Genomic DNA, 115,056 nt, shown 5'->3' with positions numbered 1-115,056 from the left:
GCGTGGTGGCCGCGCCGGCCAGCCCGTCGGACGGCCCGCGCATCAGGACCTCGGTCGCACGGGCGGCCAGCTGGTTCTGCCGGGTGCTGGGGACGTAGTGGGGATCCGCCAGCAGCGAGCCCCGCTGCGGGTCGACGAACCACGCCCGCAGCGACCGGTAGTTCGCGCGGAAGTCGGAGAGCCGGACCATCACCCCGGGCGGGAGCCGGTCGATCCGCCAGTGGTCGTCCTGGCGCACGACACCGATGTCGACCTCGACCGGCTGCGGGGCCGGCTCGAACGCCCCGGAGGCGCTGACCGTGCCGAGCTGCGCACCGCGCACGCGTACGACCGCGCGGTCCGGGCCGGCCGCGGCGGTGTCCGGGGCGAAGACGGTGTCGAAGCGCTCGGTGAGCACCGTCAGCGATGCGCCGTCGTCCCAGCTCGACGCCGGGGCGGCGAGATAGCGGCGGGCCAGCGCGTGCCGGTCGTCGGGACGGCCGGAGGCGTAGACGAACCCGCGGACCAGGCCAAGCGGATCGGCGTCCTCGATCGGGCCGTCCGGCAGCGCCGCACCGTCCGCGCCGCTCTGCCGCAGGACCTGGACCGACGAGTGCTCCGGCACACTGGCGCAGCCGGCCAGCACCGCGAGACAGACGACCATCCCGACCCGGGCGGCCCATCGCAGCGCGGGCACGGTGTCCCGCCGGGCGGTCACCGGTCACCACCGGGGTCGGTGATGGCCCGCTCGGCGGGCTGCACCGGTGCGTGCTCGTCGCCGCGGATCTGCCACGCGTCCTCGGCGTGCACCGGGCGCGGCTCGTCGCGCGGGCCGCGGACGTCGTCGCGGCGGGCGCTGATCCCGCGGGGCGGGGTGGGCACCGATCCCGCTCGTCCGTCGCGCGGGGTACCGGCCTCGTCGTCGCCCGAGGGCGGGCCCAGCGGCAGCGGCGGGGTGGAGATGTGACCGCCGATCTGCCGGGGCAGCGTGAGCCGGAAGGCCGATCCCTTGCCGGGCTCGCCCCACGCCTGGAGCCAGCCACCGTGCAGCCGGGCGTCCTCGATGCTGATCGACAGCCCCAGCCCGGTGCCGCCGCTGCGCCGGGCGCGGGACTCCTCGGCCCGCCAGAACCGGTTGAACACCAGGTCCGCCTCGCCGGGCCGCAGCCCGACACCGTGGTCGCGCACGACGACCGCGACGGCCGCGGGATCGCCGGCCATCGTCACCTCCACCTGCTGTCCCTCCCCGTGGTCGATCGCGTTCGCCACCAGGTTCCGCACGATCCTCTCGACCCGCCGCGGGTCGGCCTCCACCCCCTCGCCCTCGGGGAGGTCGAGCACCAGCTCGGTGCCGGCGTCGGCGGCCAGGCCGCGGACGGCGTCGACGGCGTGGCGCACCACGGCCGACAGGTCGATCCGCTCGGCACCCAGCTCGGCGACACCGGCGTCGAGCCGGGAGATCTCCAGCAGGTCGGCCAGCAGCACCTCGAACCGGTCCAGCTCGGTGACCAGCAGCTCGGAGCTGCGGCGCAGGGCGGGCAGGAGCTCGTCGCGGGAGGCGTAGAGCACGTCGGCGGCCATCCGGACCGTCGTCAGCGGGGTGCGCAGCTCGTGGCTCACGTCGGAGGTGAACCGGCGCTGCAGCGCACCGAACTCCTCGAGCTGCGCGATCTGCGCCGCGAGGCTTCCGGCCATCTCGTTGTAGGACTCGGCGAGCCGGGCGACCTCGTCCTCACCGCGGACCGCCATGCGCTCGTCGAGGTGGCCACCCGCGAAGCGTTCCGCCACGTCGGCGGCGTGCCGGATCGGCCGCACCACCTGCCGGGTGACCAGGCTGGCGATCGCGGCGAGCAGGACCAGGAGCACGAGCCCGCCGACGATCAGCGTGCTCTGGACGAGGTTCAGCGTCAGCCGTTCCCCCTCCAGCGGGAACAGCAGGTAGAACTGCAGCTCGCGGCCCGCCGTCGCGACCGGCTGCCCGATCACGAGCGTGGGTACGCCGTCGACCGTCACGTACTGGCGGCCCATACCGCCCTCGGCGACGGTGTCGCGCAGCTCGGAGGTGACCTGCCCGACGTCACCGGACGAGACCTCCGGCCCGTTGCCGGAGCCGGTCGTCAGTGCGGCGCGGTAGTCACCGGCGGCCGACGAGCCGGGCGCGGAGGACTGGGTGTTCGTCAGCCGCTGCAACGCCGAGTCGAGCGTCTCCTGCGCGCCCTCGCGGTCCGGGTCGACGCCCGAGAGCTCGCCCTCCAGTACCACCCGGCTGGTGTCCGCCTGCACGAACGCGCCGTTGGCCTTGCTCTGCAACAGCCGCTCGGTGATCTCGCTCTGCAGCACCAGCCCGAGCACGAGCACGACGGCCGTCGACAGCGCGAGGGTCGACACCACGACCCGGAGCTGCAGCGACCGCCGCCAGGACGCCGCGACCAGCGCGCCGAGCTCGTGCGCCTGCGCCCGCAGCGGCGCCAGCGCGCGGGCGATCCGGCGCACCCCGGGCACGCCGGCGAGCCTGCGACGCAGTCCGCCCCGGCTCATCGCCGGCGACCGGACCCGGTCACGGGGGCCCGGCCTTGTACCCCACCCCGCGGACGGTCAGGACCACCTCGGGGCGTTCCGGGTCGCGCTCCACCTTGGACCGCAGACGCTGCACGTGCACGTTCACCAAACGGGTGTCGGCCGCGTGCCGGTACCCCCAGACCTGCTCGAGCAGGACCTCCCGGGTGAACACCTGGCGCGGCTTGCGGGCGAGCGCCACGAGCAGGTCGAACTCGAGCGGGGTGAGCGCGATCGGCCTTCCCCCGCGCGTCACCTGGTGCGCGGGGACGTCGATGTCGATCTCACCGATCGAGAGCTGCTCGGCCGGTTCGGTCTCGATGCGGCGGACCCGGGCCCGGATCCGCGCGACGAGCTCCTTCGGCTTGAACGGCTTGACGACGTAGTCGTCGGCGCCGGACTCCAGGCCGAGCACGACGTCGACCGTGTCGCTCTTCGCGGTGAGCATGACGATCGGGACGCCCGACTCCGCGCGGATCGCCCGGCACACGTCGATGCCGTTCATCCCGGGCAGCATCAGGTCGAGGAGCACCACGTCGGGCTGCATGTCCCGGACGGCGGGAAGCGCCCGCGTGCCGTCGGAGACGACCGCGGTCTCGAATCCCTCGCCCCGCAGCACGATGGTGAGCATCTCGGCCAGGGCCGGGTCGTCGTCGACCACCAGCACGCGCGACTTCATGTTCCTCACTATCCCAGTCCGGTGGTCAGGGTCGTTGCAGCAGGTCGGCGACGAGCCCGGCCGGGTCGGCCGGATCGCCCAGCACCGTCCACGGGCTCAGCCAGGCGGCGTCGGCGAGCTGGCGGTACACGGCGTCGGTCCGGGCCTGCAGGGCGTCGTCGCTCTCGTAGGCGTCCCGTTGCCGGGCCTCGGTCAGCTCCCGCGCGCGGGCCCGCTCGGCGGCGACCGCGCGCGGTGGGGCGAGGAGCAGCTGGTGGTCGGGGACCGGGATACCGAACCGGTCGATCTCGAGCTCCCTGACCCAGCCGACGACCTCGCCACGGGCGTCCTGGCCGAGCCGCGCGGCGTTGTAGGCGGCGTTGGAAGCGACGTACCGGTCGACCAGCACGACGTCGTGCGTGCCGAGCGACGCCCGCAGCCCGGCCGCGGCGTCGCGCCGGTCGAGCGCGAACAGCACCGCCATGGCGTGCACCGACGACGCGAGGTCGCCCATCCGCCCGTAGAGCGCGTCGCGGGCCAGCTCGGCGTGCACGTCGTCGTCGTAGCGGGGGAACGCGGCCGAGGTGACCGTGGCGCCCCCGGCGCGCAGCGCAGCGGTCAGCCGGCCGGCGAAGGTGCGCTTCCCGGCACCGTCCAGCCCCTCGATGACCACCAGCCGTCCCACGGGCGCTGACCCTAGGTCAGGCGCCGATGGCCCGGACCACGGGCCACGTGGTCGCGAACCCGGGGTGCAGGTCCAGCTCGCCGAGTCGGTCGGTGCGCACCCAGCGCAGCTCGGTGCTCTCCGCACCGCGCACGCCGACCGGCGGCGCCTCGAGGGCACGCACGACCACGGTCGTGTACGTCCAGCCGCCGTGGTCGTCGACGAACTCGTCGAGCGTGGCCACCGCCGCGGTGTCGAGCGTGCTCTCCTCCGCCGCCTCGCGCAGCGCCGTGTCGTGCGCGGACTCACCCCGGTCACGGGCACCGCCCGGGATCCCCCATGTCCCGCCGTGGTGGCTCCAGCCCGCCCGGTGCTGCAGCAGGATCCGTTCCACCCCGGGCGGGTCCTCCGCGGCGCGGTGCCGGACCAGCAGGCCCGCGGCGCCGAACACCCCCCAGTGCTTGTGACCGTGGGCGCAGTGCACCCAGCCGTCCCCGGAACCGCGGTCGATCACGGACGAACCCCCTGGACACGCCGACGGCGCGGCGGCTGCAGCCACCGCGCCGTCGGACGGAGAAACCCGGACCCCGAGGGGCCTCCCGATCAGTACCGGTAGTGCTCCGGCTTGTACGGGCCCTCGACGTCCACGCCGATGTACTCGGCCTGGTCCTTGCTGAGCTTGGTCAGCTCACCACCCAGCGCCAGCACGTGCACCTTGGCGACCTTCTCGTCGAGGTGCTTCGGCAGACGGTAGACGTCCTTGTTGTACTCGTCGTGCTTGGTGAACAGCTCGATCTGGGCGATCGTCTGGTTCGCGAACGAGTTCGACATGACGAACGACGGGTGGCCGGTCGCGTTGCCGAGGTTCATCAGCCGGCCCTCGGAGAGCACCAGGATCGAGTGCCCGTCCGGGAAGATCCACTCGTCGACCTGCGGCTTGATGTTGATCTTGTTGATGCCCGTGATGCGGCCCAGCCCGGCCATGTCGATCTCGTTGTCGAAGTGACCGACGTTGCACAGGATCGCCTGGTGCTTCATCTTCTGCATCAGCTCGGTCGTGACGATGTCCTTGTTGCCGGTCGTGGTGACCACGACGTCGGCGGTGTGGATGACGTCCTCGACCTTCGCCACCTGGAAGCCCTCGAGCAGCGCCTGGAGGGCGCAGATCGGGTCGACCTCGGAGACGATCACGCGGGCACCCTGGCCGGCCAGCGCCTCGGCGCAGCCCTTGCCGACGTCGCCGTAGCCGGCGACGACCGCGACCTTGCCGCCGATCAGCACGTCGGTGGCGCGGTTCAGGCCGTCCAGCAGCGAGTGCCGGATGCCGTACTTGTTGTCGAACTTCGACTTGGTGACCGAGTCGTTGACGTTGATCGCCGGGAACAGCAGCTTGCCCTGCTCGGCGAGCTGGTACAGGCGGTTGACGCCGGTGGTGGTCTCCTCGGTGACGCCGCGGATGTCCGAGTTGATGGTGGTCCAGCGCTTCGGGTCCTCGGCGAGGCTGCGGCGCAGGGTCGCCAGGACGACCCGCTCCTCGTCGGCGACGGTCTCGTCGTCGTCGGCGACGGTCGGCACGACGCCGGTCTCCTCGAACTCGACACCCTTGTGCACGAGCAGCGTGGCGTCGCCACCGTCGTCGAGGATCATGTTCGGGCCGACGATGTCGCCGTTGGCGTCACGGAACTTGAACAGCTGCTCCGTGCACCACCAGTACTCCTCCAGGGTCTCGCCCTTCCAGGCGAAGACCGGCACGCCCTGCGGGTTCTCCGGCGTCCCGTTCGGGCCGACGACGGTGGCCGCCGCGGCGTAGTCCTGGGTGGAGAAGATGTTGCAGGAGACCCAGCGCACGTCGGCACCCAGGCTGACCAGGGTCTCGATGAGGACCGCGGTCTGCGTGGTCATGTGCAGCGACCCGGCGATCCGCGCCCCGGCGAGCGGCTTGGCCTCGGCGTACTCGCGGCGCAGGTCGATCAGGCCCGGCATCTCGTTCTCGGCCAGCCGGATGTCCTTCCGGCCGTACTCCGCCTCGTTGATGTCGGCGATCGCGAAGTCGAGGCCGTTGACGTTCTGCAGCTTCGGGTGGCCGGTCGTCTCGGATGCGGTCATGGGGTGGGTGCGCCTCCTCGGGCGGTCGTGTCGGACTCATCCGTGCGACCGGTGCTACCGGCCGCATCCCGGACGGGAAGGACTCCGGCGGAGGCGAAGTGCGGCGTACACGGAAGCACGGCGCCCTCCCTCCTCGTCGGAGACAGGCGCCCTTTCCTCGTCCGTGCCGGGCCGGGCCCCGAGCGTGGCGGCGGCACCCGTGCGGGTGCGTGACCGCTGCAGCGCCTCTCGGCGCCCGGCTCTCTCGCAGGAACCATCGTTCCCAGGGACCCGGAGGGTGTCAACCGGACGACGCTCACCCGCCGAGGCGCTCGACGAGCAGCGCACGGGCGGCGTCCTCGCGGCCGTGCGCTGCCAGGAGACCGGCCGGGGCGAGCACGGACTCGGTGTCCACCCGGACCTCGACCTGCGCGAGCATCGCCGGCAGGACGGGGTCACGACGCACCGTCTCGGCGACCGCGGCCAGCGCGGCGGGGTCGCGCTGGCGGAACACTCCCCCGGTGAGGACGACGAGACCGATGTCACCGGCCGGGCCGGCGGCCGGCTCCGCCGGAACGGGCACGATCCGGTCCGGCGCAGCCCCGGGGACGTCCACGGGGAGCAGGCCGGTGTGCCGCAGGTGCCGGCGCAGCGCGACGACGGCGGCGATCGCGGCGAGCCTGCGGTCCTCGGCGGCCGCACCCCGGTCGGCGGGCACCGCCGGACCGGACGCCTCCAGCGCCGCGACGGCCGGGGCCAGCAGGTCGGCCTCGACCGGATCGACGAGCCCCTCGGTCTGCGCCTCCACCAGCACGCCGCCGGCCCCGTCCCGGACGCCGAGGTCACCCTCGACCGTCATCACCCCGGAACCGGGCCCGGGCGTCCCCAGGTGCACCCCGGTCGTCGCCGACCCGACGTCGACGACCAGCACCCCGGTCCCCGTCAGCCGGGCCAGCACCCCGGCACCGGCCGCCACCGCGACCGGTGTGCGGACGGGTGCCAGGTCGCCGAACCCGCCGGGCCCCGACCGCACCCCGAGCGCCTGGCCCGCGTAGAGCTCGGCGACGGCGTCGCGCACCGGCCCGGTCACGATCTCCCCGGGACGGGGCGTCGCGTTCGGGTACGAGGTCACGTCCCGGCCCCCCGCCCGCAGCAGGTCGAGGGCCTCGTCCCGGGCGGCGTCGGCGACGGCGAGCAGCACCGACCAGCCACCCCGGGTCCGGGCGAGCCGCCCGGCGTTGTGCAGGACGACGCCGGGGTCCTCGCCCTCGGCCCCGCCCAGCAGCAGGACCGCGCCGGGACGCTGATCGGTGAGCTCGCGGACCGCGTCGCTCTCCAGCGGGCCGGTGTGCACCCCCACCACCCGCGCCCCCGCCGACCGGCACGCCCGGTGCGCGGCCTCGGTCGCCGCGAGCCGGTCCGCCCCGACGACGGCGAGCCGCAGCGGCCCGCCCGCCGAGGAGCAGGCGAGCACCTCCAGGGCAGGCCCACCGGTCCGTCTCCCGATCGACGCCGCCGCGGCGGCGACCGCCGCGGCGGCGACCGCCGCGTCGACCCCCTCGATCACGTCCGCGGTCGTCGGGTGCTCGGCGAAACCGGCGGGTGTGCCGTCCGGGTGGACCAGCACCGCCTTCGTCCAGCTGGAGCCGACGTCCAGGCAGACCGCGGCGGTGTCCGGATCATCCGGGGCGCCGGAACACGGATCGGTCATGGGGGGCGAGCGTAGTGCGGTCGGGCCGTCACCAGGAGTGCCCGGACGGAGCGTTCCCCCAGCCGACCGGCCCCGTCAGGTGGTGAGGCGGCTCACAGATCGACGCTACGGTCACCGGTGGACCGCACGAGAGTGCGCACCGCGACGGAACGGAGCGACGATGCTCGGACTGATGCAGGACCGGCCCCTGACCCTCCCGCACATCTTCCACCGGGCCGAGCAGCTGTTCGGCCACAAGACCCTGGTCACGGCCCGTCCGGACGGCACGGAGCGGACCGTCACGGTCGCCGAGTGGGCGGTCCGGGTGCGGCGGCTCGCGACCGCCCTCGACACGCTCGGCATCTCGGACGGCGGCCGGGTCGGCACGTTCTGCTGGAACACCTCCCGGCACCTGGAGCTCTACCTGGCCGCACCGTGCACCGGCCGGGTGCTGCACACGCTCAACATCCGGCTGCACCCCGACCAGCTGGTCTACGTCGCCGACCACGCCGGGGACGAGGTCGTCTTCGTCGACCGGTCGCTGCTCGGGCTGCTCTGGCCGCACGTCGACCGGCTGCCGGGGGTGCGGCACGTGGTGGTGCTCGACGACGGCGCGGACACCCCGGTCCCGGACGACCCGCGGATCCGCGACTACGAGGAGCTGCTCGCCGCCGCCGCGCCGTACGAGGGCCGGTTCGAGGTCGAGGACGAGAACGCGGCCGCCGCGATGTGCTACACGTCCGGCACCACCGGCAACCCGAAGGGCGTGGTGTACAGCCACCGCTCGACGATGCTGCACTCGATGGTCACGCTGATCGCCGACGGGCCGGCGCTGGCCGAGCGCGACGTCGTCATGCCCGTGGTCCCGATGTTCCACGCGAACTGCTGGGGGCTGCCCTACGGCTGCCTGCTCGCCGGCACCGCGATGGTGTTCCCCGGGCCGGACCTCTCGCCCGGCTCGCTGCTGGACCTGATCGAGCGGCACCGGGTGACCGTCACCGGTGGCGTCCCGACGATCTGGATGAACGCGCTCCCGCTGCTCGCCGAGCACGACCTGGCGTCGCTGCGGATGATCATCTGCGGGGGTTCGGCGGTCCCGAAGGCGCTCTCCGAGGAGTACCGCCGGACCCTCGGCCTGCCCCTGACGCACCTGTGGGGCATGACAGAGACCTCGCCGATCGGGACGGTCGGCATGCTCGGCACGCACCTCGACGGCGCCTCCGAGGAGGAGCTCGCCGCCGCCCGGGTCCGCCAGGGCAGGCCGGTGCCGCTGGTGGAGATGCGCATCGCCGACCCGGACACCGGCGAGGAGATGCCCTGGGACGACCGCGCGACCGGCGAGGTCCAGGCGTCGGGTCCGTGGATCGCCGCCGGGTACCACCGCGGCGAGGGCGGCGGCACCCAGTTCACCGACGACGGCTGGCTGCGCACCGGCGACGTCGCCGCCGTCGACCCGTACGGCTCGTTCCGCCTGGTCGACCGCACCAAGGACCTCATCAAGTCCGGTGGCGAGTGGATCGGCACCGTCGAGCTGGAGAACGAGATCATGGCGCACCCGCGGGTGGCCGAGGCGGCGGTGATCGGCGTCCCGCACGAGAAGTGGGTGGAACGCCCGCTGGCGTGCGTGGTCGTCGAGCCGGGGAGCACGCTCACCGCCGAGGAGCTCCTGGAGTTCCTGGCCCCGCGGGTGGCGCGCTGGTGGCTGCCCGACGCGGTCGAGTTCATCGACGAGGTGCCGAAGACCTCGGTCGGGAAGTTCTCGAAGCGGACGCTGCGGGAGCGGTTCGAGGGCTACGCGCTGCCGACCTGACCGACCGGGCACGGACCCGCTTCGACGACGGCGGCGGCGGCGCCCCCGGGATCACCGGGACGCCGCCGCCGTGGTCGTCGGGAGGTCGGTCAGGAGGACGAGCCGGTGGAGCCGTCGTCGTCCGCCGACCGGTCGGTGGAGCCCACGGCGGTCTGCGGGGTCTTCCCCCCGCGGGCCTCGGACGCGATCTCGGCCAGCGTCTGCCCGGTCGCGAGGCGGCTGCGACGACGGCCGTAGGCGAAGTAGATCACCGCACCGAGCGCCATCCAGCCGAAGAACCGGATCCAGGTGTCGGCCGGCAGGAACAGCGCGACACCGAAGCAGGCCACCGCGGACACGATCGGCAGCACCGGCATGAACGGCACCCGGAACGTGCGCGGCAGGTCCGGACGGCGCTTCCGCAGCACGATCACGCCGATCGAGACCAGGACGAACGCGGCCAGCGTGCCGATGTTGACCAGCTGCCCCAGCTCGGTGAGCTCCAGGAAGCCGCCCAGGACCGCCGCGGTCACACCGGTGATGATCGTCAGCCGGTACGGGGTGCGGTAGGTCGGGTGCACCCGGGCCAGCCACGGCGGCAGCAGCCGGTCGCGGCTCATCGCGAACGCCACCCGGGTCTGGCCGAGCATCAGCGTCATGATCACGACGGTGAGCCCGATCAGGATGCCGAACGAGATGATGAACTCGGCTGCCGGCAGGCCGGTGGCGGCCATGGCCGCGGCAGCCGGCGCCTCCACGCCGAGCTGCTCGTACGGCAGGATCCCGGTGTAGATCAGCGAGACGATGATGTAGAGCAGCGTCGCGATGGTCAGCGAGGCGATGATCCCGATCGGCATCGTCCGCTGCGGGTTCTTCACCTCCTCCGACAGCGTGGCGACGATGTCGAAGCCGAGGTAGGCGAAGAACACCAGCGCCGCGCCGGTGAACACGCCGGTCAGGCCGAAGGCGGTGTCGATGCCGAACAGGTCGAGCAGCAGCGGTGTCCCGGCGTCGCTCGAGTAGTCGGCCGGCCGGGACTCGGGGATGAAGGGCGTCCAGTTCGACCCGGTCACGTAGAACGAGCCGATCAGGATGATCCCGCCGACGATGAGCAGCTTCAGCGAGGTGACGGTGGCGTTCACCCAGGCCGAGAGCCGGATGCCGACGATGAGCACCGCCATCATCAGCAGCGCGATGAAGACGGCGGGCAGGTCGATGATCCCGCCGCCACCGGGGCCTGCGGAGATCGCGTCGGGGACCGGCAGCCCGATGCCCGCCATCACGGTGTCGAAGTAGCCGCCCCAGCCCTTGGAGACCGTGGCCGCGCCGAGCGTGAACTCCAGGACGAGGTCCCAGCCGATCATCCAGGCGATGAACTCGCCCATCGACGCGTAGGAGAACGTGTAGGCGCTGCCCGCCACCGGGACCGAGGACGCGAACTCGGCGTAGCAGAGCGCCGCCAGCGCGCAGACGATGCCGCTGATCAGGAAGGACAGCGCGACCGCGGGCCCCGAGTACAGGGCAGCCGCCTCGCCGGCGAGGACGAAGACACCGGTGCCGATCAGCACCCCGATACCCATGATCGTGAGCTGGACCGGGCCGAGCGCCTTCTTGAGCTGGAACTCCGGTTCTTCGGTGTCCCTGATCGCCTGCTCGACCGATTTGGTGCGGAAGATCCCGCCATTGGGGCTTCTGGCCGTCATGGTGCGGAAAGATACGTAGTGCACCGTTCGGTCGTACAACCAGGTACGACGACGGCGGCGCCCGATCGCCGGGACGCCGCCGTCGCAGGTCGTTCGGGTGCGGGTCAGGACTCCCCGGAGCTGCCACCGGCCCCGGCGCCGCCGGCCCCGCCGGAGCCGCCGATCTGGGCCGGGAGCTCGCCGCGCTCGCGGCGGGCCAGCACGGAGTGGTGCCGCGAGTAGGCGAAGTACACGACCACACCGATGACCATCCAGAGGACGAACCGCAGCCAGGTCTCGACGGACAGGTTCAGCATCAGCCAGACGCAGGCCAGCACGGCCAGGATCGGCACGACCGGGACCAGCGGGGTCCGGAAGCCGCGCGGCAGCTCGGGCCGCGTCCGGCGCAGGATGACCACGCCGATCGAGACGAGCACGAACGCGAACAGCGTGCCGATGTTGACCATCTGCTCGAGGTCCTCGGCCGGGAAGAACGTCGCGACCAGCGCGATCACGGTGCCGATCAGCCAGGTGGCCCGGCCGGGGGTGCCGTAGTTGTTCGTCCTGGCCAGCCCGGTGGGCAGCAGGCCGTCGCGCGACATCGCGAAGATGACCCGGATCTGCCCGAGCATCAGCACCATGACGACGGTGGTGAGGCCGAGCAGGGCGCCCAGCGCGATGATCGTCGCCGCCCAGTTCACCCCGAGCGAGGCGAACGCGGTGGCCAGGGTGGCGCGGGTGCCGTCGGGCTGGGTCGCCAGCTCGGTGTAGGGCACCATGCCGGTGATCACGAGCGCGACCGCGACGTAGAGCACGGTGACGATCGCGAGCGAGCCCAGGATGCCGCGGGGCAGCGCCTTGGACGGGTTCTTCGTCTCCTCGGCGGTGGTCGCGACCGCGTCGAAGCCGATGAAGGCGAAGAACACGATGGCGGCCGCGGCGAACACGCCGTAGATCCCGAACACGCTGGACGACGCCCCGCCGAAGAACGACAGCAGCGACTGCTGGATGCCGGTGCCGGTCTCGGTGGTGCCGGGGGTGGGCTCCGGCACGAACGGGGTGTAGTTCGCGGCGTTGACGTAGAACAGCCCGAGGATGATCACGAACAGCACGATCGCGACCTTGATCGTGGTGATGACCAGGCTGACCCGGCTGGACAGCTTGGTGCCCCGGTACAGCAGGAAGGCCAGCACGAGGACGAGCAGCAGCGCGCCCCAGTCGAAGGAGAAGAAGCTCCCCAGCTCGAACGAGGTCGACACGTCGAGCCCGATCAGGCCGAGTGTCTGCGCCAGATACTCCGACCAGCCCTTCGACACGTACGCCGAGCCGACCGCGAACTCCAGCACGAGGTCCCAGCCGATGATCCAGGCGATGAACTCGCCGAACGTGGCGTAGGAGAACGTGTACGCGCTGCCCGCCACCGGCACGGTGGAGGCGAACTCGGCGTAGCAGAGTGCGGCGAGACCGCAGGCGACCGCGGCGAGGACGAACGACAGCGACACCGCGGGACCCGCGATGTTGCCCGCCGTACTCGCGGCCAGAGTGAAGATACCGGCGCCGATGACCACCGCGACCCCGAAGACGATCAGATCGATCGTCCCGAGGTCCTTCTTCAGCCGGGTGTCCGGTTCGTCGGTGTCCCGGATGGATTGCTCGACCGTCTTGGTGCGGAAGATTCCGCCACCACGGTTCGTGACCGTCATGAGCGGTGAAAATACGACCGTGGTGCGGTGCCCGTCACGCTCCGGGGAGCAGATTTAGGGTCACGATAAGATTGCGCAACGATATGTCCGGTTTGCCGTGTCGCGCCCGGGCATGTCGCGACCCCGGACCGGTGATCCCGTGCGCCGGGAGCGTCAGACCGTCCCGTGCTCCAGCCCGTGGGCCTCGGCCACCTCGGCCGAGAGCAGCGCGCCGCGGTGCGTGGACAGGCCGGCCGCCAGCGCCGGGTCGTCGGCCGTGGCGGCCTCCCAGCCACGGTCGGCCAGCCGCAGCACGTACGGCAGCGTCGCGTTGGTCAGCGCCCGGGTGGAGGTGTGCGGCACCGCGCCCGGCATGTTCGCGACGCAGTAGAAGACCGTGTCGTGGACGGCGTAGGTCGGCTCCGCGTGCGTGGTCGGCCGGGAGTCCTCGAAGCAGCCGCCCTGGTCGATCGCGATGTCGACGAGCACGGCGCCGGGGCGCATCTGCGCGACCAGCTCGTTCGGGACCAGCGTCGGGGCCTTCGCGCCCGGGACCAGCACCGCGCCGATGACCAGGTCGGCATTCGTCACGGCCTCGCGGACCGCCAGCTGCGTGGAGTACACGGTGCGGACGCGGCCGGCGTAGCGCTCGTCGATCGCGCGGAGCTTGTCGACGTCGATGTCCAGCACGGTGACCTGCGCGTGCATGCCCGCCGCGATGGCGATCGCGTTCGCACCCGCGACACCGGCGCCGAGCACGACGACGTCGGCGCCCGGGGCACCGGGCACGCCACCCATCAGCACGCCGCGGCCACCGGCCGAGCGCATGAGGTGGTAGGCGCCGGCCTGCGGGGCCAGCCGGCCCGCGACCTCGCTCATCGGGGCGAGCAGCGGCAGCCGGCCGTCGGCGGTGCGCACGGTCTCGTAGGCGATGGAGGTGGTGCCCGCCGAGAGCAGCGCGTCGGTGCACGGCCGGGACGCGGCCAGGTGCAGGTAGGTGAACAGGGTGAGGTCGGGGCGCAGGAAGCCGTACTCCGACCCGATCGGCTCCTTGACCTTGAGCAGCAGCTCCGCGGAGCCCCACACCTCGGCCGGGTCGGCGAGGACCTGCGCGCCGGCCTCCTTGTAGTCGGCGTCGGCGATGGCCGAGCCGGCGCCCGCGTCGTGCTGGACGACCACCTCGTGCCCGCGCTGGACGAGCTCGTGCACCCCGGCCGGGGTCAGCGCGACCCGGTACTCGTTGTCCTTGGTCTCCTTCGGCACCGCGACGCGCATGTCCCTCTCCTCACCATCGGCTCCGTCAAGGATGAAGAAGAAGCGGTATTGTGCCAACTCCAACGACGAAGATTCTCGGATCGGTGGACATGAGTGACGATGATTCGGTGGCGGCGGCACGATGGGCGGCCGAGCCGAACGTCGTTCGGCTGGACGGCACCGACCGCAGGCTGCTGCGTCTGCTGGAGCAGGACGCCCGGACCCCGAACAACGCGCTCGCCGAGGCCGTGGGGATCGCGCCGTCGACGTGCCTCGGCCGGGTCCGGGCCCTGCGGGACCGCGGGGTGATCCGCGGCTACCACGCCGACGTCGATCCCGCTGCCACCGGCCACCCGCTCCAGGCGATGATCTTCGTGACGTTGCAGGCCGACGCCCGCGACCGGCTCGACGAGTTCGTGACCCGGTCGTCCGGGCTGGCCGAGGTCCGCGACGTCTACTTCCTGGCGGGCGAGGACGACTACATGCTGCGCGTCGCCAGCGCCGGCACCGCGGCGCTGCGGCAGCTGGTCGGGGTGCTCAACTCGTGGCCAGAGGTCGCGGGCACCCGGACCTCACTGATCTTCGAGCACCACCGGGCGCCCGACACCTACTGAGCTCCCAGGCCCCCGGCGTCCTCCGCGGGGGCGGGACTGCGGTCCAGGTCCGGCTCCAGGTAGATGACCCGCGCGTCCGGCACGGCCGCACGCACCCGGGCCTCGGCCTCGTCGATGGCACGGGCGACCCGCTCCAGCGTCATACCGGGGGTGAAGGCGACCTTCGCCGCGACCAGCAGCTCCTCCGGGCCCAGGTACTGGGTCTTGAGGTGGATGCAGCGCTGCACGTCCGCACCGGCCTCCAGCTCGGTGACGATCCGGCCCACCACCTTCGGCAGCGCGCCCTCGCCGATGAGCAGGCTCTTCATCTCCACGACGAGGACGATCGCGATGACGCCGAGCAGTACCCCGATGCCCAGGGTCCCGACCGCGTCCCACACCGGGTCGCCGGTCAGCACGGTCAGCCCGACGCCGCCCAGCGCCAGCGACAGGCCGATCAGTGCGCCGAAGTCCTCCAGCAGCACCACCGGCAGCTCCGGGGCCTTGGCCTGCCGGATGAACAGCCACCAGCTGCGGTTGCCCTTGAGCGGACGCGACTCGGCCATCGCCGTCCGGAACGAGAAGCCCTCCAGGCAGATCGCGACCACGAGGATCATGACCGCGACGAGCGGCGAGGTCAGCGGCTCGGGCTCGGCCAGCTTGTGCAGGCCCTCGTACACCGCGAACACCGCACCGGCGGTGAACAGCAGCAACGCGACGACGAAGGCGTAGAAGTAGCGGTCCCGCCCGTACCCGAACGGGTGCTCCGGCGTGGCCGCCCGGACGGCCCGCTTCCCACCGAGCAGCAGCAGCCCCTGGTTCGCGGTGTCGGCGACCGAGTGCACCGCCTCGGCCAGCATCGACGACGCCCCGGTGATCAGGTACCCGACGAACTTCGCCGCCGCGATCCCCAGGTTCGCGAGCAACGCCGCGATGATCGCCCTCGTCCCGCCGCCGGCCGACATGCGGTGCAGCGTATCGGCGGGCGCGGCGGGCCGTGGGACCCGCGGATCAGAGCGCGTCGCCCGCCAGGAAGACGGTGGCGCCGTCGTCGCCGGTGGTGAGCACGGCGCCCGTGTCGCCGGCCGAGAGGTACACCGCGGCGCCGCGGGGCAGCTCGATCTCCGCGCCGCCTGCCTCGACCGCGGCGTCGCCGGAGGTGCACAGCATGATCCGGGCGCCGGTGCCCGGGACGTCCAGCTTGTCCCGGCCACCGGTGTCGGCCCGGCGGAGCAGGAACTCCTCGACCGGCACGTCGTAGCGGTGCCACCCGTCGGCGTCACGCTCGGGGGCGGGCCGGCGGACCGCGGGCGGCGGTGCGGCGAAGTCCAGGACCCGCAGCAGCTCCGGCACGTCCACGTGCTTCGGGGTGAGCCCGCCGCGCAGCACGTTGTCGGAGTTCGCCATCAGCTCGATGCCGGCCCCCGAGAGGTACGCGTGGAGGTTCCCGGCCGGCAGGTAGAGCGCCTCGCCGGGGGCGAGGGTGGTCCGGTTGAGCAGCAGCGCGGCGAGGACGCCGGCGTCACCCGGGTAGCGCTCGGAGAGGTCGAGGACCGTCTTCGCCTCGCCGGTCCACTCCCCCGCGCCCTGCTCCAGCAGCCGGACCGCACCACCCTGCAGGGCGGGCACCAGCCCGTCGAGCAGCGACTGCGGCAGCGTGATCCAGGTGGTGAACAGCGCGCGCAGGCCGTCCGGGTTGGGCTGCCCGGCGAGCAGCTCGGCGTAGGACGCCAGCTCCGGCACGTCGAGCGCGCGGAGCAGCGCGACGGTGCTGGCCGGCTCCCGGAACCCGACCAGCGCGACGAAGTCGGTGAGCGCGCAGATCAGCTCGGGCTTGTGGTTGGCGTCGCGGTAGTTGCGGTCCGGGGCGTCGACGGGCAGCCCCGCCGCGTTCTCCCGGGCCCAGCCGTCCCGGGCCTGTTCCAGGCTCGGGTGCGCCTGGAGCGACAGCGGCTCGTCCGCGGCCAGCAGCTTCAGCAGGAACGGCAGCCTGCCCTCCCAGCGGCCGCGGCCGGGGCCCAGCGCCGCCGCAGGGTCGGCGGCGATCAGCTCGTGCAGCGGGCGCACGGCGTCCCCGGAGCGCACCTTCGACGGCGCGGCCGGGTGCGCGCCCAACCACAGTTCCGCCTGCGGGTGGGGCGCCGGGACGGGCTGGCCGAGCAGTTCGGCGATGACCGTCCGCGATCCCCAGGCATAGGTCCGGATCGGGTTCTCCAGCAGTTCCACGGGTCTCCCGGTGTCAGGTGCGCGAGGGGTCAGAGATCGATCGATGCCCGGGTGGCCAGACCCAGGTAGACGGCGGCGATGTCGACGCGCAGCGCGAGCAGCAGCGCCCGGCGCAGGACGGCGTCGCGGGTCCCGCGCGGGACCTCCTCCACCGGGTGCGCGACGTCGGCGTTCGGCCACTCCCGGCCGAGCAGGCGACGGCTCACCATCTGCGGGTCCTCCTCGCCGGTCCCGAGCAGCACCAGCCGCGGCGGGAGTGCTGCCGCGGCCGGCTCCGGGTCGTCGAACGGGTCACGGAAGATGTCGTTCTCCCGCTCACCCAGGTCGATCGCGACCCGCAGACCGGCCAGCGTGCCGGCCTGGCCGAGCCCGTCGGCCTGCGCGACGACGCCCGCGTGGGTGGCGAGCGCGTCCGCACCGTGCCGGGCGACGGCGGCCGCCGCCGGGTCGGCACCCCACAGCAGCGGGGTCCGCTCGGCCATCCGCAGCGCCAGCGACTTGGCCGGGTTCACGAACGGCTCGTGGCCCGGCTGGCAGCGCTCGGCCTCCTCGTCGAGCACCTCCGCCAGTGCCTCGGTGTCCGGTGCCGGGCCGAGCAGCTCCAGCTCGGTGACCGTCGTCAGGGCGACGGTGAGCGCCTGCGCGAACCCGAGGCCCTCGGGCAGCGGGATGCGCGGCTCGACCAGCCGGGCGCGGCCGGCGCCGGCCTGTGCGACCGGCCCGAGGTCCGGGGCGGACAGCACGGTCTCCGCGCCGCGGCGCACCGCGAGGGCGATCGACTCGGCCAGCTCGGGGTCCGCGGAGTCGGTGCTGTGCGCGACGACGACGTCCAGCGGGCCGATCCAGCCCGGCACCCGCTCGGCGTGCACCACCGGGACCGGGCAGCGGTCACCCAGCAACGCCGTCACCAGGTCGGCGACGGCACCGGAGACCCCCGGCCGGCGCAGCAGCACCAGCGCCCGCGGCCGGAACCCGCGCAGCCGGTCGAGGCCGGCCTCGCCGCACGCGTGCGCGGCCGACCGGACCTGGGCGCCCGCGGTCGCGGCCGCACGCAGGACACCGGTGGTGTCCCTGGCGATCAGCGTCTCCGGATCGGCCAGCAGGCTGTCGTCCAGCACCCCGTTCACCCGTCGTCCCCGGCGGGACCGGTGCCCGGCAGGGCCTCGTCGAGCAGGAGCACCGGGATCCCGTCGGTGACGGGGTACGACCGGCCGCAGGCCTCGCAGGTGAGCGCGTCGGCGCCGGGCTCGGCGGACGTGCCGGACCGCAGCGGCGCGTGCGCGTCGCACGGGCAGGCCAGGATCTCCAGCAGCTGGGGGTCGAGCTGTACGGCCACGGTTCTCCTCGTCGTCATGTCTTCCGGTTCGATGCTGCCACCACGCCCCGACACCGCGCGGCAGCCGACCGGGTACGGCGGCGCCGTCCGGGGTGCACGCTCCGGAGCTGTCGTCACGCTCCGCGAGTGTCGCTCAAGCGCGCACGACCGCCAGCACCTCGTCGACCAGCGTCCGTACGGCGGCGTCGTCCGCCGCCTCCACGTTGAGCCGCAGCAGCGGCTCGGTGTTGGACGCCCGCAGGTTGAACCACGAGCCGTCCGCCAGGGACACCGTGAGGCCGTCGAGCCGGTCGAGCTCCACCCCGTCCCGGGGGCCGTAGAGCGACTCGATCTCGGCGACCTTCGCGGCCTGGTCGGCGACCGTGGAGTTGATCTCGCCGGACGCCGCGTAGCGGTCGTAGCCCGCCATCAGTCCGGACAGCGGTGCCACCGTGCCGGACGCGGCGGCCGCGGCCCGCCGCTCGCCGAGCGCGGCGAGCAGGTGCAGGGCCGCGAGCATCCCGGAGTCGGCCTTCCAGAAGTCCCGGAAGTAGTAGTGCGCCGAGTGCTCACCGCCGAAGACGGCGCCGGTCTCGGCCATGGTCTGCTTGATGAACGAGTGCCCCACGCGGGTCCGGACCGGGCGGCCGCCGTGCTCGGCGACGAGCTCCGGCACCGCCCGCGACGTGATCAGGTTGTGGATGACGGCGACGTCGGTCTCCCCCGCCGCCTGCGCCCTGGCGAGCTCGCGGGCGGCGACCAGCCCGGTGATCGCACTCGGGCTGACGGCGTCGCCGCGCTCGTCCACGGCGAAGCACCGGTCGGCGTCGCCGTCGAAGGCCAGGCCCAGGTCGGCGCCCTCCGCGACGACGGCCTTCTGCAGGTCGACCAGGTTCGCCGGGTCGAGCGGGTTCGCCTCGTGGTTCGGGAAGGTCCCGTCGAGCTCGAAGTACAGCGGCACGACGCGCACGTCGAGCCCGTCGAACACGGTCGGGACGGTGTGCCCGCCCATGCCGTTGCCGGCGTCGACGACCACGGTCAGCTCGGGCGCGCCGGCCAGCGTCGACAGGTCGACCAGCTCGCGCAGGTACCGGGCGTACCCGGTGAGCATGTCCTCGCGGCGGACGGTCCCGGTGCCGGTCGCCGGCACGCCCTCGCCGAGGAGGCGGGCCGCGTCGTCGCGGATCGTCGCCAGGCCGCTGTCCTGCCCGATCGGCACCGCGCCCGCCCGGCACAGCTTGATCCCGTTGTAGCGGGCCGGGTTGTGGCTGGCGGTGAACATCGCGCCGGGCAGCCCGAGCGAGCCGGAGGCGAAGTAGAGCATGTCCGTGCTGGCCAGGCCGATGTCGACGACGTCGAGCCCCTGCCCGGTCACGCCGTCGGCGAACGCCGCGGCCAGCGCCGGCGAGCTGTCGCGCATGTCCCGCCCGACGACCACGGCGCCGGGAGCCGGGGTGTCGGTCGCGACCAGCCGCGCCGTCGCCGCCCCCAGTGCGCGGGCGGTGGGCTCGTCCAGCTGGTCGCCGACGACACCGCGGATGTCGTAGGCCTTCACGATCGCCGAGAGGTCGGGCACGGCGCCTGACCCTAGCGGAGGCACGTCACCCGTCCGCGCAGGTCTCCGCCCACGCGACCGGACGCGCGCGGCCGGTCACCCGCTGCTCAGTCGTCGTCACCGGGAGTGGGCAGCGCCCGCAGGTGCCCGCGCCGGCCGGTGCCACCCGGCCGGGCGACCACCTCGACCGGCCGGTCCAGCCGCCCCGCCTCACGGACGGCGTCGGCGAGCGCGGTGAGGTCCTCGCCGGTGTGCTGGGGCGGGGCGAACTCGCCCTCGAAACGGACGACCTCCCAGCCGCGCGGAGCCGTGAGGTTGTGCGCGTGCCCGGTGCACAGGTCGTACGAGTGCGGCTCCGCCTGCGTGGCGAGCGGCCCGACGACGGCGGTCGAGTCGGCGTAGACATAGGTGAGCGTGGCGACGGCGAGCTCGGTGCAGCCCGTCCGTGAACATCTCCGCACACTCAACACACACCGGACGATAGCCCGTACATCCACCGCGTCCGCACTGCGACGCGCACCCGCCTCGGTGACGGGGGCCTAGGATGGGGCGGTGTCCACCGCGAACCGCCTGCTGCGCCGCACCCCTCGCCGCCGGGACCGCCGCGGCCGGGGACTGCGCGGGCTGATGTACCCGGTGTCCACTCCCGCCTTCCGCACCCGCGCCGAACGGTTCGACGCGAAGGTGCTGGAGGCGCTGGAACCGATCGAGGCGCGCTGGGGGCCGGAGCTGGCCGACCTGGACCTCGCCGTCGACGACGTCCCGGCCGTCGACCGGACCTCGCCGGACGAGGTCACCTGGGGCACCGGGGTGCTCGCCGACGTCGGCGTCCCGCTCGCCCACCTGGTGCCGGCGGGCGTCGACCCGGCCGGTCTCCCGACACGGGCCAGGATCGTGCTCTACCGGCGCCCGCTGGAGGCCAGGGCCCGCAACGGGGAGGACCTCGCCGATCTCGTGCACGAGGTCCTCGTCGAGCAGGTCGCGGAGTACCTCAACATCGAGCCCGACGCGGTCGACGGCGGCTGACCGCCGCCCACCACCCGCACGGCGGCACAGACGACGGCGCCCGGGTCACCAGTGGTGTCCCGGGCGCCGGTGGTCTCGTACCCCCGTCAGACGGCGGCGCCGCGGCGCAGACGGCGCCGCTCCCGCTCGGAGAGCCCGCCCCAGATGCCGAAGCGCTCGTCCTGCGCCAGCGCGTACTCCAGGCACTCGGCCCGGACCTCGCAACCGGAACAGATCCGCTTCGCCTCCCGGGTGGAACCGCCCTTCTCCGGGAAGAACGCCTCCGGATCGGTCTGGGCGCACAGCGCGCGCTCCTGCCAGTCCGGGATCTCGTCCCCGGGTGACTCCTCCAGCAGCAGGCCCTTCAGGTCCAGGACCTCCGCCACCCGGTCGTGGTCCTCGATCATCGGCTGCCGTGCCTGGTCGGCCTCCGCCGGCCGCAGCATCCGCATGAAACCCTCGACGTCGTCCACTCGCCCACCTCCCCGCAATGCACCGGCGAATGACACCACTGTAAGTACAGCGCTGACGTTCGCTGCGTGCAAGCCGGCTCTGCCGAACGAGTGAAGGCCCACGCGCGGGTGTTTGGATCGTTCGGGATGATGGGTACATGCCCGCGCTCACCCGTCGTGTCAGCCCGTGGTTCCTGCTCCTCGTCGGCATCACCGTGCTCGGTGCCGTGCTGGCGGCGGCCGCGGTCCCGGTGCGGTCCGAGGCGCTGGCGATCTTCGGGATCTTCGTCGTCGTGCTCGCCGGCTGGGTCGTGTCGCTGTGCCTGCACGAGTTCGGGCACGCGATCACGGCGTACCGCGGTGGCGACACCTCGGTGGCGCTGAAGGGGTACCTCACCCTCGACGTCCGCCGGTACACCGATCCCGGGTTGTCGCTGGTCCTGCCGCTGATCATCCTGCTGATCGGGGGCCTCCCGCTGCCCGGCGGCGCGGTGTGGATCAACCAGTGGGCACTGCGCTCGCGCGGGTGGCGCACGGCGGTGTCGCTGGCGGGCCCGGCCGCGAACCTCGTGGTCGGCGCGGTGTTGATCATCACGGTCGCGCTGTTCCCGTCGCTGCCCACGCCCGTCGGCGCCGGCCTGTCCGCGCTCGCGCTGTTCCAGATCGTCGCGTTCGTGCTGAACATGCTCCCGGTGCCCGGGCTGGACGGGTGGGGCGCGATCGAGCCCTACCTGTCGGTGCCCGCGCAGCGCTTCGGTGAGCGGGTCCGGCCGTGGGCGCCGCTGGCGCTGCTGGCGGTCCTGCTGTTCGTGCCGGGGATCAGCACCTTCTTCTTCGCCGCCACCCAGATCCTGTACTCGGTGGTGGGCGGCGACTCCCAGCTCGCGGGCCAGGGGTTCCGGGCGCTCTTCTTCTGGCGCTACCTGTAGCCGGCGGTCGCCGCGGCGACCATCGCGGGGACCGTGTCGCTGCCGTCGGGCAGCGCGTCGACCGGCCACCAGCGCAGGTCGAGCGACTCGTCGCTGATCCGGGCGCGGGCACCGGCGGGCGCACGGACGAGGTACCGCACGTCGAGGTGCCGGGTGGGTACCCCGAGCGAGCAGGTGACCGGGTGGACGTCGACGTGCAGCGGCTGCCCGGCGATCTCCAGGCCCTCGATGCCGGACTCCTCGGTGGCCTCCCGCAGGGCCGCGGCGCGCAGCGAGGCGTCGCCGGGCTCGCAGTGGCCGCCGAGCTGGATCCAGCGGCCCACCCGCGGGTGCAGGGTGAGCAGCGTGCGCTCGCCCGCCGCGTCGAGCACCAGCGCGGACGCCGTCAGGTGACCGGGCACGCACGAGCGGTCGCAGGCGTCGTCCGGGCGGGCGTCCAGGAAGGCCAGCAACGCGTGCTGCAACGCCCGCTGTGCCTCGCCGGGCGGGTCCCACGCCTCCAGCTCGCGGGCCGCCGTCGCCGCAGCTACCACAGCTCCACCAGCCCGCCCGCCGGATCGCGCGGATCGCGCGGGGCGGGGGGCTCGTGCGGCACTCCCACGGCGACCGCGCCGAGCGGCACCCAGTCCGCGGGCAGGTCGAGCGCCGCACGCACCGTGTCCGGCGCGAAGATCGTCGAGCCGACCCAGCACGACGCCAGGCCCTCCGCGGCCAGCGCCACCAGCAGCGCCTGCACCGCGGCCCCGCCGGCGACGGTGAACATGTCGCGCTCGGCGGCGTCGCGGGCGTCCGTGCCGTCGTCGGAGTAGGAGTGCATCCCCTCCCCGGTCCGGAACGCCAGCACCAGCTCCGGGGCCCGGTGCAGCAGGTCCCCGCGGGCGAGGCGGCGCTCGATCTCGTCGGCCGGGCGCCCGTCGGCGGCCAGGTCGGCCCGCCACCGCTCGCGCATCGCGTCCAGCACGGCGGCGCGGCGGCCGGGGGCGCGCAGCCACACGAACCGGAACGGGGTGCTGTGGTGCGGGGCGGGCGCGGTGAGCGCGGTGCCCACGGCCCGCCGGAGCGCGGCCGGGTCGACGGGCTCGTCGGAGAAGGCGCGGGTGCTGCGGCGCAGCAGGACCGCCTCGCGGCGGCCGCGGGCGATCGCCTCCTCCGTCCCGAGCCAGAACAGGTCCTCGGCGACGGGGCGGATCAGGTCGCGGGCGGCGCTGCCGTCGTCGTCGAGGGCCATGCCGCGCACGACGGCGACGGGCAGCGCCCCGAGCTTGCCCTTCACCAGGTCCGCCGCGGCGGCGATCTCGTCGGCGAGCGCGATCTCGGTGACCAGCAGGTCGTTGCCCTGGGCGTCGACGGCGCCGCCGTAGCGGTGCAGCACCGGGATCCCGGCGGACCCGATCGCGACGTCGGTCTGCCCGATCCTCCAGGTCCGCCCGAGGGTGTCGGTGACGACGACGCCGACATCGACCCCGAGGCGCTCCCGCAGCCCGGCGCGCAGGCCCGCGGCGCTCGCGTCCGGGTCGGCGGGCAGCAGTGCGAGCTCGTCGCGGCGCACGTTGGAGCCGTCGATCCCGGCGGCGGCCTGCACGATCCCGAGCTTCCCGGCAACGATCAGCGTCTTCCCGCGCCTGGCCAGGATCCGCTCGGTCTCGGCGTCGATCAGGCGGCGGCGCAGCGCGTCGCGCTCCTCGTCGTCGGTCGGGGCCGGGACGAGCCTGCCCTCCACCTTGGAGAAGACCTTCGAGGTCACGACGACGACGTCGCCGTCGCGCAGCCAGTCCGCAGCGCCGGCCAGCGCGACGGTCAGGTCGTCGCCGGGCCGGAACTCGGGCAGCCCGGGTACCGGGAGGACCTGCAGCGAGTCCGACGCGTGGTCGGGGAACGGGTCAGCCGGCACGCACACCCGCCAGGTCGAACGCGGCCCGCGCCATCGCGGCGGTGGCGTCGTGGTCGGTCATCAGCAGCGGCACCTCGCGGACGGTCGCGCCGGGCACGGTCGCCGTGTCGCCAGAGTGCACCAGCCACCCGTCGAGCAGGCCGCCCTCGCCGCGGCCGCCGTAGTGCCGGCCCACGCCCTCGGCCGAGGTCTCGACGCCGATCGCGGACAGGCAGGCGTCGGCCATCCCGCGCACCGGCCGCCCGCCGACGATCGGGGACACGCCCACGACCGGGGCGGGCGTCGCGGCCAGCACCTGGGCCACCCCGGGGACCGACACGATCGTGCCGATCGAGACGACCGGGTTCGACGGCGCGACCAGCACCACGTCGGCCTCGGCGATCGAGGCGCGGGCGTCGGGCAGGATCCCGGCCTGGTCCGCGCCGACCGAGGCGAAGCGGTGCGCCTTCGGCGCCGCCCGGTGCTTGATCCACCACTCCTGGAAGTGGATCGCGACCTGGGGCGGGGTCTCGTCGCCGTCGCCGGGCTCGGGGTTGTCGACGACGACGTGCGTCTCGACGCGGTCGTCGGAGGCGGGCAGCAGCCGCACACCGGGCTGCCAGCGGTGGCACAGCGCCTCGGTGACCTGCGACAACGGGTATCCGGCGCGGAGCATCCGGGTGCGCACCAGGTGCGTCGCGACGTCACGGTCGCCGAGCCCGAACCAGGTCGGCTCCGCCTCGTAGGCCTCGAGCTCGGCCTTCACCGACCACGTCTCGCCGGACCGGCCCCAGCCCTTCTCGACGTCGATGCCGCCGCCGAGGGTGTACATGCAGGTGTCGAGGTCCGGGCAGACGCGCAGGCCGTGCAGCCAGATGTCGTCGCCGACGTTGACCACGGCGTCGACCGAGTGCGGATGATCCTCCGGGGCGGGACCGACCGGGGGCAGCCCGAGGGCGGCCTTGACCCCTTGCAGGAACCGGGCCCCACCGACCCCGCCGACCAGAACGGTGACCTTCACGGATCCAGACCCTACGACGGTCACATCGCGCGGTAGTCGCGCGGGGAGAAGCGGGGCCCGAACCGGGGACGCCGGAACCCCGACGCCTCGATGTAGCGGACCGCGCGCTGTCGCTGCGGCGCGTAGGGCGCGAGGACCTCGAGGAGGCCCGCGTCGTCGAGGTCGTGGCCGAGCAGCGCCCAGCCGACGGTGTTCGGGACGTGGAAGTCGCCGAAGCTGACCGCGTCGGGGTCGCCCCAGGCCCGCTGGGCGATCTCGGCGGCGGTCCAGACGCCGATCCCGCGGACCCGGCGCAGCAGCACCCGGCCCGCCTCGCCGCGCAGCCCGGCGGCGTCCTCCAGCCGGTGCGCGACGACGGCGGCGTGCAGGATCGCCGAGCGGCGCGCGTGGTCGACGCCCGCCCGGTGCCACTGCCAGACCGGGATGTCGCGCACCTGCGCGGGCGTCGGCGGCACCCGCATCCCGGCCGGGACGACCCCGGACGGCCCGGGGGCCGGGTCGCCGTGGCGCCACGCCAGCTCGCGGAACGAGCGGTGTGCCTCGGTGCCGGTGACCTTCTGTTCCAGCACGGCGGGCAGCAGCGTGTCCCACACCCGCCCGGACGAGCCGAGCCGCAACCCCGGCCGGCGGCGGACGGCGTCGGCGACGAGCGGGTGGTACGCCTCGAACGACGACGGGTCGTCGTCGGCCCCCAGCAGCGACGGCAGCCGGTCGAGCTCCCAGGCCGCGCCCGGTCCCCAGCCGGTGGCCCGGACGGTGCCGTGCTCGCCGCCGTCCGCGCGGCGCCGGACCGCGACGGTGGCGGGACCGTCGGGGGTCGTCGAGACCCGCCAGATCACCGCGCCGTCGCCCGCGGTGCGCCAGGTCGGGTCGCCCCGGCCCCGGCGCAGCGGGGACAGCACGCCGTACAGGTCGAGCACGAACGGCGGGCGCCACTCGCGGTCGAGCACGGCGTCACACGTCCGGGGAGAACCGGATCCCGTGCGGCGGCAGCGACACGTCCGGCCAGACCCGCATGTTGTTGCGCAGCTCGCAGTGCGCCCCGATCACCGCGCGGTCCCCGACCACGGTGTCGCGGATGCTGGCGCCCTCCTCGACGACGGCGCCCGCGCCGATCACCGAGTTCTCGACGACCGCGCCGCCGGCGACGACCGCGCCGTCGAACAGCATCGAGCCCTCGACCTTCGCGCCGGAGCCGATCCGGGCGCCGCGGCCGACGGTGGAGCCGCCGAACACGAACGCGTCGGACGCCACCTCGGCACCGTCGAGGATCATCGCCTCGCCGGTCGGCCCGGGCAGCGCCGCGGACGGTGCGACCCCGCGGACCAGGTCGGCCGAGCCGTGCACCAGGTCGCCGGGGGTGCCCATGTCCCGCCAGTACGCGACGTCGACGTGCCCCTGCACGTGCGCCCCGGAGGCGAGGAGGTCCGGGAACGTCTCGCGCTCCACCGACACCGGTCGTCCCTCGGGGATGGAGTCGATCACCTCGCGCCGGAAGACGTAGCACCCGGCGTTGATCTGGTCGGTCGGCGGGTCCTCGGTCTTCTCGAGGAACTCCAGCACGCGGCCGCTCGCGTCGGTCGGCACGCAGCCGAACGCACGCGGGTTCTGCACCCGCACCAGGTGCAGCGTCACGTCGGCCCGCGAGTCCCGGTGGGTCGCGGCGACGGCGTTCAGGTCGGTCCCGGCCAGCACGTCCCCGTTGAAGATCATCACGTGCTCGGCGGAGAGCTTCCCGGCGACGTTGCGGATCCCGCCGCCGGTGCCCAGCGGCTCGGTCTCCGTCACGTAGGTCAGGTCCAGACCGAGCGCGGAGCCGTCACCGAAGTGCTCCTCGAAGGTCTCGGCCAGGTAGCTGGTGCCCAGCACGGCCCGCCGGATCCCCGACTCGCGGATCCGGGACAGCAGGTGTGCCAGGAACGGCACCCCCGCCGTGGGCAGCATCGGCTTGGGCGCCGACAGGGTCAGTGGCCGCAGCCGGGTGCCCTTGCCCCCGACAAGTACGACCGCCTCGACGTCCTGCAACGCGGTTCCCCCTCTGGTGTTCTCGTCACGCCCGGGTCAGTTGCCGCCCCGGGACGCCAGGCCCGACCGGACGGCCAGGCCCGCCCTGAACGCGGCGCGCAGCGGTGCGCGGAGCGGACCGGGGTGCCGGTCCGCGAGATAGCGGTAGGCGCTGCGGTGGTGCTCGGCGAGCATCCGCGCCGACACCTCCGGCTTGCCGGTGGACACCCCGCCGACGTGCACGACCTCCGACGAGGGTACGTAGACGTTGCGCCACCCGGCGACACCGAGGCGTTCGCCGAGGTCGACGTCCTCGAAGTACATGAAGTAGCGCGGGTCGAACCCGTCGACCGAGTCGAACGCGGCCCGCCGCAGCAGCAGGCACGAGCCGGACAGCCAGCCGGCGTCGCGCTCGGAGACGTCCTCCCGGGACCGGCGGTAGGCGACCGACCACGGGTTGCCCGGCCAGACCGGGCCGAGCGCGGCGTGCCCGGCCCCGGCCGCGAGCGACGGGACCTCGCGGGCCGACGGGTAGACCTCACCGGACGGCTCACGGATCAGCGGGCCCAGGGAGCCCGCCCGCGGGTGCCGGCGCCCGGCCTCCAGCAGCACGTCCAGCGACCCGGGGCCCCACTCCAGGTCCGGGTTCGCGACGACCACCCAGCCGAAGCGCCCGTCGAGCGAGGCGACACCACGGTTCGCGGCGGCGCCGTAGCCGACGTTCTCGCCGATCGGCAGGAACGTGACGTCGTCGCGCTCGCGGGCCGCGCGCTCCGGCGCGCCGTCGACCGAGCCGTTGTCCGCCAGCACCACCGGGACACCGGTCCGGCCGGTCGCACCGGCGAGCGAGTCGAGGAAGGTGTCGAGGGTGCGGCCCGGCGAGTAGGTCACGGTGACGACGGCGACGTCGTCGCCGTAGGTCGGTCCGTCCACCTGCACGTGCTGCTCCCCGCCGTCCTGCACGACCCGAACGCTAGCGAGACCGGGAGGCCGCCGGTCCGGCGGGACCGGCGGCGACCGCCCGTTCGCGGCCGCGAACGTCACACGCCGTGTCCGGCCACCGTACTGCGACACCTCATCCCTAACGTGTCCGGGCCTCCGAGCAGGGACGACGGTGCTGGACGCAGCGTCACCCTCAAGGTGGTGCGGGGTACAGCGACCGGGCGACCGTGCCGACACGCACTCCCCGAGGGACCGCGGCGGCCCGTCCGATGCTGCACCCTGGGTCCTGCGGGGTCCTGATCATCCGGACCTGCGGGGGCTCCCGGCCGTGACGAGACGGCCTCCGGCTCCGAGAGGAACACCACCATCGACGACGGCCCCCCGGGGCCCGGACGACCCGAGGGGAGGCGCGCGTGGGCGAGCCGTGGGAGTCCCGTACCCGCCCGTCGTCGGCCGCACGGGCCGCCGCCCGCCGGGCCTCGCGCCCCCCGGCTCCCGGGAACCACCCGCCGTACCCGGCCCGATCCACCGGGCCGGACCGGCGCTCGTCCGCGGGCCGGCGCTGGCTGCGCCGGTTCCAGGTGACCGTCGCGACGCTGTCCGTGCTCACCGTGCTCGCCACGGGCGGGGTCTGGGCCCTGTACCGCGACGTGACCGGTGGCATCACCACCAGCAACCTGCTCTTCGGCGGCTCGTCCGGCGGCGAGCAGAACATCCTGCTGGTCGGTGTGGACAGCCGGACCGACGCCCAGGGCAACCCGCTGCCCGACGAGATCCTGGCCGAGCTGCGCAGCGGCGCCGAGTCGGGCGTCCTGAACTCGGACACGATCATCCTCGTCCACGTCCCGGACGACGGCGGCAGCGCGACCGCGTTCTCGATCCCGCGCGACTCCGAGGTGCAGATCCCCGGGATCGGCCGCAACAAGGTCAACGCCGCGTACCCGCAGATCAAGGCCCAGACCGCGTCCCGGCTGTCCGGCGAGGGCGTGACCGACCCGAAGCGGATCGACCAGGAGTCGTCCCAGGCCGGGCGGCAGGCGCTGATCGAGACGGTGCAGAACCTGACCGGGCTGGGCATCGACCACTACGCCGAGGTCAACCTGCTCGGCTTCTACAACCTCACCCAGGCGATCGGCGGCGTCGAGGTCTGCCTCAAGGCCCCGGTCTCCGACACCTTCTCCGGCGCCGACTTCCCGGCAGGCCCGCAGACGATCTCCGGCGGCGACGCGCTGGCGTTCGTCCGGCAGCGGCACGGGCTCGCCGGGGGCGACCTGTCCCGGATCAACCGGCAGCAGGTGTTCCTGGCCTCGGTCGCGAACAAGGTGCTGTCGTCGGGCACGCTCACCGACCCGGCGAAGCTCGGCGCGCTGATCGACGTCGTGCAGCAGGCCGTGGTCATCGACAGCGGGTGGGACATCCTCGCGTTCGCCCGGGAGGCGTCCCAGATCGCCGCCGGGAAGATGGACTTCCTGACGATCCCCACCGGCGGCCCGGAGGACTCCTCCTCCGGCGACGTCCTCAGCGTCGACCCGCGGCAGGTGCAGGACTTCGTCGCCCGGCACACCGAACCGCCCGAGGACCCCGCACCCGCCGCGGAGGAGAGCGACACGGGCGCGGCGCCGCCGCCCACCCCCGTGGTCGCCGACGTCGGCAACGGGTCCGGCACGACCGGTCTCGCCGCGCAGGTGGCCGGGACCCTCGGGCAGAACGGCATCACCCCCGGCGCCGTCGGGAACGCGCCGGACCGGACCACCTCGGTCGTCCGCTACAGCCAGGCCGACGGCGACGCCGCGGCCCGCCGGGTCGCCGAGGCGCTCGGCGGGATCGGTGTCGAGCAGTCCGACGCCGTCGGCCAGGGCCGGGTGCAGGTGCTGATCGGCACCGACTTCGACCAGCAGGGCGGCGGCGGCTCCGCGGCCGGCGGGGGCGGCGCTCCCGCGTCGTCCGGGGCGCCGTCGACACCGCCGATCACCGCGGGCGGGGTGCCCTGCATCGACTGAGCGCCCGGGTAGCGTCGGGCCACGATGACCACCGTGTTCGGCTCCGGCCTGTTCCTCACCGACGCCCTGCTCGGCCCCGCGCTCGGGGCCACCGCGGCGCGACCGCTGTTCACCCACTACGACGACGCCACCGGTGAGCGGATGGAGCTGTCGGGCACGACCACCGCGAACTGGACGGCGAAGGCGGCCAACCTGCTGCGCGACGAGTGCGACGCCGAGCCCGGGACCCGGGTCGCGGTGCTGCTGCCTGCGCACTGGCAGACGGCGGCGTCGCTGCTCGCGCTGTGGTCGTGCGGCGCGGAGCTGGTCGGGGACCCGACGTCGGCGGACCTGGTGCTCGCCGACGCGGCCCGCCTCGACGTCGCGCTCGCGGCCGGTGCCGGGACCGTCGTCGCGTTCTCCCTCGACGCGTTCGGCCGCGGCCTGACCGACCTCCCGTCCGGCACGATCGACTTCGCCTCCGAGGTCCGTGTGCACGGCGACGACTTCGTGCCGTGGGACCCGGTCGACGGTTCGGCCCCCGCCTGGGACGGCGCGACGGGCACCGAGGTCCTCGACGCCGCCCGCGCCCGCGCCGGCGAGCTGGGGATCGGCGGGGGCGCCCGGGTGCTGTCGACCGCGGCCTGGGACTCGCCGGACGGCCTCCGCGACGGGCTGCTCGCCGTCCTGGCCGGCGGGGGGTCGCTGGTGCAGGTCGTGAACCCGTCCGACGACGCCGGGGTGCTCGACCGCCGCGCGGAGACCGAGCGCTGCACGGCGCGGCTGGGCTGACGCGTCGTCCCTGGTGTGAGGGCCGATCGGGCGTCGTGAGACGCTGGTCGACCGTGAACGCCACACCCTCCCCCGCGCCCGGTACCCGGGTGAGCGCCCGGGACGTCGACGACGCGGCGGCCCGACTGCACGCCGTGATCGGCCCGACCCCGCTGCAGCTCAACCCGAGGCTGTCCGACGCGCTCGGCGGCGAGGTCTGGGTCAAGCGCGAGGACCTGCAGCCGGTCCGCTCCTACAAGATCCGCGGCGCGTACAACCTGATCGCCCAGTTGCCCGAGGCCGACCGTGCCGCGGGCGTCGTGTGCGCCAGCGCGGGGAACCACGCCCAGGGCGTCGCGTTCGCCTGCCAGCGGCTCGGCGTCCGCGGGCGGGTGTACCTGCCGGGCACCACGCCGCGGCAGAAGCGCGACCGGGTCGCCCGGCTCGGCCGCGACGCCGTCGAGATCCGGGTGGTCGGCAACACCTACGACGAGGCCGCCGCCGCGGCCCGCGCCGACGCCGCCTCCACGGGTGCGACCCAGGTCCCCGCGTTCGACGACCCGCGCACCGTCGCGGGCCAGGGCACGATCGCCCGCGAGGTCCTGGCCCAGCTGGCCGACCCGCCGGACGTGCTGGTCGTGCCCGTCGGCGGCGGGGGCCTGCTCGCCGGGGCGATCACCTACCTGCGCGAGCACGCGCCGTCGACGCGGATCGTCGGCGTCGAGCCGGCGGGCGCGGCGAGCATGGCCGCCGCGGTCGGCGCGGGCGAGCCGGTGGAGCTGGACGCGCTGGACCCGTTCGTCGACGGCGCCGCGGTGCGCAAGGTCGGCGCGGCGACCTTCGAGGTGGTCCGCGACTCGGACGTCGAGCTGCTGGCCGTGCCCGAGGGCCGCATCTGTGTCGAGATGCTGGCGCTCTACCAGTCCGACGGCATCATCGCCGAGCCCGCCGGGGCGCTCTCCCCGGCCGCGCTGGACATGCTCGACATCCCGCGGAACGCGACCACGGTCTGTCTGCTCTCCGGCGGGAACAACGACGTCAGCCGGTACGCCGACATCGTCGAGCGGGCGCTGGTCTTCGAGGGTCGCAAGCACTACTTCCTCGTCGACTTCCCGCAGGAGCCCGGTGCCCTGCGACGGTTCCTCGACGACGTCCTCGGCCCGGACGACGACATCACCCTGTTCGAGTACACCAAGCGCTCCAACCGGGAGACCGGGCCGGCACTGGTGGGCATCGAGCTCGGGGCGCCCGAGGACCTCACCGCGCTCCTCAAGCGGATGGACGAGGCCCCGCCGCACATCGAGCCGATCCCACCGGACAGCCCGCTGTTCGGATTCCTCCTCTGACCTCGCGGTAGCGGGGCGGCTCATCCGGGCGCCCGGTAGGTGTGCCCGGTCGGGGTCGTGGTCCGCACGCCACCGTCGGGGCCGCGGGCGACGCGCCACCCGGCCTGCTCCCGGACGTGGTTGTGGAACTCGCACACCCCGCGCCCGTTGTCGAGCTCGGTCGCCCCGCCCTCGGCATCACGGTGGACATGGTCGATATGGCGCACCGGGGCATCGCAGTACGGCTCGGTGCACCGGTTCCCCGCCCGCGCCCGCACCAGGCGCGCCAGCAGCCCGGTGAAGGTGCGCTGCCGCGAGTCACCACCGATCACGACACCGTCGGAGGTGACCAGGCGGCGCAGGGTCTTCCTCCCCTCGCCCGTGGCGAGGAGTTCGACCGGGACCGGGCCGTGGCCGGGGATCTCCGCCGGGAGCGGCGAGTCCGGGTCGAGCAGCGCCTCGATCGGCACCACGACCTGGACCTCGACACCCACATCGGTCGCCATCGCCTGTCCGGTGAGGCGCTCGACCAGGGCGTCGGCCATGACCTGACCACGAGTCCGGGTCGACGGTGCCGGGTCCACCGACACCTCGGTGAACGCCTTGTTCAGAGCGGCGAGGCAGGCCACGCCCTGTTCGACCGGGAGATACGCGGTCAGGAAGGTCATCGCATCCGGCGCCGGACGCAGGGTCACGCGCCGTTCCGCCCGTGCGGACTCCACGCGGGCGAGGAACTTCTCCGGTGCGACCTCGGCGGCGAACCGGCGTGCGAGATACCGCAACCGGCCCAGACCGAGCCTGGTCAGATCGTGCGCAGCCAGACGAACATCCACCGCGGCACGTTCAGCACGGTCCAGACCCGAACACGCGGCCACCACCACCGCCACCTTCGCCGCGCTCAACTCACCGGCCCCGAACAGCCCACGGACATGATCGAGACCGTCGTGCAGGTCACGGGCCGTACTCACCCGTCGGCGCGCCTCGGTCGGCGAGACCCGGCAGGCCAACCCGACCTGGGCCACCACTCCGCGCTGCAACCGATCCGGATCCGTCCGCCCGGCCGCGATGCCGTTCTCCACATGGAGCCGGGCGAACGCCCGCACCCGGGTCGCCTGGAGCGCGGCCAGGGAGTGCTGCACGGATTCGAGCTGCTGGATCTGATCGATCAACTCCGCCTCGGACACACCGGACAGGTCGTCGTGCGCGGCCTGCTCCACCGCCAGCTGCACCAGCGCCAGATCGACCTGAGGGAACCCCGGATCCCCGACCGGGAGGCTGGTGCGTGGGGGTTCCTGGACCGCGGTCATGCAGTCGAAGGTACTCGACCATATGTTCGATCCGCTAGTAATCGTTCGCGATAGCAAACCCCTGACCAGCACGGGAGGCCGCGCCCCGGCACCACCACAGCGACGGCCGGACACCGAACGACCCGACGTCGCGCAGGCGCAACACCCGGGTAACGGGCGCGATCTAGCGTCGGCTCCGTGCCCGAGATGATGTTCGACGTCCGCTGGCCGGACGGCACCGAGGTCAGCTACTACTCGCCGTCACTGGTCGTCGAGGAACACCTCGCGACCGGCACGGCGTACCCGGTGGCGGACTTCGTCTCCCGCAGCCGGACCTGCATGGAGATCGCCGACTCGCGGGTCCGGGCGAAGTACGGCTTCGGCTGCGCACAGTCCGCCCGCACGATGGCCCTCATCTCCGCGGCCGCACGGCGGTTCGCCCCGACCGACGAGGTGCGGGTGGAGACCTTCCGCCGGTAGCGGGTCAGCTGGTCGCCGCCGTCCGACGTGCGGCGACCGACCAGGACATCGCCGTGCGCAGCCCCGGGAGCTCCCGGTCGACCCGCTCGTTCAGCGCCCGGACGGCGGGCTTGTGCGCCCGCAGCTCCCGGCGCCGGAAGACGGTCCGGACGTTTCCCTCGTCGGCGAGCACCGCCAGGACGGCGTCCCCGATCGGGACGGCGCCGGGGTCTTCCCCGCCCAGCACCGCGTCCCGCACGCGGTCCCGCAGCTCCTGCACCGGCCCGCGGTCGGGCACCTCGATCCGGCGCGCGGGGACGACGAGCAGGACGCGGCGGCGCTCCGCCGTGATCGTCCCGGTGGCGACGAGCGATTCCCGGACGGCGCGCTCGGCCGTGTGCCAGTGGTGGTCCACGACGCCGAACCAACGGCGCGGACGGTCCGGCCGGACGGAGTCGAGCACCTCGGCGAGGAACGGGTCGAGCCCGCCCGGCGCCGGCCCCGGGGCGCGCTCCGCCTTCCCGTCACGGTCGCGGAGCAGGCCGGCGATGCGCAGGTCGGCGACGGCGGCGGCACGCAGCAGTGATCCCCGCACCAGCGCGCTGTCGTCGTCCAGCCTGGACTTCGCGGGCACGTGGCTGAGCAGGTACAGCTCGTGGGGCAGCGGAAGCGTCGAGGACATGCCGGGCTCCTCCGGGTCGCGGACTCGGGCGGTCGCGACACAGCAGACACCCGGCCGTTGCGGCACGGTCCAGACGTCGGACGGTGACCCGGGACACGCCGACACCCGGCAGTTCCCGGCTCGCCGGTGACGTGGGTCACGTACACCGGCTCCGGCTTGAGTGTGCCGTAACGGCAGGGCCTTTCCTTGTCACCACACCCCGACCGAGGAGTAATCGTGACCACGGACGAGCACACCGACCGCAGCAAGCCGACCCTGCTCGACCAGATGGGTGGCCCCGCCGGCTTCGTCTACTCGACGATCCCCGTGGTCGTCTTCGTGACGGCCAACGCGTTCCTGTCCCTGCCGCTGACGATCGGGATCTCGGTCGCGGTGGGACTGGGCCTGTTCGCGTTCCGGATGGTCCGCGGCGAGAAGTTCGCGTCCGCGATCGGGAGCCTGCTCGGCGTCGCCGTCGCAGCGGGGCTCGTCGCCTGGACCGGCAACGCACGGGACTTCTTCGTGATCGGCATCTGGGCCTCGCTGGCCGGATTCGTCGTCACGCTCGGGTCGCTGCTGGCCCGCCGCCCGCTGACCGGTGTCATCTGGAACGCCGTGCACGGCGGGAAGCACGCCTGGCGGGAGAACCGCACCGTGCTGCGCGCCCACGACCTCGCGACCGCCGCCGCCGTGCTCGTGTTCGGGTCGCGCTTCGCGATCCAGCAGTGGCTCTACGTCGCCGAGGAGACCGGTGGGCTGGGCATCGCCCGGGTCGTCATGGGCACCCCGCTGACCATCCTCGCGGCGCTCGTCGTGGTGTGGGCGTTCCGCCGCAGCAGCAAGGCACTCCTGCACTGAGTCCCGCACCACCGACGAAGGAGCCCGCCATGGCCCTGCCCGACCGGATCGCCGTCGCGGACATGCTGCGCCCGCCGGAGCGCACCGCGGCCACGATCTCCCCGGACGGCACCCGCATCGCCTACCTCGCCCCCTGGAAGGGCCGGCTGAACGTCTGGGTGTCCGACGTCGACGGCGGCACCGAACCGCGTTGCGTCACCGCCGACGAGACCCGCACCGTCCAGCGCTACCACTGGAGCGACGACCCGCGCTGGCTGCTCTACCTGCAGGACGACGGTGGCGACGAGAACTGGCACGTCCACCGGGTCGACCTCGACGACGCCGACGCCCCCGCCGTCGACCTCACCCCGTACCCCGGGGCGACGGCGGTGGGCCTGGAGCTGCGGCCCGGCCGCCCCGGGCAGGCGGTCCTGCAGCTCAACGCCCGCGTCCCCACCGAGTTCGACCTGTGCGAGCTCGACATCGCCTCCGGCGAGCTGACGGTGCTCGCCGAGAGCCCCGGCCCCGGCTCCGGGTGGCTGCTCGCCGGCGACACGCTGCTGCGCGAGACCCTGACCGCGGACGGCACGGCGGAGCTCTGGCGGGACGACGAGCGGATCGCGACGTTCGACGGTGACGCCTACCCGGTGGGCGTCTTCCCGAACGAGCCCACGCCGGACGGCACCGGCCTCTGGTTCGGCTCCTACCGGGGCACCGACCACCTGCACCTCGCGCGGCTCGACCTGCGCACCGGTGAGGAGACCGAGGTCGACCGGCACCCGTCGTGCGACGTCGACACCCGCTCCCAGGTCTTCCCGAACCTGCCGTCGCCACTGATCCGGGACCGGGGCACCGGGGAGCTGCTCGGCGTGCGCTACCTCGGCGTGCGCCAGCACACCCGCGCGCTCGACCCGCGGTTCGCCGACGTGCTCGCCGCGCTGGAGGACCTCTGCGACGGCGACCTCTCCGCCGTCTCCGGCGACGTCGGCGGCACCCGCTGGGTCGCCACGTTCCTGCACGACCGCGACCCGCAGACCTGGTTCTACGACCACGCCACCGGCGAGCGACGGCTGCTGTTCCACACCCGCGGGGACCTCGACCCGGACACGCTGGCCCCCATGACCCCGGTGACGGTCACCGCCCGGGACGGGCGGGAGCTGCCGTCGTACCTGACCCTGCCCGTCGGCGTCGCACCGGCCGGGCTGCCGCTGGTCCTGATGCCGCACGGCGGGCCGTGGGCCCGGGACCGGTGGGGCTTCGACGCGAGCGTCCAGCTGTGGGCCAACCGCGGCTACGCGGTGCTGCAGCCGCAGTTCCGCGGCTCCGCGGGCTTCGGGCGCGCACACATGGAGGCCGGTGTCGGCGAGCTCGCCGGCGCGATGCACGACGACCTGATCGACGCCGTCGACTGGGCGGTGGCTCAGGGGTACGCCGATCCCGGCCGGATCGCGATGTTCGGCGGGTCCTACGGCGGCTACGCCACGCTCGTCGGCGTCTCCTTCACCCCGGACCGGTTCGCCGCGGCCGTCTCCTACGTCGGCATCTCGAACCTGGCGAACTTCATGCGCACCGTTCCCGAGTTCGCGAAGCCCGGCCTGGTCAACAACTGGTACCGCTACGTCGGCGACCCCGCGGACCCGGAGCAGGAGGCGGACATGCTGGCCCGCTCGCCGATCACCCGGGCCGACGACATCCGCACCCCGCTGATGGTCGTGCAGGGCGCGAACGACGTCCGCGTCGTGCGGGCCGAGTCGGACACGATGGTCGCCGCGCTCCGCGGGCGCGGGGTCGACGTCGAGTACCTGGTGTTCGACGACGAGGGCCACTTCATCGTCGACCCCGGGAACCTGCTGACGATGTTCGAGACGGCGGACCGGTTCCTCGCCGAGCACCTGGCTAACGGCCGTCACCCGTAGCGGTGGCGGGTTCCCGGGGGCGCAGCACGGCGTGCAGCACCAGCCCGGCGACCAGCCCCCAGAACGCCGCCCCGATCCCGGCGACGACCGTGCCCGACGCCGCGACCAGGAACGTCGCGATCGGCGGCACCCGGGCCACCGGGTCCGTCCGGGTCGTGGTCAGCGCCGAGGCGAGCGCGGCGGCGAACGTCCCGAGCAGCGCCAGCCCCGCCACCGCCTCGATCACCCCGGGCGGGGCGGCGGTGACCAGCGCCGCGAGGGTCGTCGCGACCGGTGCGAGCAGCAGCGACGTCCAGCCCGTGGCCTGCGCGGCGATCCAGCGCCGGGCGGGATCGGAGTGGGCCTCCGGCGAGGCGGGCAGCGCGGCGGTGATCGCCGCGAGGTTGACGGCGTGTCCGCCGGCCGGCGCCCCGGCGACGGTCCCGGCGCCGGTCAGCACCATCGCGTACCGCCACGGCACCTCGTAGCCCGCGGCGGACATCACCGCGACGCCCGGGACGTTCTGCGACGCCATCGTCACCACGTACAGCGGCAGCGCGACACCGACGACGGCCGCCACCTCGAAGGACGGGGCCGTGACCGCCAGGGCCGGGAGCTGCAGCCAGGCGGTCCCGTCCGCCGTCGCCACCACGATCACCAGCGCGAGCGAGAACGCGGCCGGCGAGGCCCAGCGCGGCGCGTACCGCTGCAGCACCACCCACACGACGACGATCGGCGCCACCAGGAGGGGCCGCTCCACCAGCGACCGCACCGGCGCCAGGCACAGCGGCAGCAGCACCCCCGCCAGCATCGCCTGCGCGAGCGGGGCGGGGATCGCGGCGACCAGCCGTCCGAGCCGGCCCCACAATCCGGTCAGCACGATCAGCACGCCGGTCACGAGGAACGCCCCGACGACGGCGGGCCAGCCCCCGGCGACCGGCCCGGCCGAGGCGAGCAGCGCCGCACCGGGCGTCGACCAGGCCACGGTCAGCGGGCGGCGGAACCGGCGGCTGAGCCAGACGGTGCCCACGCCCTGCAGCAGGGTGAGCGCGACCAGCCCGGACGCGGCCTGCCCCGGGTCCGCGCCCGCGCCGCGCAGCCCGGCGAGGACCACCGCGAAGGAGCTGGTGAAGCCGACGACGGCGGTGACGATCCCGACCGGCACGGGCCGGATCCACGAGCGTTCCACGAACAGAACCCTACGCGAGACGTTCCGTATACAGAACGGTCGCTAGGCTCCCCGGTGTGGAGGACGCAGCACTGCGGGCCGCGGTCGGGGAACGGCTGCGCTCCGCCCGCACCGCGCACGGCCTGTCGGTCGGGGCACTCGCCGCGCGGGCCGGGATCGGCAAGGGCTCGCTGTCCGAGCTCGAGAACGGCTCCCGCAACCCGACCCTGTCGACCCTCTACGCACTGGCGAACACGCTCGGGCTGCCGGTGTCGCACCTGCTCGCCGAGACGGTCGGCGCCGAGGTGGGCGCGCCCGGGATCGGCACCCGGCTGCTGGAGACCCGCACCGACGACGAGGGCACCGTCGAGGTCTACCTGCTGACGCTGCGACCGGGCACCGTGCACGTCTCGGCCGCGCACGGCCCGCACGTCGTCGAGCACCTGCTGGTCACCCGCGGGACCGCCCGCGCGGGCCGTTCCGGGGAGGAGGCCGACCTGCCGACCGGGACCGGGACGGCGTGGACCAGCGACGTCGAGCACACCTACACCGCGCTCGGCGAGCACCCCGCGGAGGCCGTCCTCGTCATCCGCACCGGGCCGCACCCGGGTGGAACCCTCAGGTCCGCGCCGGCTCCTTGAGCAGGTCGCGGATGCAGGCGTCGATCTGTTCACGCTCCCGGGCGCCGAAGCAGAACATCGCGAAGTGCGCCCACAGGCTGTCCACGATCCGGAACTGGCTGTCCGGGATCAACCGCTGCTCGGCCTCGCAGTCCCCGGGCGGGAAGAACATGTCCCGGGAGAACGGGACGACCATCGTCCGGGCGGTGATCCGCCCGAGCGCCGCCGCGAGGTCGCCGCCGGTGTGTCGGGACACGTCACCGTGGCGCCACTTCCAGCCCATCCAGATCAGGTTGTTGGGGTCCATGGGGGCGAAGTACGCCTCCCAGAACCCCTGCACGAAGTCCTCCACCGAGCTGAAGCCGAGACCCCGCCAGGCCTCGGCGGAGTAGAACTCCGGGCACAGCCCCATCACCGACCACAGCTCGGCGTGCCGCCGCATGCCCGCGTGCACGTCGGCCGGGTCGGCGTAGAACCCGCCGTCCCAGGCGGGATCGGACTTCCAGGCGTTCTCGTGCGCGCGGACCCACAGGGCGTCGTGCGGGGTGGTCCGGGCGGTGCCGGCGAACGGCAGCGCCCGCCGGACCATCTCCGGGTGGCACACCGCCCACTCGTAGGTCTGCTCGGCGCCCATCGACCAGCCGAGCACGAGCTCCAGCCGCTCGACGCCGAACCGCTCGGTGAGCATCCGGTGCTGGGCCCGGACGTCGTCGCCGATGGTCACGCGCGGGAAGGCGCCCGCGCCGAACGGGGCCGGGGTGTTGCTCGGGGAGGAGGAGAACCCGTTGCAGAACTGGCCGGGGAACACGATGAAGTACCGGTTCGGGTCGAGCGGCCGGTCCTCCCCGACGAACATCTCCATCGACTTCGACGTGCCCGACCACATGTGCGGGAAGAGCACCACGTTGTCGCGGGCCTCGTTCAGCGTGCCGAGGGTCTTGTAGGCGAGCCGGGCCCCGGGCAGCGTGACGCCCCGCTCCAGCGCGAAGTGCCCCAGGTCGAAGTACTCGTGGGGGCCGTGCAGCTCCTCGGTGTAGTACTCCGTCGCCATCCGACCCTCCTCCACGGGGAGGGCCGCACCGCGGTCCCCCGCTCACACCGGTGTGCCATCAGACCGGTGCGGCGGGTCGCGCCTCAAGCGTCATAGTGATGAGTCCCGGTGTCGCCGGGGAGCTCACTTCAGCAGGCTGCGTGCCATGACCATGCGCTGGATCTGGTTGGTGCCCTCGTAGATCTGGGTGATCTTCGCGTCGCGCATCATCCGCTCGACCGGGAAGTCACGGGTGTAGCCCGCCCCGCCGAGCAGCTGGACGGCGTCGGTCGTCACCGACATCGCGGTGTCGGAGGCGAAGCACTTCGCGGCCGACGAGACGAAGCCGAGGTCCGGCTCGTTCCGCTCGGCGCGGGAGGCGGCCACGTAGCAGAGCTGGCGGGCCGCCTCGACCTTCATCGCCATGTCGGCCAGCATGAACTGCAGGCCCTGGAACTCGGCGAGCGCCTGGCCGAACTGCCTGCGCTCCTTGAGGTAGCGGGTCGCGACGTCGAGCGCGCCCTGGGCGATGCCGACGGCCTGCGACCCGATCGTCGGACGGGTGTGGTCGAGGGTGCGCAGCGCGGTCTTGAAGCCGGTGCCCTCGGCCCCGATGATCCGGTCGCCGGGGATCCGGCAGTCCTCGAAGTGGATCTCGCGGGTGGGCGAGCCGTGGATGCCGAGCTTGCGCTCCTTCGACCCGACGACGAACCCCGGGTCGTCGGCGTGGACCACGAACGCGGAGATCCCGTTCGCCTTCTTCTCGGGGTCGGTCACCGCCATCACGGTGTACCAGGTCGACTCGCCGGCGTTGCTGATCCAGCACTTGGTGCCGTTGAGGATCCAGTCGTCGCCGTCGCGGCGGGCGCGGGTCTTCATCGACGCGGCGTCGGAGCCGGCCTCCCGCTCGGACAGCGCGTAGCTGACCATCGCCTCGCCCGCGGCGACCGACGGCAGCACCTGCTTCTTCAGCTCGTCCGACGCCGACAGCAGGATCGGGGTGAGCCCGAGGCCGTTCACGCCGGGGATGAGCGACGACGACGCGCAGACCCGCGCGACCTCCTCGATCACGATGCAGCCGGCCAGCTCGTCGGCGCCCTGGCCGCCGTACTCCTCCGGGATGATCACGGCGTGGAAGCCGGCCCGGACCAGCGCGTCCCGGGCCTCGGACGGGTACCGGCCCTCCTCGTCGACCTCGGCCGCGTACGGCGCGATCTCCTTGTCCGCCAGGTCCCGCACCGCGTCGCGCAGGGCCTGGTGCTCGTCGCTGAGCCGGTAGCTGTCGAAGTCGCTGTTCACGACGCTCATGCTAACGGCACTCCGTGCCACCGGGCAATGTCCCTTGCTACCCTCCGTGCCATGACGATCAGCACGCGTCGCGGGCGTTCCGCCGAGGGGCGCGCCGAGGTCCGGCGCGATCTGGTCGCCGCCGCGGCGCAGCTGTTCACCGAGCGCGGCTACGACGAGACGACCGTCGACGACATCGCTGCGGCGGCCGGGGTCGGCCGCCGGACGTTCTTCCGGTACTTCCGCGGCAAGGAGGACGCGCTCTCGCCCGACCACGAGCGCGGCCTCGCCCGGATCTCCGAGGTGTTCGACGGCGCGCACCCCGACGAGCCGCTGCCGTCGCTGGCACTGCGTGCCGCGGAGACCGTGTTCGACCTCTACACCGACGACTCCCGGGTGGCCCGGCTGCGGTTCGCCCTCGTCGGGTCGGTGGAGGCGCTGCGCGACCGGGAGGCGGCCTCGGTGCACCACTACCGCCGCCTGTTCACCCGGGAGCTCACCGCGCGGCTGACCGGCCGTCCCGACGGCGAGCTGCGGGCCGCGGTGACGGCGGCGGCGCTGGTCGCGGCGCACAACCAGGCGTTGCGCCGGTGGCTGGCCCTCGGCGCCCGCGGGGCCGACCTCCCGGACTGCGTGGACCACTTCCGCAAGGTGGCGACGATGCTGCCGCTGGAGACGGACCGCGCGGCCGAGCCGGACCTGGAGGACGTGACCCGCCGGCTGGAACGGGCGGCACGGGCGCTGGAGCGCGGTCGCGAGCCCTGATCCGGGCCCGGACGTGCGTGATCCCCGGGCCGCACCGGGCGGTGCGCGCAGCCGAACCGGACAAGGCTCGGGCCCGGGGATCACGGGTGACCGTCGGGAACTCGCCGGCACCACACCGGCTTCCACGACCGTCTCTCCGTACGGGTTCTCCCCGCCGGAGCAGAACGTGGTGCTAGCTGACGGCCACCTCACGTGTCCTGCTGTAGCTCATCTGCTGGACCACCTCCTTTCCCGTGTACCGACACCGTACGCACGTGATCGGCGACGACGCCACGGGAAATTCTCCGTTCACTCCTCGCCGCGGGCGGTGGCGCGCAGGGCGGCGTCCTTGTCGAGCACGCTCCGCTCCAGGTCGGCCTGGTACTCGAGCATCGCCGCGCGCAGCGACTCGTCCCCGGCCCCGAGGATCCGGACCGCGAGCAGCCCGGCGTTGCGGGCGTTGCCGACGGCGACGGTCGCGACCGGCACCCCGGCCGGCATCTGCACGATCGACAGCAGCGAGTCGAGCCCGTCGAGGTACTTCAGCGGCACCGGGACGCCGATCACCGGCAGCGGCGTCGCGGCGGCAACCATGCCGGGCAGGTGCGCGGCGCCGCCGGCCCCCGCGACGATGGCCTGCAGGCCGCGGTCGGCGGCCGACGCGGCGTAGTCGAGCATCCGCTGCGGGGTCCGGTGCGCCGAGTAGACACCGACCTCCCACGGCACGCCGAACTCGTCCAGCGCGGCCCCGGCGGCACTCATCACGGGCCAGTCGGAGTCGCTGCCCATGACGACGCCGACGCGCGGGGACGCGGGGGGGGGAGCGGCCATCAGGAGTCCTCTCGGGGGTCGTCGCCGTGCACCGACCAGCCGTCGGCCCAGGTCGCGGTGGCCAGCCAGGTCGCGGCCAGCTCGGCACGCCCGCGCACCGCGGTCTCGTCGGTGCCCAGCACGGTCACGTGACCGATCTTGCGGGCCGGGCGCCCGCCCTTCGCGTAGAGGTGCACCTTCGCGTCCGGGAAGCGGGCGAAGCAGTGGTGCAGCCGCTCGTCCATCGACATCGCGGGCTCCTCCGGCGCGCCCAGCACGTTGGCCATCACCGCGACCGGCGCGACCGGGGCCGTCGAGCCGAGCGGGTAGTCGAGGACCGCGCGCAGGTGCTGCTCGAACTGCGACGTCGTCGAGCCCTCGATCGTCCAGTGCCCGGAGTTGTGCGGCCGCATCGCCAGCTCGTTGACGACGACCTCCCCGGCCCCGGTCTCGAACAGCTCGACCGTCATCAGCCCGGTCACGCCGAGCTCCTCGGCGATCCGCAGTGCGAGCCCCTGGATCCGGGCGGCGGCGTCGGGGTCCAGGCCCGGCGCGGGCGCGGTGACCCGGGCGCACTGCCCGTCGACCTGCAGGGTCTCCACCACCGGCCAGGCGGCGGCCTGGCCGAACGGCGAGCGGGCGACGCTCGCGGCCAGCTCGCGGGTCATCGGCACCGCGGACTCGGCCATCAGCGGGGTGCCGCTCTCCAGCAGGTCGGCGACCAGCGCGTCGGTCTCCGGTCCGCCGGAGCGCAGGAACCAGACCCCGCGGCCGTCGTACCCGCCGCGGACCGCCTTGAGCACGACCGGCCAGCCGTGCTCGTCGCCGAACCCGGACACGTCCGACGGCGCGGTGACCGCGGTGAACGCCGGGACCGGCAGGCCCATCCCCGACAGCCGCCTGCGCATCACCAGCTTGTCCTGGGCGTGCACCAGCGCCTCCGGCGACGGGCGCAGCGGGATCCCGGCGGCGGCGAGCGGCGCGAGCACCTCCTGCGGGACACCCTCGTGGTCGAAGGTGACCGCGGAGCAGCCGGTGGCGAGCTCGCGGAGCGCGGCGCCGTCGTCCGGGTCGCCGATCACGACGTCCGGCGTCACCCGGGCGGCCGGGTCGGTGCCCGACGCCGCCAGGACGCGCAACGTCTGGCCCAGCGCGACGGCGGCCTGGGCGGTCATCCGGGCGAGCTGGCCCCCACCGACCATGCCCACCGTGGGCACGTTGCCGGGCATCGGGCTCCTCGACGTCTCAACCCTCTCCACGAGACGGGAAGCCTAATCTGGCACGATCTCGGGAGTGACGGTGGTGGACGCGACGCTCCGGCGAATCCCCCAGCCGTACCGCGACAAGGCCATCAAGCACCGGGAACTCATCAAGTTCCTGATGGTCGGCGGCACCACGTGGGTGATCGACACGGCGGTGTTCCTGCTGCTGAAGGCCTTCGTGCTCGACACCAAGCCGGTGACGGCGAAGGTGATCGCGGTGCTGGTGGCGACGATCGTCTCGTACGTCCTGAACCGGGAGTGGTCGTTCCGCACCCGGGGCGGGCGCGACCGGCACCACGAGGCCGCCCTGTTCTTCCTGATCAGCGGGGTCGGCGTCGCGGTCTACTCGGCGCCGCTGTGGGTCTCCCGCTACGTGTTCGAGCTGCAGGTCCCGGTCGTGTCGCTGGTCACCCAGGAGTTCTCCGACTTCGTCGCGGGCCAGATCGTCGGCACCCTGGTCGGGATGGCGTTCCGCTGGTGGGCGTTCCGCCGGTTCGTCTGGCCGGACCAGTTCGTGCGGCGCCAGCCCCCACCCGCGTAGCACCCCGCCTCCTCCGGAGGTCGGAGACCGGAGTGCCGTCGCAGGCCCGATGTGCCCGGCCGCGCCGCCGGACAGGCTCGTCACATGACGATCTCCCGACGGGCACGGCTGCTGGCCGCCGCCCTCTGCGCCGTCGCGCTCCCGGTCCTGACCGGGTGCGCCGCGGCCGCACCCGCGGTCCCGCCCGGGCCGCCGCCCGCCGCGACCGCACCGCTCACGCCCGCCGACGTCAGCGCATGGCTGGACGGCATGGTCCCGGCCGCCCTGGACCGCACGGGGATCGCCGGGGCGGCGGTCACCGTCGTCCGGGACGGCGAGGTGGTCGCCGCCGGCGGCTACGGCGTCGCCGGCGACGACGGGGCCCCGGTCGACCCGGCCGCCACGCTGTTCCGGGTCGGGTCGGTCTCGAAGGTCGCGACCGCGGTCGCGGTGCTGCAGCAGGTCGAGCAGGGCCGGATCGACCTCGACGCCGACGTCCGGCGGTACCTGGACTTCCCGCTGCCCCTGCGGTTCGAGCCGCCGGTCACGATGCGGCACCTGCTCACCCACACCGCGGGCTTCGAGGAGCGGGTGCGCGGGATGATCGTGTTCGACGGCGACCCGGGCCCGGTGCGCGACACCGTCGCCACCGACCCCCCGGAGCAGGTCTTCGCCCCGGGCACCACGCCCGCGTACTCGAACTACGGCTACTCGCTGGCCGGACACGTCGTCGAGCGGGTGACCGGGGAGCCGTTCGCGCAGTACGTCCAGCACGCGGTGCTGGACCGCGCGGGCATGACGTCGTCGACGTTCACGCAGCCGCTCCCACCCCGGCTCGCCGGCCGGGTCGCCGACGGGTACGCCGCCGCGGGCACGCCCGCGATCGGCTTCGAGAGCTTCCGGGACGTGCCCGCCGGGGCGCTCACCGCTCCCGCGACCGACCTGGCCCGGTTCGCGTCCTCCCTGCTCGGCACCGGGACCCCGCTGCTGGCCCCGCAGACCCTGGCCCTCATGCAGCGCCCCGCCCTGGACGCGGGCACCCTGGGCCCGCTGGCCGAGGGCCCGCGGATGACACTGGGCCTGTTCGACGAGGGGCGCGACGGGCGCACCGTCCTGGGGCACGGCGGGGACACCACGGCGTTCCACTCCCACCTGCAGCTGCACCCGGAGCAGCGGGTCGGCGTGTTCGTGACGCTGAACGGCACCGGCCGTGCCCCGGCGGACAGCCTGCAGCTGCGCTCGGCGCTGCTCGACGGGTTCACCGACCGGTACGTGCCCGCGCCCGCCACCGTGCCCGCGGAGACCACCGGGCCCGCGGAGCCCGGGCCGGGCGCGGCCGAGCGGGCCGCCGCCGTCGCCGGTCGCTACGAGAGCGCGCGGTCGCCGTTCAGCACGTTCCTCGACGTCCTGAACCTCATGGGCCAGACGCGGGCGTCGGCCGGGCCGGACGGCACGCTGGTCCTGTCCCCCGGCGTCGCGCGGACCGAGCCGGTCGTCTACCGGGAGATCCGGCCGTGGGTCTGGCAGGAGGCAGGCGGGGAGCAGGTCGTGTCGGCACGCACCGAGGACGGCCGGGTCACGGCGCTCGGCGCGGAGTCGGCGTTCACGCTGTTGCGCACCACGCCCGTGCGGGACTCCGCGGTCGTGCTGCCGGTGCTCGCCGCCTCGGTCGTGCTGCTGCTGGGGGCACTGGTGGCGTGGCCCGCCGGCGCGCTGGCCCGCCGCCGGTACGGCGTCGTCGCGCCGGTGTCCCCGGGCCGCGCGGACCGGGTCGCCACGGGCCTGACCCGGCTCGGCGCGGGGTGCGCCGTCGTCGCGGTCGCCGGGTGGGCGGCGGTGGTCGGCGCCGTGTCCGGCCTCGTCGACGTCCCGGTGCCGGTGCTGTACGGGATGCAGGCGCTGCAGTGGGTGGCGACCGGCGCGACGGTGGCCGCCGCGGTCGCGGTGGTCACCGGCGCCCGCGGCGGCATCGGCCGGTCCCGGACCGCCGGACGGGTCCTGGTGCTGCTCGGGCTCGCCGGGACGGCCTGGGTGGCCCTCGCGTTCGGGCTGCTCACGCCCGACCTCGGCTACTGATCGTTCTACGATCGTGCTGCCCGAACGGAGACCGCACGCCATGACCGTCCCCGCACCGCCCGCCGGCCGCCTCGCCGTGCGTGCCGACCGCGCGCTCACCGCGGCCGGGCTGACCGGACCGTTCAGGCGGGACGCCGCGCTCGCCGTGCTGCTGGCCGCGGTCATGGTGCTGCTACTGGCGGCGGCCTCGGCCGATCCGGTGGTCACCGACCTGGTGGGCCCGGTGCCCGCCACCGTCCAGGCCCTCGTGGTGGTCCAGACCCTGATGCTGTGCCTGCGCCGGGTCGCGCCGGGCTCCTGTCTGATGCTGGTGGCGGTGGCACAGGCCGCGCTGTCGCTGCTCGCACCGCTGGAGGTGACGGTCCGCGGGCCCGCCACGGCCGTGGCGGCCTACACCTGCGGGACCGCGCTCCCCGCCCGTCGCACCGGCCGGCTGGTGGCGCTCGCGGCCATGGCCGAGACCGGCGGGATCGTCCTCGCGGCGGCCCGGGCCGGCGGGGTGACGGGATCGACGCCGGCCGAGGTCGTCTCGGGGGTCGCGGTGCTCGCCGGCGGCGCGCTCGCCGGGTCGTGGGTCGCGACCCGGCGCCGCTACCTGGAGCTGGTCGAGCTGCGGGCGGGCGAGGCCGTCGCCGTGCAGCGGGCCCGGGCCGACGCGGCCGTCCGGCGGGAACGGACGCGGATGGCCCGCGAGCTCCACGACATCGCCGCCCACCACCTGTCCGCGATGGTCGTGCAGGCCGGCGTGGTGGAGCAGCTCGTCGAGCGCGACCCGCCGACGGCCCGGCGCACCGCGGGCGAGCTGCGGCAGCAGGGCCGGCGCACGCTGCGCGACCTGCGCACGGTCGTCGGGACGTTGCGGGAGCCGGGCGTCGTCGAGGACCCCGGCACGGACGCGCCCGTCCCCGGCCTGGCCGGACTGGACCGGCTGGTGGACCAGGTACGCGCGCTCGGGACCCCGGTCGTCCTGGAGCGCCGCGGCGAGCAGCCGGCTCCGGCGCCGATCGCCGACGTCACCTGCCACCGGGTCGTGCAGGAGGCGCTGGCCAACGCGCGTGAGCACGCGCCGGGGGCCGCGGTCCGGGTCGCCGTCACCACGGCGCCCGGCCGGGTGCTCGTCGAGGTCGAGAACGACCCGCCGCTGTCCCCGGCGGCCGCCCGGGAGCCCCGGGACGGCACGCGCGGGTACGGGCTGGTCGGCATGCGGGAGCGGGCGCAGCTGGTGGGGGCCACGTTCGAGGCCGGTCCGACGACGGAGGGCGGGTGGCGGGTCCGGCTCGCGGTCCCCGTCGAGCAGGACGAGCCGGACACGACGACGGAGGACACGGCGTGATCAGGGTGGTGCTGGCCGACGACCAGTCGGTCGTCCGGGCCGGGTTCCGGGTGTTCCTGGAGCTGGCGGGGGACGTCGAGGTCGTCGGCGAGGCGGCCGACGGCCCGGGCGCGGTCCGCCTGGCCCGCGAGCTCGCCCCGGACGTCGTCTGCATGGACGTCCGGATGCCCGGCGGCAACGGACTGGCCGCGACCCGGGAGATCGTCTCCGGGCCGGCTCCGGCGCCGGCGGTGCTCGTCGTGACGACCTTCGACCTGGACGAGTACGTGTTCGGTGCGCTGGAGGCGGGGGCCGGCGGGTTCGTGCTCAAGGACACCGGCCCGGACGACCTGGTGCACGCCGTCCGCAGGCTGGCCGCCGGGTACGGCCTGGTCGACCACGCCGTCACCCGGCGGGTGATCACCGAGTTCGCACGCCGCAGGCCCGCCCCGGACGAGCTGCCCCCGGTCCCCGTCACCCCGCTCACCCCGCGGGAGTCCGAGATCGTGCGGCTGCTCGCCCGCGGGATGTCCAACGCGGAGATCGCCGACGAGCTGGTCGTCGAGCTCAGCACCGTGAAGTCGCACCTCGGGCGGGCCATGGCCAAGATCGGTGCCCGGGACCGGGTGCAGACCGTCGTGTGGGCCTACCGCAGCGGGATCGCGGACGTCCCCGGCCGGCCCGGCGCCTAACGCGGCCCGGTGCGGTCGGCGGGCGAGGCGGTGGCGGCGACGTCGTCGGTGCGTGCGGCAGGCAGGTAGATCCGGAACACCGGCGGCCGGGCCCGGTACAGCTCCAGCCGCCCGCCGTCGGCCTCGATCAGGGTCCGGGCCAGCGCGAGCCCCAGACCGGTGGACGACTGCGCGGACACGCCGCGGTCGAACACGTGGGGCACGAGCTCCTCCGGCACCCCGGGCCCGGTGTCGGAGACCTCCACCTGCAGGGAGTTGTCACCGGTCCGCGCGGTGATCGTCACGGTGCCGTCGCCGTGCTGCAGGGCGTTGTCGACGAGCGCGCCGACGGCCTCCCGCAGCCGGGCGGCGGTGACCCGGGCGAGCATCCCCTCGGGCACCCGCAGCCGCAGCGAACGCCCGGCCGCCGTGAGGGGCTCCCGCCACTCCCCGGCGGCGGCCTCGATCGCCTCGGACAGGTCCACCGGCTCCGCGCCGACCGCGCGGGCGGCACGGGCCGACTGGAGCAGGTCGTCGAGGACGCCGGTCAGCCGCTCGGTCTGCTCCAGCGCGGCCAGTGCCTCGCGACGGGCGTCCGGGTCGGGGTGGGTGGACAGCTCGTCGAGCCGCAGCTGCAACGCGGTGATCCGGCTGCGGAGCTGGTGCGAGACGTCGCCGACCAGCGACCGCTCGCGTTGCAGCAGCTGGGACAGCGCCGTCGCCGACGAGTCGAGCACCTCGGACACGCGGTCCAGCTCGGCGATGTCGTAGCGCGCCGGGGCCCGCCGGAAGTCCCCGGCGCCGAGGCGGGCGGCGCGGGCCGCGAGGTCGCGCAACGGGTCGGACAGCCGCCGCGCGGTGTAGATCGCGACGCCGGTGCCCACCGTGACCGAGAACCCGACCAGCAGCACGACGACGCCGACCACCTGGGTCTGCTGCGACCGCATGACGGCGGTCGGCTGGGCCAGCGTGACCGTCCCGCCGGGACCGAACGGCAGCTGCTCCTCGACCGGGTCGACGACGACGTCCGCGCCGAAGACGAGCGGGGGCCCGTCCGGCGTGACGATGGTGAGCCTGCTGTTCGGCGGGATCGCGGCCTGGACGACGTTGACCGGCGGGCTGTCGCTGTCGACGTCCTCGAGGGTCTTGGTGAGCGACTCGAGGCGCTGGGTGAGCTCGGCACGGGTGAAGTCCTCCACCAGCTGCCAGGTGGCCAGCGCCAGCGGCCCACCGAGGAACAGGGCCGTCACCGCGACGGTGAGCAGCGTGGAGACGAGGATCCGGCGGCGCACGATCCGTGAATCTAGTGGATAGGCATCCGACGCACCGGGAATCGATCAGCCGGGGATCAGGACGACAATTACCCCGGTTCCGATGATTGACGCAATTCTGCCGATGGCGATACCTTCTCCCGCCCTCGACCTCGGTCCTCGGGTGTCCGGTACTGGGGAGGACGTGTGGGAGCACGCCGCCCGTTCCTCGGTCACGTCGTGGTCGCCCTCGCCGCGACCGCGGGCGCCGTGCTGCCGGGAGCCGTGGACCCGGATGGCCCGGGCGAGTACATCCGGAACTACTCGACACAGTCGAGCTGCCACATCCGCGGCGAGTCGATGGCGCACCGGAATCCGCTGAAATGGTCCGGATGGATCTGCGTCGCCGACGGGGGCGGCCCGTCCGACCCCAGCACGTGGGCGCTCTACCTGACCCCGCGCCACCTGACCCCGCACTGGCACGGCCGGCCGTTCAGTCGTGGTTGAAGCGGAACCCCACGCCGCGCACGGTGGCGATCCGCTTCTCGCCGCCGATCTTGCGGCGCAGCCAGGACATGTGCATGTCCAGGGTCTTCGACGACTTCATGTCCGCGTCGCCCCACACCGAGTGCAGGATCTCCTCGCGGGTCACGACCTGCCCCGAGTGCAGCATCAGCACCCGCAGCAGCTCGAACTCCTTGTTGGCGAGGGTCACCTCCTCGCCGTCGAGCAGGACCCGCCGGCCGGAGAGCTCCATCCGGAGACCCCCGACCTCGACGACGTCCTGGGTGCGCCGGCGCAGCAGTGCCCGGACCCGGGCCAGCAGCTCGGCGAGCCGGAACGGCTTGGAGACGTAGTCGTCGGCCCCGGCGTCGAGCCCCACCACGAAGTCCACCTCGTCGGTGCGCGCGGTGAGCATCAGGACCGGCAGGTCCGCCTGGGTCGCCCGGACCCGGCGGCACACCTCGAGGCCGTCCATCCCGGGCAGGCCCAGGTCGAGGACGAGCAGGTCCACCGGATCACCGGTGACCCGTTCCAGGGCCGCGACTCCGTCGGCGACGACCTCGACGTCGTAGCCCTCGCGCTGCAGGGCGCGGGACAACGGCTCGGCGATCGCCGCGTCGTCCTCGGCCAGAACCACGGTGGTCATCTCGCTCAGCATAGGACTCCGGGTGCCCGGAACCGTGTCGGTGCGAACTGGCATGCTCGCCGAACGTGGACCCCGAGCCGAACGTGCCCGCCGACCCGAGTGATCTCGATCTCGCGCTGCGGCTGGCGGACCTCGCCGACGCCATCACCCTGCCCCGGTTCCGGGCCGCCGACCTGCGGGTCACCCGGAAGCCGGACCGCACGCCCGTCACCGACGCCGACACCTCCGCGGAGGACGCGATCCGCGCCGCGCTCGGCCACGAGCGCCCGCGCGACGCGATCCTCGGCGAGGAGCGCGGCGGCGACGTCGACGGAGCCCGCGCGGCCGGTCGCGGCTGGGTGATCGACCCGATCGACGGCACCAAGAACTTCTCCCGCGGCGTCCCCGCCTGGGCGACGCTGATCGCGCTCGTCGTCGACGGCGTCCCGGTGGCCGGGGTCGTGAGCGCGCCGGCGCTGCAGCGGCGCTGGTGGGGCTCGGCGGGGGCCGGGGCGTGGGCCCGGGACCTGCCGTCCGGGACACCGCGCCGGATCGCGGTGTCCGGGGTCGCCGACCTCGCCGACGCCTACGTCTCCACCACGAACCAGGACACCTTCCGCACCGAGCCCGGCCCCGTCCCCCGGGACGGCTGGACCCGGCTCACCGAGGCGTGCTGGGAGTCCCGCGGGTTCGGCGACTTCTGGCAGCACGTGCTGGTCGCCGAGGGCGTCCTCGACGTGGCGGTGGAGCCGGCCGCGAACCCGTGGGACCTGGCCGCACCGGCCGTCGTCGTCGCCGAGGCCGGTGGGCGGCTCACCGACCTGACCGGGGAGCCGACCTGGTCCGGCGGGCACGGCCTGACCAGCAACGGCCTCCTGCACGACACCGTCGTGGAGGTGCTCCGTGGCTGAGATCCACTTCGAGGACCTCGCCCCGGGCACCGTCTTCGACCTGGGCACGGCGCTGGTGGACCGCGAGGAGATGATCGCGTTCGCCCGCCGGTTCGACCCGCAGCCGTTCCACCTCGACCCGGAGGCCGGGCGGGCCTCGGTGTTCGGGGACCTGGCCGCGTCCGGCTGGTTCACCGCGGGTCTGTGGATGCGCGCCTACGTCGACAACCTGCTCAGCCGTTCGGCCGGGCTCGGGTCACCGGGCGGCGACGAGGTCTCCTGGCCGGCGCCGGTGTTCGCCGGGGACGAGCTGCGGGCCGCGATGGAGGTGCTCGACGCGCGGGTCTCCCGGAGCCGTCCGGAGCTGGGCCTGATCACGCTGCGCGGGACGATGACCCGGGTCTCCGACGACGTGCTCGTCTACCGCTCCCGGTTCGTCGGGATGTACGGGCTCCGCGAGCCTCAGTCCTCCTGAGCGAGCGCGGTGACCACCCGCGACGGCGACGGCCGCCCCAGGTGCCCGGCCATCCAGACGCTGGTGTCGACCAGCTTCCGCAGGTCGGCGCCGTGGTCGATGCCGAGACCGTCGAGCATCCACACGAGGTCCTCGGTGGCGAGGTTCCCGGTGGCGGACCCGGCGTACGGGCAGCCGCCGAGGCCGCCCGCGCTGGCGTCGACCGTCGTCACGCCGTGCCGCAGTGCGGCCAGGGTGTTGGACAGCGCCTGGCCGTAGGTGTCGTGGAAGTGCACGGCGAGCCGGTCGGTCCCGACGCCACGCCTCACGCAGGCGTCGAGCACCGCCCCGACGTGCGCCGGGGTCGCGACCCCGATCGTGTCGCCCAGCGAGAGCTGGTCGCAGCCCATCTCCATCAGCCGGGCGCCGACCGCGGCGGCCTGGTCCGGGTCGACCCCGCCCTCCCACGGGTCGCCGAACACCATCGACACGTAGGCCCGCACCCGCAGTCCCTCCCGCACCGCCCGGGTGACGGTCGGGGAGAACATCGCGAACTGGTCGTCGAGCGTGCGGTTGAGGTTGCGCTTCGCGAACGTCTCCGTGGCGGAGGCGAACACGGCGACGTGGTCGCAGCCCGCCTCGATCGCACGGTCCAGCCCGCGCTCGTTCGGGGTGAGCACGGGGTAGTCGATCCCGTCACGCCGGTCCAGGACGGCGAGCAGCTCCGCGGCGTCGGCGAGCTGGGGCACCCACCTCGGGTGCACGAAGCTGGTCGCCTCCAGCGTGCGCAGCCCGGCGTCGGCGAGCCGGTCGAGGAACTCGGCCTTCACCGCGACCGGGACGACGGCCTTCTCGTTCTGCAGGCCGTCCCGCGGGCCGACCTCGTAGATCTCGACCCGTTCCGGGAGCCCGGGGTCGCGCACGGTCACGGGCAGGCTCGTCATGACGCTGTCCTCTCCGGCACGGCCCGCGGTTCCTCCGTGCTCCCTCGCTGCGGTGGCTCGGCCATCCTGCCCCGGACCGCGGCGTCGGCGTGCCCCCGCAGGGCTGTGTGCTGCCTCTCCCGTTCCGCCGTGCGCCGGGTCTCGGCGAGCCGGCCGATCTCCCGGTGCAGCCGGGCCTGCACCCGCTCGACGGCGGGGACGTCGGCGAACCGCAGCCGCTCACCGGCGACGTCGAGCAGCAGGGTGCCGTAGCCGAGCACCCGCCCGGCCACCGTCGACCGGACGCGGACGGCGTCGATCCGGTCCACCGGGACGTCGAGGCCGTCCCGGCCGACGACGCCCTCCCGGACCAGGAACCGGTGGTTCGTGACGACGAGGTGCGAGCACCGCCACCGCAGGATCGGCAGGACGCTCCAGCGCAGCGCCGCGAGTGCCGCGACCGCGGCGAGCAGTGCCCAGGCGTACGGCGCCCAGGTCTGCAACCGGACGACGGCGGCGCCGAACCCGGCGAGCGCCGTCAGCAGGACGAGGACCGCGGCCGGCCACAGGCACAGCCGCCAGTGCGGGCGTCCGTGCAGCACGAGACGCTCGTCGTCGTCGAGCGCGTCGTCCGGGAACGCCATGAGCCCCACGGTAGGCCGGTCACCGGCGGCCGCGCCCGCGACGCGCGGAGCGGAACGCCCAGGTCAGCGCTACGGGTGATCCGCGGGACGCAGGTGCACGATGTCGCCGGCCGCCACCGCGACACGCTGCCCGCCGTCCGGGTGGACCAGCAGCCTGCCCTGCGGGTCGACGTCCTCGGCCATGCCGATCAGCTGGTCACCACCGGGCTTCTCGACCCGGACCCGGGCACCGAGGCTGGCGCAGCGGGACCGGTAGTCGCGCCGCAGACCCGACGCCTCGGCGTCGCCGCCGGCGTCGCGCCAGTCGGCCTCGCGCCGGTAGAGGTGGGCGAGCAGGGTCGTCGCGACCTCGGAGCGGGTCGCGGTGAGCCCGTGCGCGGCCAGCGACGTCGCCCCCCACGGCAGGTCGGTCGACGGTGTGGAGACGTTGAGCCCGATGCCCAGCACCACACCCGGCCCACCGCCGGAGACCGCCGTCATCTCGGCGAGGATCCCGGCCGCCTTGCCCAGCGACGGACCCGCGAGCAGGTCGTTCGGCCACTTCAGGGCCGCCGGCAGGTCCGGGGCCAGCTCGGCGATCGCGTCGATCAGCGCCACCCCGGCGAGCATCGGCAGCCAGCCGAGCCGGTCGGCGGGCACGCCCTCGGGGCGCCACAGCACCGACATCGTCAGGGCCGCGCCGGGCCGGGAGGTCCAGGTGCGGTCCAGCCGTCCACGACCGCGGACCTGCTCCTCGGCGATCAGCACGGAGCGGTCGGGGGCACCACGGCCTGCCTCGGCGAGCAGGTCGGCGTTGGTCGAACCGGTGGACCCGACCACGTCGAGCGCCGTCCAGCCACCCGCCGGACGGAGTACGGCCGTGCGCAGCGCGTAGATGTCCAAGCGGCCGTCGGTGTGGTCGTCGCACCCGCTCGGATCGGAGTTCGTCCCGGTCGTCATCACCGCGCACCGTAACCGTCGGGCACCGCAGCGTGGCCCACGGCAGGGACGCGGATCGGTAACGACTCACCGCGCCTCGCACGATCGGCTGCGGCGGACGTCACCCCTGATGATCGGCACCCACCGGGTTAGAGTCCGAGCCCATGAGCGCCGCAACGGAGCCGATGGCGACCCCGGACGACGGTGAAGCGACCCCGGACGTCCACACCACGGCGGGCAAGCTCGCCGACCTGTACCAGCGTTTCGACGACGCGATCCACGCCGGATCGGAGACCGCGGTCGAGCGGCAGCACGCGAAGGGGCGGCAGACCGCCCGCGAGCGCATCGACCAGCTGCTCGACCCCGGTTCGTTCGTCGAGCTCGACGCCCTGACCCGGCACCGGTCCACGAACTTCGGGATGCAGGAGAAGCGCCCGTTCGGTGACGGTGTCGTGACCGGGTCCGGGACGATCGACGGCCGACCGGTCGCCGTGTTCTCCCAGGACGCGACGGTGTTCGGCGGAGCGCTCGGCGAGGTCTACGGCGAGAAGATCGTGAAGGTCATGGACCTCGCCGAGAAGATCGGCTGCCCGATGATCGGGATCAACGACGGCGGCGGGGCCCGGATCCAGGAGGGCGTGGTCGCCCTCGGTCTGTACGGCGAGATCTTCACCCGCAACGTCCGCAGCTCCGGCGTGGTCCCGCAGATCTCGCTGATCATGGGCCCGTGCGCGGGCGGTGCGGTCTACTCCCCCGCCATCACCGACTTCACCGTGATGGTCGACGAGACCAGCCACATGTTCATCACCGGCCCGGACGTCATCAAGACCGTCACCGGTGAGGACGTCGACATGGAGGAGCTCGGCGGCGGCCGGGCGCACAACTCGAAGTCCGGCGTCGCGCACTACCTCGCCGGCGACGAGTCCGACGCGCTCGACTACGTCAAGCAGCTCCTCAGCTTCCTGCCGTCGAACAACCTGTCCGAGCCGCCGACGTTCCCGGCCCCGGAGCCGACCGAGGGCTCCATCACCGACGGGATCACCGACTCCGACAGCGAGCTCGACACGCTGATCCCGGACTCTCCGAACACCCCGTACGACATCCGCGAGGTCATCAACCGGGTCGTCGACGACGAGGACTTCCTCGAGGTCCAGGAGCTGTGGGCGCCGAACATCGTCGTCGGTTACGCCCGTATCGAGGGCAGCAGCGTCGGGATCGTCGCGAACCAGCCGACCCAGTTCGCCGGCTGCCTCGACATCGACGCCTCGGAGAAGGCCGCCCGGTTCGTGCGGACCTGCGACGCGTTCAACATCCCGGTGCTGACCTTCGTCGACGTGCCCGGCTTCCTGCCCGGCACCGACCAGGAGTGGAACGGCATCATCCGCCGCGGCGCGAAGCTGATCTACGCCTACGCCGAGGCGACCGTCCCGAAGGTCACTGTGATCACCCGCAAGGCCTACGGCGGCGCGTACGACGTGATGGGGTCCAAGCACCTCGGCGCGGACGTCAACATCGCCTGGCCGACCGCGCAGATCGCCGTCACCGGCGCGCAGGGTGCGGTGTCCATCCTGTACCGCAAGGAGCTCAAGGGCCTGGAGGGCGACGAGCTCGCCGCCCGGCGCGCGGAGCTGCAGCAGGACTACGAGGACACCCTCTGCAACCCCTACATCGCCGCCGACCGGGGCTACATCGACGCGGTCGTGCCGCCGTCGCACACCCGCGGCTACGTCGGCCGGGCGCTGCGGATGCTGTCCACCAAGCGGGAGCAGGGACCGACCCGCAAGCACGGGAACATCCCGCTCTGATGGCCGAGTCGCAGGAGACCGCAGAGGCCACACCGGAGGAGCGGCGTGCGCTGTTCCGGGTCGTCCGGGGCACCCCCGCCGACGACGAGCTGGCCGCGCTGACCGCGGTCCTCGCCGCCGCGGCGAGCGCCGGCGGGCCGGCGGAGCCGGAGCGGGCGCCGGACCTGTGGTCGCACCCCGCGGCCCAGCTCCGCGCCCCGCTGGTCGCGGGCCCCGGCGCCTGGCGCGCCTCCGGCCTGCCCCGCTGACCCACCCTCCGTCCCGCTCGCCGTGCGGCCCGGCCGCACACGTTCGACGTGAACCGGACGGCTGATCTCCACCCCCGGGTGGAGGGCGGGGATCCACCCGGGATCGGCGCCCGGGCCGACGCGGACGGCGGGCCCCGCGGGCGATCGTCGTCGGCATGGATCCCACCTCGCTCGTCGTGACCGTCGCCGTCGTCGGCCTCGTCCTCTACAAGCAGTTCTCCGGCCGGTTCGTCGGCGGCCGCGACACGGTCCTGCCGTTCGTGGTCGTCGGGATCGGCCTGGTCACCCTGGCCACCGCGCACCCGGCCGTCACCGGGCCGGGGATCGCGCTGCTCGCCGCCGAGATCGTGCTCGCCGCCGGGCTGGGCGTGGTCCGCGGGTACGCGTTCCGGCTGGAGGCGCGGGACGGGTACCTCTTCCGCAGCGGCTCGGCCGCCCTGCTCGGGGCCTGGGCGCTGACGATCGCCGTCCGGATCGGTGCCGAGCTGCTGGGCGGGCCCGCCGGTGCGGGTGCCCTGATCGCGACGACGTCCGCGCTCGTCTTCGGGGCGAGCCTCGCCGTGCAGGCGGTCGTCCTGCGGCGCCGGGCCGCCGCGAGCGGGGTCCCGATCCGTCCGGGCCGGTCCCGGGCCGCCGCCTGAACCGTGTGCCAGGGTGAAACGGTGAACCCGGCGACGGCCCCGGGGCCCGGTGCCCGGCGCGAGTACGACCGCGCGCTGGGCACCGGGCTGCCGCGGCGACTGCTGTCGCTGTTCTGGCTGCCGGTGATCGTCGGGCTGCTGTTCCTCGTCCCCAACCAGCACGTCTCCCCGCCCTGGCTGTACGCCGGCCTGGTCCCGGCCGTCGGCGGGTGGCTGGTGTTCGCGTTCGTCCCGGCGCCGGGACAGCGGTGGACCGTCGCCACGGTCGTCGCCCTCGCGGCCGGCGGCCTGGTCCTGCTGTACGGCTCCGCCGGGTGGACGACGTCCGCGGCGTTCCCGCTGCTGGCCGCGTTCTGCGCGGGGATCCGGCTGCCCACCCGGCAGGCGGCCGTCCTCGGCGGGCTGGTGACCGTCGCCCTCGTGGTCGTCGTCGGGCCCTACGACTCGGTCTGGGACCCGATGCTCGTCGCCGGCACGACGATCGTCCTGATGCTGTTCGGGATGGCCCGCCGGGACGCCGCCCGTCGCGCCGAGGAGCACGAGCAGGCGCTCGTCGACGGTGCGCGGGCCCGTGAGGAGCATGCCCGCGCCGAGGCGATCGCCGACCGCGCGCGGGTCGCCCGCGACGTCCACGACGTGCTGGCGCACTCGCTGTCGGCGCTCGCCGTCCAGCTGCAGGGTGCCCGGCTGATGGCCCTGCGCGACGGCGCCGCCGAGGACACGGTCGCGCAGATCGAGCGCGCGCAGCGGCTCGCCTCGGACGGCATCACCGAGGCCCGGCGCGCGGTGCGGGCGCTGCGCGAGGGGCCGGTCCCGGTGGACCTGGCCGCCGAGCTGCACGAGCTGGCAGCCGCCCATCCGGACGCGACCGTCCGCGTCGAGGACGGTCTGCGGCTGGGGCCGCGCGAGGGCGAGACGGTGCTGCGCACCGCGCAGGAAGCACTGAGCAACGCCCGCAAGCACGCACCGGGGGCACCGGTGACCGTGTCGCTGCGCACCCGCGACGGTGCCGCCGAGCTGGAGGTCCTCGACTCCGCGGGCGGCCCGCCCCCACCCGGCGACGGCGCCGGGTCCGGTCTCACCGGCATGACCGAGCGTGCAGCGCTCGCCGACGCCGAGCTGGAGACCGGCCCGTCGGACGACGGGTGGCGGGTGTGGCTCCGGCTGCCGGCGGGCGGGAGGATCACCGGATGAGCGCGTTGCGGGTGGTGCTGGCCGACGACCAGCGGATCGTCCGGGACGGGCTCGCGACGGTGCTCGGGCTGCTGGACGGCATCGAGGTCGTCGGGACCGCGGCCGGCGGCGACGAGGCCGTCGAGCTCGTCGCTGCGCTGGCCCCGGACGTCCTGCTGACCGATCTGCGGATGCCCGCGGGCGACGGCGTGTCCGCGACCCGGCGGGTCCGGGAGGGCCGGTCGGGCACCGCCGTCGTCGTGCTCACGACCTACGTCGACGACGACGCCGTGGTCGACGCGATCGCCGCCGGTGCGTCCGGCTGGCTGTCCAAGGACGCCGACGCCGAGGCCATCGGCCGGGCGCTGCGCTCGGCAGCGGACGGGGTGTCCACCGTGGACGCCGCGGTGCTCGCCCGGCTGGTGGCGTCCCGCCCGGCCGGAGCGCCGGTCGCGGAGCGGGAGCCCCCGGACGGGCTCACCCCGCGCGAGGTCGAGGTGCTCGCGCTGATCGCGGAGGGGCTGTCGAACACCGAGATCGCCCGCCGGCTCGTGGTCGGCGAGGCAACGGTGAAGACGCACGTCAACCACCTGTTCGCGAAGGCCGGGCTGCGGGACCGCGCGCAGGCCGTCGGGTACGCCTACCGGCACGGACTCACGCGCGCCCGGTAGCGTCCGGCGGGTGCGCCTGGTCCTCGCCTCCGCCTCCCCCGCCCGCCTCGGAGTCCTCCGCGCCGCGGGCGCCGACCCGCTCGTCGAGGTCTCCGACGTCGACGAGGACGCCCTCCTCGCCGACCACCAGGACGCCGACCCCGCCCGCACCGTGACGCTGCTGGCCGCCGCCAAGGCCGCCGCCGTCGCGGAGCGGATCGCCGGGGACCACCCGGACGCCGTGGTGATCGGCTGCGACTCCATGCTGCTCGTCGACGGCGACCTGGTCGGCAAGCCGCACGACGCCGAGACCGCACGACGCCGGTGGAAGGCGATGGCGGGCCGCGACGGCGAGCTGCTCACCGGGCACGCGGTGCTCCGGCTGTCCGGCGGCGCCGTCGTGCGGGAGGCCGAGGGCCACGCGGGCACCGGGGTGCGCTTCGCCGAGCCGACCGACGCCGAGCTCGACGCCTACCTCGCGAGCGGCGAGCCGCTGAAGGTCGCCGGGGCCTTCACACTGGACGGGCTGGGCGGGTGGTTCGTCGAGGGCATCGACGGCGACCCGTCGAACGTGATCGGGATCAGCCTCCCGCTGGTCCGCCGGCTGCTCGGCGGGATCGGCGTGAGCGTGGTCGACCTCTGGAGCAAGGAGAACCCGTGACCGACGAGTCGCGTCCCCCGTTCCCGCCGTTCGGCGAGGCGTCCGCACGGGCGAAGGTGCTCGCCGCCGAGGCGGCCTGGAACACCCGGGACCCGCGGAAGGTGGCGCTCGCCTACACACCCGACACGGTGTGGCGGAACCGCGACACCTGGGTGCACGGCCGCGAGGAGGTCGTCGCGTTCCTGACCGCCAAGTGGGAGCGGGAGCTCGACTACGCGCTGCGCAAGTCGCTCTGGGCCTTCCGGGGCGACCGGATCGCCGTCCGGTTCCAGTACGAGTGCCGGGACGCGGACGGGCAGTGGTGGCGCTCCTACGGGAACGAGAACTGGGAGTTCGCGGAGAACGGCCTGATGCACCGGCGCGAGGCGAGCATCGACGATCTGCGGATCGACGAGTCCGAGCGGCGCATCCACGGACCGCGCGCCGACGGGGACGACTCCGACATCCCGGTGTGAGTGTCGGGCCCCGCGGTTACCCTCGCGCCATGGCTGTCGCGAACGACTCCGACCCGAAGCTCGCCGAGTACGCGCACCCCGAGCGCCTGGTCACCACGGACTGGCTGGCCGAGCACCTGAAGGATCCCGGCCTCGTGGTCGTGGAGTCCGACGAGGACGTCCTGCTCTACGAGACCGGCCACATCCCCGGCGCGGTGAAGGTCGACTGGCACACCGAGCTGAACGACCCCGTCACCCGCGACTACGTCGACGGCACCCGTTTCGCCGAGATCATGTCCGAGCGCGGGATCGGCCGGGACACCACGATCGTCGTCTACGGCGACAAGAACAACTGGTGGGCCGCCTACGCGCTGTGGGTGTTCCAGCTGTTCGGCCACGCCGACATCCGGCTGCTCGACGGCGGCCGCGCCAAGTGGATCGCCGAGGGCCGCGAGACCACCACCGACACCCCCTCCCCGCAGCCGGCCGACTACCCGGTCGTCGAGCGCGACGACGCGCGGATCCGCGCGTTCAAGGACGACGTGCTCGCCCACCTGGGCAAGCCGCTCGTCGACGTGCGCTCCCCGCAGGAGTACACGGGCGAGAAGCTGCACATGCCGGACTACCCGCAGGAGGGCGCCGTCCGCGGCGGCCACATCCCGGGCGCCGCGAGCGTGCCGTGGGCCCGCGCCGCCGCCGAGGACGGGTCGTTCAGGACCCGTGCCGAGCTGTCGGCGATCTACGAGCAGGAGCAGGGCCTGAAGCCCTCCGACGACGTCGTCGCCTACTGCCGGATCGGTGAGCGTTCCAGCCACACCTGGTTCGTGCTGACCTACCTGCTGGGCTTCGACTCGGTCCGCAACTACGACGGTTCCTGGACCGAGTGGGGCAACGCCGTGCGGGTCCCGATCGTGCAGGGTGAGGGGCGCGGGTCGGCGTGACGGACCGTACCGAGACGCTCCCCCCGAAGCTCGCCGAGCTGGTCGACGACTTCGCCGCCGTCGGCCCGAAGGACCGTCTGCAGCTGTTGCTGGAGCTGTCCCAGGAGCTGCCGGACCTGCCGGAGCGCTACGCCGACGCCGCGGACACGATGGAGCAGGTGCACGAGTGCCAGTCGCCGCTGTTCCTGACCGTCGAGGTCGACGACGGCGGTGACCGCCCGGTCCACCTGTTCTTCTCGGCGCCCAGGGAGGCACCGACGACCCGGGGCTTCGCGTCGATCATGTACACCGGCCTGGACGGGCAGCCGGCCGCGACGGTCCTGGCCGTCCAGGACGACTTCTACACCGATCTCGGCCTGGCCGAGGCCGTGAGCCCGCTGCGGCTCCGCGGCATCTCGGCGATGCTCGCCCGGATCAAGAACCAGGTCCGGGCCGCCACCGCCTGACCGGGCAGGACACCTCACGCCGACGGGCGGGGCCGCGGATGCGGCCCCGTCCGTTCGTCTCCGCGGAACCTCAAGTCTCGGTGAAATCGGATGGTCACCGCCGTGACCGGGCGCACACTACTTCGAACGACGAAGTGTCACGTCGCCGCAGGGGGTGGTGGAGATGGGCACGAACCTCACCGACGCGACCTGGGGGATCCCGGGTCCGACGTTCCTGGTCCTCGTCCTGGTCGCCGGGTCGGCCGCCGTCGTGGCCGCGGTCCACCGGCGGCACCGGATCGCGGCGGGCGACCGCCGCGGCGGGCGCGGGCTCGACACCCGCCCGGAGGACGTCGCCTACCTCAACGGCGGCCCCGATCTCGCCGTGTACGCGGCGCTGTCGGCGATGCACGTCGACGGGACCGTGATCACTTCCGGCCGCACGACCGGCCAGGTCCGGGCCGGGGGCCCGCTCACCCGGGCGGCGACCCCGCTGCAGCGCGCCATCCACCGTTCGGCACAGCGGCTGACGCCCGGCCGGGCCCTGCGCACCCACGAGCCGGTCCGCACCGAGCTGGCCCGGATCGCGCAGCGGCTGGAGACGGCCGGCCTGCTCCTCTCCCCCGCAGACCGGCGCCGGTACCGGGCCGCGGCATGGCTGCCGGGGGCCGTCGCGCTGGTCGGGGTGGTGCGGATCGGGGCCGGGCTCGGCGCAGGCCGTCCGGTCGGTTACCTGTTCCTGACGGTCGTCGTGCTGGGGGTGGTCACGGCGGTGCTGGCCGCGCGGGTCCCGCACCGGACCGCGGCCGGGACCGCCGCACTCGGCTCCGTCCGGGTGCTGCACGAGTCGCTCTCACCCACGATGCGCCCGGACTGGACCGCGGCCGGTGCGACCGCCGCGGCGCTGAGCGTCGGCGCGTTCGGCATGGGGGCGATGCTCGCGGCCGAGCCCGCGTTCGCCGAGGAGCTCGCCGCGCAGAAGATGGCGGCGCTCGGCGGCGGCTGGTCCGGCTCCGGTGGCTCGACCAGCTTCTCCGGCTTCTCCGGCGGCGACGGCGGTAGCAGCGGTGGCGGCGGGGGCTGCGGTGGCGGCGGCGGTGGGTGCGGCGGCTGACGTGGGCGCCGCGACCGGGCACCGCCCGACGGACTGCCCCGGGGGATCGGGGTGGCCGTCCTCGCAGCTCCTCCTGTGGGGGTGTGGAGCTGCGGGGACGGCCCGGGCCGTGCACGTCCGCGTGGTCACGGGTGGCGGCGATGAGCGGGGGCCCGAGGGGCACCGGCGCGGGTTGGCGGAGCCCGATCGCGGCCGTCCTGGACGACGTGCCGGATCTCGGGTTCCACGAGGTGATCGCCGAGTCGATCCGGCCGGACGCCGTGCCCGCGTCGCTGGTGCAGCGCGACGTCGTCGTCCACGGGGTGCGGCTGTCGCTCGGATCGCCGGAGGCCCCCGACCCGGCACGGGTCGCGCACCTCGCCGCCTGCGCGTCCGCGACCCGGGCGGTGCTGGTCAGCGAGCACGTCGCGTTCGTCCGGGGTGGTGGCCTGGAGGCCGGTCACCTGCTCCCGCTGCCGCGGACCCGGGAGGTGCTCGACGTGCTGGCCACGAACGTCGCGCGCACCCGCGCCGAGCTCGATGTGCCGCTGGCCCTCGAACCGATCGCGGCCCTCTTCGACTGGCCCGACGACGAGTTCGGCGAGGCCGAGTTCCTGCAACGCCTGCACGAGCGGACCGGCGCGCCGCTCCTCCTCGACGTGGCGAACGTGCACGTCAACGCCCGCAACCGGGGTCGCGAACCGCGGGCGGAGATGGACGCGCTGCTGGCCGGGCTCCCGCCGGGGGCGATCGCGTACTGCCACGTCGCGGGCGGCGCCGAGCACGACGGCCTGGTCCACGACACGCACACCGGTCCGGTCCCGGCCGCCGTCCTCGACCTGCTGACACACGCCGTCGACCGGCTGCCGGAGCCGCCGCCGGTGATGCTGGAGCGCGACGGCCGCTACCCGCCGGCCGCCGAGCTGCGGGCGGAGCTGGCGGCGATCGCGGCGGCGGCCGGGCACCCGTCACCGTGCGGCCCGGCCCGGCGCGGGCGGGTGCGGCCGGGATGAACGCCCTGTGGAGCCCCGGCTCCGACGACCCGCGGCCGCCCGGGCCGGCCCCGGCCGCCGGCTCCCTCGCCGGACGGCAGGCCGCACTCGTCGCGGCACTCGTCGCCGGCGGGCCGGACCCCGCGGGTGTCCCCACCCACCTCCTCACCGCGACCCGCACGGCACTGCTGCGGAAGCGGGCCGGTGCCGCCGCGGCCGCGTGGCCGCTCCTCGCGGCCGGCATCGGCCCGGAGTGGCCACGGCTGTTCGCGGACCGGTTCGCGGGTGTGCCGCCGTACGGCGCGGAGCGCGAGGGCTGGGATCTGGCCCGCGAGCTCGACGCCGCCGGGGCGCTCGGTCCCGGTGCGTCCCGGGAGCTGGCCGACCGGGAGCACACGTTCCGCTACGACGGCCGTACCGCCCCGTCCCGCCGGTCGGCGGTGTCGCGGGGGTTCCACCGGTGGTGGCGGGGTGGCCCGTCTCACCTCTGAACCGATCACGACCAGGTGCGGGGACCACGGACGGGTGGTGACGTTGCCATCACCACACTCCCTCCCGGGGTTTATCCGGGATCTCGCTCCTACACTCCCCGGTAACCCTGCGCCGGAGCATCGGGCCGGCGCTCGCGACCGGAGGAGTTCGACCGTGCCCGCACTGAGCAAAGTGCTCGTCGCCAACCGCGGCGAGATCGCCGTCCGTGTGATCCGGGCTGCGAAGGACGCGGGCCTGGGAAGTGTCGCCGTCTACGCGGACCCGGACCGGGACGCGATGTTCGTGCGTCTCGCCGACGAGGCGTTCACGCTGGGCGGGTCCACCGCCGCAGAGTCCTACCTCGACATCGACAAGGTCATCGGCGCCGCGAAGCAGGCCGGTGCCGACGCGATCCACCCCGGCTACGGCTTCCTGTCGGAGAACGCCGACTTCGCCCAGGCCGTGATCGACGCCGGCATCACCTGGATCGGCCCGTCCCCGCAGTCCATCCGCGATCTCGGTGACAAGGTCACCGCCCGGCACATCGCCACCCGCGCCGGCGCCCCGCTGGTGCCCGGCACCAAGGACCCCGTCTCCGGCGCCGACGAGGTGCTCGCCTTCGCCGACGAGTACGGCCTGCCGGTCGCGATCAAGGCCGCGTTCGGCGGCGGTGGCCGTGGCATGAAGGTCGCCCGCGAGCGTTCCGAGGTCGCCGAGCTGTACGAGTCCGCCGTCCGTGAGGCGACCGCCGCGTTCGGCCGTGGCGAGTGCTTCGTCGAGCGTTACCTCGACCGCCCGCGGCACGTCGAGACCCAGGTGATCGCCGACCAGCACGGCAACGTCGTCGTGGTCGGGACCCGCGACTGCTCGCTGCAGCGCCGCTTCCAGAAGCTCGTCGAGGAGGCGCCCGCGCCGTTCCTCACCGAGGAGCAGGAGAAGACGCTCTACGACGCGTCCAAGGCGATCTGCAAGGAGGCCGGCTACTACGGCGCCGGCACCGTCGAGTTCCTCGTCGGCGAGGACGGGATGATCACCTTCCTCGAGGTGAACACCCGGCTGCAGGTCGAACACCCGGTCTCCGAGGAGACCACCGGCATCGACCTGGTCCGTCAGATGTTCCGCATCGCCGAGGGCAAGGAGCTGGAGTTCACCGAGGACCCGGCGCCGCGCGGGCACGCGATCGAGTTCCGGATCAACGGCGAGGACGCCGGCCGCAACTTCCTTCCGGCCCCCGGCACCGTCGAGCGGATCTGGTACCCGTCGGGCCCGGGCGTGCGGATGGACGCCGGTGTCGAGGACGGCTCCGTCATCGGCGGGCAGTTCGACTCGCTGCTGGCGAAGCTGATCGTGTCCGGCGCGGACCGGAAGCAGGCGCTGGAGCGGTCCCGCCGCGCGCTGGCGGAGTTCCAGGTCGAGGGCATGGCCACCGTGCTCGACTTCCACCGGCTCGTCGTCTCCGACCCGGCCTACGCCGCGGAGACCGGCGACGACTTCGCCGTGCACACCCGGTGGATCGAGACCGAGTGGGACAACACGGTCCCCCCGTTCGAGGGCGGCGCCGGAGCCGACGCCGAGACCGGCGAGCGGCAGTCCGTGGTCGTCGAGGTCGGCGGCCGGCGGCTCGAGGTCTCGCTGCCCGGTGATCTCGCCCTGGGCGGCGGCAGCGGCGGTGGCGGCCAGGCGAAGGCCGCGCCGCGCAAGCGGACCGGCAAGGGCGGCGGGACCAAGGTGTCCGGCGACGCCGTCACCGCGCCGATGCAGGGCACGATCATCAAGGTCGCCGTGGTCGACGGCGACACCGTCTCGGCGGGCGACCTGATCGTCGTCCTCGAGGCGATGAAGATGGAGAACCCGGTCACCGCCTCCAAGGACGGCACCGTGACCGGCCTCGACGCCGAGCAGGGCGCCTCGATCTCCCAGGGCACCGTGATCTGCGAGATCAAGGACTGAGCCGGCTCGACGCCCGTTGACCGGCGGCGCCGGTCGATCTAGCGTGCTGCTGCCACGCACACCGCGCAGGTGCCCGTGGCAGCAGCACGACGACTGCACCACAACTGCACAGAGCCGACCCGTGTGCCCGATCCACGGGGCCCGGAACCACCGCCACGCGGAGTACCGCGCCGCGGATCCACTCACCACGCAGCCCGGCCGCGCCGTGAGCCGTCATCAGCTCGACCGAGACGCACAGGATCCGTCATGCCCCCCACATCGCTGTACGTGACGACACACGTCCACACCGACGGCCCGATCCCGGGCCCGCACTCCCTGCTCACCCTGGCCTCGTCCGCGTACCGCGCGGACGGTGTCCCGATCGGCACCTTCACCGCCAACCTCCGGGAACTGCCCGGGGCCACCCTGCACCCGTCCTCGCTGGAGACCTGGCGGGACCGGGCGGAGGACTGGCTCTGGCCCCGGCGAGCCGCACGCCCGCCGGCCCAGGTCGCGCACGCCTACGCCGCCTGGGTGGAGTCCCTCGGCGGACGGCCGGTGTTCGTCACCGCCCCGGAGGACCCGGACCACCTGTTCTGCTACTGGTACCTGCAGCGGTTCGCAGGCCGGTGGCCGTTCGCGGGGCTCGTCCCCGCGTCCGACGGACCGGACCGGTCGTGGTCGCCGCCGCCGTGCCCGCTCAGCGGGTGCCGGACGGCCGGCGACCTCCGTACCGCCCCGGCGGCCTGAGTCACCCACGGACGCACCCCCGTCCGCGCCGGTTCGCGACCGGCGCGGGCGGGGGTGTCGCCGTGTCCGGGCCGGTTCACGACGGCGGCCGGTGCGCGGGACGGGGTGCGGGGCGCCGCTCTGGGACGAGACCACGCCGTGGGGCCGGGCAGAATCGCTGCCTCAGGCAGCGATTCCACCGGTGGGTGCTCAGTCCAGGTCGGAGTGCTGCATCAGCTGACGACCGGCCTCGGTGATGGACCCGGACAGCGACGGGTACACCGAGAACGTGTGCGCGAGGTCGTCCACGTTCAGTCCGTTCTGGACGGCCATCGCGATCGGCAGGATCAGCTCGCTGGCGACCGGGGCCACGACGACGCCGCCGATCACCACGCCGGACGCCGGACGGCAGAACAGCTTCACGAAGCCGCGCCGCAGTCCGCGCATCTTGGCCCGCGGGTTCGTCGACAGCGGCAGCATGACGGTCCGCGCCGGGACCTCGCCGGAGTCGATCGCGTTCTGGCTGATGCCGACGGTCGCGATCTCCGGGCGGGTGAAGACGTTCGCCGCGACGGTCCGCAGCCGGATCGGGGCGACGCCCTCGCCGAGCGCGTGCCACATCGCGATCCGGCCCTGCATCGCCGCGACCGAGGCGAGCATCAGCACGCCGGTGCAGTCACCGGCCGCGTAGACGCCGGGCTCGGACGTCCGGGAGACCTTGTCCACCGGGACGAAGCCGCCGCGGTCGGTCTCGATGCCGACCTTCTCCAGCCCCAGGTCGCCGGTGTTCGGGATCGACCCGACCGTCATCAGCGCGTGCGAGCCCTCGACGGTGCGGCCGTCGGACAGCGTGACCCGCACCCCGTCGCCGGTGTTCTCGACCTTGTCGGCGCGGGTGTTCGGCAGGATCTCCACGCCACGCTCGGCGAAGACCTCCTCGAGCACCGCGGCGGCGTCGGCGTCCTCGTGCGGCAGCACCCGGTCCCGGCTGGAGACCAGGGTGACCCGGCAGCCGAGCTCGACGTAGGCGGAGCAGAACTCGGCACCCGTCACACCGGAGCCGACGACGATCAGGTGCTCGGGCAGCTCCTCGAGGTCGTAGAGCTGGCGCCAGTCGAGGACGCGGTCGCCGTCCGGCCGGGCGGAGTCCAGCACCCGCGGGGTGGCGCCGGTCGCGACGAGCACGATGTCGGCCAGGACGGCCTCGGTCGAGCCGTCCGGGTGGGTGACGACGAGCTCGTGCGCCGCCCGGGCCTCGGCCGGCCCGCTGAACTGTGCCGTGCCGGGGACGATCCGCACACCCTCGCCCTCCAGCCGGGCGCGGATGTCGGCCGACTGGGCCAGCGCGAGCGACTTCACCCGCTCGTTGACCGCGGGCAGGTCGACGGCGGAGTTGCCGCGGTCGACGAGCACGCCCAGGTCCTCGGCGCGGTGCAGGTCCACCCGCACGGCGGCGGAGGAGATGAAGGTCTTCGACGGGACGCAGTCGTGGACGACGCACGCGCCGCCCATCCCGTCCCGCTCGACGACGGTCACGTCGCTGCCGTGCTGGGCCGCGACGAGCGCGGCCTCGTACCCGGCCGGTCCGCCGCCCATGATGACGATGCGGGTCACGGGAAGGTTCCCCCTGGAGATGTCGGTGGTGGTGGGCCGATGGCGGCCTCGCCACCGGCGTCGACGCCGCTCACAGTACGCGTGTCCGATTCTTTCGGCCGGGCGGGTCGAAGCGCCCGGACGACGGCCATTACCCTTCTCACGTGCCGCTGTATGCCGCGTACGGGTCGAACCTGGACCCCGAGCAGATGAAGGAGCGCGCCCCGCACTCGCCGATGGCCGGGACGGGGTGGCTCCAGGGCTGGCGGCTGACGTTCGGCGGTGAGGACTACACCTGGGAGGGCGCGCTCTCCACCGTGGTGGAGGAGCCGGGCTCGCAGGTCTTCGTCGTGCTCTACGACGTCCCCGAGCACGACGAGCGTCAGCTCGACCGCTGGGAGGGCGGTGAGCTCGGGATGCACAAGAAGCTGCGCCTGCGCGTCGCCACCCTCGACGGCAGCGTGCTCGCCTTCATCTACGTGCTGAACGCCTACGAGGGCGGCGAGCCGTCGGCCCGCTACCTCGGGGTGATCGCCGACGCGGCCGAGACCGCCGGCGCGCCCGACGACTACGTCAACGAGCTCCGCAGCCGGCCGAGCCGCAAGTCCTCGCCCGGCACCTGACCCGCGAACGGCCGAGCGGCCCGGCCCGGAGTGATCCGGGACCGGGCCGCTCGTCGTCGTACGGGGGGCCGTGGGGCGTCAGGACGCGTCGGCCAGTGCCGCCAGCGCGGCGTGCACCAGCACCCGGGACCCGAACGGGAGCGCCCGCTCGTCGAGGTCGAACGTCGGCTGGTGGATGTCGCGCTTCGGGCCGCTGCCCGACCACACGCCGAGCCGGGCCATCGCGCCGTGCGCGTGCTCCAGGTACCAGGCGAAGTCCTCGCCGCCGGAGGACTGCTCGGTGCTCGCGTCGGCCGCGTCGCCCCCGACGGTGACCGCTGCGTCACGCAGCATCCCGGTGGAGGCCTCGTCGTTGACGACCGGCGGGACGCCGCGGACGTGGTCCAGCACGTACCCGACGCCGGTCGGGGCCAGCACCGACGCGACGAGCGCGCGCAGCGTGTCCTCGAGCTCGGTCCAGGTCGCGTGGTCGGCGGTGCGCAGCGTGCCGCGCAGCATCCCGGACTGCGGGATCGCGTTCGCCGCGTCGCCGGCGTGCACCGCGCCCCAGGTCAGGACGGTGCCCGACCGCGGGTCCACGTGCCGGGTCAGCAGCAGCGGGACCTGGGTGGCGAGCAGGCCGAGCGCCTGGACGAGGTCGGCCGTCAGGTGCGGGCGCGAGGTGTGCCCGCCCGGGGAGGTCAGGCGCACCTCGATGAGGTCGCACGCCGAGGTGATCGGCCCGACCCGGGTGCCCAGCTTCCCCACCTCCAGGCGCGGGTCGCAGTGCAGCGCGAAGATCCGCTGCACCTCCTCCATGACGCCCTGGTCGCACACGTCGAGCGCGCCGCCGGGCTGCACCTCCTCGGCCGGCTGGAACACCAGCCGCACCCGCCCGGGCAGCGACGGCGCCGAGTTCAGCGCCAGCGCGGCACCGAGCAGCATCGCGGTGTGCCCGTCGTGCCCGCAGGCGTGCATCACGCCGGGGATCTCGGACGCGAACGACACACCGCTCTGCTCCTGCAGCGGCAGCGCGTCCATGTCGGCGCGCAGCGCCACCAGCGGACCGCCGTGCCCGACGTCGCACACGACGCCGGTGCCTCCGGCCAGGGTCCGCGGCTCGAGACCGGCGCGCCGCAGCGTCTCGGACACGCGTGCGGTGGTGAGGTGCTCGCGCCGGGCGAGCTCGGGCTGGGCGTGGATCGCACGGCGCCAGCCGACGATCTCGCCCTTGTGCGCCCGCATCCACGACTCCAGCCAGGCCGGACCCGTGCCCTCACCGAGGTCGTCGACAGCGAGATCGGCGATCTCGGGGAGCTCGGTGCGGGTCTGCAGCGCAGTCACCTTGTCCTCCTCGTCAGGGAAAGCCCGGGACCGGTGCGGTGTCGACTCCGACGTCGCACCACGGTGCCCGTACGAGAGAAATGGTGCTCACCCGTCCGGCGGTGTTCCAGTCGAAATCGGCCGTTCACGGCTCCGGGCGGCGAGGGGTCGGCGGGGTGCTGCCAGCGGGATCGGCAGTTCTGACGAGCGGGCGGGCGGAGGCGCGACGAGCGGCCGTTTTCGCCGTTCACCGGCGGTCCGGGGCCTCGTCGCACGACGGCCGGTCCCCGCGCCGGCCCGGGCGCGGACGCTCGTCGCGGCGACCGGCGCCCGGCCCGCGGCGCGCACCGTCCGGCGTCGTGGACCGACCGGACCAGTGACACATCGTGACCAGCGGGAACGGGCCGTGACGGCAGGTGTGGCGGCGGGCCGCTCGGCGTGCGATGGGACAATCGTCGACGTGTCCGTTTCCGAAGGCGAGGTCCAGCGCCGCCAGATAGCCGGGCGGTACCGCGTCGACGGCCCGCTCGGCAGCGGCGCGATGGGCACGGTGTGGTCCGGCTTCGACGACGTCCTGCAGCGGCGGGTCGCCCTCAAGGAGCTGAAGATCCCGGACGGGATCCCCGACGGCGAGAAGCAGGAGCTGCGCGAGCGGATCATGCGCGAGGCCCGTGCACTGGCCGGGCTCTCGCACCCCAACGTGGTCACCGTCTTCGACGTGCTCGACTCCGGCGGCGAGGAGCCGCTGGTGATCATGGAGCTGGTGCCGTCGAAGAACCTCGCGTCGGCGATCTCCGAGCTGGGCAGGCTCGACTCCGCGCAGGCCGGCGTCGTCGGGTTCGGTACCGCGGCCGCCCTGCGCGCGGCGCACCGCGCCGGGATCACCCACCGCGACGTCAAGCCCGGGAACGTCCTCATCTCGGACGACGGCCGGATCAAGCTCACCGACTTCGGCATCGCCCGCAACGAGTCCGACGCACCGATGACGTCGGCCGGCCTCGTGCTCGGCTCGCCCGCCTACATCGCACCGGAGGTCGCCGCCGGTCAGCCGGTCACGCCGGCCGCCGACCTGTGGGGCCTCGGCGCGACCCTGTACGCCGCCGTCGAGGGCCGCCCGCCCTACGACGTGGACGGCGACCCGGTCAAGACGATCACCGAGGTCGTCGACGGCCCGGTGCCGGTCCCGACGATGACCGGGCCGATCGCCGAGGTCATCAGCGGTCTCATGGTCAAGGAGCCGGCCGGCCGGATGCCGCTCGACGAGGTCCGCGCCCGGCTGCGGCCGCTGCTCGCCGACCCCGACGACCCGATCTTCCCCGGGTCGCCGGACGTCCCGACGATCATGGCGAGGGTCCCGGCGCCGACCACGCCGTCCGGCCCGCAGGTCCAGCGGCCGCCCCGCGGCGTGACCCCCACCGGGACCGGCACGTACCCGCGGGGCGGGGCGCCGCTCGCCGAGCCGGCCCCGGCCCCTCCGCCGCCGCCCGTCGCGGCCCCCGAACCGCCGCGCCCCGCGCCCGCGCGACCGGCTCCGTCGGCCCCGGCGCGCGCCCGCGCCGCCGGTACCCGGGCCCCGTCGGGGCGGCCCGGCGGTGTCGCCGGGGTGCTCGGCGGGATCCCGCTGGTGCTCGGTGGCGCGCTGCTGGTGCTGCTGGGAGCGCTGGGCGGGTTCACCGGCGTCCGTACCCTGGCCGGCCAGGAGGCGCTGAGCACGATCACCGTCGCGACCGAGCGCACGCCGCGGGTCGCGCACCCGGACCCGCTGGGCTTCACCGTGGCGATCCCGCAGGACTGGACGCAGTACCGGTCCCCCGCCGGCGACGGCTCTGCCGTGGTGCGGTTCGTCAGCCCGGACGGCCGGCAGGAGCTGTCGGTCCGCGCGGCGGCGTCGGCGGCCGCGGTGACCGACGCCCTCACCCCGGAGGCGCTCGGCGTCGACACCGTCGACGCGACACCCGCCACCCGGGAGCCCGACGGCAGCAGCGAGGTCACGCTCACCACGACCAGTGGTCCTGCGGAGCGCAGCACGCTGCTGCGGATCGTCCCGGGCCGCACCCCCGACGGCGTGTGGGTCCTGCAGTTGACGTCTCCGGCCGGACAGGCCGAGTCCGCCGCCTCCGGGCTGTTCGCCGCGATCGCCGCCGGTTTCCGGACGACGTCGAGCTGACCCGAGGCCCGGACCCGCTCCGACCGCCCCACGCACCCCGTAGCCGCCCGCGGCACCCCACGCGCAGGGTGCGCCGACCCGCAACGGGGTGCCGCGACCCGGCACGGGGTGCCGGGCCCCCGGGGACGCCGCGCACCCCCTCGCCGCCTGCGGCACCCCACGCGCAGGGTGCGGCGGCCTGGCACGGGGTGCGGCGGCCCGGCGCGGGGTGCGGCGGGAGATCGCCGCCGCGGGGCGGATCTAGGCTGGCCGCATGTCCGCTCCCGTGACGCTCGCCCAGAAGGCCGCCGCCGAGCTCGCCCGTCGCACCGGGTCCGGTTCCCACGACGTCGCGGTCGTGCTCGGCTCCGGCTGGCGCCCCGCCGCCGACGTCCTGGGCCCCGCCGACGCCGAGGTGCCGATGTCGGAGCTGCCCGGGTTCGTGCCGCCGTCCGCGGTCGGACACGGCGGCACCGTCCGGTCCCTGACCGTGGGCGGGACGAAGGTCCTGGTCCTGCTCGGCCGCACCCACCTCTACGAGGGCCACGGCGCCGATCCGGTCGTGCACGGCGTCCGCACCGCGGCCGCCGCCGGGGTGGGCACGGTCGTCCTCACCAACGCCGCGGGCGGGATCACCGACGGGCTGTCCGTCGGGCAGCCGGTGCTGATCTCCGACCACCTGAACCTCCTGGCCCGCTCCCCGCTGGAGGGCGCGCACTTCGTCGACCTCACCGACGCGTACTCGCCGCGGCTGCGCGCCGCCGCCCGCGCGCTGGACCCGTCGTTGGTCGAGGGCGTCTACGCGGGGCTCCCGGGCCCGCACTTCGAGACGCCCGCGGAGATCCGGATGCTGCGCACCCTCGGCGCCGACCTGGTCGGCATGTCGACGGTGATGGAGACGATCGCCGCCCGTGCCGAGGGGTGCGAGGTCGCCGGGATCTCGCTGGTCACGAACCTCGCGGCGGGGCTGTCCGGGCAGCCGCTGGACCACCAGGAGGTCCTCGACGCCGGGCAGGCCGCCGCGACCCGGATGGGCTCGCTGCTCCGCGACCTGATCGGCCGGATCTGACCGTGCCCGCCCCCGAGCTGCGCGACGCCGCGCTGCGCTGGATCGCCGACGACCCGGACCCCGCCACCCGCGCCGAGCTGCAGCGGGTCCTCGCGACGGCGCTGGCGGGCGGTCCGCCCGCCGTCGAGGCCGACGCCGAGCTCGCCGGGCGGATGTCCGGGCCGCTGCGGTTCGGCACGGCGGGCCTGCGCGGCCCGGTGCGGGCGGGCCCGTCCGGGATGAACGTCGCCGTGGTGACCCGGGCAACGGCGGGGCTGGCGTCCTGGCTCGCCGCGCGCGACGGCGGACCGGGCGGCCGGGTCGTCGTCGGGCGGGACGCGCGGCACGGGTCCGCCGCGTTCGCCGAGGCCACCGCGCGGGTGCTCGCCGGGGCCGGGTTCACCCCGGTCGTCCTGGACGGGCCGGTGCCGACGCCGGTCGTCGCGTTCGCCGTCCGGCACCTGGGGGCGGCGGCGGGCATCGCGGTGACCGCCTCGCACAACCCGCCCGCCGACAACGGCTACAAGGTCTACCTCGCCGACGGGGCGCAGCTCGTCCCGCCGGACGACGCCGGCATCGAGGCCGCGATCGACGCCGCCCCGGCCGCCGTGTCGGTGCCGCTCGGCACCGCACCCGCGCCGCTGGACGTCACCGAGGCCTACCTGGACCGGGTCGCGACGCTTCCGCGGACGCCGCGGGGCCCGGCACCGCGGATCGCGCTGACCCCGATGCACGGCGTCGGGGGCGCCCTCGCGACGGCCGCGCTGGCCCGCACCGGCGTCCACGACGTCCGCGTGGTGGCGAGCCAGGCGCGGCCCGACCCCGACTTCCCGACCATCGCGTTCCCCAACCCGGAGGAGCCCGGCGCGACCGACGCGCTGCTGGAGCTGGCCGCGTCGTCGGGGGCCGGTCTCGCGGTCGCCCTGGACCCGGACGCCGACCGGTGCGCGATCGGCGTCCCGACCGGTGACGGGTGGCGGATGCTCTCCGGCGACGAGACCGGCGTCCTGCTCGGCGACCACCTGCTGCGCACCGGCACGTACTCCGATCCGCTGGTCGCGACGACCGTGGTGTCGTCGTCGATGCTGGGCCGGGTCGCCGCCGCCCGCGGGGCCCGTTTCGCCGAGACGCTGACCGGGTTCAAGTGGATCGTCCGCGGCGGCGACGGCCTCGTCTTCGGTTACGAGGAGGCCATCGGGCTGTGCGTCGACCCCGGCGGGGTGCGGGACAAGGACGGGATCTCCGCCGCCGTCGTCGCCGCGGACCTCGTGCGCGGGCTGGCGGCCGACGGGTCGTCGGTGCCGGAACGGCTCGACGAGCTGGCTGCCGAGTTCGGGGTGCACCTCACCGAGGGGATCTCGCTGCGGATGGACCCCGCCGTCCGGGACGCGGCGGTGCGGCGGCTGCGGGACGACCCGCCCGCCGGGTGGGATGCCGACCGGCCGGCCCCGGACGTGCTGCGGCTGCGGCGCGACGGCGTCCGCGTGGTGATCCGCCCGTCCGGGACCGAGCCGAAGCTCAAGGCGTACCTGGAGGTCGTCGGCGAGCCGGTCGGTGACGTCGCGCTGGTGTCGGGGTCGCGGGAGCGGGCCGCCGGGCGGCTCGCCGCGCTGCGGGCCGAGGTCGCGGGGATGCTGGGGCCGTGACGACGCTGCTGATCGTGCACCACACGCCGTCCCCCGCGACCGCCGAGCTGCTGGCCGAGGTGACGGCCGGTGCCGCCGACCCGGAGATCACCGGGGTGGAGACCGTCGCCCGCGCCGCGCTCGCCGCGACCGCGTCGGACCTGCTGGCCGCCGACGCGGTGCTGCTCGGCACCCCGGCCAACATCGGCTACATGTCCGGGGCGCTGAAGCACTTCCTCGACCAGGTCTACTACGTCTGCGGCGAGGACACCCGGGGCCTGCCCTACGGCCTGTGGGTGCACGGCGGGTCGGACACCTCGGGGGCCACCCGGTCGGTGACGGCGATCGCCGAGGGCATGGGCTGGAGCGCGGCCACCGCCCCGGTCGAGGTCACCGGGGCGCCGGACCGGGCCGCCCGGGAGGCCTGCCGCGAGCTGGGGGCGGTGCTCGCCGCGACCGTCATGCCCGACGGCTGAGCTACCCGGCGGCGCGGCGGCGGTCGGGCGGGCGTTCCAGCCACGCCTCGATCCGCTCGGCCCACGCCTCGGAGATCTCCCGGTAGGCGGCCTGCCCGGCGTGCAGGCCGTCGGCGGTGCGGGTGGCCGGGAACAGGCCCGAGACGTCCAGGTACTCCACCGAGTGACCGGCCGCCCGGTGCTTCGCCGCGACGCCGGGCAGCCGCCGTCCGAGCTCGGCACGCTGCGCGCGCTGCTTCGTCAGCGGCGCCCACACCCCCGCCATGATCACGTGGGTGCGGGGTGCCGCGGCGAAGATCCGGTCCAGCATCCGGTCGAGCGTCGTCGCGGTGTCCCGGGCCGACATACCGTTCAGCAGGTCGTTCGTGCCCGCGTGCAGCAGGACGACGTCCGGCTCGGCGGCCAGCACCCACCCGCCGGTCATGGGGAGCATCCGGGCGGCGGTCCAGCCGGACCGGCCCTCGTGGTCGCCGTCGGGCAGTGCGTCCGGGCCGCCGTTCCGGGAGCCGACGAAGTCGAGCCGGACACCGCGTGCCGTGAGCCGCTCCCACAGCGGCAGCCGGTACCCGGCGGTGGCCGTGCTGCCGACCCCGACCGTCGACGACGCCCCGAGCGGCATCACCTTGAGGGTCCCCGGCGCCGAGGCCGCCGGGACGTCGATCTCCTCCGGCCGGTCCGCCGCGGGCAGCACCGAGACGGTGCCGGCGACGGCGAGGACCACCGCGGCGGAGAGGAGACGCCGGGCCCAGCGGCGCCCCGGACGGCGGGGCACGGGGCTCAGACCGAGCCGAACTGGCGGTCCCCGGCGTCGCCGAGGCCGGGGACGATGAAGGCGGAGTCGTTGAGCCGCTCGTCGATGCTGGCCGTCACCATCCGGACCGGCAGCCCCGACTCCTCCAACCGCCGCACCCCCTCGGGCGCGGACAGTGCACAGACGACGGTCACGTCGTCGGCGCCGCGGCGGGTCAGCAGCTCGACGGTGTGCACCATCGACCCGCCGGTGGCCAGCATCGGGTCCAGCACGAACACCGGCCGCCCGACGAGCGAGTCGGGCAGCGACTCCATGTACGGCACCGGCTGGTGGGTCGTCTCGTCCCGGGCCATGCCGACGAAGCCCATCTGGGCCTCCGGGACGAGGTTCAGCGCGGCCTCCGCCATCCCCAGCCCCGCCCGCAGCACCGGGACGAGCACCGGCGGCGTCGCGAGCCGGTAGCCGACGGTCCGGGAGACCGGGGTGTGGATCTGGGCCTCCGCGAGCGGGGCCGCGCGGGTGGCCTCGTAGATCAGCATGAGGGTCAGCTCCCGCAGCGCCGCCCGGAAGGTGGCGTTGTCGGTCCGCGCGTCCCGCATGGTGCTCAGCCGAGCCCGCGCCAGCGGGTGGTCGACGACGATCGTGTCCACGAGCGGACAGCCTACGGACGCCCGGCCGCCGGCGGAGCCCCCGCGATCGGTGCCCTCGACCACCGGCACGACGTTGACACGGATGCGTGTCACGGTTCACGAAGAGTGAGGCCTGGACCTGCACCGACGGGTGATGTCGAGACACCTCCACGGACCCTTCTCGTCCGCCCGGGTGAGGCCCCGGACACCTCCGCAGACCTTGCGTGACAGTCGATCCCCGATCGATCTCGTGATCACCACGGGTGGCGCTCGCGACACGCCGCGTTCCCCTCTTCGCGTGACCCTGTACGCCCGGTGCCACGATCAGCACTCGTGGTCGCTGATTTTCGGGATTCACCTGACCCGAACGGGTGGTATGGCCGAAACGGTGTCACACCGAGGCCTCCGGCGACGCTGTACTAGATGACGAGGAGGTGATCCGATGCCGGAGAACACGACTTCCGAGGAGCAGACGTTGATCGCTGCTGCGGAAAAGCTCACGCAGTGCGACGGGTACGTCGTTCTGGCGGTGGACCCGCAGACCGGGGAGGTGGACGCGCACGGCCCGTTCGACGGGATGACGGCGACCATCAAGGCCGACCAGTTGCGGCGGGACTTCGACCGTGGCGGTCTCGAGGACGTCTCGATCGGCGTGGTCCGACTGCACAGCCAGGCCTGACCCCCGGCGGGGCCGCCCCGAGGCCCCGCGGAGACACACGGAGAACAGACGCGCGTCCCGCCGCACCACCGGGCCCCGATCCCGCGACGGCGGGCGCGCACCGACTTCTGCGGCACCGGTGACCGGTGCCGCAGCCGTTGTCGGCGACACCCGGGCGGTCGGCCCGGCCGGTCGTCCGCACCGACGATAGGGTCGGCGACGTGGCAAGCGACATCGTCCCGATCCGGCTCGCCCTCACACGGGGCGACGTGGTCACCCTGTGGGCACCTCCGTGGCGCGAGGACGGCGAGGAGTGGGAGGCCTTCCTCGGCGACGACGAACACGTGTTCGTCTTCGACGAGGTCGCGGGCCTCGCCGCGTTCGTCCGTACCGCGTCCGGGCACGACCTCGAGGACCATCCCGCGTGGGCCGCGGTCCCCGGTCTCGCCGTCGGGGAGCTGACCCCGGACGAGGCCCACCGCTACGACCTCGTCGGGCTGCCCGAGCTCGCCGCGGGCGACCCGGACGCGTTCACCGTGCAGGAGCTGCACGAGGCCGTCTCGATCGTCCGCTCGCTCGCCGACGTCTGCGATCTCGAGAACGTGATCACCGCGCTGGACGGTGAGCCGTCGTTCGCGCTGCTGCGCGAGGGCGAGCAGGCCTTCGGTGGCCGCGAGGGCGCGAAGCACTGGTCCGCCCTCTCCGAGGCGCTCACCCGGCACTGGGACGAGATCGTCGACACCGTCGACGGGCTCGTCTCCACCCCCGACGTCGACGCCGGCGCGCTGGAGAAGGCGCGGACCGAGGCCACCGAGTGGGAGGCGGCCCGCGAGGCCGCCTTCGGCGCCGCGGAGGCCGACGACGACGAGGCCCTGGAGGCCGCCGCGCTCGAGGCCGGTGCGGCGGAGGCCGACGACGAGGACGAGGCCCCGGACGGGTTCTGGACGCGGGTCGGCATCGACCCGATCCGGATCGAGTCCGGCGACCGCTCGGTCGTGACCCTGCGGTGCTACCTGGACGACAAGCCGGTCTTCCTCGGCTCCGACGGGAAGATCGACGTCTTCGGCTCCGAGCGGGCGATGTTCCGCGCGCTGGCCGATCCGGAGCACCCCGCGGTGCACGGCACCGATCTCGCGGCGGCCGTCACCTTCACCGACGTGCTGGAGGCCGCGGGGACCGGCGACCTCGACGAGGGCGTCGACGACATGAACACCTACGTGCTGACCGGCATCGGCCCGGACCTGGCCGAGGGCGTGCTCGACCTGGACCCGGTGCAGCTGGACCTGGCGTCCGAGCTGCTGACCGACGTCGGCGAGTGGGCCGGGGACCCCGAGCCCGCCGACTCGCTGGCCGAGTCGAACAGCCTGGGCTGGCTGGTGTCGTTCGTCGTCCGCCCGGACCCGACCCGGATGGCTCCGAGCCCACCGTTCAGCCAGGAGGCGCAGTCCTGGGGCGAGCTGGTCGCCGGGCTCGAGGCACGGCTGCGAACCCACTGACTCGTGAGTGGAAAAGTCGGTCCCGGCCGACTTTTCCACTCACGGGCGCGCCAGCGCCTCGTACCCCGGCTTGATCACCTCGTCGATCAGGGCGAGCCGCTCGTCGAAGCCGATGAAGGCCGACTTCATCGCGTTCACCGTGAACCACTGCAGGGTGTCCCAGCCGTAGCCGAAGGTCTCGGCGAGATCGGTCATCTCGCTGGTCATCGTGCAGCCCGACATCAGCCGGTTGTCGGTGTTCACGGTGACCCGGAACCGCAACTCGGTGAGCAGGCCGATCGGGTGCTCGGCCAGCGACGCCACCGCGCCGGTGTTGAGGTTCGACGTCGGGCACATCTCCAGCGGCACCCGGCTGTCGCGGACGTAGGCGGCCAGCTGGCCCAGCCGGGGTGCCTCGCCGGCACGGACCTCGATGTCGTCGACGATGCGGACGCCGTGCCCGAGCCGGTCGGCGCCGCACCACTGGATCGCCTCCCAGATCGACGGCAGCCCGAACGCCTCGCCGGCGTGGATGGTGACGTGCGCGTTCTGCTGGCGGACGTACTCGAAGGCGTCGAGGTGGCGGGTGGGCGGGAACCCCTTCTCGGCCCCGGCGATGTCGAAGCCGACGACGGCGACCGGGGCCGGTGCGGTGACACCGCCCGGCGCCGGTGCGTCGAGCGGCGGGCGGTGCCGCACCACCAGCTCGGCGATCTCCCGCGACCGGGCGGCGTGCCGCATCGCGGTGAGGAGGACGCCGATCCGGATCGTCCGCCCGGCCGCGGCGGCCCGCTCGGTGCCGATCCGGAACCCGTCGAGCACGGCGTCGATGACGGCATCGACGTCGAGGCCGCCCTCGACGTGCAGCTCGGGGGCGAACCGCACCTCGGCGTAGACGACGCCGTCGCCGGCGAGGTCCTCGGCCGCCTCGGCCGCCACCCGGCTCAGCGCCTCCCGGGTCTGCATCACGGCGACGGTGTGGCCGAACGTCTCCAGGTACCGCTCCAGCGACCCGGAGTGGGCGGCGCCGAGGAACCACGCGGCGAGCTCGCCGGGGTCGGTCGTCGGCAGCCGGTCGTAGCCGATCTCGCGGGCCAGGTCGACGACCGTCCCGACGCGCAGGCCGCCGTCGAGATGGTCGTGCAGCAGCACCTTGGGCGCCTCGCGCACGGTCTCGCGGCTGACGGGCGTCGGGCTCGGGTCCGCGGGAGCTGCCACGGCCAGACGGTACCGAGCGGACCCGGCCGCAACGGCACGGGCCGGGCCGCGACCGTGACCGACCCCACGCCGGTCCCGGCCCGGATCCGCCCCGGACCGGCGTGGCGCGCGCCACCGGCCGCCCCGACCTGCCATGATCGTCCCCGATCCGGGCGCGAGACATGCCCCGGACGGCTCAACCCAACACCGTCCGTCGACGCTCGAACGGCGGTCGCTACCCTCTGGGCACTCCCCACTTGGCTCAGAGGAAGCGCAGCAGGTGCCATGAGCGACACTTCGAACCTCTCGTTCGACCGGATGCGCGGCATGCTCATGCGGGCGGCCGAGATCCGTGACAGCGAACAGCAACAGATCTTCGACTCCCTCGACGAGATCCACGCCCGGCTGGCCGCACTGGACGCCATCGGCACCGTGCGCAAGAAGCTCACCGAGCTCCCCGACCGGACCGAGCTCAACGTCCTGTCCGAGCGCCTCGACGAGACGGTCACGAAGCTCGACAACCAGGAGATCGTGCTCGGCGCGATCACCCGGGCGATCGAGTCGCTGCCGGACAAGCTGGCCAAGCCGATCGCCCAGCTCGACGGCCGGCTCGACGGCATGGGCGGCCGCCTCGAAGGCGTCTCCGGCCGGATGGACGGCTTGGACGACCGCCTCGGCGGCCTGCACAAGCGCCTCGACGACCTCGACAACCGGCTCGACCGGCACGAGATGCGGCTGGACGCGATGCCGAACGCCGTCGCCTCCCCGATCAAGGAGCGCGTCGACGGCATCGAGCGTCAGGTCAAGGAGCAGCTCGACGGCGCGGTGAGCTCGTTCGAGGAGACCGGCGAGGGCCTGCGCAACCTGCTCGGCGACACCTCCGTCGGCCTGCACCGCAGGCTGGAGGAGCTGTCCCAGCGCCCGGCGGTGGACCCGACCCCCGCGTTCGACGGCCTCACCGAGCGTCTCGAGGCGCTGTCCGCACGGCTGGAGGAGGTCGGCACCCGTCTGGACTCGGTCGAGACCGGGCTCGACGGCAAGCTGGCCGACCTCGACGGGTCGGTCAAGGAGCGGGTCGGCAAGCTCGGCGGCTCGCTCAAGGACCGCCTCGGCGAGCTCGACGGCTCGGTCGGTGACCGTCTCACCGGCGTCGACGAGAAGCTCACCGGCTTCGACCAGCGGCTCGACAAGCTCTCGACCGACGTCGACGGCCGCTTCGACGGGCTCTCCGAGAGCGTCGACGGGCGGCTGGACAAGCTCACCGGTGACGTCGACTCCCGCCTGGAGAAGCTCTCCGGCGACGTCGACAAGGTGTCGGGCGACGTCGGCACCCGGCTCGGCGAGCTCGACGCGGTGCTGCGGGACCGCCCGGACGCCGGCTCGGTGACCGACCTGGTGACCCGCGCCAACGCGGAGTCCGAGCGCCGCAACGCCAGCCAGCTGGACGAGGCCATGGCCACGTTCGCGGAGCTGATCATGGGCCGGGGCGGCCAGTACGCCCAGCAGTCGGCCCCGCCGCCCCCGCCGCGCCCGGCCCAGCGCCGCGGCCGCCAGAAGGTGGCGGTGAAGAGCCAGAACGGCGCCTCGGCGGCCGACCTGGTGAACGACGACCCGGACGACTGAGCCGGTCGATCCCCGCGAACGCCGCGTCCCGCACCCGGGGCGCGGCGTTCGTGCGTCCCGGGCCGGTGCCGGGCGGGTCAGCGCAGCGCGCCGGCCATCCGGCGCACCGCCTCGGTGAGGACGTCCGGGTGCGTCGCGAGGTTCAGGCGGGCGTGCCCGGCTCCACCCGCCCCGAACGGCAGGCCCGCGTTGAGTGCCACCCGGCCCCGCTCCAGGAACACGGCCGCGGGATCGTCGCCGAGCCCGAGGGCCCGGCAGTCCAGCCACGCCAGGAACGACGCGGCTCCCGGCCGGTACCGGACGTCCGGGAGCCACCCGTCCAGCAGCTCGCCGAGCAGCGCCCGGTTGCCGGCGATCGCGGTGACGAAGCCGTCCAGCCAGTCCCGGCCGTCGTCGAGCGCCGCGACGTGCGCGTGCACGGCGACGTGGCTCGCCCCGACCTCCAGGATCTCCGCGGGCAGGCGTCCCGGATCGGCCTCCGGCCCGACGACGGCGATCGCCGCCTTCAGCCCGGCCAGGTTCCATCCCTTCGACGCCGACAGCAGTGCGACGCCGTCCTCGGCACCCGGCACGGTCAGCCACGGTGTGAAGGGCGTGCCCGGGTCGACCAGCGGGGCGTGGATCTCGTCGGCGACGACGGTGACCCCGTGCCGGCGCGCGAGCTCCGCCACGACCGCGAGCTCGGCGGCGGTGTGCACGGTGCCGGTCGGGTTGTGCGGCGAGCACAGCAGGAACGCACCCACGCCCGGCCGTGCGAACGCCGTCGCGAGGGTGTCCGGGTCGAGCCGGCCGTCGGCGGTGAGCGGCGCCGGCACCGGCTCCAGGCCCGCCTGACGCAGGTGGGAGTGGAACGGCGGGTACACCGGCGGCGTGACGACGACACCGCCGTCCGGGGCGACGACCCGCAGCGTCTCGACGGCACCCTGCATCACGTCCGGCACGACCAGCGCCCGCCGCGGGTCGAGGTCCCAGCCCCACCGGTCCCGGGCGAACCGCGCGAACGCCTCGGCGTAGCCGGAGCCGGCCGGGTAGCCGGTGTCGCCGCGCCGGAGCACCCCGGTGACCGCGTCGACGACGGCGGGGGCGAGCCCGACGTCGGCCTCCGCCACCCACAGCGGGAGGACGTCGTCGTCGTAGGTCCGCCACTTCATGCTCGTGCGGCGGCGCAGCTCGCTCAGCGGCGGGAACTCGAGAGGGTCCACAGGCCCGATGCTGGCACGGCCGTCACCGCCGTGCGAGGCGCCGGAAGACCGCGTCGAGCTCGGCGACCTTCAGCAGCCGCATGCCCACGACCGCGAGCGGCAGCGCGACCAGGGTGCCGCCGACCAGGATCGTCCAGGCCCGGGCGACGACCGGCCAGTCGGCCATCGCAGGCTCCGCGAGCTGCGCGAGACCCCAGGCGATCGCCGCGCCCGCGGCGGACGCGAACGCGACCCGGAACAGGGTGTTCAGCACCTCGGCGGTGCGGACCCGGCCCAGCCGCCTGCGCAGCAGCCACTGCCCGATCACGGCACCGCCGACGAACGACAGCCCGTTCGCCGCGGCGAGGCCCAGCACGACCTGCTCGGGGGGCAGCAGCAGCGGGCACAGCAGCAGCAGCGGGATCTTCACGCCGACCATGCCGACCTGGATCAGCGTCGGGGTCCGCGAGTCGGTCATCGCGTAGAAGACCCGCATCTGCAGCATCGTCACCGCGTACGGCAGCAGCCCGAACGCCGACCAGGCGACGGTCTCGCCGAGCCGGGCCGCCCCCGTGCCGCTGCCCGCGCCGACCGAGAACAGCGCGGTGCCCAGCGCTCCGCCGAACGCCGTCATGATCGCCGCGATCGGGAGCAGCCCGACCGTGGAGAGCCGGGCACCGAGCGAGAGATCGGTGACGACCTGCGCCGTGTCCCCGTTCGCGGCGGCCCGGCTCATCCGCGGCATCAGCGCGGTCAGCAGCGAGACGCCGAGCACGCCGTACGGGACCTGCAGCAGCAGCCACGCGTTCATGTAGGTGGCGAACGAGCCGCCGTCGGACTGGGTGGCCACCCGGGTGGTGACGACGTAGCCGGCCTGCCCGACGAGGACGTAGCCGACGATCCACAACGCCATCCCGCCGGCCAGCGACAGGCGCGGGTCCCAGCCCCACACGGGGCGGTACCGGAACCCGATCCGCCGCATGAAGGGGATCAGCACGAGCGCCTGGACGACGATGCCCAGCGTCGTACCCAGCCCCAGGACGAGCAGCTTCGGGTCGCCCATCTGCACGGGGTCGGTGGAGATCTCCCCCGGTACCAGCACGTAGACGGCGAGCACGCCCAGCACGACGACGTTGTTCAGCACCGGCGCCCACGCGAACGGCCCGAACACCTGCTTGGAGTTCAGGATCGCGCCGAGCAGCGCCCCGATGCCGTAGAAGAAGATCTGCGGGAGCAGCAGCCAGGCGAACGCCGTCGCCAGCTCGGGATTGGCCCGGCCCGTGTCCGAGCTGATGTAGAGCGCGGTGAGGAGCGGCGCGGCGAGCATGGCGATCGCCGTGGCGACCAGCAGCGCCGCACCGACGACCGTCAGCAGCTTGCGGGTGAAGTGCTCGCCGCCGTCGGCGTCCTCGGCCTGGGCCCGGACCAGCACCGGGATCATCACGCTGGTGAGGACACCGCCGAGCAGCAGCTCGTAGACGATGTTCGGCAGCGTGTTGGACACGCTGTACGAGTCGTTGACGACGGCCAGGCCCAGCACCGCGACCAGCGCCAGGTTCCGGACGAACCCGGTGACCCGGCTGACCAGGCTGGCGATCGCGATCATCCCGGAGGACCGGACGAGGGAGCCCGCGTTCTCGGTCCCCTTCGCCGGGGTCCCCGGGTCCGCGCCCGGTGCCGCGGCCGGGATCCCCTGGGTCGGGGTCTCCGGCTCGCGCCGACCGGGGGCGGCGACCGGGTCGATCGGGGTGGTCTCCGGGCCGTCGTCCGGCCGCACCGGTCGCCCGACCGGGCGGGTGACCTCCCCGGCGGTCTCCGGGGGTGCAGGGCGGCCCCGCTCCGGCATCACCGGTCGGGGTATCGGGTCCCGCTCCACCCGTCGGTCCTCACGCATCGCGCACCATCGTGCCGGATCGGAATCGTCCGCCCCGAGCCGCCCGGCGCAGGACCGTGGCCCCGTCCGGACGCCGGCCCGCGGGTCACTCCGCCCGGCGCACGTCCAGCACGAGGTCCCGCTCCGGCGGCGGGTCCGCCGTGATCAGCAGCGCCGCACCGGCGACCAGCCTCCGTGCGTCCGGGATCCGCTCCGGGGTGTCGGTGTGCAGTTCCAGCAGCGGAGTCCCGGCCCGGACCTCGTCGCCGGGCTCCACCAGCAACCGCACCCCTGCCGCGGCCTGCACCGGGTCCTCCTTGCGGGCCCGCCCGGCACCGAGCCGCCAGGCCGCGGTGCCGACGGCGAGCGCGTCGGCCCCGGAGAACACGCCGGACCGGTCGGCGGTGACCTGCTCGACGTGCCGGGCGACCGGCAGCGGCGCGTCCGGGTCGCCGCCCTGCGCGGCGATCATCCGTTCCCACACCGCGTGGGCCTTGCCGGACGCGAGCACCGCGGCCGGATCGGCGTCGGTGATCCCGGCCAGGTCCAGCATCTCGCGGGCCAGCGCGACCGTCAGCTCGACGAGATCGGCGGGTCCGCCGCCGCGGAGCACCTCCACCGACTCCCCGACCTCGAGCGCGTTGCCCACGCACCGGCCGAGCGGGCGGGCCATGTCGGTGATCAGCGCCGTCGTCGGGAGGCCGTGCGCGGCGCCGATCCCGGTCATGGCGTCGGCCAGCTCCCCGGCGCGGCCGAGGCTCTTCATGAAGGCACCGGACCCGACCTTGACGTCGAGCACCAGCCCGCCGGTGCCCTCGGCCAGCTTCTTGCTCATGATCGAGCTGGCGATCAGCGGGACCGACTCGACGGTGCCGGTGACGTCGCGCAGCGCGTAGAGCCGCCGGTCGGCCGGTGCCAGCGTCGGGGTCGTCGCGCAGATCACGGCGCCGACCTCGGCGAGCTGCTCCCGGATCTCCGCGGTGGACAGCGACGCCCGCCAGCCGGGGATCGCCTCCAGCTTGTCCAGGGTGCCGCCGGTGTGCCCGAGCCCGCGCCCGGACAGCTGCGGGACGGCCGCACCGCAGGCCGCGACCAGCGGCGCCAGCGGCAGGGTGATCTTGTCGCCGACCCCGCCGGTGGAGTGCTTGTCGACCAGCGGGCGCCCGACGTCGCCGAAGTCCAGGACGTCCCCGGAGTCGATCATCGCCTGGGTCCAGTGCGCCGTCTCGGCCGCGTCCATCCCGTTGAGCAGGATCGCCATGGCGAGCGCGGACATCTGCTCGTCGGCGACCTCGTCGCGGGTGTAGGCGCCCACCACCCACTCGATCTGGTCGCGGGTCAGCTCGCGGCAGTCCCGCTTGGCGGCGATGATCTCGACCGCTCTGAACGACGGCGCCGGCTCCGGCGCGTCGGCCCATCCCACCCCGCGGATCATCGCGACCTCCCGGCGTCCCCGTCGACCGTCACGGCAGGTGCTCCGGGCCGAACGCGTCGGGCAGCACCTCGGTGAAGGGCAGCACGCCCCGGGGGGTGTCGCACAGCAGCTCCCGTCCGCCGAACTCGTACAGGACCTGCCGGCACCGGCCGCACGGCATCAGCAGGTCGCCGCCGCCGGACCGGCACGCGACCGCCAGCAGCCGTCCGCCGCCGGAGAGCCGCAGCTGCCCGGCGAGGGTCACCTCGGCGCAGACGCCGAGGCCGTAGGAGGCGTTCTCGACGTTGCAGCCGGTGATCACCCGGCCGTCGTCGACGAGTGCCGCGGCGCCCACCCGCAGGCCCGAGTACGGGGCGTACGCCCAGGCCGCGGCCTCGACCGCGGCCGCGCGCAACGCGTCCCAGCCGGGCACCGGCGGGTCCGGGCGCACCATGTCCGCACCGGCGCCGGACGGTCCGCCGCCCGCCACCTAGCGGCCCTCCCCGCGCCGGTACGGATCGCCGAGCCGGGCCGGTGGTCGTAGTCGCTGGGACGCTGCCGCGAGCACGATCAGCGTGACCAGCTGCGGGGCGTAGGACGCGAACTCCGACGGCACCGACTCGATCGACCAGTACAGCGCGTAGACCGCGACGCCGGCGCCCAGCGCGACCGCGGCGGCCGTCCACATCCGCCGGATCGCCCACAGCACGGCGACGACGACCGCGACGAGGGTCGCGGCGTAGAGGAGCGCGTGCACCGCCTCGCCCCCGGCCCGCAGCTGCAGGCCGTCGACGTAGCCGAACAGCGCCGAGCCGACCAGCAGCCCGGCGGGCCGCCAGTTGCCGAAGATCATCGCGGCGAGGCCGATGTAGCCGCGGCCGCCCACCTGGTTCTCCAGGTAGCCGAGCTGGCCGGGGTTGAGCACCAGCGCCGCGCCGCCGAGCCCGGCGAGCCCGCCGGAGACGATCACCGCGGCGTACTTGTGCAGCACGACGTCGACGCCCAGCGACTCGGCCGCCACCGGCGACTCGCCCGACGACCGCAGGCGCAGCCCGAACGGTGTCCGCCACAGGACCCAGAAGCTGAACGGGACCAGCGCGAACCCGAGGACGACGATCGGCGTCAGCCCGGTGACCAGGCCGGACAGCAGCCCGGCGAGGTCCGACACGAACACCCGTTGCTGTGCCTCCAGCGCCTGCAACCCCTGCGAGACGCCGGGTACGGAGAACTCGGTGAACCCGTCGAGCCGCGGGGACTGGCGGGGGTTCTGCGAGACCGGTGCGAAGACGAGCGTCGCCAGGTACTTGGTGATCCCGGTACCGAGCAGCGTGATCGCCACACCGGAGACGATGTGGTTGACGTTGAACGTGACCGTCGCGACCGCGTGCACCAGCCCGCCGAGCGCGCCGAACGCGAGCCCGCCGAGCATCGCAGCCCACGGCCCCCACTGGTAGCCGGCCCAGGCGGCACCCCAGGTCCCGAGCACCATCATGCCCTCGAGACCGATGTTGATGATGCCCGCGCGCTCGGCCCAGAGCCCGCCGAGCGCCGCGAACAGGATCGGCAGGCCGAGCCGGACGGCGGCCTCCGACGTGCCGGACGAGGCGAGCTGGGTCTGCCCGGTCAGCGTCACCGTGATCGACAGGACGAGCACCAGCCCCGCCGCGATCAGCGCGGACCGCGCCCAGCCGGGCAGCCGCCCGGCGCGTTCCAGGACGGCGGCGGTCATGTCGTCGCCTCCACCCGTTCCGGAGCGGGTGCGGAGTCCGCGACCCGCCGCTGCTCGGCGCGCCGCTCCACCCGTCGTACCAGCTCGTAGGCGACGACCACCGACAGCACGATCAGCCCCTGCATGATCAGCACGATCTCCCGCGGGATCCCGACGACGTCGAGCGCCACCGCGGACTTGTCCAGGAACGCCCAGAGCAGCGCGCCGAGCGCGATGCCCACCGGGTGGTTGCGGCCCAGCAGCGCGATCGCGATGCCGGTGAAGCCGTACCCCTGCGGCGACGTGAGCGTGTAGGCGTGGTCGCGGCCGAGCAGCTCGGGCAGCCCGATCAGGCCGGCGACGGCGCCGGAGAGCAGCAGTGCGACGACGATCGTCCGGCGGGCGTTCACCCCGCCCGCCGACGCCGCCGTCGCCGACTCGCCGGAGGCACGCAGCTCGAAGCCGAACCGGGTGCGGGCCAGCAGGAACCAGTAGCCCGCTCCCAGCGCCCCGGCGACGAAGACCATCCCGAAGATCGTCCCGTTGCCGACCGAGATCCCCGGGAACCAGCCGGACTCCGGGATCGGCGGGGTGGTGATGTTGTTGCCGCGCAGCTCGCCGAAGGTCTCGGCCCGGATCAGGAAGGCGATCAGCCCGGTGGCGATCGCGTTCAGCATGATCGTCGAGATGACCTCGGAGACGCCGCGGTAGGCCTTGAGCAGGGCGGGGATCGCGATCCACGCCGCCCCCGTCAGCACCGCCACGACCATGATCAGCAGCGTGTGCAGCACCGGCGGCAGGACCACGGTCCCGCCGACGATCGCCGCCACGCAGGCGGCGACCCGGAACTGCCCCTCGACGCCGATGTTGAACAACCGCATCTGGAAGCCGATCGCGACCGCCAGCGCGGCGATGTAGTAGACGGCGGCGGAGTTCACCGTGTCCACCGCGACCGTGCCCGAACCGAGCTGGGACAGGATCGTGGTGATCGCCGTCCACGGTGAGGCGCCGCTGATCAGCAGCGCGACCGCGCACAGCAGCGCGGCGACGCCGATCGCCAGCGCGGGCGCCACGATCGCGCCCCGCAGCCGGATCATGTCGCGGCCCCGGTCATCTTCGTGCCCAGCTCCTCGGGGGTGACGGTGGCGGGATCGGCGGTGCCGACCAGCCGCCCGTCCAGGATGACGGCGAGCGTGTCGGACAGCCCGATCAGCTCGTCCAGGTCGGCGGAGACCAGCAGCACGGCGAGGCCCGCGGCCCGGGCCCGGCGCAGCTCGGCCCAGATCCCGGCCTGCGCGCCGACGTCGACGCCGCGGGTCGGGTGCGCGGCGATCAGCAGCACCGGCTCACCGGACAGCTCCCGCCCGACGACGAGCTTCTGCTGGTTGCCCCCGGAGAGCGCCGACGCCATGACGTCGATGCCGGGCGTGCGGACGTCGAAGTCGCTCACGATCCGTGCGGTGTCGGCGCGGGCCGCGGCCCGGTCGATCAGCCCGCGCCGCCCGATCGGCGGCCGGGACTGGAAGCCGAGCACCCGGTTCGCCCACAGTGGCTGCTCGCCGAGCAGGGCGTGCCGGGACCGGTCCTCGGGGACGTAGCCGACGCCGCGCTCGCGGCGGGCCATCGTGGACAGCCCGGAGACGTCGTCGCCGGAGAGCAGGACCCGGCCGCGGGCGTGCCTGCGCATCCCCATGACCGTCTCGACCAGCTCGGTCTGACCGTTGCCCTCGACGCCGGCGATGCCCACGACCTCACCGGCGTGCACGACGAGATCGACGCCGTCGAGCAGGTCCCGGCCGCCGTGCGGGTCGGGCAGGCCGAGCCCCTCGACGCGGAGGACCTCGCGGTCGGTGACGGTCGAGTCGCGGGTCTCCGGCGACGGCAGCTCGGAGCCGACCATCATCTCGGCGAGCTCGCGATTGGTGACCGAGCCGGGGTCGGCGGTGCCGACCGTGCGGCCGCGCCGGACGACCGTGATCCGGTCGGCGATGGCGCGCACCTCGTCGAGCTTGTGCGAGATGAACAGGAACGTGTAGCCGTCGGCCCGCATCGAGCGCACGGTCGCGAACAGCTCGTCGACCTCCTGCGGGACCAGCACGGCGGTCGGCTCGTCGAGGATCACCGTGCGGGCGCCCCGGTAGAGCACCTTGAGGATCTCGATGCGCTGCCGGTCGGCGACGCCGAGGTGCTCGACGAGCGTGTCCGGCCGCACCCCGAGCCCGACGGTCGCGGACAGCTCCGCGATCCGGGCCCGGCCGGCGCGCCCGATGCCGTGCAACCGCTCTGCCCCGAGCAGCACGTTCTCGGCGACGGTGAGGTTGTCGGCCAGCATGAAGTGCTGGTGGACCATCCCGATCCCGGCGGCGATCGCGTCGGCGGGATTACGGAAGCGGATCTCCGCCCCACCGACGGCGATCGTGCCCTCGTCGGGCGGCTGCATCCCGTAGAGGATCTTCATCAGGGTCGACTTGCCGGCCCCGTTCTCGCCGCACAGGGCGTGGACCTCACCGGTGGCCACGGCGAGGTCCACGCCGTCGTTGGCGACGACGCCGGGGAACCGCTTGGTGATCCCGCGCAGTTCGACCGCGTACGGCTCCTGTGTCACTTCGTCGAGGTGACCTGGATCTGCCCGGCGATGATCGCGGCCTTGTACGCCTCGAGCTGCGGCCGGATGTCGTCGACCTGTCCACCGGAGAGGGAGTAGCCGACGCCGTCGTTCTTGAGGTCGAACCGCTCGGGCAGCTGGTCGACCGTGTTGCCGGCGACGGCGTTGACGTAGTCGTACACCGCCACGTCGACCCGCTTGATCATCGACGTCATGATCGTGTCGCGGACCTCGGTCAGCTGCGGCGAGTTGTACTGGTCGGAGTCGACCCCGATCGCCTTCTTCTGCGCGGTCTGCGCGGCCGCGAAGACGCCCTGGTTCGACTGCCCCGCGGCGGCGAAGGAGATGTCCGAGCCGCTGTCGTACTGGCCGGAGGCGATCTCGGTGCCGCGGGTGGCGTCGTTGAAGCCGGAGAAGTCTCCGGCCGGCGAGATGTAGGACGCGTCGACCTGGACGTCCGGCGCGACGGCCGTGGCGCCCTGCTCGTACCCGGCCTCGAACTTCTGGATCAGCGGGTTGTCGACGCCGCCGACGAAACCGACCTTGCAGGTCGCCGTCTTGAGCGCGGCTGCGGCACCCACCAGGAAGGAGCCCTGCTCCTCGGCGAACACCAGCGGGGTGACGTTGGGGAGGTCGACGGTGTCGTCGTCGACGATCGCGAACTGCGTCTGCGGGAACTCCTTCGCGACCGTGCCCACGCCGGTGGCGTAGTTGAAGCCGACCGCGATGATCGGGTCGAAACCGCCCTGCGCGAGCTGACGGAGCCGGTTCGTGCCGGCGTCCTCGCTCTCGCCCTGCTGCGCGGTCGCCTCGCGGGTGTTGGCCTTCTGCAGGCCCAGCTCGGCGACGGCCCGGTCCAGGCCGGCCGCGGCGGCGTCGTTGAACGACGCGTCGCCCCGCCCGCCGATGTCGTAGGCCAGGCCGACCTTGAGCGGGCTCGCGTCCGCCTTCGGCTTCTCCGGTGCCGGCTGCGCGCTCGCCGCCGGGACGGACGGCGGCGCGACGCGCTCGCACTCCCCGCCCTGCGCGGTCCCCCCACCGCCGCCGGTGTCGCGGGCACAGCCCGACAGTGCGAGTGCCGCGACGGCAGCGACGGCGATCGCGGTCGCGAACCGGCCACGCCGTCCGATGCGCTGGTTGATCCGCACGAACGTCCTCCCCGTTCCGGCACCGCTCGGTCGGCGGCGCACGTTCCCGCGGGACGGTAATCGTTCACCGGGTCCGGCGGCAGAGTCGAAACATCGTCGTGACGCGGAATCGTCGAGCGGTTGACGGACGGTACGGTTCACCCACCCGGAGCAGCTCCTGGGCCGGGTGCCGCCGTATGCCTCGTCGAGGAGGACGAACCGTCGTGGACCGTGCCGAAGTGACCGTGGACGCCCCGCCCGAGAAGGTGTGGGACCTGGTCTCGGACATCACCCGGGCCGGCGAGTGGAGCCCGGAGGCCACCGGCGGGCGCTGGCGCGACGGCGCGACCGGACCCGCCGTCGGCGGGCGGTTCGTCGGTGGGAACCGGCACGGCGCGATCCGCTGGTCGACCCACTGCCGGGTCACCGAGTGCGAGCCGGCCCGCCGGTTCACCTTCGTCGTCTCCGAGTCGCGGACCGCGTGGGGCTGGGTGCTGACCCCGGCCGACGGCGGCGCGGCCACGCAGCTCACCGCCTGGCGGGAGAGCGTCGGGCGGCCCCCGTTGCCGGTCCGGCTGCTGCAGCGCAGCGGTCTGCTGGGGCGGGACCGCGAGGGGATGATGCGGGACGGCCTGCAGCGCAGCCTCGACCGCGTGCGGAGCATCGTCGAGGGCTGAGCCCCACCATGGGGCATGCTGCGCGTGTGACGACGACGGCCCGCCGGTGGCGGCGGTGCGCGACGGCCCTGCTGGTGCCCGGGCTGCTCCTGCTGACGGCGGGTGCGGCGGTCGCAGCACCGGACGCTTCCGCCTCCGGGCCGGGCGGTTCCTGGCTCGCCGACCTCGCACCGGGCGGTACCCGGCTCGTCGGCCCGGTCCCGGCCGCCGCAGCCGGCTGTCCCGGTCAGGCCGCCCCGCCCGGTCCGCCCGCGGCCGAGGAGACCGTCCCCGTGGCGCCGCTCCCGGTGCCGTCGCCGCCCGTCGGCGGCCTGGCCGTCTGCGCCGACGCCCACGTCGGCCCGGTGCCGCCGCCCCCGGTCGGCGTCGCGTCCTACGTGGTCGCCGACCTGGACTCGCACGAGGTCCTCGCCGCACGCGCCCCGCACGCCCGGGAGCGGCCGGCGTCCACGATCAAGCTGCTGCTCGCGCTCGTGGCCGACGAGGTGCTCCCGCCGGAGCGGGTCGTCGTCGGCACGGTGGAGGACGCGAACATCGACGGCAGCCGCGCCGGTGTCGGCCCCGGCGGCCGCTACACCGTCGACCAGCTGCTGCACGGCCTGCTGCTGGCCTCCGGCAACGACGCGGCGCACGCGCTGTCCCGCGAGCTCGGCGGGGACCAGGCGACGCTGGCCGCGATGCAGGACGCCGCCGCGCACCTCGGGGCCCGCGACACCCGGCCCGCGACGCCGTCCGGGCTGGACGGTCCGGGGATGTCGTCATCGGCATACGACCTCGCACTGATCCTGCGGGCGGCGCTCGACCGGCCCCGGATCGCGGCGGCGCTGCGCACCCCGAGCATCCCCTTCCCCGGGTTCGCCGACCGTCCGGGCTTCGAACTCGGCAACGACGACCGCATGCTCGGCACCCCCGGCTTCCTCGGTGGGAAGAACGGGTTCACCGACGCCGCCCGGCACACCTTCGTCGGCGCCGTCGAACGCGACGGACGACGGCTGGTCGTCGCCCTCGTCCGCGGCGAGTCGCAGCCGGTGCGGATGGTGGACCAGGCACGATCGCTGCTGGACTGGGGCTTCGGCGCCCCGCAGGGCTCGCTCGGGACGCTCGTCGCACCGGGCGACGACACGCCCGTCGCCGATCTCGCGGCGGGGGCGGAGCCGGCCCCCGCTCCGGCTCCGGGCTCGGACTCGGGCTCGGGCTCGGGCTCGGATCCTGCTTCCGATCCGGATCGGGAGGGCGCCGACCCCGGATCCGCGATCGCCGTCGGCGCGGTGGCCGCGGCGGTGGGGGTTGTGGCACTCCTCCTGACGCTGACCCGTCGCCGCCGCGGCTGACCCGCCGGACCGCCCCCGTCCGCGCCAGCCGCACACCCTCTGTGTCAGCCGCGCTTCTTCCCCGTCAGCCGCACACCATCTGCGGCAGCCGCACAGGGCTAGTCCTGTGCGGCATGCCGTCAACCTGTGCGGTGATCCCTCTACCTGTGCGGAGTACCCCCTCCGTGTGCGGCGATGCCGATCAACACGGGTGCGGGACCGGGACGAGTACCGCTCAGTGGCGGCGCCGGCCCCAGGCCCGCAGGCCGAGCACCCCGCCGAGGAGTCCGGCGGTGACCAGCCCCGCCGACGCGAGCGCGCCGGGCCCCTCCCGCACGACGTACTGCGGGCGGATGACGGCAGGGGCCGGGACGTCGCGCGGGCCCTGGTCGTTCTCCTCGGCGCTCGCCGCCCAGGCGGTGACGAACAGCAGGAACCGCGACGTGAAGAAGATGAAGATCAGCAGACCGAGGATCGACCCGAACGCGGCACCGGCCGGCGAGTTACCGATCGTCCCCAGGTAGACGACCATGACCTGCTGCAGGATCGCGAACCCGATCGCGCCGATCAGCGCGGCCTTGGCGGCACTGCGGAAGCTGACCGGCTCGCGCGGCAGCCGGGCGATCACCCAGAGGAAGACCAGCCAGTTCCCGGCGAGACCGAGCAGGAACGCCGCGACCCCCAGCAGGAACCGGGCCCACCCGACCTCGCCGAGTCCGACCAGGTCGAGCAGGTAGGCACCGGCCGCGCCGCCGACCGACGCGATCGCGAACGAGGCGACCAGGGCCAGCCCCAGTCCGACCAGGGAGAGCAGGTCGAACGCCAGCCGCTTGATCATCGGCGGCGCGTCGTCGCGCTGTCCCCACTGCTCGGTGAGCGCCTCGCGGAGGTTGCTCATCCAGCCGATCCCGGAGTAGAGCGCACCGACGAGGCCGATCAGGCCGATCGCCCCCGCCTGCTTGATCGCGGTGTCGACGACGCCGCTGAGCAACTGGCCGATCTCCCCCGGCGCGGCCGACGCGATCCCGTCCTGCAGCGACTGCAGCAGCTCCTCGTTCCCGCGCAGCACGAACCCGGCCGCGGCGAACGCGACCATCAGCAGCGGCACCAGTGCGAGGACCGAGAAGTAGGTGATGGCCGCCGCGTAGTGGTCACCGTGGTTCTCGGTGTACCGCGCACCGGCGCGCACCAGGTGGTCCAGCCACGGGCGCTGCTCCCGCTGCCGCTCGAGGAAGGTCGGGCCCTCCTCCTCGTCCTCGTCGAACCGGTGCGCCGTCGTGGTCGGACGGTTGTCGGCCATGGTTCCCCCGGGTTCGGTCGTGCTCGCCCGCCCCGGGCGGTGGTCACACCGTGGGCGGGAGGAGCCCGATCCTCTCGTGAACCGCGGCCAGTGTCGCGCCGGACACCTCGCGCGCCCGGGTGGCGCCCGTCGCGAGGACCCGGTCGAGCTCGGCCGGATCGGCCAGGTAGCCGTTCACCTTCTCGGCGAACGGCTCGGCGAACCCGGCGACGATCTCGCCGAGGTCCTTCTTCAGGTCGCCGTACCCGCGACCGGCGTACTCCGCCTCGACCTCGGCGACCTTGCGGTCGGTCATCGCCGCGTTGATCGTGAGCAGGTTCGCGATGCCCGGCTTGCCCTCCGGGTCGTAGCGGATCTCCCGCTCGTTGTCGGTGACGGCCGAGCGGATCTTCTTCGCGGACGTCTTCGGCGGGTCGAGCAGCTCCACGATCCCCGACGGCGACGACGCCGACTTGCTCATCTTCGCCGTCGGGTCCTGCAGGTCGTAGATCTTCGCCGTGGCCTGCGGGATGTGCGGCTCGGGCACCCGGAAGGTCTCGCCGAACCGGTGGTTGAACCGCTGCGCGAGGTTGCGGGTCAGCTCCAGGTGCTGGCGCTGGTCCTCACCGACCGGCACCCGGTCGGGCTGGTAGAGCAGGATGTCCGCGGCCTGCAGGATCGGGTAGGTGAACAGTCCGACGGTGGCGCGGTCGGTGCCCTGCTTGGCCGACTTGTCCTTGAACTGCGTCATCCGGCCGGCCTCGCCGAACCCGGTGATGCACTCCAGCACCCAGCTGAGGCGGGCGTGCTCCGGGACGTGCGACTGCACGAACAGGGCGGACCGCTCCGGGTCGAGCCCCAGGCCCAGGAGCTGCGCGGCGGCGACCCGGGTGCGCCGGGCCAGCTCCTTCGGGTCGTGCTCGACGGTGATCGCGTGCAGGTCGACGATGCAGTAGAAGGTGTCGTGGTCCTCCTGCAGCGCCACCCACTGCCGCAGCGCGCCCAGGTAGTTGCCGAGGTGGAACGAGTCGGCGGTGGGCTGGATCCCGGAGAGCACGCGCGGACGGTGGGCGTCGGTCATGGCCCCATCGTTCCAGCCCGATCAACGGGGTTGGACCGGGGACACCGAGCCCCGGTCGAACGCCCGGCCGCAGCGGTCACAGTCCAGCCGGACCTGCAGGTTCTCGCCGCAACCCACGTGCCGGATGACGATGTCGATCGGTGCGCCGTCACCGCCGATCCAGCGGTGCGACCAGTCGACGAGGCAGGCGTGGAGCGGGAACGACGCGCGTCCCTTGTCCGTCAGCCGGTAGCTGCCCGTCCCGGTGCGGACCAGCACGCCCAGCTCCACGAACCGGCGCAGCCGGTCGGAGAGCACCTCCGGCGAGATCCCCAGCTCGGTGGTGAAGCAGCTGAAGGACGTGATGCCGGTGAGCGCCGCGCCCAGCACCGTCACCCCCCACCGGTCGCCGATGATCTCCATCGCACCGGGGAGGAACGACAGCGGGTCGTCGGGCAGCGTCCCGCGGGTGCGCCGGGGGTGCTGCCGGGCGAGGACCTCCAGGCCGGGCGACCCCGGGACCCGGTGGAACTCGGTGTCCCGCGGACCGACGACGTCCCCGCACGAGACGCACCGCAGCTGCGGCCGCGACGGCTCGCCGCACGCCCGGTGCACGATGTCCGGCAGCGGCACCTCCCGCGGCACCCAGGTCTTCTCCCAGTCCCACGTGGTGATCAACAGCTTCCAGACGTCCTCGCCGCGCGGGGTCAGCGCGTACTCGCGCCGCTCGCGGCCACCCTCACGATAAGGACGGGTCTCCAGCAGGCCGGCCTCGACGAGCGAGCGCAGCCGCGCGGACAGGGTGGCGTCGGAGATGTTGAGGGTCTCGCGCCACCCCGCGTACCTGCGGACTCCCAGGAAGGCGCGCTGCAGGATGAGCAGCGTCCAGGTGTCGGCGAGCAGCCCGAGACCGCGCCCGACGGCACCCAGTGACTGCGACTGCACGCACCCTCCTCCTTGACCTGGACCGACCATGATCGTACTCTGCGTCTGACTCTGCTCATCGAAGCCGGGTGTGCAGCGGGGAGCGCGCGCCGGGTGTGAGCGGAAGGTGGGTCCGCGCCGAGCGCGCGGTCCACCCGTCCACGACCGGTCGGGACGCGTGGCGGCGCAGAGGGGGACGCCGCCGCACTCCCGCCGGTCGTGCGGTCAGGCGGGACGGTTCCGGGGGGCCGTCTCGTCGCCGCCGTCACCGGCCGTGTCGTCGGCGGCGTCGGTGTCGTCGTCGGCGCTGCCGGACGCGGCCGCGGGTTCCACCGTCACGACACCCTTGTCGAGGTCGATCGGCCCCAGGCGCCACTGCTCCCCGCCCTGAGCCGCGTCCGAGTCCTCGTGGATCCGCTTCCGCGGGAACATCTCTCCGAGTACACCCATGCAGGCCACGGTACGGACACGGCGCCCGGCCGTGTCCGCCCGCGACGAGGTCAGGCCGGGGCGAGCGGCAGCATCCGGGGACCCGACGGACGCGCCGGGGTGAGCACCGACGGCTCGCCGCGGTAGGTCGTCGTCCGCTGCCGCACCGGGCGCCCGGCCGCGTGCGCGATCTCCGTCAGCTCCTCCACCGAACGCTCCGAGCCGTTCTCCGACCCGGCCATCCGGCTGATGGTCTCCTCCATGAGCGTGCCGCCCATGTCGTCGGCGCCGCCGTTCAGCACCTGGCCGGCCAGCTCGTCACCGAGCTTCACCCAGGACACCTGGACATGGTCGATCCGGCCGTGCAGGGCCAGCCGGGCGAACGCGTGCACGGCCCGGTTGTCGCGCTCCGTCGGCCCCGGCCGGGCGATCCCGGCGAGGTAGATCGGCGCGTTGTGGTGCACGAACGGCAGCGGGACGAACTCCGTGAACCCACCGGTCCGGTCCTGGACCGAGGCGAGCGTGCGCAGGTGTCCCAGCCAGTGCCGGGGCTCGTCGACGTGGCCGTACATCATCGTCGACGACGACGGGATCCCCAGCTCGTGCGCGGTCGACACGACCTCGATCCACTGCGACGCCGGCAGCTTGCCCTTGGTCAGCACCCAGCGGACCTCGTCGTCGAGGATCTCCGCGGCCGTACCCGGGATCGACCCGAGCCCGGCGGCCTTGAGCTCGCTCAGCCACTCCCGGATCGACACCCCGGCCTTCGCGGCGGCGGAGACGATCTCCATCGGGGAGAACGCGTGCACGTGCATCCCCGGCACCGCCTCGTGCACCGCGCGCACCAGGTCGGCGTAGAACGACACCGGCAGCTGCGGGTCGATGCCGCCCTGCACGCACACCTCGGTCGCACCGTCGCGGGCGGCCTCGGCGGCACGCTGGGCGATCTCGTCGAGCGAGAGCCGGAAGGCGTCGGCGTCGCGCTCGCGCTGGGCGAACGCACAGAACCGGCAGCCGACGTAGCAGACGTTCGAGAAGTTGATGTTGCGGTTGACGACGTAGGTGACGTCGTCGCCGTTGACCTGCCTGCGGACGTCGTCGGCGAGCCGGGTCAGCTCCCGCAGCGCGGGCCCCTCGCCGGTCAGGACGGCCATCGCGGCGGCCTCGTTCGCCGGGTCCAGCAGTGCGGCCGGGTCGGACGCGGCGAGCTCCAGCCCCGCCTTCACGTCCCCCGCCAGCCGCTCGGGCGCCCGCGCCCGCTGGGACTCCAGCTCGGCCGCGACCTCGTCCCAGTCGCCGTAGACCGAACCGAAGTCGCTGCGCCGGTCGTCGGTCCGCCCCTCGGTGTCGACGGCGGTGTGGAGGTCGGTCCGCCCGGTGGACTCGAAGCCGCCGTCGGGCTCCTGCCAGGGCAGCCCCTGCACGACGGCGCCGGGGTCGGCCAGGCCGTCCGGCGTCGCGAGCGCGGCGACGTGGCCGTGCAGCCGGGTGTCGATCCAGGGCGACCCGGCCCGCACGTACTTCGGGTAGGCGGTGAGGCGTTCGCGCAGCTCGAAGCCCTCCTCCGCGGTGACCCGGGCCAGCTCGTCGACGGCTGGCCACGGCATCTCCGGGGACACGTGGTCGACGGTCACCGGGGACACGCCGCCCCAGTCGTCGATCCCGGCGCGCAGCATCAGCGCCTGCTCGTCGCCGACCAGGTTCGGCGGTGCCTGCAGCCGGACCTTGGGCCCCAGGACGAGCCGGGAGACGGCGATGGTGGCGGCGAGGTCGTCGAGATCGGCGTCCGGGTCGTTCGCCATCGCGGTGTCGGGCTTGGCCCGGAAGTTCTGGACGATGACCTCCTGCACGTGCCCGTGCTGGCGGGCGGCGGACCGGATCGCGAACAGCGACTCGGCCCGCTCCGTGCGGTTCTCCCCGATCCCGATCAGGATCCCGGTGGTGAAGGGGACGCCGACGCGGCCGGCGTCGGCGAGCGCGCGCACCCGGACCGCGGGCTCCTTGTCGGGGCTGCCGAAGTGCGGGCCGCCCTTCTCGAACAGCCGCTGCGAGGTGGTCTCCAGCATCATCCCCATGCTGGCCGCGACCGGCTTGAGCCGGGTGATCTCCTCCCAGGACATGACCCCCGGGTTCAGGTGCGGCAGCAGCCCGGTCTCCTCGAGCACGGCGATCGCGCAGGCCCGGACGTAGTCCAGCGTCGAGTCGTAGCCACGGGCCTCGAGCCACTCACGGGCCTGCGGCCAGCGCTCCTCGGGCCGGTCCCCGAGGGTGAACAGCGCCTCCTTGCACCCCTGCGCCGCACCCTGCCGGGCGATCTCGACGACCTCGTCGCGCTCCAGGAACATCGAGTCGAGCCGGTGCGGGACGGTCGCGAACGTGCAGTAGTGACACCGGTCCCGGCACAGCCGGGTCAGCGGGATGAAGACGTTGCGGGAGTACGTGACGACGCCCGGGCGCCCCTCCTCGACCAGGCCCGCGTCGCGGACGCGGCCGGCGTGGGAGAGCAGCTCGTCGAGATGCTCACCACGCGCGGCGAGCAGCACGGCGGCCTCGGTGACGTCCAGCGTGGACCCGTCCCGTACCCGGCGCAGCGCCCGGCGCAGGGCGGAGTCCGACGGGGCGGCCTCGGCCGGGACGGGGGCGGCAGGAGTGTCGGCCATGGGATCCACACTAGGTACCCCGGAACGGCGCAGCGACCCTCCGATCGACTACGGAGCATCTCCTCACTGCCGGGAATAGATCTAGGCGACCTCGGCCGCCGTGCCACCGGTGACCGCGACGAGTTCGGCGAAGGTCGTCGGGAACACCGACCGCGCGACACCACCCGCGGCCCAGACGCGGTCGTAGTCGTCGAGGGCGACGTCGACCAGGGTGCGCAGCGGCGCCGGGTGCCCGACGGGCGCCACACCGCCGATGACCTGCCCGGTCGCCGTCCGCACGAACTCCTTGTCGGCCCGCCCGACGGCCACCCCCAGGAGTGCCGCGACCCGGTCGGTGTCCACCCGGTGCCGGCCCGAGGTGAGGACGAGCAGCGGCTCCCCGCCGGCGTCGAACACCAGCGAGTTCGCGATCTGGCCGACCTCGACGTCCAGCGCGGCGGCCGCGGCGGCCGCGGTCGTCACCGCGTCGGGCAGCAGGGCGAGCCCGGCGATCGACGCCGGGTCGGCGCCGGCCCGGCGCAACGACTCCTTCACGGACGCGACGCGGGGGTGGTCGGCGGGGTGCTCGGCGGCGCCGGTGGTCTCGCTCATGACTCCATCCTGGTGGTGCGGGCGAGCGGTTTCCGGGTGGCCTAACGCACGACCCAGAGGAGCATCGCGACGACGGCGACGGCCAGCAACGCGGCCACGACCAGCAGGATCCACCGGTTCCGCCCCAGGTCACCGCCGCTCCCACGGGGCCCGGCGGCCCGTCCCAGCAGCGCGTCGGCGTCGTCCGGCCCCAGTCGCTCCGCAGGGTCGGCCGCGGTCAAACCGGTGATCGCCTGCGCCAGCGGGCTGCCCGGGGCGGCCTCCCGGCCGCCGGCGTGGTGCAGCACCGCGCCGAGGCTCCACAGGTCCGCGGCCGGGGTGTCCCCGGTGCCGCCGTCGCGTTCGGGCGCGGTGAAGGCCCCGGTGTCGGCGCCGGCGGCCCGCGGTCCGACGGCCCGGCTCAGCCCGACGTCGGTGACCAGCGCGCGGCCGTCCGGCGTGATCAGGACGCAGTCCGGGTCGAGACCGCCGTGCGTGCCCGCGCCGGCGTGCACGTCGCGCAGTGCGGCCAGCACCTCGCGGCCGATCCCGGCGACGGCGCGCAGCGACGGCGGATCGTCACCGGCGACGAGCCGCCCGAGCGGGCGGGCGTCGGGGTGCTCGGTGACCAGGTACTCGCGCATGCCGCCGTCCGCGGCCCGGTCGGTGATCAGGTCCAGGACGCCGACGACGCCCGGGTGCCGCAGCCGGCCCGCGGCCCGGACCTCGGCGAGCAGCCGCTGCCGCGCGGCACCGTCGGCGGGCATCACGATCTCGGTGACGGCCACGGTCCGGCCGGTGATCCGGTCCTCGGCACGCCGGGACGGGCCGAACCCGCGCCGGTCGAGCTCGTCGAGCAGGAGGTAGCGACCCCCGACGACCCTGCTCTCGATCACTCGGTACCTCCGGCCGGGGCGCCGGGGCCGAGCCGGACCACCACGGGCGCGTGGTCCGACCAGCGGGTGTCGTGCGACGGCGCGCGCTCCACGACGGCCTCGTGCGCGGCCGCGGCGAGCCCCGGCGTCGTCAGGAGGTGGTCGATCCGCCAGCCGACGTCGTTGTCGAACGCGCGGCCGCGGTAGGTCCACCACGAGTACGGCCCGTCGGTGCCGGGGTGCAGGGCGCGGACGACGTCGGTCCAGCCGTGCTCCAGGAGTCCGGCGAACCACTCGCGCTCGTGCGGCAGGAACCCGGAGTTGCGTTGGTTGTTGCGCCAGTTCCGCAGGTCCTGCTCGGTGGGAGCGATGTTCCAGTCACCGGCGACGACCATCTCGCGGCCGGTGGCGGCGCACCGCGCGAACGCGGTGCGCAGGTGGTCGCCGAAGGTCTTGAGGAACGCGTCCTTGGCGTCCTGCTTGTCCGTGCCCGCGACGCCCTTGGGCAGGTACAGCGAGGCGACGGTGAGGTCACCGGGCAGGTCGACCTCGAGGTAGCGGCCATCGAGGTCGGTGGCCGGGTCGCCGAAGCCGATGCGCACCGCCTCCGGCTCGGACCGGCTCAGGACGGCGACGCCGTTGCGCCCCTTCGCCGTCTCGCACGGCGCGAGACGCAGGTGCCATCCGGCGGCCGCGAGCGCGTCGGTGAGGGCCGCAGGCAGCTCCTCGGGCCGCGCCCGGACCTCCTGGAGGCAGACGGCGTCGACGTCGGTGACCGCCAGCCAGTCGAGCAGCCCCTTGCCGGTGGCCGCCCGGACACCGTTGACGTTCGCGGTGGCGAGGGCACGGACGGGAGGAGGCACGCCCCTACCCTCCCGTACCGGAGGTCACGCGCTGCAACCCCCTCAGCACACGCTGCCCGCGGTCGCGGCGACGCTGTTCGACGGCACCCACCGGTCGCCGCCGGTGAGTTTGCGGAAGCCGCTGTCGACGATCGTCTCGGCGCCGACCTCCTCGCCCCGGGTGAGCGTGTCGACCGGCTGCGCGGACGCCGCGGGCGCCGCACGGACCGTCACCTCGGCGGCCTGCACGGTCACCCGGCAGGTGCTGCCGAACTCGTCGGTGGCGCCGCCGTAGAGCAGGGCCACGGCGGTCAGCCCGACCGCGATCAGCGCCACCAGGGGCCATCCGCTCAGGAACGTCGTCCTCGTGAGCCCCGGGATCTTCACCTTCGCCACGCGGTCCGTCCCCTCCCCGCCGTCGTCGTCGTGCGTACGGTAGCCGGTCCGGCACGTTCCGCAGATCCACCGGCCGGGGTGTCGGACGGGTTACTCCTGCGGGCGGACGGGGGTCCGAACGAGATAGCGTGTGCCGCGGAAAGCGGGCCGCCGCGCCGGGGCCCCCGCCCGGTCACCCCGGGCAGGTCGTCGGCGTCGCGGCAGGGCCGCAGCACACACCCGACGAGCCCGAGGCAGGCCAGACACGCGATGAAGCTCATCTACACGTACACCGACGAGGCGCCGGCACTGGCGACCCACTCCTTCCTGCCGGTCATCGAGGCCTTCGCCGGGCAGGCCGGGGTCGACGTGGAGACCCGTGACATCTCGCTGGCCGCGCGCATCCTGGCGAAGTTCCCGGACCGGCTGACCGACGCGCAGCGCGTCCCGGACTCCCTCGCCGAGCTCGGCGAGCTGGCGAAGACCCCGGACGCCAACATCATCAAGCTGCCGAACATCAGCGCCTCGATCCCGCAGCTCAAGGCCGCGATCAAGGAACTGCAGGGCGCCGGCTACGACGTCCCGGACTACCCCGAGGACCCGCGGACCGACGACGAGAAGGCCGCCCGCGCCGCGTACGACGCCGTCAAGGGCTCCGCGGTGAACCCCGTCCTGCGCGAGGGCAACTCCGACCGCCGCGCCCCGGCGTCGGTGAAGAACTTCGCCCGGAAGCACCCGCACTCGATGGGCGCCTGGAACTCCGACTCGAAGTCCCACGTCGCGACCATGTCCGACGGTGACTTCCGGCACTCCGAGAAGTCCTTCACCGTCGCGGCCGACGGCGCGCTGCGGATCGAGCACGTCGCCGCCGACGGCACCGTCACCGTCCTCAAGGACGCGGTGAAGGTCCTGGCCGGCGAGGTGATCGACGGCTCGGTCATGCGGCGCGAGGCGTTGCAGGCGTTCCTCGCCGAGCAGGTCGCCGACGCGAAGGCGAAGGGTGTGCTGTTCTCGGTGCACCTCAAGGCCACGATGATGAAGGTCTCCGACCCGAAGATCTTCGGGCACGCGGTGCGCGCCTACTTCGCCGACGTGTTCGCCGCCTACGGCGACGACCTCGCCTCGGTCGGCGCCGACCCGGACGACGGGCTGGCCTCGGTGCTGTCCGCGCTGGAGAAGCTGCCCGCCGACAAGCGCGAGGCCATCGAGAAGGCGATCACCGCCGCGTACGAGACCGGCCCGGCGCTGGCCCAGGTCGACTCGTCGCGCGGGATCACCAACCTGCATGTCCCCAGCGACGTCATCATCGACGCGTCGATGCCGGCCGCGATCCGGTCCTCGGGCCAGATGTGGAACGCCGACGACGCGACGCAGGACGCCAAGTTCGTCATCCCGGACTCGTCCTACGCCGACCTGTACGACGAGACCGTCAAGCACTGCATCGCCAACGGTGCCTTCGACCCGACGACGATGGGCACCGTCCCGAACGTCGGCCTGATGGCGCAGAAGGCCGAGGAGTACGGCTCGCACGACAAGACCTTCGAGATCGTCTCCGCGGGCACCGTCCGCGTGGTCGACGCCGCCTCCGGCGAGGAGAAGCTCTCCCACGAGGTCGCCGAGGGCGACATCTGGCGCGCCTGCCAGACCAAGGACGCCCCGATCCGCAACTGGGTCGGGCTGGCCGTCGACCGGGCCCGCGCCACCGGGTCCCCGGCCGTGTTCTGGCTGGACTCCTCGCGCGCCCACGACGCGCAGCTGATCGCCAAGGTCGAGACCTACCTGGGCGAGCTCGACACCGACGGTCTGACCATCGAGATCCTCCCGGTCGGCGAGGCCACCCGGTACACCCTGGAACGGGCACGCAAGGGCGAGGACACCATCTCGGTCACCGGCAACGTGCTGCGCGACTACCTGACCGACCTGTTCCCGATCCTCGAGCTGGGCACCTCGGCGAAGATGCTCTCGATCGTCCCGCTGATGAACGGTGGCGGCCTGTTCGAGACCGGCGCCGGCGGTTCGGCGCCGAAGCACGTCCAGCAGCTGCAGAAGGAGAACCACCTGCGGTGGGACTCCCTCGGCGAGTTCCTGGCGCTGGCCGTCTCGCTGGAGATGCTGGCGTCGAAGTCGCCGGACCCGCTGCGCGCGAAGCTGCTGGGCCAGGCACTCGACGACGCGACCGGCCTGCTCCTGGAGAACGGGAAGTCGCCGTCCCGCAAGGTCAACGAGCTGGACAACCGGGGCAGCCACTTCTACGTCGCGTGGTACTGGGCCCAGGCGCTCGCCGAGCAGACCGAGGACCCGGAGCTGGCCGCGGTGTTCGCCCCGCTGGCGAAGGCCCTCGGCGAGCAGGAGGAGACCATCCTCGGTGAGCTGAACGGCGCGCAGGGCGACCCGGTCGACCTCGGCGGCTACTACTACGTGGACCGCGCGAAGGCCGACTCGGTGATGCGTCCGAGCGCGACCCTCAACGCCGCGATCGACGGGTTCGCTGGCAGGAGCTGATCCCGCGCACCACCTCCGCACGAGGGCCCGTACCCGCATCGCCGGGACGGGCCCTCGGCGCATACGGGGCGACCCCTGCTCACATACGGCCACCCGGATGATCACCATTGCGATCATCGGGTGACCCGGAGGCCGACGGGGACGATCTTGGACCCGTCCGGCGGCATCCCCCGTCACCCAGCGTGCGTAGCGCCCGGTAGAATTCTGTTAGCGATGATCATTATCAAGCAGCCGACCGCCGTGCCGCCCGGGGCCACCGGCCCCGCCCGGCCGGACCGTCGTACGCCCGGGACGTCGCACGGCCCCCGGGCCACCAGCACCGGCCCCGGGCGCCCGGGCAGCAAGCGCCCGGCCGGTCCGCGGCGCCCGCCCACCCGTCGCCCGGCCGGACCCGCCACTCCCGGCGGCGCCCGGCGCTGAGCGGGCTCAGCTGACGGTCAGCGAGCCCCGGGTGATCGTCAGGGCCAGCGCCAGCACGGCGAGGCCGAACCCGCCGTAGACGAGCGCGTCGACGTAGCGGCCGCGGACGGCGAGCAGCCCCACCCGGTCCGGCGGCAGCACCACCCGCAGCACGGCCGCGACGAGCATCGCGACACCGAGGGCGGCCGATCCCTCCCGCCAGTGCTCGGTGGCCACCCGCTGCAGCCCGATCAGGGCGATCGCGAGGACGGTGAGCAGCGGCCAGTACGCGCGCAGCCGCGCTCGCAGCCCGAACCCGCTCCGGGTCGTCGCCATCGGTGCTCCTCCGCCCCGGCCGGGTGCCGGACGCTCAGCCCGCCGCGCGCTCCGCGGCCTCGACCACGTTCGTCAGCAGCATCCCGCGGGTCATCGGGCCGACACCACCCGGCATCGGCGCCAGCAGCCCGGCCACCTCCGCGACCTCCGGTGCGACGTCGCCGACCAGGCCGAGATCGGTCCGGGTCACGCCGACGTCGAGCACCGCCGCCCCCGGCTTGACCTGGTCCGCGGTGATCAGTCCCGCCCTGCCCGCGGCCGCGACGACGACGTCGGCCTCCCGCAGGTGCGCGGTCAGGTCCGTCGTACCCGTGTGGCACAGGGTCACGGTGGCGTTCTCGCTGCGCCGGGTCAGCAGCAGGCCCAGCGGACGGCCGACGGTGACCCCGCGCCCGACCACTACGACCCGCGCGCCGTCCAGCTCGACACCGAAGCGCCGGCACAGCGCGACGATCCCGCGCGGCGTGCACGGCAGCGGACCGGGCTCACCGAGCACCAGCCGGCCGAGGTTGACCGGGTGGAGGCCGTCGGCGTCCTTGAGCGGGTCGACGCGCTCCAGCGCGGCACCCGAGTCCAGCCCGGCCGGGAGCGGGAGCTGGACGATGAACCCCGTGCACGACGGGTCGGCGTTCAGCTCGTCGATCGTGTCGTCGACCTGGGCCTGGCTCGCGTCGGCCGGCAGCTCGCGCTGCAGGGAGGTGATCCCGACCTTCGCGCAGTCGCGGTGCTTGCCGCGGACGTAGGCGTGTGATCCGGGGTCGTCACCGACCAGGACGGTTCCCAGGCCGGGGGTCCGCCCGGCCGCCGTCAGCTTCTCGACGCGGACCCGCAGATCCTCGAGCAGTTCCGCCAGGGTCGCCTTGCCGTCCATGACCGTTGCACTCACATCAGGCATCCTCGCAGGTGCGGGTACGGGCCGCCGAACCTGACCGAAGGACGCGGACGTGCCGCCGAGGTAGAGGATCCGGGCGGTCCGACCTGGGAGAACAGGCTTTCTGCGTGCAACCGGGGTAGGGGATGCGGTCTGGTCGTCCGGAGGGGCCGGAAACGATCTCGACGAGAGCAGAATCACACGGCCGGTGCCGGACCGGTGACCGAACTCGACGAGGAGTCTGCGATGAGTGTGGAGAGCGAGACCGCTGGGGCCCAGACGGCCGCCCCGCCCGCGGCGGCCGCGCCGGCCGCCAACCCCGCCCTGATGGGCCTGATCTGCTTCCTGCCCTCGGGCATCACGCTGGGCCTCTGGTTCGTCGGCTACCTGGACACCACCGCGCTGCCCGGCGGCATGATCCCGATCGTCACCTTCTCCGCGGGCCTGTTCCTGCTGCTGGCCGCGATGTCCGCACTGCGGGTCGGGGACAGTGTCACCGCCGCGATCTTCGGGGTGTTCTCCGCGTTCTGGACCAGCTTCGGTGTCCTCCTGATGGCGCTGAACAACGGCTGGATCATCGACGCCGGCACGGGCGGACCACTGGCGACCGACCAGATCGGGTCGATCCAGTCGGCCTACCTGCTGTCGTTCACCCTGGTCTTCATCCTGCTGACGCTGGCCACCCTGCGCCTGCCGCTGATGTTCACGATCGGCTTCGTACTGGTGGACATCACCTTCGTGCTGGCCTACCTCGGCGTCACGGCCGGGAACGCGGGGCTGTTCCCGATCGCCGGGATCACGACCTTCGGGTTCTGCATCGTGTTCGCGTATATCCTGTTCGACGCCTTCGGCCAGACCCTCGGTGGACGCGCGATGGCGATGGGCAACCCGCTGGTCAAGTCCTGACGCATCCGCGGGATCCGCGGCTCGAGGAGCTCCGGTCCGGTGTCACCGGACCTGGGCTCCTCGAGCCGTGTCCGGTGCAGGTCAGCGGAAGTCGCGGGACTGCACGGGGACGGCCAGCGGCATCCGCTGGAGCCGGTCCGCCAGCAGGTTGAGGACGCCCTCGGGGCTGCGTTCCAGCCGTCCGCGCACCAGCAGCGCGGCGCTGCCCAGCGCCACCGACCGGTACCGCGCCCACAGGCCCTCGGAGCAGGTCACGTTCAGCATCCCGGACTCGTCCTCCAGGTTCACGAACGTCACCCCGCGCGCCGTCGCCGGGCGCTGCCGGTGCGTGACCAGGCCGCCGACCAGGACCCGGGGCGGCGCGTCCGGCCCGGCGCGACGGCCGACGTCGTCGAGCCGGTCGATCCGGACCGCACCGAGCCCGTCGAGCTTCCCCCGCAGGTGCTGCACCGGGTGGCTGTCCGGTGAGACGCCGGTGGCCCAGACGTCGGAGACGGTCAGCTCGGCGTCGGTCATCCCGGGCAGCGCCGGTGCGTCGAAGCCGACGGCGGTGCCGGGCAGGTGCTCGGGCCGGACCCCCGCGACGACGCCGGCCGCCCACAGCGCCTCCCGGCGCTCCACCCCGAAACAGCCGAACGCCCCCGCGGTGGCCAGCGCCTCGGCCTGCGGCCCGGTCAGCCGGACCCGGCGGGCCAGGTCGGGGAGATCGGCGAACGGCCCCGCGGACGCCCGCACGGCGTCGACCGCACCGGCGAGGTCGGTGCCGATCGTGCGGATCCCGGACAGCCCGAGGCGGACCGCCCACCCGCCGGTGCTGTCCGGGTCGGGCTGCAGGATCGCGTCGGCCCGGCCCTCGTTCACGTCCGGACGGCGGACCCGCACGCCGTGCCGGCGGGCGTCGGCGACCAGCGACTGCGGTGAGTAGAACCCCATCGGCTGGGCGTTGAGCAGCGCCGCGCAGAACGCCGCCGGGTGATAGAGCTTGAACCAGGCCGAGTAGTAGACGAGCGCCGCGAAGCTGATCGAGTGGCTCTCCGGGAAACCGAAGTTCGCGAAGGCCAGCATCTTCGTGAAGATCGTCTCCGCGAGCTCGCCGGTGATCCCGTTGGCCGCCATCCCGTCGAAGAACCGGCCCCGCAACCGCTCCATCTTCTCGGTGGAGCGCTTGGCGCCCATCGCGCGGCGCAGCTCGTCGGCCTCGGCGGCGGAGAACCCGGCGACGTCGACGGCGATCTGTATCATCTGTTCCTGGAACAGCGGGATGCCCAGGGTCTTGTCCAGCGCGGGCTTCAGCAGCGGGTGGTCGTGCTCCCAGTCGTCGATCCTGTTGCGGCGCCGGATGTAGGGGTGCACCGAGCCGCCCTGGATCGGGCCCGGCCGGATCAGCGCGACCTCGACGACCAGGTCGTAGAACTCGCGGGGGCGCAGCCGCGGCAGCGTCGCCATCTGGGCGCGGGACTCGACCTGGAACACCCCGACCGAGTCGGCGCGGGAGAGCATCGCGTACACCTCCGGGTCGGACTCACCGATCCGGTGCAGCTCGATCCGGGTGCCGTCGTTCCGCTCGACCAGGTCGGCCATCAGGTGCAGGGCGGTGAGCATGCCCAGGCCGAGCAGGTCGAACTTGACCAGGCCGGCCGCCGCGCAGTCCTCCTTGTCCCACTGGACGACCGTGCGGTCCTCCATCCGGGCCCACTCCACCGGGACGACCTCGGACACCGGACGGTCGCAGATGACCATGCCGCCGGAGTGGATGCCGAGGTGCCGGGGTGCGCCCATGAGCTGCCCGGCGAGATCGAGCAGCAGCGGCGGCATCTGCAGTGTCTGCTCCCCGCCCGTCCCGAGTTCGGACGCCTCCAGCGCGTGCCACCGCTCCACCCGCTTGCTCCACGCGTCCTGCTGGCCGGGTGAGAACCCGAGCGCACGGGCGGTGTCGCGGACCGCCGACCGCGGCCGGTAGGTGATCACGTTCGCGACCTGTGCGGCGAAGAGCCGGCCGTAGCGCCGGTAGACGTACTGGATCGCCTCCTCCCGCCGTCCGGACTCGATGTCCAGGTCGATGTCGGGGTAGCCGTCGCGGTCCGGGGACAGGAACCGCTCGAACAGCAGGCCGTGCCGGACGGCGTCGACGTTGGTGATGCCCAGCGCGTAGCAGACCGCGGAGTTCGCGGCGGATCCCCGGCCCTGGCAGAAGATGTCCTCGCGGCGGCAGAAGTCCACGATGTCGTGCACGATCAGGAAGTAGCCGGGGAAGTTCTTCTCCTCGATGATCGCCAGCTCGCGCTCGACGGTGTACGCGGCGAACGGGTTCTCGTCGTGGCTGCCGTAACGCTGCAGCCGCCCGCGCTCGGTGAGCGCCCGCAGCCACGAGGCCTCGGTCTCCCCCTCCGGCACGTCGAACGGCGGCAGGTCCGGCGCCACCAGGTGCAGCTCGAACGCCAGCTCCCGGCCCAGCCCGGCCGCCCGGGCCACCGCGCCCGGGTGCCGGTCCTCGAACCGGCGCGTCATCTCCCGGCCGGACCGAAGGTGTGCCGTGCCCGCCGCGGGCAGCCACGGGTCGATCTCGTCCAGGCTGCGCCGGGCCCGCACCGCGGCGACCGTGGCGGCCAGCGGCGCCCGGTCCGGGGCCGCGTAGTGCGCGGCGGTGGTGGCGACGGTCGCGACACCGGCCGCGGCGGCGAGCGCGGCCAGCGCGTCGTTCCGCTCGGTGTCGCACGGCTCGCCGTGCACGGTGAGCTCCACCCGCACGTTCTCCCGGCCGAACCGTTCCGCGAGGCGCTCCAGCGCGGCGGCCGCCGCCCCGGGTCCGTGCCGGTCCAGCGCCCGGCGCACCGCGCCCTTGCGGCAGCCGGTGAGCACGACGACCCGGCCCGCGGTGTCGGCGACGACCTCGTCGAGGTCGTAGACCGGGCGGCCCTTCTCACCGCCGCGCATCTGCGCGGTGGAGATCGTGCGGCACAGCGCGCGGTAGCCATCGGGCCCGCGGGCGAGCAGGAGCAGGTGCTCCCCCTCCGGGTCGGCGACACCGTTCTGCGGGGCGGACAGGCCCAGGCTCAGCTCGGCGCCGAACACGGTCCGGATGCCGAGCGCCCGGGCCGCCTCGGCGAACCGGACCACGCCGTACATGCCGTCGTGGTCGGTGAGCGCGATCGCCTCGAGCCCCAGCTCGGCGGCCCGCTCGACGAGCTCCTCGGGGGCGCTCGCGCCGTCCAGGAAGCTGAAGTGCGAGTGACAGTGCAGCTCGGCGTACGGGACGGTCGCCGCACCGGCCCGCAGGCCCGCGGGCGGTTCGTACGGTCCGCGGTGGGCGGACCAGGCCGGGGCGTCGCCGCCGTCGGCCTCCGGGCCACCGCGCAGGCTCGAACCGTCGCGGACGGACCGGCCCGAGAGCGCACCCTCCAGCTCGGACCACGGGACGTCCGGATTCTGCCAGCCCACGGCCCGAGAGTACTCGAACGTCAGTTCGATGCGCGAGTGCTCCCGCGCGGGACCGGAGGGAGGCGACGGGCGTGCCGTGCGGGGACCGGCCGGCCGCTCCCCAGCGCCGGGCGGCCCCGCACGGCGGTACCGGATTCCTCCACGGCACCGGCCGCTCCCCAGCGCCGGGCCGCGGGGCCACCCGGAGGGCCCTGTCGGATGTCGGCGGGCTGCTCGCGAGTGCCTCACCGACAGGAACGAGTCCACCAGCCGAACCTGTGGAAGTCCTGAGACAGGACCGTGAACCGACCGTGGATCCGCTCCGTTCGTCCGGTTCCCGGGACATACCGCCCGATCGGGGACCCCGTGTCGAGATCGAGAGTTCACGACACGTCCACACCTGATGACGGATCCTGGTGCGACGCCGTGCACCCGGACCGTGTCCGGCCGCGCACCACGAGCACCGGACCGCCGGTGCCGACGACGCCCGGGACCGGGCCGGACAGTGGGGGGACCATGAGGACGGCAACGACGGGAACGACGCCGGGCGGCAGCACCCGGCGCCGGGTGGCCGGCCGCCGCCTGGCTCGGGTGCTCGGAGCCGGTGTGGCGGTGGCCGCGCTGGCCGCCTGCGCGAACGTCCCGGCCGGACCGGGCACGGCCGTCCTCCCGCCGGGGGCCGCCGGCACCGACGGCGCCACACCCCAGTCCGATCCGGGCCTGCCCGCCCGGCTGGCCGGGGCGGTGAGCGGTGACGCCGCCTACGCCCACCTCGAGCAGCTGCAGAAGATCGCCGACGCGAACGACGGCAACCGGGCGATCGGCACCCCCGGCTACGACGCGAGCGTCGACTACGTCTCGCGCACGCTGCGCGAGGCGGGCTACGACGTGCAGACGCCGTCGTTCGACGTCCGCACCTTCACCGCGGGCGACGCCCGGCTGACGGTGGCGGGCGCGCCGGTGCCCACCGAGGTGCTGAGCTTCTCGCCGGCCACCCCGCCCGGCGGCCTGACCGCACCGCTGTCGGTCCGGCCGCGCGCCCCGCAGGATCCGAGCCCGGGGTGCGAGGCCGAGGACTACGCCGAGATGCCGGCCGGCGCGATCGCCGTCGTCGAGCGGGGCGTCTGCGAGTTCGGGCAGAAGTCGCGGCTGGCCGGGGCCGCCGGAGCGGTGGCCGTGATCGTCACCAACACCGAGGACGCGGCGCTGCCCGCCACCCTCGGCGAGACACCGGGCGTCGTGCCGACCGCCGCCGTGCAGAGGACCGCCGGCGCCGCCCTCCGGGACGGACAGCAGGCCACCCTCCTGCTGGACACCACGATCCAGCAGCAGACCTCCCGCAACGTGATCGCCGAGACGAGCACCGGTGACCCGGACCGGGTCGTGATGGCCGGGGCACACCTGGACTCCGTGCCGGAGGGCGCGGGGATCAACGACAACGGCAGCGGCAGTGCCGCGCTGCTGGACGTCGCGCAGAAGCTCGGCGCGGCCCCGCCCGCCGGACAGAAGGTGCGTTTCGCCTGGTGGGGCGCCGAGGAGATCGGCCTGGTCGGGGCGACGCGCTACGTCGAGTCGCTCTCGCAGCAGGACCGGGCGAAGGTCGGGCTCTACCTGAACTTCGACATGGTGGCCTCGCCGAACGCGGCGTACCTGGTCTACGACGGCGACGACTCGGACCGCCTCGGCGGCGAGGCCGGACCGCCCGGTTCGGGGGCCGCGGAGCAGGTCCTGACCGAGTCGCTGGTCGCCGCCGGTGTGCAGGGCCCGGAGGGCACCGCGTTCGACGGCCGCTCCGACTACGGCCCCTTCATCGAGGCGGGGATCCCGGCGGGCGGGCTGTTCACCGGCGCCGAGGAGCGGAAGACCCCGGAGCAGGCGCAGAAGTGGGGCGGGACGCCCGGCCAGTCCTACGACGCCTGCTACCACACGCCGTGCGACCGGCTGACCAACATCGACCGGGTGGCGCTGGACCGGAACGTCACGGCGATGGGCAACGCGATCGGTCGCTTCGCGGTGGACATGACGGGGGTCCCCGCCCGGTAGCGGGGCCCGCGTCCCGGCCGTCTCAGTCGTAGACACCGGCCACCTCCCAGCGCGTCCCGCGGTGGACGAGCAGCAACGCCGCGCCGTCCGCGAGCGCGACCTGCAACCGGGCCGTGGGGCCGGGGGCGTCGGGGGCCCACCAGCGGGTGTGCACCGGCCAGGGGCCGGCCCAGCCCGCGATCTCGCGGTCCGGACCACCTCCACCGGAGATCCGGTGCGGGTCCCCGTCGAGCAGGTCCGGGGCCGGCAGGGACACCTCGGAGCCATCGGCGTCGAGCAGCCGGACCGGCGCCGGGTCCGGCAGGACCGTCGCCGGTGACGGCGCCGGCAACCGGCCCGGCCACGACGCCGGCGGATCCTTCGGCACCCCCGACCGCGGGGGTGCCGGCGCCTCGACGACCCGTTCCTCACCCCAGGGCACCAGCCGGACCCGCTCCCCGGGATCCCGGCCACCGGTCGGGACCGCGGTGACCACGGACTCCGGGCCGAGCAGCGCCTGCACCCGGACCAGCGCGCGACCGGCGCGTTCGTCGTTCTCACCGACGTCGCCCCACAACCCGCGCTGCAGCGCGCCGGCCACCACGGTGTCCTCCGGGGTGAGGCGCAGGGCGACCAGGGTGCCGGAGCCGCCGCGGCCGAGCCACGAGTCGAGCTGCCAGCGCACCCGGTCGACGGTGCCCGCGGGAGTCAGCGGTTCGGCGCACCGCCACACCCGCAGCAGATCCTCTCCGCTGTCGGTGCGGGCGTGCACGCCGAGCCGCGTGCAGGCCAGGCCGTGCCCGGCGAGCGCCTCGTGCAGCCGGGTGGCCAGCCCGCGGGCGGCGAACGCCGCCGCGTCCACCCGGTCCACCGGCGGATCCAGCTCGATCGCCGCGGCGAGCTCCTCCGGCGGGACCCGCCGCACCGGAGGCCGCGGATCGAGCCCGCGGGCGAGCCGGTGCGCCGCCACCGCGTCGGCACCGAACCGGGAGGCGACGTCGGCCTCGGTCAGCGCGCCGAACGCACCCAGCGACCGCAGCCCGAGCCTGCGCAGGAGGTCGATCAGCGCGGAGCGGTCGGTCTCCGGGTCCCGGTCGAGCTCGGCGACCTCCAGCGGTGCGAGGAACTCCGCCGACCGGCCGGACGGCACCCCGCGCCCCCGGCGGGCGGCGAGCTCGGCGGCGAACATGCCGTCGGCGACACCGATCTGGCACTCCGTCGCGGCGTGCAGGGCGACCTGGTCGATCAGCCGCTCGATCGCCTCCCGCTCCCCGCCGAACCAGCCGACCGGGCCGCGGGCGGGCAGCACGAGCAACCCGGGACGGACGACCTCCACACCCGGCGCGAGCCCCTCGACCGCGGCCGCGACCGGCTCGAACAGCCGGGCGTCCCGCCCCGGGTCCGGTGCGAGCACCGCCAGGTCGGGACACCGGGCCTGCGCCTCGCGCCGTCGCAGCCCCCGGCGCACCCCGTGCCTGCGGGCG

Annotated in this window: 107 protein-coding genes (2 of these 107 running past the window's edge); 46 read left to right on the top strand and 61 right to left on the bottom strand. The window is 74.1% G+C overall.

Going from position 1 to position 115,056, the window contains the following annotated elements; genetic code table 11:
• The 7 genes from AD017_RS18250 to AD017_RS18220 all read right to left on the bottom strand — a co-directional run.
• On the bottom strand, window positions 1–697 hold the beginning of the coding sequence (locus AD017_RS18250; protein WP_010240542.1) for an LpqB family beta-propeller domain-containing protein. 1,049 nt of this gene lie to the left of the window's left edge; the window shows 697 of its 1,746 coding nt (coding positions 1–697); its start codon is at window positions 695–697; its stop codon lies beyond the left edge, outside the window.
• Window positions 694–2,517, bottom strand: coding sequence for an MtrAB system histidine kinase MtrB (gene mtrB, locus AD017_RS18245; protein WP_010240540.1), 1,824 nt, complete (start codon window positions 2,515–2,517; stop codon window positions 694–696). Before mtrB ends, AD017_RS18250 begins: the two co-directional genes overlap by 4 nt.
• 19 nt (window positions 2,518–2,536) lie before the next feature.
• Entirely contained in the window at window positions 2,537–3,214 is a 678-nt protein-coding gene (mtrA, locus tag AD017_RS18240) for an MtrAB system response regulator MtrA (protein ID WP_010240537.1), read from the bottom strand.
• Between the two features lie 25 nt (window positions 3,215–3,239).
• Window positions 3,240–3,878 (bottom strand): dTMP kinase, encoded by a 639-nt coding sequence (locus AD017_RS18235; protein ID WP_010240534.1) that lies wholly within the window; start codon window positions 3,876–3,878, stop codon window positions 3,240–3,242.
• 16 nt (window positions 3,879–3,894) lie between these two features.
• On the bottom strand, window positions 3,895–4,371 hold the full coding sequence (locus AD017_RS18230; protein WP_010240531.1) for an NUDIX hydrolase: 477 nt from the start codon (window positions 4,369–4,371) through the stop codon (window positions 3,895–3,897).
• A gap of 89 nt (window positions 4,372–4,460) precedes the next feature.
• Window positions 4,461–5,963 carry an adenosylhomocysteinase gene (gene ahcY / locus AD017_RS18225; RefSeq protein WP_010240528.1) on the bottom strand — a complete coding sequence of 501 codons (1,503 nt, stop codon included), beginning with the start codon at window positions 5,961–5,963 and terminating at the stop codon, window positions 4,461–4,463.
• Between the two features lie 295 nt (window positions 5,964–6,258).
• On the bottom strand, window positions 6,259–7,653 hold the full coding sequence (locus tag AD017_RS18220; protein ID WP_060574920.1) for a glutamate mutase L: 1,395 nt from the start codon (window positions 7,651–7,653) through the stop codon (window positions 6,259–6,261).
• A gap of 160 nt (window positions 7,654–7,813) precedes the next feature.
• Here AD017_RS18220 and AD017_RS18215 point away from each other — a divergent pair, with 160 nt between their 5' ends.
• Window positions 7,814–9,442, top strand: coding sequence for a long-chain fatty acid--CoA ligase (locus tag AD017_RS18215; protein WP_060574919.1), 1,629 nt, complete (start codon window positions 7,814–7,816; stop codon window positions 9,440–9,442).
• 89 nt (window positions 9,443–9,531) lie between these two features.
• Here the strand turns inward: AD017_RS18215 and AD017_RS18210 are convergent, their stop codons facing one another.
• The 3 genes from AD017_RS18210 to ald all read right to left on the bottom strand — a co-directional run bounded on the left by AD017_RS18210 (window position 9,532) and on the right by ald (window position 14,060).
• On the bottom strand, window positions 9,532–11,124 hold the full coding sequence (locus tag AD017_RS18210) for an amino acid permease (protein WP_010233914.1): 1,593 nt from the start codon (window positions 11,122–11,124) through the stop codon (window positions 9,532–9,534).
• Window positions 11,125–11,228: 104 nt separating this feature from the next.
• Window positions 11,229–12,806 carry an amino acid permease gene (locus AD017_RS18205; RefSeq protein ID WP_010233917.1) on the bottom strand — a complete coding sequence of 526 codons (1,578 nt, stop codon included), beginning with the start codon at window positions 12,804–12,806 and terminating at the stop codon, window positions 11,229–11,231.
• Window positions 12,807–12,959: 153 nt separating this feature from the next.
• Entirely contained in the window at window positions 12,960–14,060 is a 1,101-nt protein-coding gene (ald, locus tag AD017_RS18200; RefSeq protein ID WP_060574918.1) for an alanine dehydrogenase, read from the bottom strand.
• Window positions 14,061–14,149: 89 nt separating this feature from the next.
• Here ald and AD017_RS18195 point away from each other — a divergent pair, with 89 nt between their 5' ends.
• On the top strand, window positions 14,150–14,653 hold the full coding sequence (locus tag AD017_RS18195) for an Lrp/AsnC family transcriptional regulator (RefSeq protein WP_050802438.1): 504 nt from the start codon (window positions 14,150–14,152) through the stop codon (window positions 14,651–14,653).
• Here AD017_RS18195 and AD017_RS18190 read toward each other — a convergent pair.
• The 6 genes from AD017_RS18190 to AD017_RS18165 all read right to left on the bottom strand — a co-directional run bounded on the left by AD017_RS18190 (window position 14,647) and on the right by AD017_RS18165 (window position 20,189).
• On the bottom strand, window positions 14,647–15,597 hold the full coding sequence (locus AD017_RS18190; RefSeq protein ID WP_060574917.1) for a cation diffusion facilitator family transporter: 951 nt from the start codon (window positions 15,595–15,597) through the stop codon (window positions 14,647–14,649). The genes AD017_RS18195 and AD017_RS18190 overlap by 7 nt on opposite strands.
• Before the next feature lie 46 nt (window positions 15,598–15,643).
• Window positions 15,644–16,858: a mannose-6-phosphate isomerase, class I gene (gene manA / locus AD017_RS18185; protein ID WP_060574916.1), complete on the bottom strand. Its 1,215-nt coding sequence runs from the start codon at window positions 16,856–16,858 to the stop codon at window positions 15,644–15,646.
• A gap of 29 nt (window positions 16,859–16,887) precedes the next feature.
• Window positions 16,888–17,985, bottom strand: coding sequence for an SIS domain-containing protein (locus AD017_RS18180; protein ID WP_227012774.1), 1,098 nt, complete (start codon window positions 17,983–17,985; stop codon window positions 16,888–16,890).
• The gene (locus tag AD017_RS18175; protein WP_010232833.1) at window positions 17,982–18,194 is read right to left on the bottom strand and encodes a Trm112 family protein; all 213 of its coding nucleotides are present in this window, start codon (window positions 18,192–18,194) and stop codon (window positions 17,982–17,984) included. Before AD017_RS18175 ends, AD017_RS18180 begins: the two co-directional genes overlap by 4 nt.
• Window positions 18,195–18,327: 133 nt before the next feature.
• Window positions 18,328–19,749 (bottom strand): phosphomannomutase/phosphoglucomutase, encoded by a 1,422-nt coding sequence (locus AD017_RS18170; RefSeq protein ID WP_060574915.1) that lies wholly within the window; start codon window positions 19,747–19,749, stop codon window positions 18,328–18,330.
• 86 nt (window positions 19,750–19,835) lie between these two features.
• Window positions 19,836–20,189, bottom strand: coding sequence for a DUF3499 domain-containing protein (locus AD017_RS18165; protein WP_010232838.1), 354 nt, complete (start codon window positions 20,187–20,189; stop codon window positions 19,836–19,838).
• Between the two features lie 91 nt (window positions 20,190–20,280).
• On the opposite strand from AD017_RS18165, the gene AD017_RS18160 reads away from it, so the two are divergent.
• Window positions 20,281–20,754, top strand: a complete 474-nt coding sequence (locus tag AD017_RS18160) for a metallopeptidase family protein (protein ID WP_010232840.1) — start codon at window positions 20,281–20,283, stop codon at window positions 20,752–20,754.
• Window positions 20,755–20,840: 86 nt separating this feature from the next.
• On the opposite strand, the gene AD017_RS18155 is transcribed toward AD017_RS18160, so the two are convergent.
• Window positions 20,841–21,140, bottom strand: coding sequence for a WhiB family transcriptional regulator (locus AD017_RS18155; RefSeq protein WP_033199906.1), 300 nt, complete (start codon window positions 21,138–21,140; stop codon window positions 20,841–20,843).
• Between the two features lie 203 nt (window positions 21,141–21,343).
• Here AD017_RS18155 and AD017_RS18150 point away from each other — a divergent pair, with 203 nt between their 5' ends.
• Window positions 21,344–22,114, top strand: a complete 771-nt coding sequence (locus AD017_RS18150; protein ID WP_010232845.1) for a site-2 protease family protein — start codon at window positions 21,344–21,346, stop codon at window positions 22,112–22,114.
• On the opposite strand, the gene AD017_RS18145 is transcribed toward AD017_RS18150, so the two are convergent.
• Genes AD017_RS18145 through AD017_RS18120 form a run of 6 tightly spaced genes read right to left on the bottom strand, consistent with a single transcriptional unit; the run spans window position 22,105 to window position 27,972 of the window.
• Entirely contained in the window at window positions 22,105–22,647 is a 543-nt protein-coding gene (locus tag AD017_RS18145) for an NUDIX hydrolase (protein WP_010232847.1), read from the bottom strand. The genes AD017_RS18150 and AD017_RS18145 overlap by 10 nt on opposite strands.
• The gene (locus AD017_RS18140) at window positions 22,641–24,005 is read right to left on the bottom strand and encodes a coenzyme F420-0:L-glutamate ligase (protein WP_060574914.1); all 1,365 of its coding nucleotides are present in this window, start codon (window positions 24,003–24,005) and stop codon (window positions 22,641–22,643) included. The genes AD017_RS18145 and AD017_RS18140 overlap by 7 nt, the downstream gene beginning before the upstream one ends.
• A complete protein-coding gene (cofD, locus tag AD017_RS18135) occupies window positions 23,995–25,005 on the bottom strand; it encodes a 2-phospho-L-lactate transferase (protein ID WP_060574913.1) in 1,011 nt (336 codons plus the stop codon). The genes AD017_RS18140 and cofD overlap by 11 nt, the downstream gene beginning before the upstream one ends.
• 20 nt (window positions 25,006–25,025) lie before the next feature.
• Window positions 25,026–25,955 carry a DNA-3-methyladenine glycosylase gene (locus tag AD017_RS18130; RefSeq protein WP_060574912.1) on the bottom strand — a complete coding sequence of 310 codons (930 nt, stop codon included), beginning with the start codon at window positions 25,953–25,955 and terminating at the stop codon, window positions 25,026–25,028.
• Between the two features lie 4 nt (window positions 25,956–25,959).
• The gene (locus AD017_RS18125; protein ID WP_010235131.1) at window positions 25,960–27,030 is read right to left on the bottom strand and encodes a sugar phosphate nucleotidyltransferase; all 1,071 of its coding nucleotides are present in this window, start codon (window positions 27,028–27,030) and stop codon (window positions 25,960–25,962) included.
• A gap of 36 nt (window positions 27,031–27,066) precedes the next feature.
• A complete protein-coding gene (locus AD017_RS18120; protein ID WP_050802461.1) occupies window positions 27,067–27,972 on the bottom strand; it encodes a glycosyltransferase family 2 protein in 906 nt (301 codons plus the stop codon).
• Window positions 27,973–28,364: 392 nt separating this feature from the next.
• Between AD017_RS18120 and AD017_RS18115 the strand changes: the two genes are divergently transcribed.
• The 3 genes from AD017_RS18115 (at window position 28,365) to ilvA (ending at window position 32,047) form a co-directional block, all read left to right on the top strand.
• Window positions 28,365–29,951, top strand: coding sequence for an LCP family protein (locus AD017_RS18115; RefSeq protein WP_060574911.1), 1,587 nt, complete (start codon window positions 28,365–28,367; stop codon window positions 29,949–29,951).
• Between the two features lie 24 nt (window positions 29,952–29,975).
• Window positions 29,976–30,722, top strand: a complete 747-nt coding sequence (locus AD017_RS18110; RefSeq protein WP_010225107.1) for a TIGR03089 family protein — start codon at window positions 29,976–29,978, stop codon at window positions 30,720–30,722.
• A gap of 89 nt (window positions 30,723–30,811) precedes the next feature.
• Window positions 30,812–32,047, top strand: a complete 1,236-nt coding sequence (gene ilvA / locus AD017_RS18105; RefSeq protein ID WP_060574910.1) for a threonine ammonia-lyase IlvA — start codon at window positions 30,812–30,814, stop codon at window positions 32,045–32,047.
• 20 nt (window positions 32,048–32,067) lie between these two features.
• Here the strand turns inward: ilvA and AD017_RS18100 are convergent, their stop codons facing one another.
• Window positions 32,068–33,333, bottom strand: coding sequence for an HNH endonuclease signature motif containing protein (locus AD017_RS18100; protein ID WP_082539073.1), 1,266 nt, complete (start codon window positions 33,331–33,333; stop codon window positions 32,068–32,070).
• 186 nt (window positions 33,334–33,519) lie between these two features.
• Between AD017_RS18100 and AD017_RS18095 the strand changes: the two genes are divergently transcribed.
• Complete coding sequence (locus AD017_RS18095) at window positions 33,520–33,792, top strand: MSMEG_0570 family nitrogen starvation response protein (protein WP_227012855.1); 273 nt, start codon at window positions 33,520–33,522, stop codon at window positions 33,790–33,792.
• 4 nt (window positions 33,793–33,796) lie between these two features.
• Here the strand turns inward: AD017_RS18095 and AD017_RS18090 are convergent, their stop codons facing one another.
• Window positions 33,797–34,453, bottom strand: a complete 657-nt coding sequence (locus tag AD017_RS18090) for a GPP34 family phosphoprotein (RefSeq protein WP_060574909.1) — start codon at window positions 34,451–34,453, stop codon at window positions 33,797–33,799.
• Between the two features lie 216 nt (window positions 34,454–34,669).
• On the opposite strand from AD017_RS18090, the gene AD017_RS18085 reads away from it, so the two are divergent.
• A complete protein-coding gene (locus tag AD017_RS18085) occupies window positions 34,670–35,290 on the top strand; it encodes a DUF3159 domain-containing protein (RefSeq protein ID WP_010225117.1) in 621 nt (206 codons plus the stop codon).
• 29 nt (window positions 35,291–35,319) lie between these two features.
• Window positions 35,320–37,185 carry a S9 family peptidase gene (locus AD017_RS18080; RefSeq protein WP_060574908.1) on the top strand — a complete coding sequence of 622 codons (1,866 nt, stop codon included), beginning with the start codon at window positions 35,320–35,322 and terminating at the stop codon, window positions 37,183–37,185.
• Here AD017_RS18080 and AD017_RS18075 read toward each other — a convergent pair.
• Window positions 37,166–38,353 carry a benzoate/H(+) symporter BenE family transporter gene (locus AD017_RS18075; protein WP_082398789.1) on the bottom strand — a complete coding sequence of 396 codons (1,188 nt, stop codon included), beginning with the start codon at window positions 38,351–38,353 and terminating at the stop codon, window positions 37,166–37,168. The genes AD017_RS18080 and AD017_RS18075 overlap by 20 nt on opposite strands.
• A gap of 56 nt (window positions 38,354–38,409) precedes the next feature.
• On the opposite strand from AD017_RS18075, the gene AD017_RS18070 reads away from it, so the two are divergent.
• On the top strand, window positions 38,410–38,973 hold the full coding sequence (locus AD017_RS18070) for an XRE family transcriptional regulator (RefSeq protein ID WP_060574906.1): 564 nt from the start codon (window positions 38,410–38,412) through the stop codon (window positions 38,971–38,973).
• On the opposite strand, the gene AD017_RS18065 is transcribed toward AD017_RS18070, so the two are convergent.
• Window positions 38,951–40,003, bottom strand: coding sequence for an alpha/beta fold hydrolase (locus AD017_RS18065; RefSeq protein WP_060574905.1), 1,053 nt, complete (start codon window positions 40,001–40,003; stop codon window positions 38,951–38,953). The genes AD017_RS18070 and AD017_RS18065 overlap by 23 nt on opposite strands.
• 123 nt (window positions 40,004–40,126) lie before the next feature.
• Window positions 40,127–41,290 carry an acyl-CoA dehydrogenase gene (locus tag AD017_RS18060; RefSeq protein WP_060574904.1) on the bottom strand — a complete coding sequence of 388 codons (1,164 nt, stop codon included), beginning with the start codon at window positions 41,288–41,290 and terminating at the stop codon, window positions 40,127–40,129.
• Window positions 41,291–41,341: 51 nt separating this feature from the next.
• On the opposite strand from AD017_RS18060, the gene AD017_RS37250 reads away from it, so the two are divergent.
• Window positions 41,342–42,034, top strand: a complete 693-nt coding sequence (locus AD017_RS37250; protein ID WP_010225124.1) for a TetR family transcriptional regulator — start codon at window positions 41,342–41,344, stop codon at window positions 42,032–42,034.
• Between the two features lie 288 nt (window positions 42,035–42,322).
• Here the strand turns inward: AD017_RS37250 and purE are convergent, their stop codons facing one another.
• Window positions 42,323–42,844, bottom strand: coding sequence for a 5-(carboxyamino)imidazole ribonucleotide mutase (gene purE / locus AD017_RS18050; protein WP_060574903.1), 522 nt, complete (start codon window positions 42,842–42,844; stop codon window positions 42,323–42,325).
• A complete protein-coding gene (locus tag AD017_RS18045) occupies window positions 42,844–44,052 on the bottom strand; it encodes a 5-(carboxyamino)imidazole ribonucleotide synthase (RefSeq protein ID WP_060574902.1) in 1,209 nt (402 codons plus the stop codon). The genes purE and AD017_RS18045 overlap by 1 nt, the downstream gene beginning before the upstream one ends.
• A 64-nt stretch (window positions 44,053–44,116) precedes the next feature.
• Here AD017_RS18045 and AD017_RS18040 point away from each other — a divergent pair, with 64 nt between their 5' ends.
• The 4 genes from AD017_RS18040 (at window position 44,117) to AD017_RS18025 (ending at window position 48,685) form a co-directional block, all read left to right on the top strand.
• Window positions 44,117–44,626 (top strand): GtrA family protein, encoded by a 510-nt coding sequence (locus tag AD017_RS18040; protein ID WP_010225131.1) that lies wholly within the window; start codon window positions 44,117–44,119, stop codon window positions 44,624–44,626.
• Between the two features lie 84 nt (window positions 44,627–44,710).
• A complete protein-coding gene (locus tag AD017_RS18035; protein WP_060574901.1) occupies window positions 44,711–46,681 on the top strand; it encodes a serine hydrolase in 1,971 nt (656 codons plus the stop codon).
• Window positions 46,682–46,721: 40 nt separating this feature from the next.
• Entirely contained in the window at window positions 46,722–48,014 is a 1,293-nt protein-coding gene (locus AD017_RS18030; protein ID WP_060574900.1) for a sensor histidine kinase, read from the top strand.
• Window positions 48,011–48,685, top strand: a complete 675-nt coding sequence (locus tag AD017_RS18025; RefSeq protein WP_010226365.1) for a response regulator transcription factor — start codon at window positions 48,011–48,013, stop codon at window positions 48,683–48,685. The genes AD017_RS18030 and AD017_RS18025 overlap by 4 nt, the downstream gene beginning before the upstream one ends.
• Here AD017_RS18025 and AD017_RS18020 read toward each other — a convergent pair.
• Window positions 48,682–49,956, bottom strand: coding sequence for an ATP-binding protein (locus tag AD017_RS18020; protein WP_010226366.1), 1,275 nt, complete (start codon window positions 49,954–49,956; stop codon window positions 48,682–48,684). The genes AD017_RS18025 and AD017_RS18020 overlap by 4 nt on opposite strands.
• Before the next feature lie 165 nt (window positions 49,957–50,121).
• On the opposite strand from AD017_RS18020, the gene AD017_RS18015 reads away from it, so the two are divergent.
• Window positions 50,122–50,421 (top strand): hypothetical protein, encoded by a 300-nt coding sequence (locus AD017_RS18015; protein ID WP_010226367.1) that lies wholly within the window; start codon window positions 50,122–50,124, stop codon window positions 50,419–50,421.
• On the opposite strand, the gene AD017_RS18010 is transcribed toward AD017_RS18015, so the two are convergent.
• Window positions 50,408–51,064 carry a response regulator transcription factor gene (locus AD017_RS18010; protein WP_029239298.1) on the bottom strand — a complete coding sequence of 219 codons (657 nt, stop codon included), beginning with the start codon at window positions 51,062–51,064 and terminating at the stop codon, window positions 50,408–50,410. The two genes, AD017_RS18015 and AD017_RS18010, sit on opposite strands and share 14 nt — an antisense overlap.
• A 65-nt stretch (window positions 51,065–51,129) precedes the next feature.
• Here AD017_RS18010 and AD017_RS18005 point away from each other — a divergent pair, with 65 nt between their 5' ends.
• Together AD017_RS18005 and AD017_RS18000 are read left to right on the top strand one after the other, a co-directional pair.
• The gene (locus tag AD017_RS18005; protein WP_010226369.1) at window positions 51,130–51,954 is read left to right on the top strand and encodes an inositol monophosphatase family protein; all 825 of its coding nucleotides are present in this window, start codon (window positions 51,130–51,132) and stop codon (window positions 51,952–51,954) included.
• Window positions 51,947–52,408, top strand: coding sequence for a MaoC family dehydratase (locus AD017_RS18000; protein WP_010226370.1), 462 nt, complete (start codon window positions 51,947–51,949; stop codon window positions 52,406–52,408). The genes AD017_RS18005 and AD017_RS18000 overlap by 8 nt, the downstream gene beginning before the upstream one ends.
• Here the strand turns inward: AD017_RS18000 and AD017_RS17995 are convergent.
• From AD017_RS17995 to AD017_RS17985, 3 genes are all read right to left on the bottom strand, one after another.
• On the bottom strand, window positions 52,396–53,331 hold the full coding sequence (locus AD017_RS17995; protein ID WP_060574899.1) for a hydroxymethylglutaryl-CoA lyase: 936 nt from the start codon (window positions 53,329–53,331) through the stop codon (window positions 52,396–52,398). The two genes, AD017_RS18000 and AD017_RS17995, sit on opposite strands and share 13 nt — an antisense overlap.
• On the bottom strand, window positions 53,328–53,954 hold the full coding sequence (locus tag AD017_RS17990) for a PH domain-containing protein (RefSeq protein WP_060574898.1): 627 nt from the start codon (window positions 53,952–53,954) through the stop codon (window positions 53,328–53,330). The genes AD017_RS17995 and AD017_RS17990 overlap by 4 nt, the downstream gene beginning before the upstream one ends.
• 69 nt (window positions 53,955–54,023) lie before the next feature.
• Window positions 54,024–54,893, bottom strand: coding sequence for a biotin--[acetyl-CoA-carboxylase] ligase (locus AD017_RS17985; RefSeq protein WP_060574897.1), 870 nt, complete (start codon window positions 54,891–54,893; stop codon window positions 54,024–54,026).
• Between the two features lie 143 nt (window positions 54,894–55,036).
• Here AD017_RS17985 and AD017_RS17980 point away from each other — a divergent pair, with 143 nt between their 5' ends.
• From AD017_RS17980 to AD017_RS17915, 14 genes are all read left to right on the top strand, one after another.
• Window positions 55,037–56,677, top strand: a complete 1,641-nt coding sequence (locus tag AD017_RS17980; protein ID WP_029239302.1) for an acyl-CoA carboxylase subunit beta — start codon at window positions 55,037–55,039, stop codon at window positions 56,675–56,677.
• A complete protein-coding gene (locus AD017_RS17975) occupies window positions 56,677–56,925 on the top strand; it encodes an acyl-CoA carboxylase epsilon subunit (RefSeq protein ID WP_060574896.1) in 249 nt (82 codons plus the stop codon). The genes AD017_RS17980 and AD017_RS17975 overlap by 1 nt, the downstream gene beginning before the upstream one ends.
• Before the next feature lie 155 nt (window positions 56,926–57,080).
• Window positions 57,081–57,566 (top strand): hypothetical protein, encoded by a 486-nt coding sequence (locus tag AD017_RS17970; protein ID WP_010224182.1) that lies wholly within the window; start codon window positions 57,081–57,083, stop codon window positions 57,564–57,566.
• 21 nt (window positions 57,567–57,587) lie between these two features.
• Window positions 57,588–58,760 (top strand): sensor histidine kinase, encoded by a 1,173-nt coding sequence (locus tag AD017_RS17965; protein ID WP_060574895.1) that lies wholly within the window; start codon window positions 57,588–57,590, stop codon window positions 58,758–58,760.
• Window positions 58,757–59,410 (top strand): response regulator transcription factor, encoded by a 654-nt coding sequence (locus AD017_RS17960; protein ID WP_029239140.1) that lies wholly within the window; start codon window positions 58,757–58,759, stop codon window positions 59,408–59,410. Before AD017_RS17965 ends, AD017_RS17960 begins: the two co-directional genes overlap by 4 nt.
• A gap of 10 nt (window positions 59,411–59,420) precedes the next feature.
• Window positions 59,421–60,050, top strand: coding sequence for a nucleoside triphosphate pyrophosphatase (locus AD017_RS17955; protein ID WP_060574894.1), 630 nt, complete (start codon window positions 59,421–59,423; stop codon window positions 60,048–60,050).
• The gene (locus tag AD017_RS17950; protein ID WP_060574893.1) at window positions 60,047–60,505 is read left to right on the top strand and encodes a nuclear transport factor 2 family protein; all 459 of its coding nucleotides are present in this window, start codon (window positions 60,047–60,049) and stop codon (window positions 60,503–60,505) included. The genes AD017_RS17955 and AD017_RS17950 overlap by 4 nt, the downstream gene beginning before the upstream one ends.
• A 29-nt stretch (window positions 60,506–60,534) precedes the next feature.
• The gene (locus AD017_RS17945) at window positions 60,535–61,425 is read left to right on the top strand and encodes a sulfurtransferase (protein WP_060574892.1); all 891 of its coding nucleotides are present in this window, start codon (window positions 60,535–60,537) and stop codon (window positions 61,423–61,425) included.
• Window positions 61,422–61,871, top strand: a complete 450-nt coding sequence (locus AD017_RS17940; RefSeq protein ID WP_060574891.1) for a SufE family protein — start codon at window positions 61,422–61,424, stop codon at window positions 61,869–61,871. Before AD017_RS17945 ends, AD017_RS17940 begins: the two co-directional genes overlap by 4 nt.
• Before the next feature lie 163 nt (window positions 61,872–62,034).
• The gene (locus AD017_RS17935) at window positions 62,035–62,964 is read left to right on the top strand and encodes a TIGR04222 domain-containing membrane protein (RefSeq protein WP_145982530.1); all 930 of its coding nucleotides are present in this window, start codon (window positions 62,035–62,037) and stop codon (window positions 62,962–62,964) included.
• 140 nt (window positions 62,965–63,104) lie between these two features.
• Window positions 63,105–63,956 (top strand): DUF692 domain-containing protein, encoded by an 852-nt coding sequence (locus tag AD017_RS17930; protein ID WP_060576455.1) that lies wholly within the window; start codon window positions 63,105–63,107, stop codon window positions 63,954–63,956.
• Complete coding sequence (locus AD017_RS17925; RefSeq protein ID WP_145982529.1) at window positions 63,953–64,426, top strand: hypothetical protein; 474 nt, start codon at window positions 63,953–63,955, stop codon at window positions 64,424–64,426. Before AD017_RS17930 ends, AD017_RS17925 begins: the two co-directional genes overlap by 4 nt.
• A gap of 154 nt (window positions 64,427–64,580) precedes the next feature.
• Window positions 64,581–66,356 carry an acetyl/propionyl/methylcrotonyl-CoA carboxylase subunit alpha gene (locus AD017_RS17920; RefSeq protein WP_060574888.1) on the top strand — a complete coding sequence of 592 codons (1,776 nt, stop codon included), beginning with the start codon at window positions 64,581–64,583 and terminating at the stop codon, window positions 66,354–66,356.
• A 246-nt stretch (window positions 66,357–66,602) separates the two neighbouring features.
• The gene (locus AD017_RS17915; protein ID WP_060574887.1) at window positions 66,603–67,085 is read left to right on the top strand and encodes a hypothetical protein; all 483 of its coding nucleotides are present in this window, start codon (window positions 66,603–66,605) and stop codon (window positions 67,083–67,085) included.
• A gap of 189 nt (window positions 67,086–67,274) precedes the next feature.
• Here the strand turns inward: AD017_RS17915 and AD017_RS17910 are convergent, their stop codons facing one another.
• Window positions 67,275–68,678 (bottom strand): NAD(P)H-quinone dehydrogenase, encoded by a 1,404-nt coding sequence (locus tag AD017_RS17910; RefSeq protein ID WP_010241156.1) that lies wholly within the window; start codon window positions 68,676–68,678, stop codon window positions 67,275–67,277.
• A gap of 143 nt (window positions 68,679–68,821) precedes the next feature.
• On the opposite strand from AD017_RS17910, the gene AD017_RS17905 reads away from it, so the two are divergent.
• A complete protein-coding gene (locus tag AD017_RS17905; protein WP_010241154.1) occupies window positions 68,822–69,280 on the top strand; it encodes a gamma-glutamylcyclotransferase in 459 nt (152 codons plus the stop codon).
• Window positions 69,281–69,358: 78 nt separating this feature from the next.
• On the opposite strand, the gene AD017_RS17900 is transcribed toward AD017_RS17905, so the two are convergent.
• Window positions 69,359–70,603, bottom strand: coding sequence for an amidohydrolase (locus tag AD017_RS17900; RefSeq protein WP_060574886.1), 1,245 nt, complete (start codon window positions 70,601–70,603; stop codon window positions 69,359–69,361).
• 439 nt (window positions 70,604–71,042) lie between these two features.
• On the opposite strand from AD017_RS17900, the gene AD017_RS17895 reads away from it, so the two are divergent.
• The 4 genes from AD017_RS17895 (at window position 71,043) to AD017_RS17880 (ending at window position 75,877) form a co-directional block, all read left to right on the top strand.
• Window positions 71,043–72,749, top strand: coding sequence for a serine/threonine-protein kinase (locus AD017_RS17895; RefSeq protein WP_227012773.1), 1,707 nt, complete (start codon window positions 71,043–71,045; stop codon window positions 72,747–72,749).
• A gap of 253 nt (window positions 72,750–73,002) precedes the next feature.
• Window positions 73,003–73,797, top strand: coding sequence for a purine-nucleoside phosphorylase (locus AD017_RS17890; RefSeq protein ID WP_033198972.1), 795 nt, complete (start codon window positions 73,003–73,005; stop codon window positions 73,795–73,797).
• A gap of 2 nt (window positions 73,798–73,799) precedes the next feature.
• A complete protein-coding gene (locus AD017_RS17885) occupies window positions 73,800–75,422 on the top strand; it encodes a phospho-sugar mutase (RefSeq protein WP_060574884.1) in 1,623 nt (540 codons plus the stop codon).
• Entirely contained in the window at window positions 75,419–75,877 is a 459-nt protein-coding gene (locus AD017_RS17880; RefSeq protein ID WP_010230119.1) for a flavodoxin family protein, read from the top strand. The genes AD017_RS17885 and AD017_RS17880 overlap by 4 nt, the downstream gene beginning before the upstream one ends.
• Window position 75,878: 1 nt before the next feature.
• On the opposite strand, the gene AD017_RS17875 is transcribed toward AD017_RS17880, so the two are convergent.
• Together AD017_RS17875 and upp are read right to left on the bottom strand one after the other, a co-directional pair.
• Window positions 75,879–76,649, bottom strand: coding sequence for a GDSL-type esterase/lipase family protein (locus AD017_RS17875; protein ID WP_060574883.1), 771 nt, complete (start codon window positions 76,647–76,649; stop codon window positions 75,879–75,881).
• Window positions 76,650–76,654: 5 nt separating this feature from the next.
• Window positions 76,655–77,278 (bottom strand): uracil phosphoribosyltransferase, encoded by a 624-nt coding sequence (upp, locus tag AD017_RS17870; protein ID WP_010230123.1) that lies wholly within the window; start codon window positions 77,276–77,278, stop codon window positions 76,655–76,657.
• Between the two features lie 421 nt (window positions 77,279–77,699).
• On the opposite strand from upp, the gene AD017_RS17865 reads away from it, so the two are divergent.
• The gene (locus AD017_RS17865; protein ID WP_010230125.1) at window positions 77,700–77,936 is read left to right on the top strand and encodes a hypothetical protein; all 237 of its coding nucleotides are present in this window, start codon (window positions 77,700–77,702) and stop codon (window positions 77,934–77,936) included.
• Between the two features lie 200 nt (window positions 77,937–78,136).
• Complete coding sequence (locus AD017_RS17860; protein ID WP_060576454.1) at window positions 78,137–79,411, top strand: hypothetical protein; 1,275 nt, start codon at window positions 78,137–78,139, stop codon at window positions 79,409–79,411.
• A gap of 39 nt (window positions 79,412–79,450) precedes the next feature.
• Here AD017_RS17860 and AD017_RS17855 read toward each other — a convergent pair whose 3' ends face one another.
• Window positions 79,451–80,608, bottom strand: coding sequence for an adenosine deaminase (locus AD017_RS17855; RefSeq protein ID WP_060574882.1), 1,158 nt, complete (start codon window positions 80,606–80,608; stop codon window positions 79,451–79,453).
• Window positions 80,609–80,872: 264 nt separating this feature from the next.
• Here AD017_RS17855 and AD017_RS17850 point away from each other — a divergent pair, with 264 nt between their 5' ends.
• The gene (locus AD017_RS17850) at window positions 80,873–82,210 is read left to right on the top strand and encodes a hypothetical protein (RefSeq protein WP_010230131.1); all 1,338 of its coding nucleotides are present in this window, start codon (window positions 80,873–80,875) and stop codon (window positions 82,208–82,210) included.
• 77 nt (window positions 82,211–82,287) lie between these two features.
• Here AD017_RS17850 and AD017_RS17845 read toward each other — a convergent pair whose 3' ends face one another.
• From AD017_RS17845 to AD017_RS17810, 8 genes are all read right to left on the bottom strand, one after another.
• Complete coding sequence (locus AD017_RS17845) at window positions 82,288–83,412, bottom strand: MalY/PatB family protein (RefSeq protein WP_060574881.1); 1,125 nt, start codon at window positions 83,410–83,412, stop codon at window positions 82,288–82,290.
• A gap of 22 nt (window positions 83,413–83,434) precedes the next feature.
• Window positions 83,435–85,285 carry a murein biosynthesis integral membrane protein MurJ gene (murJ, locus tag AD017_RS17840; RefSeq protein WP_075314691.1) on the bottom strand — a complete coding sequence of 617 codons (1,851 nt, stop codon included), beginning with the start codon at window positions 85,283–85,285 and terminating at the stop codon, window positions 83,435–83,437.
• A gap of 85 nt (window positions 85,286–85,370) precedes the next feature.
• Entirely contained in the window at window positions 85,371–86,699 is a 1,329-nt protein-coding gene (locus AD017_RS17835; RefSeq protein ID WP_060574880.1) for a thymidine phosphorylase, read from the bottom strand.
• Between the two features lie 28 nt (window positions 86,700–86,727).
• Complete coding sequence (locus tag AD017_RS17830) at window positions 86,728–87,132, bottom strand: cytidine deaminase (protein WP_033199552.1); 405 nt, start codon at window positions 87,130–87,132, stop codon at window positions 86,728–86,730.
• A gap of 36 nt (window positions 87,133–87,168) precedes the next feature.
• Window positions 87,169–88,407: an ABC transporter permease gene (locus tag AD017_RS34600; RefSeq protein ID WP_010230145.1), complete on the bottom strand. Its 1,239-nt coding sequence runs from the start codon at window positions 88,405–88,407 to the stop codon at window positions 87,169–87,171.
• A complete protein-coding gene (locus AD017_RS34595) occupies window positions 88,404–89,483 on the bottom strand; it encodes an ABC transporter permease (RefSeq protein WP_010230148.1) in 1,080 nt (359 codons plus the stop codon). The genes AD017_RS34600 and AD017_RS34595 overlap by 4 nt, the downstream gene beginning before the upstream one ends.
• A complete protein-coding gene (locus AD017_RS17815) occupies window positions 89,480–90,991 on the bottom strand; it encodes an ABC transporter ATP-binding protein (RefSeq protein ID WP_060574879.1) in 1,512 nt (503 codons plus the stop codon). The genes AD017_RS34595 and AD017_RS17815 overlap by 4 nt, the downstream gene beginning before the upstream one ends.
• Window positions 90,988–92,139 carry a BMP family protein gene (locus tag AD017_RS17810; protein WP_010230153.1) on the bottom strand — a complete coding sequence of 384 codons (1,152 nt, stop codon included), beginning with the start codon at window positions 92,137–92,139 and terminating at the stop codon, window positions 90,988–90,990. Before AD017_RS17810 ends, AD017_RS17815 begins: the two co-directional genes overlap by 4 nt.
• A gap of 203 nt (window positions 92,140–92,342) precedes the next feature.
• Here AD017_RS17810 and AD017_RS17805 point away from each other — a divergent pair, with 203 nt between their 5' ends.
• Entirely contained in the window at window positions 92,343–92,795 is a 453-nt protein-coding gene (locus tag AD017_RS17805; RefSeq protein ID WP_010230155.1) for an SRPBCC family protein, read from the top strand.
• A gap of 26 nt (window positions 92,796–92,821) precedes the next feature.
• Window positions 92,822–94,126 carry a D-alanyl-D-alanine carboxypeptidase family protein gene (locus tag AD017_RS17800; RefSeq protein WP_227012772.1) on the top strand — a complete coding sequence of 435 codons (1,305 nt, stop codon included), beginning with the start codon at window positions 92,822–92,824 and terminating at the stop codon, window positions 94,124–94,126.
• A gap of 214 nt (window positions 94,127–94,340) precedes the next feature.
• On the opposite strand, the gene yhjD is transcribed toward AD017_RS17800, so the two are convergent.
• The 9 genes from yhjD to AD017_RS17755 all read right to left on the bottom strand — a co-directional run bounded on the left by yhjD (window position 94,341) and on the right by AD017_RS17755 (window position 103,140).
• Window positions 94,341–95,405 carry an inner membrane protein YhjD gene (yhjD, locus tag AD017_RS17795; protein WP_010229378.1) on the bottom strand — a complete coding sequence of 355 codons (1,065 nt, stop codon included), beginning with the start codon at window positions 95,403–95,405 and terminating at the stop codon, window positions 94,341–94,343.
• Between the two features lie 43 nt (window positions 95,406–95,448).
• Window positions 95,449–96,465 carry a tryptophan--tRNA ligase gene (trpS, locus tag AD017_RS17790; protein ID WP_010229375.1) on the bottom strand — a complete coding sequence of 339 codons (1,017 nt, stop codon included), beginning with the start codon at window positions 96,463–96,465 and terminating at the stop codon, window positions 95,449–95,451.
• A gap of 21 nt (window positions 96,466–96,486) precedes the next feature.
• Entirely contained in the window at window positions 96,487–97,389 is a 903-nt protein-coding gene (locus AD017_RS17785; protein ID WP_060574878.1) for a helix-turn-helix domain-containing protein, read from the bottom strand.
• 204 nt (window positions 97,390–97,593) lie between these two features.
• The gene (locus AD017_RS17780; RefSeq protein ID WP_060574877.1) at window positions 97,594–97,818 is read right to left on the bottom strand and encodes a hypothetical protein; all 225 of its coding nucleotides are present in this window, start codon (window positions 97,816–97,818) and stop codon (window positions 97,594–97,596) included.
• Between the two features lie 50 nt (window positions 97,819–97,868).
• Entirely contained in the window at window positions 97,869–100,457 is a 2,589-nt protein-coding gene (locus AD017_RS17775) for a bifunctional FO biosynthesis protein CofGH (RefSeq protein ID WP_010229368.1), read from the bottom strand.
• Between the two features lie 81 nt (window positions 100,458–100,538).
• The gene (locus AD017_RS17770) at window positions 100,539–101,048 is read right to left on the bottom strand and encodes a YbaK/EbsC family protein (RefSeq protein WP_060574876.1); all 510 of its coding nucleotides are present in this window, start codon (window positions 101,046–101,048) and stop codon (window positions 100,539–100,541) included.
• A 41-nt stretch (window positions 101,049–101,089) separates the two neighbouring features.
• Window positions 101,090–101,923, bottom strand: a complete 834-nt coding sequence (locus AD017_RS17765) for a protein kinase (RefSeq protein WP_060574875.1) — start codon at window positions 101,921–101,923, stop codon at window positions 101,090–101,092.
• Window positions 101,920–102,765: an exodeoxyribonuclease III gene (locus AD017_RS17760; RefSeq protein ID WP_060574874.1), complete on the bottom strand. Its 846-nt coding sequence runs from the start codon at window positions 102,763–102,765 to the stop codon at window positions 101,920–101,922. The genes AD017_RS17765 and AD017_RS17760 overlap by 4 nt, the downstream gene beginning before the upstream one ends.
• A 42-nt stretch (window positions 102,766–102,807) precedes the next feature.
• Complete coding sequence (locus AD017_RS17755) at window positions 102,808–103,140, bottom strand: hypothetical protein (protein WP_010234099.1); 333 nt, start codon at window positions 103,138–103,140, stop codon at window positions 102,808–102,810.
• Window positions 103,141–103,389: 249 nt separating this feature from the next.
• Between AD017_RS17755 and AD017_RS17750 the strand changes: the two genes are divergently transcribed.
• Window positions 103,390–105,621: an NADP-dependent isocitrate dehydrogenase gene (locus tag AD017_RS17750; RefSeq protein WP_060574873.1), complete on the top strand. Its 2,232-nt coding sequence runs from the start codon at window positions 103,390–103,392 to the stop codon at window positions 105,619–105,621.
• A gap of 426 nt (window positions 105,622–106,047) precedes the next feature.
• On the opposite strand, the gene AD017_RS17745 is transcribed toward AD017_RS17750, so the two are convergent.
• On the bottom strand, window positions 106,048–106,356 hold the full coding sequence (locus tag AD017_RS17745; RefSeq protein WP_060574872.1) for a DUF3017 domain-containing protein: 309 nt from the start codon (window positions 106,354–106,356) through the stop codon (window positions 106,048–106,050).
• Window positions 106,357–106,390: 34 nt separating this feature from the next.
• Complete coding sequence (locus tag AD017_RS17740) at window positions 106,391–107,242, bottom strand: bifunctional methylenetetrahydrofolate dehydrogenase/methenyltetrahydrofolate cyclohydrolase (RefSeq protein ID WP_029239886.1); 852 nt, start codon at window positions 107,240–107,242, stop codon at window positions 106,391–106,393.
• A 231-nt stretch (window positions 107,243–107,473) separates the two neighbouring features.
• On the opposite strand from AD017_RS17740, the gene AD017_RS17735 reads away from it, so the two are divergent.
• Entirely contained in the window at window positions 107,474–108,133 is a 660-nt protein-coding gene (locus AD017_RS17735; RefSeq protein ID WP_033200406.1) for a GPR1/FUN34/YaaH family transporter, read from the top strand.
• 81 nt (window positions 108,134–108,214) lie between these two features.
• Here the strand turns inward: AD017_RS17735 and AD017_RS17730 are convergent, their stop codons facing one another.
• Window positions 108,215–111,571, bottom strand: a complete 3,357-nt coding sequence (locus AD017_RS17730) for an error-prone DNA polymerase (protein WP_060574871.1) — start codon at window positions 111,569–111,571, stop codon at window positions 108,215–108,217.
• 495 nt (window positions 111,572–112,066) lie between these two features.
• Here AD017_RS17730 and AD017_RS17720 point away from each other — a divergent pair, with 495 nt between their 5' ends.
• The gene (locus AD017_RS17720) at window positions 112,067–113,593 is read left to right on the top strand and encodes a M28 family metallopeptidase (protein WP_082398787.1); all 1,527 of its coding nucleotides are present in this window, start codon (window positions 112,067–112,069) and stop codon (window positions 113,591–113,593) included.
• Window positions 113,594–113,615: 22 nt separating this feature from the next.
• Here the strand turns inward: AD017_RS17720 and AD017_RS17715 are convergent, their stop codons facing one another.
• Window positions 113,616–115,056: the 3' portion of a DNA polymerase Y family protein gene (locus AD017_RS17715; protein ID WP_082539072.1), read on the bottom strand. Its footprint extends 206 nt past the window's final position; the window shows 1,441 of its 1,647 coding nt (coding positions 207–1,647); its start codon lies off the right edge, out of view — the gene reads right to left on this strand; its stop codon occupies window positions 113,616–113,618.

The organism is Pseudonocardia sp. EC080619-01 (genome assembly GCF_001420995.1).
GTDB lineage: Bacteria > Actinomycetota > Actinomycetes > Mycobacteriales > Pseudonocardiaceae > Pseudonocardia.
This window is presented reverse-complemented; position numbering and strand designations above follow the sequence as displayed.

Excerpts from the sequence above, each read along its gene's own strand:
- mtrB (WP_010240540.1), bottom strand. The coding sequence starts at position 2,517 with ATGAGCCGGGGCGGACTGCGTCGCAGGCTCGCCGGCGTGCCCGGGGTG.
- mtrA (WP_010240537.1), bottom strand. The coding sequence starts at position 3,214 with ATGAAGTCGCGCGTGCTGGTGGTCGACGACGACCCGGCCCTGGCCGAG.
- ahcY (WP_010240528.1), bottom strand. The coding sequence starts at position 5,963 with ATGACCGCATCCGAGACGACCGGCCACCCGAAGCTGCAGAACGTCAAC.
- AD017_RS18220 (WP_060574920.1), bottom strand. The coding sequence starts at position 7,653 with ATGACCGATCCGTGTTCCGGCGCCCCGGATGATCCGGACACCGCCGCG.
- AD017_RS18215 (WP_060574919.1), top strand. The coding sequence starts at position 7,814 with ATGCTCGGACTGATGCAGGACCGGCCCCTGACCCTCCCGCACATCTTC.
- AD017_RS18210 (WP_010233914.1), bottom strand. The coding sequence starts at position 11,124 with ATGACGGCCAGAAGCCCCAATGGCGGGATCTTCCGCACCAAATCGGTC.
- AD017_RS18205 (WP_010233917.1), bottom strand. The coding sequence starts at position 12,806 with ATGACGGTCACGAACCGTGGTGGCGGAATCTTCCGCACCAAGACGGTC.
- ald (WP_060574918.1), bottom strand. The coding sequence starts at position 14,060 with ATGCGCGTCGCGGTGCCGAAGGAGACCAAGGACAACGAGTACCGGGTC.
- AD017_RS18195 (WP_050802438.1), top strand. The coding sequence starts at position 14,150 with ATGAGTGACGATGATTCGGTGGCGGCGGCACGATGGGCGGCCGAGCCG.
- AD017_RS18190 (WP_060574917.1), bottom strand. The coding sequence starts at position 15,597 with ATGTCGGCCGGCGGCGGGACGAGGGCGATCATCGCGGCGTTGCTCGCG.
- AD017_RS18155 (WP_033199906.1), bottom strand. The coding sequence starts at position 21,140 with ATGATCGAGGACCACGACCGGGTGGCGGAGGTCCTGGACCTGAAGGGC.
- AD017_RS18150 (WP_010232845.1), top strand. The coding sequence starts at position 21,344 with ATGCCCGCGCTCACCCGTCGTGTCAGCCCGTGGTTCCTGCTCCTCGTC.
- AD017_RS18110 (WP_010225107.1), top strand. The coding sequence starts at position 29,976 with ATGACCACCGTGTTCGGCTCCGGCCTGTTCCTCACCGACGCCCTGCTC.
- AD017_RS18100 (WP_082539073.1), bottom strand. The coding sequence starts at position 33,333 with ATGACCGCGGTCCAGGAACCCCCACGCACCAGCCTCCCGGTCGGGGAT.
- AD017_RS18095 (WP_227012855.1), top strand. The coding sequence starts at position 33,520 with ATGATGTTCGACGTCCGCTGGCCGGACGGCACCGAGGTCAGCTACTAC.
- AD017_RS18090 (WP_060574909.1), bottom strand. The coding sequence starts at position 34,453 with ATGTCCTCGACGCTTCCGCTGCCCCACGAGCTGTACCTGCTCAGCCAC.
- AD017_RS18080 (WP_060574908.1), top strand. The coding sequence starts at position 35,320 with ATGGCCCTGCCCGACCGGATCGCCGTCGCGGACATGCTGCGCCCGCCG.
- AD017_RS18065 (WP_060574905.1), bottom strand. The coding sequence starts at position 40,003 with ATGGCGACGGAGTACTACACCGAGGAGCTGCACGGCCCCCACGAGTAC.
- AD017_RS18060 (WP_060574904.1), bottom strand. The coding sequence starts at position 41,290 with ATGAGCGTCGTGAACAGCGACTTCGACAGCTACCGGCTCAGCGACGAG.
- AD017_RS37250 (WP_010225124.1), top strand. The coding sequence starts at position 41,342 with ATGACGATCAGCACGCGTCGCGGGCGTTCCGCCGAGGGGCGCGCCGAG.
- purE (WP_060574903.1), bottom strand. The coding sequence starts at position 42,844 with ATGGCCGCTCCCCCCCCCGCGTCCCCGCGCGTCGGCGTCGTCATGGGC.
- AD017_RS18045 (WP_060574902.1), bottom strand. The coding sequence starts at position 44,052 with ATGCCCGGCAACGTGCCCACGGTGGGCATGGTCGGTGGGGGCCAGCTC.
- AD017_RS18035 (WP_060574901.1), top strand. The coding sequence starts at position 44,711 with ATGACGATCTCCCGACGGGCACGGCTGCTGGCCGCCGCCCTCTGCGCC.
- AD017_RS18030 (WP_060574900.1), top strand. The coding sequence starts at position 46,722 with ATGACCGTCCCCGCACCGCCCGCCGGCCGCCTCGCCGTGCGTGCCGAC.
- AD017_RS18010 (WP_029239298.1), bottom strand. The coding sequence starts at position 51,064 with ATGACCACCGTGGTTCTGGCCGAGGACGACGCGGCGATCGCCGAGCCG.
- AD017_RS17995 (WP_060574899.1), bottom strand. The coding sequence starts at position 53,331 with ATGACGAGCCTGCCCGTGACCGTGCGCGACCCCGGGCTCCCGGAACGG.
- AD017_RS17990 (WP_060574898.1), bottom strand. The coding sequence starts at position 53,954 with ATGGCGTTCCCGGACGACGCGCTCGACGACGACGAGCGTCTCGTGCTG.
- AD017_RS17985 (WP_060574897.1), bottom strand. The coding sequence starts at position 54,893 with ATGACGACCGGGACGAACTCCGATCCGAGCGGGTGCGACGACCACACC.
- AD017_RS17980 (WP_029239302.1), top strand. The coding sequence starts at position 55,037 with ATGAGCGCCGCAACGGAGCCGATGGCGACCCCGGACGACGGTGAAGCG.
- AD017_RS17975 (WP_060574896.1), top strand. The coding sequence starts at position 56,677 with ATGGCCGAGTCGCAGGAGACCGCAGAGGCCACACCGGAGGAGCGGCGT.
- AD017_RS17970 (WP_010224182.1), top strand. The coding sequence starts at position 57,081 with ATGGATCCCACCTCGCTCGTCGTGACCGTCGCCGTCGTCGGCCTCGTC.
- AD017_RS17960 (WP_029239140.1), top strand. The coding sequence starts at position 58,757 with ATGAGCGCGTTGCGGGTGGTGCTGGCCGACGACCAGCGGATCGTCCGG.
- AD017_RS17945 (WP_060574892.1), top strand. The coding sequence starts at position 60,535 with ATGGCTGTCGCGAACGACTCCGACCCGAAGCTCGCCGAGTACGCGCAC.
- AD017_RS17935 (WP_145982530.1), top strand. The coding sequence starts at position 62,035 with ATGGGCACGAACCTCACCGACGCGACCTGGGGGATCCCGGGTCCGACG.
- AD017_RS17930 (WP_060576455.1), top strand. The coding sequence starts at position 63,105 with ATGAGCGGGGGCCCGAGGGGCACCGGCGCGGGTTGGCGGAGCCCGATC.
- AD017_RS17925 (WP_145982529.1), top strand. The coding sequence starts at position 63,953 with ATGAACGCCCTGTGGAGCCCCGGCTCCGACGACCCGCGGCCGCCCGGG.
- AD017_RS17915 (WP_060574887.1), top strand. The coding sequence starts at position 66,603 with ATGCCCCCCACATCGCTGTACGTGACGACACACGTCCACACCGACGGC.
- AD017_RS17890 (WP_033198972.1), top strand. The coding sequence starts at position 73,003 with ATGTCCGCTCCCGTGACGCTCGCCCAGAAGGCCGCCGCCGAGCTCGCC.
- AD017_RS17865 (WP_010230125.1), top strand. The coding sequence starts at position 77,700 with ATGCCGGAGAACACGACTTCCGAGGAGCAGACGTTGATCGCTGCTGCG.
- AD017_RS17850 (WP_010230131.1), top strand. The coding sequence starts at position 80,873 with ATGAGCGACACTTCGAACCTCTCGTTCGACCGGATGCGCGGCATGCTC.
- murJ (WP_075314691.1), bottom strand. The coding sequence starts at position 85,285 with ATGCGTGAGGACCGACGGGTGGAGCGGGACCCGATACCCCGACCGGTG.
- AD017_RS17835 (WP_060574880.1), bottom strand. The coding sequence starts at position 86,699 with ATGATCCGCGGGGTGGGATGGGCCGACGCGCCGGAGCCGGCGCCGTCG.
- AD017_RS17830 (WP_033199552.1), bottom strand. The coding sequence starts at position 87,132 with ATGGTGCGCCCGGACCCGCCGGTGCCCGGCTGGGACGCGTTGCGCGCG.
- AD017_RS34600 (WP_010230145.1), bottom strand. The coding sequence starts at position 88,407 with ATGACCGCCGCCGTCCTGGAACGCGCCGGGCGGCTGCCCGGCTGGGCG.
- AD017_RS34595 (WP_010230148.1), bottom strand. The coding sequence starts at position 89,483 with ATGATCCGGCTGCGGGGCGCGATCGTGGCGCCCGCGCTGGCGATCGGC.
- yhjD (WP_010229378.1), bottom strand. The coding sequence starts at position 95,405 with ATGGCCGACAACCGTCCGACCACGACGGCGCACCGGTTCGACGAGGAC.
- trpS (WP_010229375.1), bottom strand. The coding sequence starts at position 96,465 with ATGACCGACGCCCACCGTCCGCGCGTGCTCTCCGGGATCCAGCCCACC.
- AD017_RS17780 (WP_060574877.1), bottom strand. The coding sequence starts at position 97,818 with ATGGGTGTACTCGGAGAGATGTTCCCGCGGAAGCGGATCCACGAGGAC.
- AD017_RS17775 (WP_010229368.1), bottom strand. The coding sequence starts at position 100,457 with ATGGCCGACACTCCTGCCGCCCCCGTCCCGGCCGAGGCCGCCCCGTCG.
- AD017_RS17770 (WP_060574876.1), bottom strand. The coding sequence starts at position 101,048 with ATGAGCGAGACCACCGGCGCCGCCGAGCACCCCGCCGACCACCCCCGC.
- AD017_RS17750 (WP_060574873.1), top strand. The coding sequence starts at position 103,390 with ATGAAGCTCATCTACACGTACACCGACGAGGCGCCGGCACTGGCGACC.
- AD017_RS17745 (WP_060574872.1), bottom strand. The coding sequence starts at position 106,356 with ATGGCGACGACCCGGAGCGGGTTCGGGCTGCGAGCGCGGCTGCGCGCG.
- AD017_RS17735 (WP_033200406.1), top strand. The coding sequence starts at position 107,474 with ATGAGTGTGGAGAGCGAGACCGCTGGGGCCCAGACGGCCGCCCCGCCC.
- AD017_RS17720 (WP_082398787.1), top strand. The coding sequence starts at position 112,067 with ATGAGGACGGCAACGACGGGAACGACGCCGGGCGGCAGCACCCGGCGC.